At 32.5% G+C, this 115,343-nt stretch carries 99 protein-coding genes, 1 pseudogene and 1 riboswitch (1 of these 101 running past the window's edge); of the genes and pseudogenes, 27 read left to right on the forward strand and 73 right to left on the reverse strand.

Annotation, left to right across the window (positions count from 1 at the left end; genetic code table 11):
• Positions 1-117: 117 nt before the first annotated feature.
• Positions 118-2,847 carry a bifunctional glycosyltransferase/CDP-glycerol:glycerophosphate glycerophosphotransferase gene (locus tag COI44_RS11775; protein ID WP_098428121.1) on the forward strand — a complete coding sequence of 910 codons (2,730 nt, stop codon included), beginning with the start codon at positions 118-120 and terminating at the stop codon, positions 2,845-2,847.
• 55 nt (positions 2,848-2,902) lie between these two features.
• Here COI44_RS11775 and pdaA read toward each other — a convergent pair whose 3' ends face one another.
• The 3 genes from pdaA to COI44_RS24170 form a co-directional block, all read right to left on the reverse strand.
• Positions 2,903-3,703, reverse strand: a complete 801-nt coding sequence (pdaA, locus tag COI44_RS11780) for a delta-lactam-biosynthetic de-N-acetylase (RefSeq protein ID WP_098428122.1) — start codon at positions 3,701-3,703, stop codon at positions 2,903-2,905.
• 602 nt (positions 3,704-4,305) lie between these two features.
• Positions 4,306-5,829 carry a fumarate hydratase gene (locus COI44_RS11790; RefSeq protein ID WP_098428124.1) on the reverse strand — a complete coding sequence of 508 codons (1,524 nt, stop codon included), beginning with the start codon at positions 5,827-5,829 and terminating at the stop codon, positions 4,306-4,308.
• A gap of 202 nt (positions 5,830-6,031) precedes the next feature.
• Entirely contained in the window at positions 6,032-6,199 is a 168-nt protein-coding gene (locus COI44_RS24170) for an SE1561 family protein (RefSeq protein WP_098230791.1), read from the reverse strand.
• Positions 6,200-6,397: 198 nt separating this feature from the next.
• Between COI44_RS24170 and yfkAB the strand changes: the two genes are divergently transcribed.
• Positions 6,398-7,525, forward strand: coding sequence for a radical SAM/CxCxxxxC motif protein YfkAB (gene yfkAB, locus COI44_RS11800; protein ID WP_098428125.1), 1,128 nt, complete (start codon positions 6,398-6,400; stop codon positions 7,523-7,525).
• A gap of 121 nt (positions 7,526-7,646) precedes the next feature.
• Here the strand turns inward: yfkAB and COI44_RS11805 are convergent, their stop codons facing one another.
• The 3 genes from COI44_RS11805 to cax form a co-directional block, all read right to left on the reverse strand.
• A complete protein-coding gene (locus tag COI44_RS11805) occupies positions 7,647-8,450 on the reverse strand; it encodes a YfkD famly protein (protein ID WP_098428126.1) in 804 nt (267 codons plus the stop codon).
• Between the two features lie 90 nt (positions 8,451-8,540).
• Positions 8,541-9,149 carry a YczE/YyaS/YitT family protein gene (locus COI44_RS11810; RefSeq protein ID WP_286163892.1) on the reverse strand — a complete coding sequence of 203 codons (609 nt, stop codon included), beginning with the start codon at positions 9,147-9,149 and terminating at the stop codon, positions 8,541-8,543.
• Between the two features lie 25 nt (positions 9,150-9,174).
• A complete protein-coding gene (gene cax / locus COI44_RS11815; RefSeq protein WP_098428127.1) occupies positions 9,175-10,233 on the reverse strand; it encodes a calcium/proton exchanger in 1,059 nt (352 codons plus the stop codon).
• Positions 10,234-10,472: 239 nt separating this feature from the next.
• Between cax and COI44_RS11820 the strand changes: the two genes are divergently transcribed.
• Positions 10,473-10,883: a pyridoxamine 5'-phosphate oxidase family protein gene (locus COI44_RS11820; protein WP_098428128.1), complete on the forward strand. Its 411-nt coding sequence runs from the start codon at positions 10,473-10,475 to the stop codon at positions 10,881-10,883.
• Positions 10,884-11,342: 459 nt separating this feature from the next.
• On the opposite strand, the gene COI44_RS11825 is transcribed toward COI44_RS11820, so the two are convergent.
• The 7 genes and pseudogenes from COI44_RS11825 to COI44_RS11855 all read right to left on the reverse strand — a co-directional run bounded on the left by COI44_RS11825 (position 11,343) and on the right by COI44_RS11855 (position 18,846).
• Positions 11,343-11,858, reverse strand: coding sequence for a VanZ family protein (locus tag COI44_RS11825; protein ID WP_098428129.1), 516 nt, complete (start codon positions 11,856-11,858; stop codon positions 11,343-11,345).
• 137 nt (positions 11,859-11,995) lie between these two features.
• Positions 11,996-12,766: pseudogene (gene tagH / locus COI44_RS11830) on the reverse strand (teichoic acids export ABC transporter ATP-binding subunit TagH); the annotation flags it as partial.
• A gap of 12 nt (positions 12,767-12,778) precedes the next feature.
• Complete coding sequence (locus COI44_RS11835) at positions 12,779-13,579, reverse strand: ABC transporter permease (RefSeq protein WP_098428131.1); 801 nt, start codon at positions 13,577-13,579, stop codon at positions 12,779-12,781.
• Complete coding sequence (locus COI44_RS11840) at positions 13,576-14,859, reverse strand: nucleotide sugar dehydrogenase (RefSeq protein ID WP_098428132.1); 1,284 nt, start codon at positions 14,857-14,859, stop codon at positions 13,576-13,578. The genes COI44_RS11835 and COI44_RS11840 overlap by 4 nt, the downstream gene beginning before the upstream one ends.
• A 286-nt stretch (positions 14,860-15,145) precedes the next feature.
• Complete coding sequence (locus COI44_RS11845; RefSeq protein WP_098428133.1) at positions 15,146-16,216, reverse strand: glycosyltransferase family 2 protein; 1,071 nt, start codon at positions 16,214-16,216, stop codon at positions 15,146-15,148.
• Between the two features lie 100 nt (positions 16,217-16,316).
• Complete coding sequence (locus COI44_RS11850; RefSeq protein WP_098428134.1) at positions 16,317-17,639, reverse strand: glycosyltransferase; 1,323 nt, start codon at positions 17,637-17,639, stop codon at positions 16,317-16,319.
• Positions 17,632-18,846 carry a glycosyltransferase family 4 protein gene (locus COI44_RS11855; RefSeq protein ID WP_286163893.1) on the reverse strand — a complete coding sequence of 405 codons (1,215 nt, stop codon included), beginning with the start codon at positions 18,844-18,846 and terminating at the stop codon, positions 17,632-17,634. The genes COI44_RS11850 and COI44_RS11855 overlap by 8 nt, the downstream gene beginning before the upstream one ends.
• A gap of 301 nt (positions 18,847-19,147) precedes the next feature.
• On the opposite strand from COI44_RS11855, the gene COI44_RS11860 reads away from it, so the two are divergent.
• From COI44_RS11860 to COI44_RS11880, 5 genes are all read left to right on the forward strand, one after another.
• Positions 19,148-19,864 carry an IspD/TarI family cytidylyltransferase gene (locus COI44_RS11860; RefSeq protein ID WP_098428135.1) on the forward strand — a complete coding sequence of 239 codons (717 nt, stop codon included), beginning with the start codon at positions 19,148-19,150 and terminating at the stop codon, positions 19,862-19,864.
• Positions 19,861-20,886, forward strand: coding sequence for a ribitol-5-phosphate dehydrogenase (locus tag COI44_RS11865; RefSeq protein ID WP_098428136.1), 1,026 nt, complete (start codon positions 19,861-19,863; stop codon positions 20,884-20,886). Before COI44_RS11860 ends, COI44_RS11865 begins: the two co-directional genes overlap by 4 nt.
• Before the next feature lie 89 nt (positions 20,887-20,975).
• Positions 20,976-23,288: a bifunctional glycosyltransferase/CDP-glycerol:glycerophosphate glycerophosphotransferase gene (locus COI44_RS11870; RefSeq protein ID WP_098428137.1), complete on the forward strand. Its 2,313-nt coding sequence runs from the start codon at positions 20,976-20,978 to the stop codon at positions 23,286-23,288.
• A gap of 175 nt (positions 23,289-23,463) precedes the next feature.
• Positions 23,464-25,776 carry a bifunctional glycosyltransferase/CDP-glycerol:glycerophosphate glycerophosphotransferase gene (locus tag COI44_RS11875; RefSeq protein WP_098428138.1) on the forward strand — a complete coding sequence of 771 codons (2,313 nt, stop codon included), beginning with the start codon at positions 23,464-23,466 and terminating at the stop codon, positions 25,774-25,776.
• 129 nt (positions 25,777-25,905) lie between these two features.
• A complete protein-coding gene (locus COI44_RS11880) occupies positions 25,906-26,850 on the forward strand; it encodes a GDP-mannose 4,6-dehydratase (protein ID WP_098428139.1) in 945 nt (314 codons plus the stop codon).
• Between the two features lie 83 nt (positions 26,851-26,933).
• On the opposite strand, the gene galU (COI44_RS11885) is transcribed toward COI44_RS11880, so the two are convergent.
• The 33 genes from galU (COI44_RS11885) to COI44_RS12045 all read right to left on the reverse strand — a co-directional run bounded on the left by galU (COI44_RS11885) (position 26,934) and on the right by COI44_RS12045 (position 65,980).
• Positions 26,934-27,812, reverse strand: coding sequence for a UTP--glucose-1-phosphate uridylyltransferase GalU (gene galU / locus COI44_RS11885; RefSeq protein ID WP_098428140.1), 879 nt, complete (start codon positions 27,810-27,812; stop codon positions 26,934-26,936).
• A gap of 314 nt (positions 27,813-28,126) precedes the next feature.
• Complete coding sequence (locus COI44_RS11890; protein WP_098428141.1) at positions 28,127-29,323, reverse strand: DHHW family protein; 1,197 nt, start codon at positions 29,321-29,323, stop codon at positions 28,127-28,129.
• 17 nt (positions 29,324-29,340) lie between these two features.
• Complete coding sequence (locus tag COI44_RS11895) at positions 29,341-30,768, reverse strand: MBOAT family O-acyltransferase (protein WP_098428142.1); 1,428 nt, start codon at positions 30,766-30,768, stop codon at positions 29,341-29,343.
• A 325-nt stretch (positions 30,769-31,093) separates the two neighbouring features.
• The gene (gene wecB / locus COI44_RS11900; RefSeq protein WP_483295482.1) at positions 31,094-32,197 is read right to left on the reverse strand and encodes a non-hydrolyzing UDP-N-acetylglucosamine 2-epimerase; all 1,104 of its coding nucleotides are present in this window, start codon (positions 32,195-32,197) and stop codon (positions 31,094-31,096) included.
• 320 nt (positions 32,198-32,517) lie between these two features.
• Positions 32,518-33,501 carry a glycosyltransferase gene (locus COI44_RS11905; RefSeq protein ID WP_098428144.1) on the reverse strand — a complete coding sequence of 328 codons (984 nt, stop codon included), beginning with the start codon at positions 33,499-33,501 and terminating at the stop codon, positions 32,518-32,520.
• A 12-nt stretch (positions 33,502-33,513) separates the two neighbouring features.
• Positions 33,514-35,628, reverse strand: a complete 2,115-nt coding sequence (locus COI44_RS11910; RefSeq protein ID WP_098428145.1) for a CgeB family protein — start codon at positions 35,626-35,628, stop codon at positions 33,514-33,516.
• Between the two features lie 10 nt (positions 35,629-35,638).
• Positions 35,639-36,055, reverse strand: a complete 417-nt coding sequence (locus COI44_RS11915; protein WP_098428146.1) for a hypothetical protein — start codon at positions 36,053-36,055, stop codon at positions 35,639-35,641.
• A 213-nt stretch (positions 36,056-36,268) separates the two neighbouring features.
• Positions 36,269-38,998 (reverse strand): bifunctional glycosyltransferase/CDP-glycerol:glycerophosphate glycerophosphotransferase, encoded by a 2,730-nt coding sequence (locus tag COI44_RS11920; RefSeq protein WP_098428147.1) that lies wholly within the window; start codon positions 38,996-38,998, stop codon positions 36,269-36,271.
• A 417-nt stretch (positions 38,999-39,415) separates the two neighbouring features.
• A complete protein-coding gene (gene rfbB, locus COI44_RS11925) occupies positions 39,416-40,420 on the reverse strand; it encodes a dTDP-glucose 4,6-dehydratase (RefSeq protein WP_098428148.1) in 1,005 nt (334 codons plus the stop codon).
• A 3-nt stretch (positions 40,421-40,423) separates the two neighbouring features.
• Positions 40,424-41,284: a dTDP-4-dehydrorhamnose reductase gene (gene rfbD, locus COI44_RS11930; RefSeq protein ID WP_098428149.1), complete on the reverse strand. Its 861-nt coding sequence runs from the start codon at positions 41,282-41,284 to the stop codon at positions 40,424-40,426.
• A 5-nt stretch (positions 41,285-41,289) separates the two neighbouring features.
• On the reverse strand, positions 41,290-41,850 hold the full coding sequence (gene rfbC / locus COI44_RS11935; RefSeq protein ID WP_098428150.1) for a dTDP-4-dehydrorhamnose 3,5-epimerase: 561 nt from the start codon (positions 41,848-41,850) through the stop codon (positions 41,290-41,292).
• Between the two features lie 18 nt (positions 41,851-41,868).
• The gene (rfbA, locus tag COI44_RS11940; RefSeq protein WP_098428151.1) at positions 41,869-42,747 is read right to left on the reverse strand and encodes a glucose-1-phosphate thymidylyltransferase RfbA; all 879 of its coding nucleotides are present in this window, start codon (positions 42,745-42,747) and stop codon (positions 41,869-41,871) included.
• 212 nt (positions 42,748-42,959) lie between these two features.
• Complete coding sequence (tagU, locus tag COI44_RS11945; protein ID WP_483295480.1) at positions 42,960-43,913, reverse strand: polyisoprenyl-teichoic acid--peptidoglycan teichoic acid transferase TagU; 954 nt, start codon at positions 43,911-43,913, stop codon at positions 42,960-42,962.
• Positions 43,914-44,092: 179 nt separating this feature from the next.
• Positions 44,093-45,823 (reverse strand): phospho-sugar mutase, encoded by a 1,731-nt coding sequence (locus COI44_RS11950; protein WP_098428152.1) that lies wholly within the window; start codon positions 45,821-45,823, stop codon positions 44,093-44,095.
• A gap of 76 nt (positions 45,824-45,899) precedes the next feature.
• Positions 45,900-46,865 (reverse strand): mannose-6-phosphate isomerase, class I, encoded by a 966-nt coding sequence (gene manA, locus COI44_RS11955; RefSeq protein WP_098428153.1) that lies wholly within the window; start codon positions 46,863-46,865, stop codon positions 45,900-45,902.
• Between the two features lie 53 nt (positions 46,866-46,918).
• Complete coding sequence (locus COI44_RS11960; protein ID WP_098428154.1) at positions 46,919-47,995, reverse strand: glycosyltransferase; 1,077 nt, start codon at positions 47,993-47,995, stop codon at positions 46,919-46,921.
• Between the two features lie 18 nt (positions 47,996-48,013).
• Complete coding sequence (locus COI44_RS11965; protein WP_098428155.1) at positions 48,014-49,387, reverse strand: sugar phosphate nucleotidyltransferase; 1,374 nt, start codon at positions 49,385-49,387, stop codon at positions 48,014-48,016.
• A 118-nt stretch (positions 49,388-49,505) separates the two neighbouring features.
• Positions 49,506-50,534, reverse strand: coding sequence for an SDR family NAD(P)-dependent oxidoreductase (locus tag COI44_RS11970; protein WP_098428156.1), 1,029 nt, complete (start codon positions 50,532-50,534; stop codon positions 49,506-49,508).
• A complete protein-coding gene (locus tag COI44_RS11975; RefSeq protein ID WP_098428157.1) occupies positions 50,524-51,885 on the reverse strand; it encodes a UDP-glucose dehydrogenase family protein in 1,362 nt (453 codons plus the stop codon). Before COI44_RS11975 ends, COI44_RS11970 begins: the two co-directional genes overlap by 11 nt.
• 69 nt (positions 51,886-51,954) lie before the next feature.
• Positions 51,955-53,382, reverse strand: coding sequence for a flippase (locus tag COI44_RS11980; RefSeq protein ID WP_098428158.1), 1,428 nt, complete (start codon positions 53,380-53,382; stop codon positions 51,955-51,957).
• 1 nt (position 53,383) lies between these two features.
• Positions 53,384-53,887, reverse strand: coding sequence for a serine O-acetyltransferase (locus COI44_RS11985; protein ID WP_098428159.1), 504 nt, complete (start codon positions 53,885-53,887; stop codon positions 53,384-53,386).
• A gap of 12 nt (positions 53,888-53,899) precedes the next feature.
• Positions 53,900-54,814, reverse strand: a complete 915-nt coding sequence (locus COI44_RS11990; protein ID WP_098428160.1) for an ATP-grasp fold amidoligase family protein — start codon at positions 54,812-54,814, stop codon at positions 53,900-53,902.
• On the reverse strand, positions 54,811-55,875 hold the full coding sequence (locus tag COI44_RS11995) for a glycosyltransferase (RefSeq protein WP_098428161.1): 1,065 nt from the start codon (positions 55,873-55,875) through the stop codon (positions 54,811-54,813). Before COI44_RS11995 ends, COI44_RS11990 begins: the two co-directional genes overlap by 4 nt.
• 45 nt (positions 55,876-55,920) lie before the next feature.
• The gene (locus COI44_RS12000; RefSeq protein ID WP_179887096.1) at positions 55,921-57,156 is read right to left on the reverse strand and encodes an O-antigen polymerase; all 1,236 of its coding nucleotides are present in this window, start codon (positions 57,154-57,156) and stop codon (positions 55,921-55,923) included.
• Between the two features lie 122 nt (positions 57,157-57,278).
• The gene (locus COI44_RS12005; protein WP_098428163.1) at positions 57,279-58,364 is read right to left on the reverse strand and encodes a glycosyltransferase; all 1,086 of its coding nucleotides are present in this window, start codon (positions 58,362-58,364) and stop codon (positions 57,279-57,281) included.
• An 83-nt stretch (positions 58,365-58,447) separates the two neighbouring features.
• Positions 58,448-59,713, reverse strand: a complete 1,266-nt coding sequence (locus COI44_RS12010) for a glycosyltransferase family 4 protein (protein WP_179887097.1) — start codon at positions 59,711-59,713, stop codon at positions 58,448-58,450.
• A gap of 98 nt (positions 59,714-59,811) precedes the next feature.
• On the reverse strand, positions 59,812-60,891 hold the full coding sequence (gene gmd / locus COI44_RS12015; RefSeq protein WP_098428259.1) for a GDP-mannose 4,6-dehydratase: 1,080 nt from the start codon (positions 60,889-60,891) through the stop codon (positions 59,812-59,814).
• Between the two features lie 27 nt (positions 60,892-60,918).
• A complete protein-coding gene (gene fcl, locus COI44_RS12020) occupies positions 60,919-61,857 on the reverse strand; it encodes a GDP-L-fucose synthase (RefSeq protein WP_098428164.1) in 939 nt (312 codons plus the stop codon).
• 16 nt (positions 61,858-61,873) lie between these two features.
• Positions 61,874-62,545 (reverse strand): sugar transferase, encoded by a 672-nt coding sequence (locus tag COI44_RS12025; protein ID WP_098428260.1) that lies wholly within the window; start codon positions 62,543-62,545, stop codon positions 61,874-61,876.
• Between the two features lie 24 nt (positions 62,546-62,569).
• The gene (galU, locus tag COI44_RS12030) at positions 62,570-63,445 is read right to left on the reverse strand and encodes a UTP--glucose-1-phosphate uridylyltransferase GalU (protein ID WP_098428165.1); all 876 of its coding nucleotides are present in this window, start codon (positions 63,443-63,445) and stop codon (positions 62,570-62,572) included.
• Positions 63,446-63,787: 342 nt separating this feature from the next.
• The gene (locus COI44_RS12035) at positions 63,788-64,561 is read right to left on the reverse strand and encodes a tyrosine-protein phosphatase (RefSeq protein WP_098428166.1); all 774 of its coding nucleotides are present in this window, start codon (positions 64,559-64,561) and stop codon (positions 63,788-63,790) included.
• Positions 64,558-65,253: a CpsD/CapB family tyrosine-protein kinase gene (locus tag COI44_RS12040; protein WP_098428167.1), complete on the reverse strand. Its 696-nt coding sequence runs from the start codon at positions 65,251-65,253 to the stop codon at positions 64,558-64,560. Before COI44_RS12040 ends, COI44_RS12035 begins: the two co-directional genes overlap by 4 nt.
• A gap of 1 nt (position 65,254) precedes the next feature.
• Positions 65,255-65,980: a YveK family protein gene (locus tag COI44_RS12045; protein WP_098428168.1), complete on the reverse strand. Its 726-nt coding sequence runs from the start codon at positions 65,978-65,980 to the stop codon at positions 65,255-65,257.
• A 438-nt stretch (positions 65,981-66,418) separates the two neighbouring features.
• Between COI44_RS12045 and COI44_RS12050 the strand changes: the two genes are divergently transcribed.
• Positions 66,419-66,568 carry a BH0509 family protein gene (locus COI44_RS12050; RefSeq protein ID WP_176547281.1) on the forward strand — a complete coding sequence of 50 codons (150 nt, stop codon included), beginning with the start codon at positions 66,419-66,421 and terminating at the stop codon, positions 66,566-66,568.
• Between the two features lie 527 nt (positions 66,569-67,095).
• Here the strand turns inward: COI44_RS12050 and COI44_RS12055 are convergent.
• A complete protein-coding gene (locus COI44_RS12055) occupies positions 67,096-67,782 on the reverse strand; it encodes a winged helix-turn-helix domain-containing protein (protein WP_098428169.1) in 687 nt (228 codons plus the stop codon).
• A gap of 171 nt (positions 67,783-67,953) precedes the next feature.
• On the opposite strand from COI44_RS12055, the gene COI44_RS12060 reads away from it, so the two are divergent.
• Positions 67,954-68,907, forward strand: a complete 954-nt coding sequence (locus COI44_RS12060) for a PstS family phosphate ABC transporter substrate-binding protein (RefSeq protein ID WP_098428170.1) — start codon at positions 67,954-67,956, stop codon at positions 68,905-68,907.
• Between the two features lie 75 nt (positions 68,908-68,982).
• Here COI44_RS12060 and COI44_RS12065 read toward each other — a convergent pair whose 3' ends face one another.
• The 6 genes from COI44_RS12065 to COI44_RS12090 all read right to left on the reverse strand — a co-directional run bounded on the left by COI44_RS12065 (position 68,983) and on the right by COI44_RS12090 (position 76,779).
• Positions 68,983-69,948 carry a phosphotransferase enzyme family protein gene (locus tag COI44_RS12065; RefSeq protein WP_098428171.1) on the reverse strand — a complete coding sequence of 322 codons (966 nt, stop codon included), beginning with the start codon at positions 69,946-69,948 and terminating at the stop codon, positions 68,983-68,985.
• 89 nt (positions 69,949-70,037) lie between these two features.
• A complete protein-coding gene (locus tag COI44_RS12070) occupies positions 70,038-71,591 on the reverse strand; it encodes a response regulator transcription factor (RefSeq protein WP_098428172.1) in 1,554 nt (517 codons plus the stop codon).
• Positions 71,569-73,398: a sensor histidine kinase gene (locus COI44_RS12075; protein ID WP_098428173.1), complete on the reverse strand. Its 1,830-nt coding sequence runs from the start codon at positions 73,396-73,398 to the stop codon at positions 71,569-71,571. Before COI44_RS12075 ends, COI44_RS12070 begins: the two co-directional genes overlap by 23 nt.
• Before the next feature lie 214 nt (positions 73,399-73,612).
• Complete coding sequence (locus COI44_RS12080) at positions 73,613-74,884, reverse strand: ABC transporter substrate-binding protein (protein WP_098428174.1); 1,272 nt, start codon at positions 74,882-74,884, stop codon at positions 73,613-73,615.
• Positions 74,885-75,013: 129 nt separating this feature from the next.
• Positions 75,014-75,844, reverse strand: a complete 831-nt coding sequence (locus tag COI44_RS12085) for a carbohydrate ABC transporter permease (protein ID WP_483295481.1) — start codon at positions 75,842-75,844, stop codon at positions 75,014-75,016.
• Positions 75,844-76,779: a carbohydrate ABC transporter permease gene (locus COI44_RS12090; RefSeq protein ID WP_286163894.1), complete on the reverse strand. Its 936-nt coding sequence runs from the start codon at positions 76,777-76,779 to the stop codon at positions 75,844-75,846. Before COI44_RS12090 ends, COI44_RS12085 begins: the two co-directional genes overlap by 1 nt.
• 284 nt (positions 76,780-77,063) lie before the next feature.
• Between COI44_RS12090 and COI44_RS24175 the strand changes: the two genes are divergently transcribed.
• Together COI44_RS24175 and COI44_RS24180 are read left to right on the forward strand one after the other, a co-directional pair.
• On the forward strand, positions 77,064-77,210 hold the full coding sequence (locus tag COI44_RS24175) for a hypothetical protein (protein WP_179887098.1): 147 nt from the start codon (positions 77,064-77,066) through the stop codon (positions 77,208-77,210).
• A 21-nt stretch (positions 77,211-77,231) separates the two neighbouring features.
• The gene (locus tag COI44_RS24180) at positions 77,232-77,408 is read left to right on the forward strand and encodes a hypothetical protein (protein WP_179887099.1); all 177 of its coding nucleotides are present in this window, start codon (positions 77,232-77,234) and stop codon (positions 77,406-77,408) included.
• A 96-nt stretch (positions 77,409-77,504) separates the two neighbouring features.
• On the opposite strand, the gene COI44_RS12095 is transcribed toward COI44_RS24180, so the two are convergent.
• Positions 77,505-77,849, reverse strand: a complete 345-nt coding sequence (locus tag COI44_RS12095; RefSeq protein ID WP_098428176.1) for a DUF805 domain-containing protein — start codon at positions 77,847-77,849, stop codon at positions 77,505-77,507.
• 210 nt (positions 77,850-78,059) lie between these two features.
• Here COI44_RS12095 and COI44_RS24855 point away from each other — a divergent pair, with 210 nt between their 5' ends.
• Positions 78,060-78,497, forward strand: a complete 438-nt coding sequence (locus COI44_RS24855; protein WP_098428177.1) for a VanZ family protein — start codon at positions 78,060-78,062, stop codon at positions 78,495-78,497.
• A 61-nt stretch (positions 78,498-78,558) separates the two neighbouring features.
• Here the strand turns inward: COI44_RS24855 and COI44_RS12105 are convergent, their stop codons facing one another.
• The 7 genes from COI44_RS12105 to COI44_RS12135 all read right to left on the reverse strand — a co-directional run bounded on the left by COI44_RS12105 (position 78,559) and on the right by COI44_RS12135 (position 85,762).
• Positions 78,559-78,900, reverse strand: coding sequence for a DUF805 domain-containing protein (locus COI44_RS12105; RefSeq protein WP_098428178.1), 342 nt, complete (start codon positions 78,898-78,900; stop codon positions 78,559-78,561).
• A 166-nt stretch (positions 78,901-79,066) separates the two neighbouring features.
• Entirely contained in the window at positions 79,067-80,113 is a 1,047-nt protein-coding gene (locus tag COI44_RS12110) for a LysM peptidoglycan-binding domain-containing protein (RefSeq protein WP_098428179.1), read from the reverse strand.
• A 227-nt stretch (positions 80,114-80,340) separates the two neighbouring features.
• Positions 80,341-81,615, reverse strand: a complete 1,275-nt coding sequence (locus COI44_RS12115) for an ABC transporter substrate-binding protein (protein ID WP_098428180.1) — start codon at positions 81,613-81,615, stop codon at positions 80,341-80,343.
• Between the two features lie 16 nt (positions 81,616-81,631).
• A complete protein-coding gene (locus tag COI44_RS12120; RefSeq protein ID WP_098428181.1) occupies positions 81,632-82,462 on the reverse strand; it encodes a carbohydrate ABC transporter permease in 831 nt (276 codons plus the stop codon).
• Positions 82,462-83,334 carry a carbohydrate ABC transporter permease gene (locus COI44_RS12125; RefSeq protein WP_286163900.1) on the reverse strand — a complete coding sequence of 291 codons (873 nt, stop codon included), beginning with the start codon at positions 83,332-83,334 and terminating at the stop codon, positions 82,462-82,464. The genes COI44_RS12120 and COI44_RS12125 overlap by 1 nt, the downstream gene beginning before the upstream one ends.
• Positions 83,335-83,512: 178 nt before the next feature.
• The gene (locus COI44_RS12130) at positions 83,513-84,457 is read right to left on the reverse strand and encodes a DMT family transporter (protein WP_098428182.1); all 945 of its coding nucleotides are present in this window, start codon (positions 84,455-84,457) and stop codon (positions 83,513-83,515) included.
• Positions 84,458-84,598: 141 nt separating this feature from the next.
• Entirely contained in the window at positions 84,599-85,762 is a 1,164-nt protein-coding gene (locus COI44_RS12135) for a C40 family peptidase (protein ID WP_098428183.1), read from the reverse strand.
• A 476-nt stretch (positions 85,763-86,238) separates the two neighbouring features.
• On the opposite strand from COI44_RS12135, the gene COI44_RS12140 reads away from it, so the two are divergent.
• On the forward strand, positions 86,239-88,158 hold the full coding sequence (locus tag COI44_RS12140) for a heavy metal translocating P-type ATPase (RefSeq protein WP_098428184.1): 1,920 nt from the start codon (positions 86,239-86,241) through the stop codon (positions 88,156-88,158).
• Positions 88,159-88,462: 304 nt separating this feature from the next.
• Here COI44_RS12140 and COI44_RS12145 read toward each other — a convergent pair whose 3' ends face one another.
• From COI44_RS12145 to COI44_RS12155, 3 genes are read right to left on the reverse strand one after another with little or no spacing between them, the layout of a single operon-like run.
• Complete coding sequence (locus COI44_RS12145; protein ID WP_286133892.1) at positions 88,463-89,344, reverse strand: YihY/virulence factor BrkB family protein; 882 nt, start codon at positions 89,342-89,344, stop codon at positions 88,463-88,465.
• Between the two features lie 17 nt (positions 89,345-89,361).
• Positions 89,362-89,901, reverse strand: a complete 540-nt coding sequence (locus tag COI44_RS12150) for a hypothetical protein (protein WP_098428185.1) — start codon at positions 89,899-89,901, stop codon at positions 89,362-89,364.
• 13 nt (positions 89,902-89,914) lie between these two features.
• The gene (locus COI44_RS12155) at positions 89,915-90,391 is read right to left on the reverse strand and encodes a low molecular weight protein-tyrosine-phosphatase (protein WP_098428186.1); all 477 of its coding nucleotides are present in this window, start codon (positions 90,389-90,391) and stop codon (positions 89,915-89,917) included.
• A gap of 352 nt (positions 90,392-90,743) precedes the next feature.
• A riboswitch (TPP riboswitch) is annotated at positions 90,744-90,848 on the forward strand.
• 115 nt (positions 90,849-90,963) lie between these two features.
• Between COI44_RS12155 and thiT the strand changes: the two genes are divergently transcribed.
• Positions 90,964-91,545 (forward strand): energy-coupled thiamine transporter ThiT, encoded by a 582-nt coding sequence (gene thiT / locus COI44_RS12160; RefSeq protein WP_098428187.1) that lies wholly within the window; start codon positions 90,964-90,966, stop codon positions 91,543-91,545.
• Between the two features lie 129 nt (positions 91,546-91,674).
• Here the strand turns inward: thiT and COI44_RS12165 are convergent, their stop codons facing one another.
• On the reverse strand, positions 91,675-93,756 hold the full coding sequence (locus COI44_RS12165) for a WxL domain-containing protein (RefSeq protein WP_286163896.1): 2,082 nt from the start codon (positions 93,754-93,756) through the stop codon (positions 91,675-91,677).
• Between the two features lie 400 nt (positions 93,757-94,156).
• On the opposite strand from COI44_RS12165, the gene COI44_RS24185 reads away from it, so the two are divergent.
• The 7 genes from COI44_RS24185 to opp4A all read left to right on the forward strand — a co-directional run bounded on the left by COI44_RS24185 (position 94,157) and on the right by opp4A (position 101,732).
• Entirely contained in the window at positions 94,157-94,321 is a 165-nt protein-coding gene (locus tag COI44_RS24185) for a hypothetical protein (protein WP_179887101.1), read from the forward strand.
• 778 nt (positions 94,322-95,099) lie between these two features.
• Entirely contained in the window at positions 95,100-95,537 is a 438-nt protein-coding gene (locus COI44_RS12170) for a Dps family protein (protein WP_098428266.1), read from the forward strand.
• A 558-nt stretch (positions 95,538-96,095) separates the two neighbouring features.
• A complete protein-coding gene (locus tag COI44_RS12175; protein ID WP_098428188.1) occupies positions 96,096-97,121 on the forward strand; it encodes an ABC transporter ATP-binding protein in 1,026 nt (341 codons plus the stop codon).
• Complete coding sequence (locus COI44_RS12180; RefSeq protein WP_098428189.1) at positions 97,102-98,028, forward strand: ABC transporter ATP-binding protein; 927 nt, start codon at positions 97,102-97,104, stop codon at positions 98,026-98,028. Before COI44_RS12175 ends, COI44_RS12180 begins: the two co-directional genes overlap by 20 nt.
• A 15-nt stretch (positions 98,029-98,043) precedes the next feature.
• Positions 98,044-99,009, forward strand: a complete 966-nt coding sequence (opp4B, locus tag COI44_RS12185; protein WP_098428190.1) for an oligopeptide ABC transporter permease — start codon at positions 98,044-98,046, stop codon at positions 99,007-99,009.
• Between the two features lie 14 nt (positions 99,010-99,023).
• Positions 99,024-99,929, forward strand: coding sequence for an ABC transporter permease (locus tag COI44_RS12190; protein ID WP_098428191.1), 906 nt, complete (start codon positions 99,024-99,026; stop codon positions 99,927-99,929).
• Positions 99,930-99,953: 24 nt separating this feature from the next.
• Complete coding sequence (opp4A, locus tag COI44_RS12195) at positions 99,954-101,732, forward strand: oligopeptide ABC transporter substrate-binding protein (protein WP_098428192.1); 1,779 nt, start codon at positions 99,954-99,956, stop codon at positions 101,730-101,732.
• A gap of 569 nt (positions 101,733-102,301) precedes the next feature.
• Here opp4A and COI44_RS12205 read toward each other — a convergent pair.
• From COI44_RS12205 to COI44_RS12215, 3 genes are all read right to left on the reverse strand, one after another.
• A complete protein-coding gene (locus COI44_RS12205; protein WP_098428194.1) occupies positions 102,302-103,708 on the reverse strand; it encodes an amino acid permease in 1,407 nt (468 codons plus the stop codon).
• Between the two features lie 264 nt (positions 103,709-103,972).
• On the reverse strand, positions 103,973-105,259 hold the full coding sequence (locus COI44_RS12210) for a Glu/Leu/Phe/Val family dehydrogenase (RefSeq protein WP_098428195.1): 1,287 nt from the start codon (positions 105,257-105,259) through the stop codon (positions 103,973-103,975).
• Between the two features lie 14 nt (positions 105,260-105,273).
• On the reverse strand, positions 105,274-106,485 hold the full coding sequence (locus COI44_RS12215; protein WP_098428196.1) for an ornithine--oxo-acid transaminase: 1,212 nt from the start codon (positions 106,483-106,485) through the stop codon (positions 105,274-105,276).
• Between the two features lie 329 nt (positions 106,486-106,814).
• Here COI44_RS12215 and COI44_RS12220 point away from each other — a divergent pair, with 329 nt between their 5' ends.
• Positions 106,815-108,236, forward strand: coding sequence for a sigma-54 interaction domain-containing protein (locus COI44_RS12220; RefSeq protein ID WP_098428197.1), 1,422 nt, complete (start codon positions 106,815-106,817; stop codon positions 108,234-108,236).
• Between the two features lie 129 nt (positions 108,237-108,365).
• Positions 108,366-108,647: a hypothetical protein gene (locus COI44_RS12225; protein ID WP_097973216.1), complete on the forward strand. Its 282-nt coding sequence runs from the start codon at positions 108,366-108,368 to the stop codon at positions 108,645-108,647.
• Between the two features lie 52 nt (positions 108,648-108,699).
• Here COI44_RS12225 and pheA read toward each other — a convergent pair whose 3' ends face one another.
• From pheA to COI44_RS12240, 3 genes are all read right to left on the reverse strand, one after another.
• Positions 108,700-109,548: a prephenate dehydratase gene (gene pheA / locus COI44_RS12230; RefSeq protein WP_098428198.1), complete on the reverse strand. Its 849-nt coding sequence runs from the start codon at positions 109,546-109,548 to the stop codon at positions 108,700-108,702.
• 103 nt (positions 109,549-109,651) lie between these two features.
• A complete protein-coding gene (locus tag COI44_RS12235; RefSeq protein WP_098428199.1) occupies positions 109,652-110,638 on the reverse strand; it encodes a LacI family DNA-binding transcriptional regulator in 987 nt (328 codons plus the stop codon).
• 257 nt (positions 110,639-110,895) lie between these two features.
• Positions 110,896-111,333, reverse strand: coding sequence for a galactokinase (locus COI44_RS12240; protein WP_098428200.1), 438 nt, complete (start codon positions 111,331-111,333; stop codon positions 110,896-110,898).
• A gap of 606 nt (positions 111,334-111,939) precedes the next feature.
• Between COI44_RS12240 and COI44_RS12245 the strand changes: the two genes are divergently transcribed.
• Together COI44_RS12245 and COI44_RS12250 are read left to right on the forward strand one after the other, a co-directional pair.
• The gene (locus COI44_RS12245) at positions 111,940-112,311 is read left to right on the forward strand and encodes a DUF2500 domain-containing protein (RefSeq protein ID WP_098428201.1); all 372 of its coding nucleotides are present in this window, start codon (positions 111,940-111,942) and stop codon (positions 112,309-112,311) included.
• Positions 112,312-112,331: 20 nt separating this feature from the next.
• Positions 112,332-113,321: an NAD-dependent epimerase/dehydratase family protein gene (locus tag COI44_RS12250; protein ID WP_098428202.1), complete on the forward strand. Its 990-nt coding sequence runs from the start codon at positions 112,332-112,334 to the stop codon at positions 113,319-113,321.
• A gap of 161 nt (positions 113,322-113,482) precedes the next feature.
• Here the strand turns inward: COI44_RS12250 and COI44_RS12255 are convergent, their stop codons facing one another.
• Positions 113,483-114,160 (reverse strand): Dph6-related ATP pyrophosphatase, encoded by a 678-nt coding sequence (locus COI44_RS12255; RefSeq protein WP_098428203.1) that lies wholly within the window; start codon positions 114,158-114,160, stop codon positions 113,483-113,485.
• Between the two features lie 81 nt (positions 114,161-114,241).
• A complete protein-coding gene (locus COI44_RS12260; RefSeq protein WP_098428204.1) occupies positions 114,242-114,562 on the reverse strand; it encodes a hypothetical protein in 321 nt (106 codons plus the stop codon).
• 142 nt (positions 114,563-114,704) lie between these two features.
• On the opposite strand from COI44_RS12260, the gene COI44_RS12265 reads away from it, so the two are divergent.
• Positions 114,705-115,343: the 5' portion of a class I SAM-dependent methyltransferase gene (locus COI44_RS12265; RefSeq protein WP_098428205.1), read on the forward strand. 138 nt of this gene lie beyond the right edge of the window; the window shows 639 of its 777 coding nt (coding positions 1-639); it begins with the start codon at positions 114,705-114,707; its stop codon lies off the right edge, out of view.

The raw sequence follows: 115,343 nt of genomic DNA on the forward strand, positions 1-115,343 counted from the left end.
AATACAAGTACGATACCTACTTACCATTCATAAATTATGTTCTTCCGAAGACGCATTAGGTTATAATTTATGATAAACTATTTAATTGAAAGTAGAGACTAGTGAGGTAAGACTATTATGGAAAAAGCAAAAGTTAGTGTAGTCGTTGTTGCACATAATCATGAAGATGTCTTAAAAGATTGCCTAAACAGTATACAAGGTCAATCATTAACTGATATTGAAACGATTATTATAGACAACGGTTCATCTGATAATAGTAAAGAAATAATTGAGAAATATACAAATTCACATAAAAATATTCGGTTCATATCATTAGAGCTAATGGCAAAAAACAAAGCACGTAACATAGGTTTACATGAAGCTAATGGAGAGTTTGTGGCATTTATCGATGCGGATGATATTGTAAATCCTTCAGCCTATGAAAATTTATATAACAGTGCAATCAAGGATCATACTGATATAGCTTTAGGAAACATACAATTATTCAATGGTACAAGAAAATGGGAGCACCATGAATTAAAATCAATCATAAAAAAAGATTTACCAACATTACGTGAATTTCATAAACATCCAGAACTTCTGTTAAATCCTTCTATTAAAAATATGATTATAAAAAGAAGTTTAATACTCGACAATCAATTGAAATTCAATGAGCTTTTAACAGAACAACAAGATTTATTATTTACTCAACAATCTTTTATTTGTTCAAATAAAGTTTACGTAACTTCAGATATCGTCATAAAAGTGAGAGATTTAACAAACAGTGATGTTATTAAACAAACTAGTACGTTAGAATTTTTTGATAACCTTCTCGTTACTCAAACTGAATTAATAAACTATTATAATCTGAAAGATATCACCTCTCATTACTCGCATGTTGAGAAAAAATTATGGGATTATTATTTAACATCTTTACTAACAAAGGCATATTATTTCCCTTCTGAACAGTACAATGAACTTTTAAGGATTTCATCGGATTTTGCTAAAAACTTATCTGAAAATCTAATGGAAAATAATACTTCTAAAATTAGTAAAGTATTTTATACTATTTTTCTTAATCAAAATCCAGAAGAATTTCATTTATTGATGACTCTATTATCAGATCGTACCTTACAAAAAGGAGCAGTGATAATCGAGGGAAAATATTATCATTATTTTGCAAAGTATTTTCCGAAATATAAAGAATACCTAGAAATTAAGGAATTTAATTTACATCAAAAAATTGAAATCCTCTCTTTACGAGGTGACCGCTTACAAGTTGGTGGCTTCGCATTTATCGAGGAAATTAATAATGTAGAATCTATTAAGGAATTACAGTTTAAAAATAAATCAAATGGTCAGCTAATTACAGTTACACTCGAAACTCTTGAGCGTTCTGATTTGTCCTATCTTTTCTCAAAAAATAGTATCAATTATAGCGATGGTGGCTATAAAACAACTACACTTGAGCTAAGTAAAATTTTACCTGATGGCGATTATGAAGTGTTTATTTCAGTAAAAGTTGGAGATATTTCATTAAAAAAACCACTTCATATTTTCTATTTTTCAACAAAGGCAAATTCAAAACCAGCTACAACTAAAACACATAGTATCGTACCTTATTTTCCAAAGAAAAATTTACACATTCGAATCAAAAAAACAGGTCTACTTGGAAAATTAAAAACAAAGATCCAAAAAACATTCCGTGATATCGTTTATGAGTTTGGATTACTCGTACTAAGAAGAGAATGGAAGTCATTCCTTATTTTTTACCTTTACCGTTTAACCCAAAGATACTATCGAAATAAGCATATTTGGTTAATTGGAGAACGAAAAGATACGGCACAAGATAATTCATACCATTTATTCAAGTACATTCAGCAAAATAAAATAAGAGATAACTGCTACTATTTGATTGATAAAAAGGCAAAGGATTACGAATATATAAAAGAATTCGGAAACATTGTACAATATGGAAGTTTAAAGCACACACTTTACTTATTAACTTGTGATAAAACAATTAATGCTTATTCAGAACGTGCCAACATGTACACGCATGAGTATTTACAAGTTTTAAAATGTCATCCTGAGTGGCAGCAAAATCAAAAAATCCTTATTCAACATGGCGTTATTGGAGTTAGTCGTGTAAATCATGTACTGAATAAAAATCGAATGGGCTATTCATTATTTATCGTTTCATCTGATTTTGAAAAAGATCATATTGTTAACGAATTCGGTTATGCTGAAAATGAAGTGGCCGTTACAGGATTGGCTAGATGGGATGCGCTTGAAAATACCGGAAATGGCAAAACCATTTTAATTATGCCAACATGGAGAAACTGGAATAAAAGTACTCAACAATTAATGAACTCTGAATACTTTAACCGTTATTTTTCTTTACTAAGTAATCCCGAGTTACACCAAATCTTAGAAAAAAATGATTTAAATATCATTTTCTATCCGCACTACCAGACTCAAATTTATATGAAGGATGTTCCAGATTTCCATAAAAGAATAAAAGTCATCCGTCAAGGAGAAGAAACCGTTCAATCACTATTAAAAAGATCAGATTTACTAATCACTGATTACTCGACAGTTTCATTTGATTTTTCATATATGGAAAAACCAGTTATTTTCTATCAATTTGACTATAAGCGATTTTATTATGAGCATTACAACCAAGGACCAATTACACAAGACTTACTTTTTGGAGAAGTTGTAACTGAAGAAGAGCAAGTTCTTAACGGTATAAAAAAATTCGCTAATAAAGATAAACAATTCCTAGAAAATACAGTTGAAAATCCATTTGTCATCAAAACACGTAAGCAACATGCAAAACTAAACTACGAAGCAATCGCAAACCGTTAAGTGTAAAAAAGCTAATGATTAAAGCAGTTAATAAAACTACTTAATCATTAGCTTTTTATTTTTTAGGTAGATAAAAGCTCGGATCAAATCCGCTTCTCTCCATCATTAAGTCATCTAAGCTTTTAAATTGATACCCTCGTTTATGTAGGCCAGTAATAATTGCATCCATCGCTTCTGCATTATCCTTCGATACAGTATGCATTAATATAACTGCTCCAGGGTGAATCATTTTCATCACATTATCATAAGCATATTTCCAACCTCTTTGTTGATCAACCTTCCAATCAACATATGCTAATGACCAGAAAATATTTTCATATCCTTGTTTATTAACTAATTGCAAAGTACGTTCGCTAAAAACCCCTCTTGCAGGTCTGAAATATTTCATATCCGATCGGCCGGTCAATTCCTGGTATGCCATTTTAACTTGTTCCAATTCTTCAATAATCTTTTGATCACCAATCGTTGTCATATCAGGATGACTCCATGAATGGTTTCCGACTATATGCCCCTCATTAACCATTCGTTTCACTAATTCAGGATTTTCCTTAATGTAATGCCCGGTTATAAAAAAAGTCCCGTGAACACCATGTTTCTTTAAAACATCCAAAAACTTTGGTGTAAAGCCATTTTCATACCCATTGTCAAAAGTTAAATAAACATCTTTTTTTGTAGTATCCCCTAAATAAACTGATCCCGTATTTGATACCAATTTATTAAGTTGTTCACCAGCATCAGGTGGAGTCTCATTTTTAGCAGGAACAATCCCCCAGCCATGTGGCGTATTACTGTAAGCAAATGTTGTACCAGGAAATACTAAGAAGAAAGTAAGAATATATACAATAATTTTTTTCAACTTATTCACCTCACTTAAAAATAGTATCTGTAAATAAATTAGAAATATGAAAAGAAATACTGCACTTTTGATATAAAACTAAATTTTTTTAACAAGGATTTTTGAAGAATTGGAGATACGGATTCGTTTTTCGATTTAATCTGAACTTTATTGAACTTAGGACCATTAATTTACCCTATAATTAAAATTTTTCTTCATGATTTAACTACTTATTTGCACTCTTTGAGGGGCTTATTTGCAGTTTTCATTAATTTAATTGCAGATATAATTTTTTTATTTGCAGTTTTCATATTTTTAATTGCGGTTTTCGTGATTTTATTTGCAGCTCATTGTTTATTTGCCTATCCACATTTTTAATTGCAGTTCTCAATCTGTTATTTGCACTAACCATATTTTTATTTGCAGTTTTCATTCCCTTATTTGCAGCTCATTGTTTATTTCTAATATCCACATTTTTATTTGCGGTTCTCAATCCTTTATATACACTATCCACATTTCAAGCCTTTATTTGCAGCTCCGTCCCTATATCCGAAGCCTCTTCCCCTCAACCCAAAACAAAAAAGCAATGCCAAAAAAATGACATTGCCCATAAAACTCAATTATTAAAATACCTTCTCAGCCATAGTAGCTAATTTCTCAAGTGAACTCTTATCTACATCTTTATGCAATGAATTACCATGAGAATCCATTGTTACTACTGCTTTGAAGTCTTCAACTTGTAAGTGCCACATAGCTTCAGGAATACCAAACTCTAGGTAGTTTACGTCTTTTACTTCTTTAATACATTGTGAGTAGTATTGTGCTGCTCCACCAATTGCATTTAAATAAACGCCGCCGTGTTCTTCTAGAGCTTTTAATGTTTTTGCACCCATTCCGCCTTTACCGATTACAGCGCGAATGCCGAATTTTTTCATGATATCGCCTTGGTATGGCTCCTCACGAATACTTGTTGTTGGACCAGCTGCTTTAATGTGATATTTGCCTTCTTCATCTTTTAATACAACAGGTCCACAGTGGTAAATAATTTGTCCATTTAAATCGACTGGACAATCGTGGTCTTTTAAATGATGGTGGATTGCGTCGCGTCCAGTGTACATCATGCCACTAATTGAAACGACATCTCCAACTTTTAAATCACGGATTTGTTCTTCTGTAATTGGAGCTACTAATTTGACTTCGCGTGGTGCTTTAGTCGTTTCATCCGTTTCATTTGTAAAGTTAATTTCTTCTCCTTCGCGGTATAGCCATTCTGAAATATTACCAGTTTCAGGATTGATTTTCATTCCTAAACGGCGGAATGCCCAGCAGTTATAAGCTACTGATACGAAGAAGCTCGCTGGTAGACGGTTCATTACACCGATTTTACAGCCAAGTAGAGTTGTTTCTCCACCAAAGCCCATTGTTCCTACGCCAAGCTTGTTAGCATTTTCCAAAATGTAATCTTCCATTGCTTTAAGCTCTGGAATTGAATTTTCATCATCAGATAATCGGAATAATTGATCCTTTGCAAGCTCATAACCGCTAGTACGGTCTCCACCAATACCAACTCCGATGAAACCTGCGCTACAGCCTTGTCCTTGTGCTTGGTATACGCTGTGTAAAATACATTTACGGATACCATCTAAATCACGACCTGCTTTTCCAAGTCCTTCAAGTTCACATGGTAAGCTGTATTGGATGTTTTTATTTTCACATCCGCCACCTTTTAAGATTAGGCGAATATCGATATAGTCACTCTCGTGTTGCTCAAATTTAACAACAGGTGTACCTGGTCCTAAGTTATTTCCGCTGTTTTTACCAAATAAAGAATCTACAGAGTTAGAACGTAGCTTACCATCTTTTGTAGCTTGTTCAATTGCAGCATAAATTGCTTCTTTTATCACAAGTTGGTTTACCCCAACTGGCGTTTTTACTTTAAAAGTTGGCATACCAGTATCTTGGCAAATTGGTGAAACATCACCTTCAGCCATCATGATATTGTTTGTAATCGTTTCCAATGCAATGGCGCTTCTTGTACCTGCAGTTTCACTTGCTTTAGCTTGTCTGATTGCTTTACGTACGTCTTTTGGTAGATTTGTTGATGTTTCTACAATTAATTGATAAATACTTTCTTGTATGTGTTGCATTCATGCTCCCCCTTAAAACCCTTTATAAAAATACTGAATGTTCCCCTCTTCATTATAATACAATTTTTAATAAACGGAATAAAAAAAGCCCTTCAGAATTAGTTTCTGATTTGGGCAAATATTTAGCTACTTCTATAGTTAACAATTAAACAATGTACACATTCTTTTCGCTTTCCAATAAAAAAAGCCCATTACAATGGACTCAATCTGGGCGATTAACTTCACGACATTTACTTTCTAAGTCATCTAGCACTGATAATAATTGATCTAGCTCTTCTAAGCTTACTTCTTCAGCTTCTAATGATTCGATAGTTTCCATTACTGAATTAAAACGTTCTTTAATATAGGATAATTGTTCTGTGTTTGACATGAAATGATCGTCCTTTCTAATACAATTGCTATTAATATTATACCCTTATTCTCCTATATATCGTAAACTTTCGACATTTTTTTAAATTTTAGGAAGTTATTCCTATACAAGGTTTCACTTTCTTTCTTATAATAGTTGAGGAAAATTAAATTAGTCTAATACTTATGGGTGCAGTTTTGTACCTAAAGGAGTAATCAAATGAAAAAATTATTACAACAAATCACGCCTACATATGATCCTTGGGAAGCGTATTTAGATGTTGAAGAGTATGGTAAAAACATACTTACAAATGTAGAGTTTACGACTACAACGATTTGTAATATGCGCTGTGAGCATTGTGCTGTCGGATATACTTTACAACCAAAGGATCCAAATCCACTACCTATTGAGCTAGTTTTAAACCGCTTAGAAGAGATTGAAAAGCTTCGTTGTATTAGTATCACTGGTGGAGAACCGATGCTTTCAAATAAAATGTTGAACGAATATGTTGTGCCTTTATTGAAATATGCACATGAACGTGGTGTACGTACTCAAATTAATTCAAATCTAACATTAGATTTTGAAAGATACGAAAAAATAATTCCTTATTTAGACGTGCTACATATCTCTCATAATTGGGGAACTGTTGATGAATTTGTAGAAGCAGGATTTGCGATGATGGATCGTAAGCCGACATACGCACAGCGTGCTAAATTATTCGAAAACATGATTGAAAACAGCCGACGACTTGCTGATGCTGGAGTTATGGTATCCGCTGAAACAATGTTAAACAAACGTACTCTTCCATACTTAGAAAAAATCCATCGTCAAATTATAGAAGAAATGAAATGTCAGAGGCACGAAATTCACCCTATGTATGCCAGCGATTTCGCTAGTACATTAGAAGTACTAACAAAATCAGAACTTCGCGAAGCAATTTCAACTTTACTTGATGTTCGTGATGAAAATATTTGGATGCTATTTGGTACTCTACCGTTTTATCCATGTAGCGATGATCAAAACGATTTAGATATCATTCAGAGATTATATAATAGTAAGAATGTAACTTTACGAAATGACCCTGATGGTCGTTCTCGCTTAAATGTAAATGTATTTGACGGTAGTATCATCGTAACTGACTTTGGTGATGTACCTCATTTAGGCAATATTCAAACCCATACATTACAAGAAGCATATGATACTTGGACATTATCAAAAACTGCAAATGAACTAAGCTGTCATTGCCCAGCAGTTAAATGCTTAGGACCTAATATTCTTGTAAAAAACAGCTATTATCCTGAAACTGATTTTTCAAATAGAAGTACTAAGATTTTAAAGGGAAATTAAATCCTAAAAAAAGCGCATGTCATATTTATGGCATGTTTTTTTGTACATAAAACGCAAGCTAAGTGTTTGTTCAAAAACAAAAAACCACAAGGAAAATAATCTTCCTTGTGGGATTTCTCTATTATCTAGGGTGTGGTGAAGCGAAATAACCAAATGAAACATAATCTTGAACAGGAATCCATGCACCTACACCTTGTGATACTACATTTTTAACTTGTAGAGTTCTTTTATTACCTTTTAGGATTAAATATACTTCTCCAAATGTAACTTTTCCTTTTTCATTTACTGCAGGAGCATAAGCATATAAATAGCCGAGTTGCTTTGGTGGTACATTATATACTCTCTCGTTTTTAGTTCCAGCTCCAACTACTGTTTGGAATGCAAGTGGGAGAGTTGTTTTCTCTGATGCATCATGCATCATTAAATTAATCACATCATCCGCATTCCTTACTTTAGCAGTTAATCCACCTTTAACAATCTGTTGCGAATTTTGGTAGTATTTTATTCGTCTGTACGCTTTTTCTCCCCTATTATCTAAAAAGTTTGTATTAATTTTTTTATATTGCCAATTGATTGTTGTCTCATTTGATTCGTAATTTAAAGGCCAAACCCCTAAGAAAATTTTCGCATTATAGCCTATTGCAAACGGTGCTTTGCTGACATAGGATTCATTAAACATACGAATGAGATTTGGATTCTCAATTTTTACATTTGATGAATCTAATAATTGCTTAGCTAATCCCCCTGGTTGAAGTTCTGGCAGGTCTTGAGTTGGATTAGGGTAAGTATTTTCTTTTGTCACATTTGCAGCTGAACGTGGGACTTTAATATCTGAATGAGCTGCAAAAGTTGTTTGTCCATTATTTAAAGAGATAATTAAAATTGCTATATTAAAAAGAACGAATGGCTTTAACCATTTAGACATATTCATGCCCCTTTCACAAATAAGGAAATTATTACTCTTAGCATGAACATTTTATGTAAATATATGTATTCCTTAAAATGAAAAATTTTGCTATGAACTCAGTTTAATAAATAGTTTCTCAATTGGACCCCTTAGCCTTTGCAAAATAGGTCCAATACTGAATGTAATTAAGACGGTTCCGATTCCAATTGGACCTTTTAGAAGAAATGCTAATACTAAAGCAAACACTTCACCAATTGTTTTTGCAACGCCTAAACTTACTCCGAACCGCTTATTTAGCGAAATCATTAAATCATCTATTGGACTTAACGGAAACTTAGCTTGCAAATAAATCGCAATACCTATAGTCATACTTAAAATGGCTAGTACTAATTGAATATATCTAGTGATCGTATTTGAATCAAAAAAATGCTCCGACTCTACAGTTAACCAAAAATCAAGAAATCGTCCAATTAAAATAAACGTAATCGCAGCAAGCCAATCCGGTCTTTTCTTTTGTAAAAAAGCATTTACAAACAACAGTATTGATGAGTTAATGATAATCCAATTTCCAACAGATAGGCCAAAGGTTTCCGATTCTCCAACAGCTAATGCATCCCATGCACTAGCTCCTAGTCCAGCTTTAATCGCTAAACTAATTCCTAAAGTTAAAAATAGTAATCCAATTAAATAAAATAGAATTCTTATTATTATTTTCAAGTATTACCACCTTCAATTTTTGTTTTTATAGTAAGTAGAAACCGATCCCCATAATCAAATAAGCAGCTAATAAGGTTAACCCTTCAAACCAGTTTGTATCACCGTCATTCATAATCGCAATTGTTAAAAATACGGAAGTGATCATCGAAATTAATTCCGGCATGGAAAATATTAATGGCATTCTTTCCCCAATAAACAATGAACAAATCACTAACACTGGCGCTACGAACATGGCAATTTGTAATGATGAACCAACAGCAATTTCTACCGAAACCCCTACTTTATTTTTATATGCCATCACAATTGCAGACGCATGTTCAGCAGCATTACCAACGATTGCAACAACGATTATACCGATAAATAACTCAGTCCATCCGAACTTATCTCCCACTGTCGTAAACGTGTGAACTAGCTTCTCTGAAACATATCCAACTGCTACAGTAGCTAACGCTAAAATAATCATGGCTTTCCCTGTTTTCCACTCAGCTTCTTCATGCTCTTCTACGATCTCTTGATTTTTAGCTACGTAAACCCCACGATGTGTAACTAATTTGAAGTAAAGTGCTGCTAAGTATAAAACCATTAAAACAATCGAAACACCTACACTAAGTGTCATCTTATCATTTGCAGTCATTTTAACTGAAAAAATTTCAGGAATGACAAAGGCTAGTACGACCGCAAAAATCAACAAACCTGAATTATGTCTCGCATCGTAAACATTAAAGCTTTGACGTTTATATTTTAATCCACCAATAAAAAAGGATAGTCCACCTACAAGTAGTAAGTTTCCTATTACAGAACCTGTTAATGATGCTAACACTACTTCCGATAAACCATTTTGTAATGCAAAAATCGCGATAATTAACTCTACCGCATTCCCGAATGTCGCATTTAAAAGTCCCCCAATTCTCGGACCAGCTGCAATCGCTAAGCTTTCAGTAGCTCTTCCCATAATGCCGGCTAATGCAATAATCGTTATACAGTAAATGATAAATAATAAAATCTCGCTCCAATGCATTAAGCTCCCAATTACCGATAATGGTACACCGATAAATGTAACAATAAAAAATAAACGATGAGCCATAATAACCTCCTAAATAAATTTCCTTATAAATATCATATGCAAAAGACTTAAAAAAATAGGTTTAAATGTAAAACAATTAACAAACACTTAAAGTGTTGATGGCAAAAATCATCGATCTCTTGATAAATATTGCTCAAAGGATTATGACCTTCGAGAACTAGAATTACATATGTTGGAGATTCGGATGGTAGAATCGATTTCTACCTTCCCTTCTTCTGAACTAGGAGGGAGTTAATAAAATGATTCAACAAGATATTATGAAAGTGCTTAAAGCCAAACAATTAGGTCTATTTACAACCATTCGTGAAGACTTTCCGCATAGTTGTTATATGGTATTTTTCTTTAAAGGCCTAACACCTTATATCGCTACAAATAAGAATTCACAAAAAGTAGAAGATATAAAAAATAATCCAAACGTACATATATTACTTGGTCATGATGGTGATCGTTTAGATGATAATTTTGTAGAGATGTTTGCAAGAGCTGAAGTAATTGAAAATGCAGGTCCTGAAGAGAAGGTATGGACTGAGGAATTGTCTAGATGGCTTGAAGGTCCCGAGGATCCTAATTATGTATTGATTCAAATGAATCCAGTTAAGATCGGTTATGTAGAGAAAGCAGGTACTGAACCTACTTTTATAACGCTTTGAAAAATGAAATCTTATCTAATTGAATTTAGATAAGGTTTTTTTGTTGAAAAGCTATAATCAATTTTTCGTAAAAGAGTATAGTGATGTTGATTTCCACTGCAGGATGCTCGCTTTCCATGGGGCGGGACCTGAGCCTCCTCGGCTAGCCTGCGGGGTCTCAGCCTTCCCGCTTATCCCATAGGAGTCGAGCATCCCTCCGTTCCAATCAACTTTTTCATCTAAATAAGTCTGCATAATAAAACTACTTTAATAAACTTTACTTAGAGTAATAAAAGATCATTAATCAGTTTTTACTTCAATTATATAGACATTACCTTATAAATATTTTATCAACAATAAAGTTCACTTAATTTACGGTTTCTCTATTGACCGTTAATATTTCATCACATTGGAAATGGTTTTTCTTTAAAACGTCTTTCTTGTTACCGTTTATTATTTCATACAAAAAAATCCATTCGATTAAACTCGAATGGATTTTTGAACTTTTGCTTTACGCTTCTTACTTATTAATAAAAATAAAGATGCTCCTATTAGTGCTCCGATTGAATCAATTACTACGTCTTGAACTAGCGGAGTTCGGTTTGCAGTGAAGGATTGGTGAAATTCATCTGAAGCTGCATATAGTATTGAAAAAATTACGCCTACTAAAAAGGCTTTGTTCACATAAAGCTTTGCTAATCTTGTAGTAAATAAGGCTAGTAAAAGATAGATTGAAAAATGGGATAGTTTTCGAATAAAGAACTCTGTAAATCCTGCTACTCCAAGCTCTTTTATACTTACTAAATGTCCAGCGTAGTTAAAGTGGACAAAGGTAAAATGCTTCATTAGGTCATATAAAAATGTAAAATGGCTTATTTCCGGTCTTATATCTTGTTTTTCATACGGAGTTGCCGATGAATAAAAGATAATGCCAGCTATAAGGATCACAGGTACCCAATAACCAATAAAAATTCTAGTTTTACTTTTGGATTCCATACTATTCCTTTCCAACACAAATGATTTATTTCTTTAATTTTTGCTTTAATTTTTGTATCTATAAAACTCTATTAAAATAGACACTATTATGAAGAAACTCTTTCATAAAGTGTCTATTTACGTTATTGATTTACATGCATATTTTCTTCACGGTCTTTTGCACGTTCTGCAGGTGTTAATTTATTATATTCAGTTAGGAAATTTTGATAGTTATCGCATACTTCATTTATTTCACCATACTCAACTAATTTTCCATAATGAATCCATAAGCCTTTCGTACAGAAGCTTCTAACTTGACCTAATGAGTGACTAATAAAGAAGATTGTTTTACCTTGTTCTTTAAATTCATTCATTTTATCTAAACAACGTTTTGTAAAGGTAGGGTCACCAACAGATAATGCTTCATCGATTACCATGATGTCTGGGTCGATATTTACAGAGATCGCAAACCCTAGTCTCGATCTCATACCACTTGAATATGATTTTACTGGTTGATTAATAAATTTTCCAATTTCGGCAAATTCAATAATATCAGGAGTGATTTTTTCAATTTGCTTAATTGTAAGACCCATCATCAAACCTTTTAATCGAATATTTTCTAAACCAGTTAATCGGTTATCTAATCCAGCTTGAATGGCAATTAGTGAAGCAACTCCATTTACTTCAACTTCGCCGTCATTTGGCATTGTTACACCAGCAATTAAATTAGACATTGTACTTTTACCTGAACCATTTAAACCAATAATCCCTACAATTTCACCTTGTTCAATTTCGAATGAAATGTTTTTTAACGCATGAAAATATTCTCCGCCTCTTCCACCAAAGAATAAGTCCTTCAGCTTGTCAGTCGGTTTATTATAAATCTTAAATTTTTTAGTAACATTTTTAAAGACAACTTTTTTTGTCATACATTTCACCTTCTATAGGAAATCAACAAACTGCTTCCTGAATTTAACATGAAAAATTGAACCGATTATGAAAAAGGCTAGCAATACACACCAAAAATAAATCGTTATTTTAGAAAAAATCAAATTAGAATGTCCATATAATAAGGCGCCACGATATCCTTCTATAATATAGTAGAGTGGATTTAACTTCATTAATTTAGTTAAAATATTTGCACCCTTAGGCTCCCATAAAATTGGTGATAAATATAAAAGCATTCTAGTTAATGATTGAATTAATAAATGAACATCCCTAACCATTGTTGATAAAGTAGATGTAAGTAATGCAAGTGCGATATTAAATAGTAAGCCCACAATCATAAAATAAATTAGTGCAAAAATATTTATGTGTTCGATTCCTCGATTGATAATTACACCGATAAATAAGACAGCCATCATAAATAAATGCGTATTGAACCTAGATAAAACAACATAAGATGGAATAATACTTAATGGGAAATTCATTTTCGATACGGTTCCGATTCGGTTAAAAATCGAGCTTGAACCTTGCATGATTGCCGCACTTATAAAGAACCATGGAATTAAACCACAAAGCATCCAAATAAGAAACGGAATACCATTTACTGGAGCCCCATTTCTGATCCCTGTTCCGAAAGTTATCCAGTAAACAGCTATTTGAAAAAGTGGGTTTAAAAATACCCAAATTACGCCAAGTTGGCTATCTGCATACTCTTTACGTGTTTCATAAGATGAAAGACGAAAAATTAATGATAAATTTTTAGCATGTTCTTGTAAAACTGTTTTTATACTACTCATAAATCAACCACATTCTTTTTAATTTCTTTATATAAATTTCCGTAATTAACAAATTTCATATCAGACTCACTTGAAGTCGGTACACAATTACGTGTATCAAAAAGTACTGCTTGCTTCATTTGCTTAGCAAGTTTATTGTAGTCCATTGTTTTAAATTCATTGTGATCTGTTAATACAAGAATTAAGCTTGCATCTTCCACAGCTTCCTCAGCAGATAACACATTAATTTTCTCAGAAGTTACATGAGGATCATGAATTGTGACATTTAGTCCCTCTTCGTGCAATAACTCAATAATTTCCATTGCAGGACTTTCTCTCATATCATCTACATTACCTTTGTATGTCACACCAAATGCTGCAATCTTAGGATTATCTACACCTGAAACTAGTTCTTTTACTGAATCAACAACATATTTAGGCATCGATACATTTGTATCACGAGATAATTTGATCATACCAGCTAATTCAGGAGTTTTGGCTACAATAAAGTATGGGTCAACAGCAAGACAGTGACCTCCAACACCTGGACCTGGTGAATGAATGTTTACACGTGGATGTTTGTTTGCCATTTGAATAACATCTAATACGTTGATTTCTAATGAGTTACAAATCTTTGTTAGTTCATTTGCCAACGCAATATTTACATCTCGGAATGTATTTTCCATTAGTTTAGACATTTCAGCAGTTTTTGCATCTGTTTGAATAATTTCGCCTTCTACAAATGTGCTATACACTTTTGCTCCAGCTTCACTACATGCAGCTGTAATCCCGCCTACAATACGATTATTATGAATTAATTCGTGTAAAATTTGGCCTGGTAATACACGTTCTGGACAGTGAACAAGATAAACATCTTCACCTACAGTAAATCCAGCTTGTTCTACTAATGGTTTTACAAAGTCATCCATACTTCTAGGTGCGATTGTTGATTCAACAATTAAAACATTCCCTTTTTTTAAGAAAGGAATTACTTTATGAACCGCGTCTAATACATATGATAAATCACAAGATTTATTCTCATCATCATTATTAGGAGTTGGTACCGCAACAATAAATGCGTCTGCCTCTTCAGGTGTTAAAGATGCTCTGAAAAAACCTTTTTCTACTACTTCTTTAACCATTTCACCTAATCCAGGCTCTTCTATATGAATTTCTCCAGAATTTAATTTATCTACAACGCTTTTTTGTACGTCTACACCTACAACACTTGCGCCATATTTCGCAAACATCGCAGAAGTTGGTAATCCTATATACCCTAGTCCAATTGTGCAAATTTTCATTTTACTATAACCTCTTTCAGAAATTTTACTAATTTCTACTCTTTTGCTTTACTAATAGTTTACTGATATTTAGATTATAGTAAACGTATTATTAGTAAACTTTTTGGATAATTGGATAAAACTTAAATCGCTAAATCTTACCTTTTCTAATAAGGAAACTGATAAATTAGAAAAAGCACCAATCATCATTTTAAATTAGTAGAAATTATATTTCAATAAATATCTATTTATCTTATTAATCTTACAATTAATTTTTACGATTCGACTCTATTTTACATTAAATTAACTAAGATTTAACAAACTTGTATCTTAAAGAGAATAGTGAAAGAAGGTAAACTACTTTTCTTAGTTTACTATTCGTCATTTTAGGGTTTGATTTTAAGGATAAATAAATTTTTAAAGCTCGTTTATCTTTTAATTGTAATGTCTCTGCAACAAACTTTGGTACAACACTAAGCTCATTTTTAATCGATTCATTTCGAATTGTTTTCATAAATTCATTTCCAACAGAAGCAAGCTTTACCTTCTCATCTTCTGGTAGTTTATTTGCCTTTATATTAATTGAGTTAATAAAGAATTTAAGTTGTCTTCTTTCAATATGTATTAAATCTTTTGTAAAACCATTTTCTTCATAATAAGTTCGTAGCTCTTTTTGAAGCAAGACTAATTGTTTAAAAAATTGTATTGTTCCAGATTTAATTAAACTATTTTCTGGATCTTCAATTCGATAACCAATTACATCTACATCGCATACAACTGTGCAGTTTGATTGTAATAAAGATTTCTCCGTAAAAAATAAATCTTCGCCGACTCGAAGTTCTTCATGAAATAGAATACCCTCGCGCTCCAGTAGTTCTTTTTTAAATAATTTATTACTAGCAGATGGTGTAAGATGTAGCTCTGGATTTTCAAGAATCTGTCTATTTTCAGGCAAACCTTCTTTGAAAATTTCTTTCATATAATTTAAACGCCAATTTTTTTCGCCGTTAAAGCATAAAATATTACCTACTGCCGTATCAGCGTTATATTTTTTTGCTAAAGAATATAATTGGGCATATGCATCAGGGTAAGCAATATCATCTCCATCTAAAAATGCAATATATTCTCCACTTGCATGATTTAAACCTGTATTTCTTGCAGCACTTGGCCCTTTATTTTCCTGCCTAATAAACTCTGCATTTTGATACTTTTTTGTGAATTCTTCTGCTAAAACGCTACTTTTATCAGTTGATCCATCATCGACAACGATCAGTTCAATATTTTCTAATGACTGATCCATGACAGATTGTAAACTTTCCTCAATAAATTTCTCTTTGTTATAGTTAATGACTACAACACTTAACTTATAATTGGTCATTTAGCTTACTTACCTCTCTATGCATAGAAAGGTAAAAAGAAATATGGCATAATCCCTAGTTCTTTTTACCTTCTCTACTAAAATATTCACATAATCAAACTTAGCTTACCATTGCCTTTTCACCGTAGAGAACTTTTTCGTAAATGCCGATGAAAACTTTCTTCTCATTATTCCAATTGTATTTATGTCTTGCTTTTAAACAATTTTTGCTCATTTCGTCTCGAACTTCAGGATTGTCTAATAAATAGTTCACACCTTCAGCTATTGAATCAATATCGTGGGAGTCTACACATACACCAGTATATTCACCTTCAACTACCTTCTGAATTTCTGGGAAGCTACAAGCAACAACTGGTACACCGCTCATCAAGTACTCAAATAATTTATTCGAAGACGCTGAATAATGATTAAAATTGATATTATTTAATACTTGAAACCCTAAATAAGCATTTCTTGTATAATTTAGTAATTCATCTACTGGCACTTTATCAATAAATTTCACTCGATCTTGTAGTTGTAGCTCTTCTACTAAATTTAAGAGAGTTGGCTTTATCTTTCCATCACCAATAAAAACAACGATCCCTTTTTTATATAAAGGTGCAGCTTTTACAATTAATTCTAATCCACGCCCCTTTTGTATACCACCTTGATAAAGAAGTATTGGCTCGTCTTCACTAATTCCTAGTTTTTCATGAAGATTAATCGCATTACTTTCTTCCGGCTTAGACACAAATGGGTAATTGTGAATTACTTCAGGATAATCAATATCATATAAATCTTGAGTATATTTTGCCCTAGTATTATTTTCGTGAATCATCACATCAATATATTTAATTAAAAACTTCTCAATTTTTCCGAATATCGGATTCTCATAACCAGATCTACTAGATTGAACTTCATGTGAATCATAAACTAATTTACTTTTTTTGAATACTTTTGCACAAATAATTCCTTGTGGTAAAGTATTTAAATCATTCGCATGATAAATATCGTAATCCCTTTTAAGCCCATGATAGATCATTTGTAAAATATTATAGCCTCTAGTTAATAGTACTTTCATATAACGGTTACCAAAAAGAACGATAACAGCAGCAATTATAATCGTTGCAACTGCATTTAAAAATAAACCAAGTAAAATCAATAAAATAGCGACTAGTTTCATTAATAAACTACTTTTTACTAAATTAAAGATCTTTGCACAATAATGAACAAGATGATAGATTCCAAATGGTAAACGATTGTTTACTCGGATAACATTAAATCCTTCTTCCATACGTTCTCTTTTTGGTAATTCTTTTGAATCATCATGTAAAGCAATTAAATCAACATCATATCCGACTTCTGCTAATGCAGAACATTCACGCAGTACGCGTGCATCATTCGTAAAATGATTAAATACAAACGCACAAACCTTTTTATTCATGGATATCCTCCATCACTTTTAATAACACATTAATATTCGTTTTCCAACGTAGATTTTTGTATGCATATTGATAGCCATTCTCTCCATAATTTTTTCGGAGACTTGGATCATTTGCAAGTTTATAGATATTTTCAACCAATTCTTCGGGCGTATCTTCTTTTAAGATCATTCCACAGTTTGCTTCATGAATAATTTCACTTGCATACCCTGCTACATCTCCAATGATTGGTTTCTTAACACACATATAATCAATTATTTTCCCTGGTAAAACGGTTTTAAACACCTCTTGGTTTACGAGGCTTACATAAGCAATATCTGCACTTGCTACAAGTTTTAAAGTTTCGTTTCGGGATTTTGCAGTATGTAATGTTACATTTGATAATCCATTCGAATCAATATAATTCTTAACTTCATTTGTATTTTTTCCATAGCCAATAATTGAAAAATTAATTGATGTATTTTCCTTTAATAATGCAGCAGTTTTCATAAACTTATGCAAATCCTGTGCTAACCCTAAATTCCCAGTATAAATAACGGTTATATTTTCTTTTTCTAATTCGACCTCTTTATATTCTAATTCACTTTCTGTTAATGAATTAGGTAGGAATGTAATTTTATCCTTGCTGACATTTTTATTTGTCATATATTGTATAAAACTTCGGCTATTAACGATTATTTTCGTTGCTTTTTTATATAATATTTCTTCTACTTTATATGCAGTTTTTAAGATTAAAGGATTAGAGAAAACTTGTACACCAGTTAGAGACTCTGGCCATAAATCTCTTATATCTACTATTAGTGGAGCTTTTAATTTCCATTTAGCAATTAAACCTGCCACACCTACAAATATTGGTGGAGATGTCACAAAAATATAATCAAATTCAGCCTTTTGTTTAAAAATAGTACCGATAAATCGAACCATAACTTCCAGATATAAATATAATCTCTTTAAAATACTTCCAGAGTGTTTTTTAATAGAAGGATCAATTCGAATGATATCCTTTTCGTCGATTAGTGGTTCATTCCAAAATTGTTTATCTTCATATAGTTCACGACTAGGATATCTAGGTTCTAATGTTAGTACCTTTACATCGAAACCCTTTTCCTTTAACTCTATATAAATATTTTTCATACGGTTTGCTGCACTACCTATTTCTGGATAAAAGTGTTGTGAAATAAGTAAAATCTTCTTTTTATGTAAACCCAAGAATGTCTTACCTCCTGAATAGAATTAATCATCAATTCTAACTTGACAAAATATACGATATTTTACCATAAACCAACCTTTTTTACCATTTTTCTAATATCATTCATTTTATTTGAAGCTGCTTGTACTATAACATCGAATCATATAGTATAATGTCGACTAATTATTTTTTATTTGATATTATTATACTTATGTAAATTCAACAATTGACGAAATGTAATTTTTTTGTATACTTTGGGTATTTTATTAAAATATCCTTACTTGACATATTAATTCCAAAATAAAAAAGCAGGTGAAATGAATGATTTACGCAGAAATATTAGCGGGTGGAAAAGGTACTCGCATGGGAAATGTTAGTATGCCAAAGCAATTTCTTGCACTGAATAACCGTCCAATTATTATCCATACAATAGAAAAATTCATGTTAAATGACGACTTTAAAAAGATTTTAGTTGTAACGCCAAAAGAATGGATTCAACATACAAAAGATATTATCAAAAAATATATCGGTATGAATGACCGTATAGCTGTTGTTGAGGGTGGTAGCGACCGTAATGAATCAATTATGAGTGGTATTCGCTATTTACAACAAAACTTTGAAATTACTGATGAAGATATTATCGTAACACATGATGCTGTTAGACCGTTCTTAACTCATCGAATTATAGAAGAAAATATTGATGCTGCTCTAAAATACGGAGCTGTTGATACTGTTATTGAAGCTGTTGATACAATCATTCAATCTTCTAATCACGATACGATTACAGATATCCCAGTAAGAAATACAATGTATCAAGGACAAACTCCTCAGAGTTTTAATATTAATCTACTGACAAAACACTATTCTGAATTAGATTCAGAACAAAAATCAATCTTAACTGATGCTTGTAAAATTTGTCTTCTTAAAGGTGTAGACGTAAAGCTAGTTAAAGGTGAAGTTTTTAATATGAAAATTACGACTCCGTATGACTTAAAAGTAGCAAATGCACTTTTAAAGGATCAGGTGACAACAAAATGATTAATCAAATCTATCGTTTAGTTTCAACAAAACAAATTGAGATCACTTATAAAGAACAATCTCTAGAAGGTGACTATATCGTTGTACGTCCAACACACCTATCAATCTGTGCTGCTGATCAACGATACTATACTGGTACTCGTGGCAAAGAAGCGATGGCAAAAAAATTACCAATGGCACTGATCCATGAAGGTGTCGGAAAAGTTGTTTATGATCCAAAAGGTGATTTTAAAACAGGCTCTCATGTCGTGATGATTCCAAATACACCTACTCAGGTTGATGATGTTATTGCTGAAAATTATTTAAAAACGAGTAAGTTTCGTTCAAGTGGCTATGATGGTTTCATGCAAGATTATGTATTTCTTGAAAGAGACCGTGTAGTAGGGTTATCAGAAAACATAAACTTGCAGGTTGCAGCGTTCTCTGAATTAATCAGTGTAAGTATGCATGCAGTTGTCCGATTTGAAGAACGTGCACATCAACGTCGTGATGTTTTAGGCGTTTGGGGTGATGGAAACTTAGGATTTATAACTGCTCTAATCCTTAAAAAGCGTTATCCAGAAAGTAAAGTATATGTATTTGGTAAAAACCATTCAAAATTAAGCTACTTCTCATTTGCAGATGAAACATATCAAATTGATGAAGTTCCTGAAGATGTAACAGTCGACCATGCTTTTGAATGTGTAGGTGGTATTGGTAGTCAATACGCTGTAGAACAAATTATTAATCACATTCAACCTGAAGGCTCGATTCCATTACTTGGCGTATCTGAATATCCTGTTGAAATTAATACGCGAATGATCCTTGAAAGAGGTATTACATTAATAGGTAGCAGTCGAAGCGGGCGCTCTGACTTCGTTGAAACTGTTAACTTCCTTCATGAGAATCCTGAAGTAGTCGAATACTTAGAGACTCTAATTGGAGATGTAAATGAAATTCGTAGTATCGATGATATTCATAATGCATTCGAACGTGATTTAACAACTAACTGGGGAAAATCAGTTATGGAATGGAAAATATAATATAAATTAGAGGGGATACTGCTCTCCTCTTTTTTATGTTAATCATATAACTCATACACTATTTTAATAATGAGGAGAAATTACCTAAAATGAATTTTGAAGTAGTAAGACCATCTAAAATAGATCAACCTAAGGTTAGTATTATTATCCCTGTATATAATGTAGAAAATTATATTAAAGAAACAATTGAATCACTTACCAAACAAACATTAAGTCCAATTGAGATTATATTAGTTGATGATGGTTCAACTGATAATACGCCAAACATTATTAATGACCTTTTAAGCTTATATCCAAATATACTATATGCAATTCAGAAAAACGCAGGTCCAGGTGTTGCAAGAAATAATGGTTTGACGTTGGCTAAAGGTGAATACATTAGTTTTGTTGATTCAGATGATTTATTACCTGAGGATGCATTAGAAACTATGTATCTAGCAGCAAAAACTGAGGACGCTGAAGTAGTTACAGGAGCTTCTTTAAGCTTTAACAGTACTCGTTCTTGGTATATTGCTAGCCATGTTGATAATGGTGTATATACGCCTGGTACTAAATCACTTGTTGCAAATAAAGGATTATTATATTCATTAGGTCCTTGTAACAAAATGTTTAAAGCTACTTTAATTAAAGATTTGTCATTCCCAACTGATATTCGAGTAACGGAAGACCACCCATTTATTATTGAAGCTTATTTAAAAGCTAATAAAATTTTCACAGTTGATAAAGTAATCTATCATTACCGTAATCGTGAAGAAGAATCAAATCTTTCTCTTTCACAAGTAGTACGTGTTGATTCTGTTAAAGTTTTACGTGATATCTTAAAAAGTTTGAGTTATTCAAATGAGTTATGGAATAGCTTAATACCGAACGAGCTAGAGCGTTTAGATGTAATGGGTGTTTATTACCATCGTATCGTGACAGCTGATCTGTGGCCTGCTATTATGAGCGCAGTTCGTTCGAAAGATGCGTCAATCCAAGAAGAAGCATTTCAATTAATTTATGATTGGCTTAAGACAATTGACTTCAAATTATATAACAAAGTACCTGCTTTAACTAGAATCACATCTTACGAGTTGGTTCCTCATTATAGCTTATTATCACAAAAGGCAAAGGAACTGCATTTAAACTGGTTAAAAGAATGGGTAAAACTTAGTAACCCGGGTACTATGCATACATTGAAAAACTCGAATCGAAAATTTGATACACAGTTGTGTTTAAAGGCATTACAAAAAAATTCGATCAAGCCAATTCAAAGTCATATTAGCAAACGAGATCGTAGAAAACGTATTAATAAAATTAAGAGCCGTTTTAAAAGTGCATTTGCACGTCGAGTAGTTTTTAAGTTTGCTAGTTTACTACCTGCAGATAATACAATCGTTTTTGCATCAAATAAATCGAAAGGTCTTGATGATTCATATCCTTTCATTTACGAGCAAATTAGAACGAAACGTCCACAATATAAAGTAGTTGATGACTTCTTTAAGAAACGTGAGTTCGCTGATTTATGTAAAACATACTACCAATTTGGCCGTGCTAAATATATTATTCTAAACGATTATCACCGCCAAATTTATAAAATGAATTTTAGAAAAGAAACAGAAGTTATTCAAATGTGGCATGCTTGTGGTGCATTTAAAAAGTTTGGACATAGTGCAGTAGGTTTTGCAGATAGTAATCCAAAACAATTTGAAACAAATGCTCACAAACCTTATACAAAAGTTGTTGTTTCAACGAATGAAGTTGTACCTCATTACGCAGAGGCATTTGATATTGATCCAAAAAATGTTTTACCTTTAGGATTACCTAGAACTGACCTTTTCTTTGACGATGAAACAAAGGAATATGTTCGTAGAAAATTCCTAAATAGATTTTCAAAGTTAAAAGATAAAAAAATTATTACGTATGCTCCAACATTCCGTGGAAACCCTAGAGATCGAAAAACGTTCCATTTGGAACTTGATTTAGCTGCAATGCAAGAAAAATTAGGAGAAGATTATGTACTTGTTCTAAAATTGCATCCAGCAGTTACGAATAATGTAAAAATCCCGGAATCTGCACGTGATTTCGTATTGAATTTAGGGAATGAGAATATTAATGAAGTATTATTAATGACAGATATTTTAATCAGCGACTATTCTTCTTTATTATTTGAGTATACATTACTTGAAAGACCTGTTATTTTCTTTGCATATGATTATGAGAACTACATGAAAGAAAGAAGTTTCTTCTATGATTATCATGATTTTGTACCAGGTCCAATAACTTCAACTACAAATGAGATTATTGATTTAATCCAAAAAGATCAGTTTGATTTAAATAAAGTGAAAGAATTCAACAAACGTTTCAATGAAATAGCTGATGGACGAGCTTCAGAAAGATTCGTAGAAACGCTAATTAAATAATTTATGAAAGGCAAGTAAGCATTTAAATCCGGGGATTTATCTGTTTACTTGCCTTTTCTTTAGCATAACCAATGCATAAGTCCTTTAAAAAGGAATAATTTCCAATATTTTTGACAAAATTACTGTTAACTACTAAATAAACTTTTATTTAATCGTTTGAAATGAGGAAAAATTGATGAGTTTTGAATTAATAATCAACCCTGATTTAAAGGACGTTAAAGTTAGTTTAATCATTCCTGTATATAATGTAGAGGAATATATTGAAATAACCTGTTCATCCTTGGTTAATCAATCACTTAAAAATATCGAAATTATATTTGTAGACGATGGTTCAAGTGATCAAAGTGTTGAATTAATAAAACAATATGCAAAAGATTACCCTAATATTGTATTAGGAATTCAAGATAATAGTGGACCTGGTATCGCTAGAAATAATGGAAAGAAGATTGCTAGAGGTGAGTATATCGGCTTTGTCGATTCTGATGATTTATTGCCTCACGATGCAATTGAAGCTATGTACCAAGCAGCAATTGATAAAAATGCAGATGTTGTTACAGGGCAAAGTTTAAGCTTTAATAGTACTCAAAAATGGTTTATTGGCAGTCATGTTAGTAATGGAGTAAATATACCTGGAGAAAAGTCATTAATCTCAACCCCTGGACTACTCTATTCTCTTGGACCATGTAATAAACTGTTTAAAGCTATCCACGTCAAAAATATCAATTTTCCTAAAAATATTAAAGTAACCGAGGACCACCCTTTTATAATAGAAGCATACTTAAAGGCAAATAAAATTTTTACCGTTGATAAAGTTATTTATTACTATCGTTCTAGAGAAGATGAAGATAATATTTCCTTATCTCAAATTGTTAGAGTTAATTCTGTTAAAGTCTTAACTGATATCTTAAAGAGTCTATCAGTTTCCGATCCTCTTTGGGATCAATATGTTGTAAACAAATTTGAACGCAATCAATTAAAAGCACATTACTACCAAAGAATTGTAATGGCAGATATATGGCCTGCAGTTAATAGTGCTATTCGAAGTATGGAGACAGAGACCCAAGTTGAGAGTTTAAAACTATTTTTGGAATTTGTAAATAAAATTGATATTCAACTTTATAACCAAATCCCATCTATACCTCGGATTCTATCTTATGAAATCGTTAATCGATATCATTTTATGAGTCCAGAAGCTAAACGAATCCATCTAGACTTACTAAAAGTTTGGGAAGCACGATTAAATCCAGAAATAAATCATCAATTAATCACTTCTATACATAAATTAGAAGTAAATTCTTGTTTGGCAGCCGTCAAAAAAAATAGTTTATCTCCTATTAATAGCCTGGTCAGAAAGAAAGCAAATAAAAAAAGGAAAAACAAGTTTTCAAGTAGGTTAAAAAGTGCCTTCGCTAGGCGAGTTGTCCTAAATTTTGCAAAAATGCTCCCAGTGAAAGATGAGATTATATTTGCTTCAAATAAATCAACTGGACTTCAAGACTCTTATTATTTTATATACGAAGAACTGATTAAAACAAAACCAGAGTACAAAATTATTGGCCATTTTATTCGAAAGCGTAATTTCTCTGAGTTATGTAAATTGTATTATGATTTTGGACGCGCTAAATATGTCATACTGAATGATTATCACAGACCTCTTTATAATGTAAATTTACGAAAAGATACGAAAGTCATTCAAGTATGGCATGCATGTGGAGCCTTCAAAAAATTTGGCCTTAGCGCAGTAGGCTATAAAGATAGTAATAGTAAGGAATTTGAAATAAATGCACATACTTCTTATTCCAATGTTATTGTTTCTTGCGATGAGATTATTCCTTTTTATGCAGAGGCATTTAACGTTCCTGAATCGAGGGTTTTAGCTTTAGGATTACCAAGAACCGACTTTTTTTATAATGACGAGATGTTAGAGTCAGTAAAAAATAACTATTTTAATAAGTATCCAATGTTGAAAGGCAAAAAAATTATTACTTATGCTCCTACATTTAGAGGTAGCCCTAAAGAGCGAAAGAATTTTAATTTACAATTAGATCTAATCCTAATGGCCAATAAACTACAAGATGAGTATGTACTAGTCCTTAAACTACATCCAGCCGTAAAAAAAGGGATTGTCATTCCACAAGAAGCAAAAGATTTTGTCATTGATTTAGGCAATCATGATATGAATGAAGTACTTTATCTTACAGATATACTAATCAGTGATTACTCATCCCTTGTATTTGAGTATGCAATTTTGGAACGGCCAATGATCTTTTATGCATATGACCTTGAAGAATATTTAGATGAAAGAAGCTTTTTCTATGATTATGATGAGTTTGTTCCAGGACCAATTGTCAGAACAACAGATGAAATCATTAACGTAATAAAAGAAGGTAACTATGATCTTCAAAAAGTAGCTGAATTTAATCATCGATTTAACAAATATCAAGACGGTCAATCAGCTAAAAGATTAATTCAAACTTTAATTAAATAATGATAGCCCTACCGTACTAGTTATTTTACATGGTCTAGTTTGTATTACTATGGTAAAATTAATATCATAATTTTAGTTAAAATATAAAGAAATCTATGATTGCTAGTCCATTATTTAAGGAGAAGTTTTATGAAAAAGATCTTAATTACAGGCGGTGCTGGTTTTATTGGTTCAAATCTTGTAAAAATGTATATAGACAAAGGTTACCAAGTTGTAGTTGTAGATGATCTTTCAAGTGGAAACATAACTACTCTTCCACCAAATGTTACTTTTTACGAAGAGAGAATTTGTCATTCTAAATTTATTGATATCGTACTAAAAGAAAAACCAGATATCATCAATCATCACGCAGCACAAATCGATATTCAATTTTCAATCCAAAATCCTTTAGAAGACGCAAAAATTAATATTTTAGGTACTATCAATTTATTAGAGGCTGTACGCAAACTTAAAGAAGAAAAAGAAGTAACACTTGTCTATGCTTCTTCAGCAGCTGTTTATGGCAATCCGGTCTATTTAGGAGTGGATGAGAACCATCAAAAACACCCTATTTCTTTTTATGGCATTTCAAAATTAACACCTGAATATTACATAGATGTATACCATCAATTATATGAAATCCCTTTTACTATTCTTAGATATGCCAATGTATATGGTATTGGCCAAGATCCAAAAGGTGAAGGTGGAGTTATTAGTATTCTTATGGATAAAATCATATCAAATTCTACTTTTACGGTTTTTGGAGACGGCGAGCAAACTAGAGATTATATCTACGTAGAAGATGTTGCTTCAGCAAACTTCAATGCAGGAGAAAAACCAGCAAATGATGTATGTAATGTTGGTACAAACATAAAAACATCTTTAAATACATTATTAGAGGTTACTGAACAAATTCTTAACCGAAAAATTGAAGTTCAATACCAAGATGAACGTAGTGGCGATATTCGTGATAGCTATTTAACAAATGAAAAAATACACTCATTATTAAATTGGCAACCAGCCTACACTTTGTATGAAGGTCTTGAAAAAACATTGAACTATTACATCCAACAAGTTAATAAGGATGTTGACTGATTAAGGTATTTAAGTCATTTCGAAAAAAAAACGACTAAACTTTGTTTTACTACAAAAGGTTTAGTCGTTTTTATTTGTAATGATTAAAGCTGAACTTCTACTGAAAGAATCTTTTTTAAATAGTGAATCAAGTCTTCTCTTATTTCTTCTTTTTTCAATGCAAACTCAATATTTGTTTTTATAAATCCTAGTTTTTCACCTACATCATATCTTGTTCCTTCAAAATCATAAGCGAATACACGTTGAATTCGATTTAATTTTTGAATGGCATCAGTTAATTGAATTTCTCCGCCAGCACCAATATTTTGCTCTTCTAAGAACATAAAAATTTCAGGTGTCAGTACATATCTACCCAAAATGGCTAAATTCGAATCAATTGTTCCAGGAGCTGGTTTTTCAACAAAATTCTTTACTTCGTATCTTCTACCATTTTGTAATAGGGGGTCAACTATACCGTATCGATGAGTCTCTTCACTAGCTACAGCTTGAACACCAATGACCGATGAATAGGTTGTATTGTATTGATCAATTAATTGTTTTAAAGCTGGAATATCTCCATCAACGATATCATCACCAAGTAAAACCGCAAATGGTTCATCTCCAATAAAATTACGTGCACACCAAACTGCGTGACCTAATCCTCTTGGTTCCTTTTGACGTATATAATGAATCTCAATATTTGAAGGAATTTTTACTTCTTCTAAAAGAGAGTACTTTTCTTTCTGAAATAAAGTTTGTTCTAACTCAAATGCTCGATCAAAATGGTCTTCAATTGCGCGCTTTCCTTTACCAGTTACAATGATAATATTTTCTATACCCGATTCAATCGCTTCTTCAACAATGTATTGAATAGTTGGCTTATCTACGATCGGTAACATTTCTTTCGGCATCGCTTTCGTTGCAGGTAAAAATCGCGTACCAAGACCTGCAGCTGGAATAATCGCTTTTCTGACTTTCTTCATATTCATCACTCCTAGAGTTTACTAATAGAACCCTTTATTGAATGGCTAAACCATTATATTAGAATTGAAAGACTATAAATCTATTTTACTTTAAAAAAGAATAAATGCCTATTGTTCTTGGTGTTTAATGAATAAAGTACATTTTGGAATAAGTAGCAAATTTTTTACTCTATTTTTCTATTTAATAGTTCCTTCTTCTCTTTGCTTTGTTTTTAAGTTTTCTTCCAATAATTAAAAAAGGGATGTCATAAAAGTTAGAATCTTCTCTTATGACATCCCTTTTCAATTGTCCCACCTGGAAGATACATTCAAATTTATTGATTTTCACCTTGACCAGGATGCTCAAAATCCGTTAATGTCGGTGTTACATAAATAGAATTAACATTATTTATAATGACTACATCATCTACTTTATACTTTTTAATATAATCAATGATAGGCATTTTATTGTAATATCTCAAGTCAAGGACTCTAGTTTCTTTATAATGGTTAACAAAAAATTGTATACTTGCATTTGCATAAGAATCTTTAATAATTAATAATTTTCGATTCTTAACTTTATTGTTATAAATCGCAGTTTCAGGATGATCCCCACCCATGTAAGTTACATATCGATTAGTATAAAGACTAACATTTTTCATTGGATCTTCTGCATATAAACCTCTATTACATATCGCATTGTAACAGACATTTAAATCCTGTTTTTCCTTACTTTCTACAACAGTTATTGTATCTGTTTTCGTTACATTTGCTCTCGTCGTTTTACGAGCATCCGAACCGTAAAAAGGTAAGCCTTCTTCTTTCCAAGTAAAATCATCCGCGTTCAATGCTTGTCCAACTTCATTTGAATTTGCATAAATTGTATTAATGATTGTTTGATATGAATAAAATGCTGCCTTTGCCTTCCAATGATGATCAGTAAAATGATATAAATTGGGCTCATTTTTATGTTTATTCATTGTAATTCTTAGGTCTAGAGGGTGTGCAATTGGATCAATATATCTAAAAAGATAATCTGAATCCTCATTCCCATAGCTAGGAAAGTATGAAGGGAATTGGTCTTCAAATGTCACTGATTTATTTGGTGCTAGACTAAAATAAGTGTTCACTCCAAGTTTTGATGCTTGTAACGCAAATTTATTAATTCTGTTAGCAATGACTTTTGCACTTTCTTTTGTTTGTTTAGGTACAGTAGATAATAATAAACCATTATTTGCAACATATACATCTTTAACAACATTCTGACCTAATAAATCTTTATTGATTGTTGCATTCGCTTCAATTAACTTCAATCTACCAGGAAATTGATCATTAAAATAAAGCTCAAATTCTTTTGAATACTCTCCAGAAGCTAACTTGTCTAAACTCATTTTTGGCATTTGAGCAAGTTCTCGATTTTCAATCGTAGAATACTTCAAATCACCTTTTACCCAAACATAAATAGCCCCTGCAAAAATGAAAAATAAGAAACTTATAACTATGAAATTACCTTGAAATCGATTGCTTTGCATAATAAACCTCCAACTTACTAGAAACGGAAATAGATAAATGGATTAAACGTGCTAGAAACAACACATATAATTGAAATCCCAAAAACTAATAAATAGTAACCTGTTAACCCAATATTACGACCGAAAATTCTTACAGCAAAGCTGGATTTTGATTGAACCATGATTTTTTCTGCAAAGATTTTCATTAAAGGAGTTGCACCAATAATAGCTAGTCCTATTAATACACCGTATTCAGCAAAATAATATCCGGCACTTGAATCCCAAACAACTGTATGATTTAAACCGAACATTGTTTTAATATAATCAAACGCATAACTAAATGTTTCTGAACGAAAAAATACCCATCCAATTACGACAATAAATGTAGCGTAAATGTGCTGAATTGCATTAGGCAATTTTCGTAAAATGTCACCTAAGAAAGCTTTTTCAAGCATGATTAATATTCCGTAATAAATACCCCATGCGATAAATGTCCAACTTGCTCCATGCCAAAAACCTGTAGCAAACCACACAATAGAAAGATTAATATACGTCCTTAAAGGAGAAATACGATTTCCACCTAACGGGATATATAGATAGTCCCTGAACCATGTTCCTAATGAAATGTGCCATCTTCTCCAAAACTCTGTTACTGATTTTGAAATATACGGATAGTTAAAATTTTCTAGAAAATCAAATCCAAACATTTTTCCTAAACCAATCGCCATATCCGAATAACCGGAAAAATCAAAGTAAATTTGTAAAGAATAAGCAATGATACCAATCCAAGCTAAACCAATGGACATATCATGTGGATTTTGTGCAAAGATTTGATCTGCGACCCAACCACAATTATTAGCCAAAAACATTTTCTTACCTAATCCAATAATAAATCGCTTCGTTCCATAAGCAAATTTCTCTAAAGTTTCTTTTCGATCTGTAATTTGATGTGAAACAGTTTGATAACGAACAATTGGACCTGCAATTAACTGCGGAAATAATGTTTTATAAGTAGCCATGTTCAATGGGTTTCTTTGCAGAGCACCATCTTTTCGATAAACATCGACTACATAACTAATACCTTGGAAAGTAAAAAATGAAATTCCTAACGGTAATGGTATTAGAGGAATCGTAATATTTGTGTTAAATATTAAATTTATATTATCAACAAAGAAATTTGAGTATTTGAAGAAACATAATAACCCCAAATTGGCCACAAGCATTGCTGCCATAATCCACTTTATTTTCGTTTTCTTATTTCGATTTGCATCAACAATTAACGCAAATACATAATTGATAATAATAGAAAGGAACATAACCAATACAAACCTTGGCTCCCCCCATGCATAAAAAATTAAACTAGTTACTAACAACCATGCGTTTCGGAATATACGTGGTAGTACAAAATATACTAGCAATACTATTGGTAGAAATATAAACAAGAATACAGTTGAACTGAAAAGCATAATCTAGTCCTTTCTTTTCATAAATTTATCACTAATAAACCTAAATTTTACACATCAGATATGATTATCACATATAATTTGACAAATTTCTACATTATACATACTTAACTTTAGAGATTTAATTTAAATTTATTCAAATTGAAACAAAATAAATAACGACTATTAATATACAGAAAAAATTCCTTTTAATAGTATCTATCTAGACTTAGGATAGGTACTTTATTAAAAGGGTTTAATTTAAATGAAAATATAAAATCAAATAGTTTAAAAACGAAAAAAGACTATCCTTGAATAGTTTTCAAAGATAGTCTTCCCTTACACATCATTACTTTGTTTTATGATTAAAATGTTGAATAATCACTTCAACAATTCTTCTAGAAGCTTCACCGTCTCCATATGGGTTAGATGCTTTAGACATTTTGGCATGTGCCTCTTCATCCGACAACAGTTCATCGGCTAACAAGAAAATAACTTCTTCGTCAGTTCCAGCAAGTTTTAATGTACCAGCGTCAATTCCTTCAGGACGTTCTGTTGTATCACGTAATACAAGAACTGGTACGCCTAAAGAAGGTGCCTCTTCTTGTACACCACCAGAATCAGTTAGGATTAAATGAGATCTTGCAGCAAAGTTATGGAAATCAATCACATCTAGTGGTTCGATTAAATGGATTCGATTGTCATTTCCTAAAACTTCATTTGCAATTTCACGAACAACAGGATTCATGTGTACAGGATACACAACTTGAATATCATGATGTTTTTCGACTAAGCGCTTAATCGCTTTAAACATATTTCTCATTGGTTCCCCTAAATTTTCACGACGATGTGCAGTCATTAAGACTAATCTGTCGTTACCAATCTGGTCAAGAACAGGATGAGCATACTCTTCTTTTACTGTTGTTTTAAGTGCATCAATCGCAGTATTACCAGTAATAAAAATGGTTTCTTCCTTTTTATTTTCAACTAATAAATTTTGTGCTGATTTTGTCGTAGGAGAAAAATGCAAATCTGCCATGACACCAGTTAATTGACGGTTCATTTCTTCTGGGTATGGTGAATACTTGTCCCAAGTACGTAAACCAGCTTCAACATGACCAATTGCAATTTGATTATAAAAGGCTGCAAGACTAGCAATAAAAGTAGTTGTCGTATCACCATGAACTAATACAATGTCCGGCTTTACTTCTTGCATAATCTTATTTAAACCTTCCAAACCTCGAGTTGTTACATCGATTAAAGTTTGGCGATCCTTCATTATATTTAAATCATAATCAGGCGTGATTTCAAAAATTTCGAGAACTTGATCCAACATTTGACGATGCTGAGCTGTAACCGTCACAATTGATTCTATTTGATCAGGATGTTTAGCTAGCTCAAGCACTAGTGGCGCCATCTTAATCGCTTCTGGTCTTGTTCCAAAAATTGTCATTACTTTAACAGTCAAAATTCTTTCCCCTTTCAAAACAAATCGGCTTATTGAAATATGTATCTATCTATTGTATCTTAACTGAGGAAATAAAGACATTTTTTACCATGAAAAATACCGTTTATTCCTCTATTTACATGACTAATTGTAAAAATTAATCGTCTTAATCCCTAATAAGTTCTGTAACTAGTAATTATCCGACAATAAAGTCTTATACACTTAGTTTCCCACATTTTGAAATCATTCATACTCGATGTACATAATAATAGAAGAAAAAAGCACAGTTCCTTCTACTCAAGAATTCACTGCGCTCTCCGAAATACTTAATGAACTAATTTTACTTGTAACTCATCAATTAGACTCAAAATCTCTGAACACATTTTATCCATACAGTAATTTTCCTTTACAAATTCAACTAGTTCCTTCCTAGATCCTTTTCTACTATCCGCAATGTACTGCGCTGCTTGATCAATTGATTCGAAAATATACTCATCAGGGAATATCGTTCGTGCTCCATCACGATTTAAAACAATTGGCACAGCGCAAGAAGCCATCCCTTCAACGGGTGCTAAGTGAAAACTTTCATAATCGCTTACTGATAAGACAAAACCAATCGACTCGAGCCATTCCGCTGAATCTCCCCACTCTTCAAACTGAACTTGATTACGATAGAGGGATTTCTCAATTTTTCGAAATAAACTTGTATAATAATCCTGCTCTTGTTGATTATTCCAAACCCACGGAAACTCTTTCGGATGCTTTCCTTTTATCGAAAGAGTATATCTGCTGTCTCTTTCGTATAACTTTTCAAATATCTCAAGCGCTCGATCTAACCGTTTTAGCTTCGGTACATAACCAAGTAAACCAATTCGAAAATCTGCATCATATTGCTTAGGCAAATGGAATCGATCGACATCAACACCATTTTGAATGACAATCATCTTTTCTCTAGGAATCCTTGCAACACGATGGAATTCCTCAAATATATAAGAAGAAATTGCAATAATCTTATCAATCTTCGTAAAATCAAATCGTTCTGGAAAAGGAGTATTCATTTCAAAACGATGCATTCTAACAATTAATACTTGATGATCTTTTTTATGCTCCTGATACCAAATTACATTTCCAAGTCCCCACTCGCAAAAAAGAACATCCGCCCAATTAACGATTTCTAAGCTTTTGCCCACTTGATGAATTGTATGACCTTCCCATAAATCTATTTTTATTTCAATGTCACTTCTAGCTTCAAACCTCTTAATCGCTTCGTTTATAAATTTTAAATCATGCCCTATAATCGCCAGTTTCATAAAAACAGCTCCTTATACTAAAATACTCTCAATTTTGTCTCGGCTAATGGCTTGTTCATAGGCATCTCGATAAAAATTAAACTCATCAATTTCAAAAAATTGAACGCCAGCTTTTGAGAAATGACCAATTGATAATTTATGATCTAATAGCTTTATAAATTCATTTGGATGGAGAAATCTAGTCGCCTTTTTGCAAATCAATGCTCCATCAATATGGCAATCATTTACGTAGTTATAGCTATTTCCATTGCCTTTAGCAATAATCGTATCATTCGTATACTTAGTAGCTAACATCAAATCTCTTAAATAATTTTCTCCATAATAATGGTCTAGATTGATTGGAGCAATATAATTCGAATCAACAAGATCATTCAAGCTAAAGTAATGATGGCAGTAATCAATTAGGTATGTTTTTACTTCCCCATGATTGTTTTGATTAAAAATATCTAAATAGCCATCAAACAAATCGAGTAAGATCACTAGCTTTTTTTGTTTGATTACTTGTCTATTGTAAATCGCAATTAACTTTTCATAATCAGCTTTACTACGTACAATCCCTACTAATGTAGCACTCTCTTCATATTTCTCGTATGGCAGATTAATCATGTTGAATAAATCTTCCACTCGATTCGTATAAGTATGTTCTTCTAATACTTTTCGCAGTGTGAGTAAACGATTTTTTTTATAAAAGGTCTCATCTGCATAATAGTTTGAAAGTCGTTGCTTCATCAGTTTTTCATCATCTGTAGCCGTTACAATGTCTCCAAACATTCTATGAATCCCCTCTGAATGGGAACTAATAATCGGGGTATTACTTGCTAACAACTCAAATACTCTCCGGGCAAACATTGTCGGAGATTTCGTAATACTATTTACATTTAGCGCTACTTTATATCCTTTATACGCAAGATCGATTTCATTTTGCTTTAAGTTTCCAACAATAAATGGTTTATACTCATCTGGAAATTGATTAGGACTTGTTGGATTATGATAGTTTCGGTCATATATATCCAGCCCATATTCCTTCGAAGAATTTACTAACTTCTCCATCGCACTCGTACGTTCAGGAAACTTTTTACCATAATAAGCACCAGCAAAAACTACTTTCTCTTTACGTGGAATATATTCAATTGGATTGTGAATTTTCGGTTGAGCTGCAAAAGGTAAGCAATAAACATTTTCACAGCCTTCATTCAAATAGTTCTGAACTGATTCAAAATCAGTCGTGCATACATAATCAAAATGCTTAGCTGTATCAATAAAAGCTTTGTAATGAAACGGATCTTCTTTATTCCAAAAGACAGTCGGGATATTGTGTTCTTTACACCAATAAACTAGTTTTAATAATTTCGTATGATTTCTGTGACTTTTCGTACCGATTTTATCCTTCCACGCTCCATCGTTTCCAAGCCATGCAGACTCACAAAAGAATAAATCAATTCGGTGCTTTTTAAATTCAGTCAACCAATTCTCTGGCGTGATTTTTACAAGTTGAAACTCATAATCAAAGCATCGTGTCGTAAATTCATCGGCAATAAAACCAACTCGAAAGTCCTTTATTTCTTTCTTTTGTTTCTTCAAGTGACTATTGTCTATCGTACTATTTTTATATGAACCCATTAATTTAGCATGGAATAAATGGAGTGTGGCAGCACCTGTCATGTAAATCGAAAAAGAAGCCGATTGTATCTCATTTTGATTAAATTGAGATAGATCAACTAACTCGTCCATTTGAAAATTCACTGTACTTGCATTATTCTCATGATCGACCAATCGTAATTCACAAACTAACTCACACTTACCACTTACAAATCCAGTGATGCCAAATTTAGTAAATAACTGACTTCTTCCTTCATTAAAAAGTAGTTCCATTAATTTTTTCTCGTCTTTATAATCAATGACCGCAGTCTGCTTTATTAGTTTGTTATGAAATAGTGTTTTCTTTTCCTTCTGAAACTTTTGAATACCTTTACTAACTGTAAAATCATCAGCTAAAAATGGAAGTAACTCATGATTTTGAAAATAGAAGGGTTCATCCACATTCATTAATTCCTGCAGCATCATCTTTGTGTCATATTTTTCATTACGTAATCTAGTAATTTGTTTTTCGATTAATTCTTTTAACATAAATGACCCCTCATTTTCTTTTTAAATACTTCAAGAGCTTCCAATACTTCCTTGCTAATTTGCCAAACTTTGAGTTCCTAAACGTTTCATAATTTAATTGCAGCTTTTGATAATCTTCTTGCAGCTTTTCATATTCATATGAACCAAATGATTGCTTTACTTCGTTTACAAGAACATAATCATCGAGTCCCATCATAAACTCCTCATGCTCTACAATTAAATCCAACTGACGAAATAATTGCTCTTCCATTCTCTTTTCTAATTCCATGACCTTATTAGAAAGAATTTCGTTTTCTTTTATTAATAATTCATTTTTCCGTAGAATATTAGCATCGAAATCTTCAGTCGAAACCTCTATTAAACTTGGTTTAAAATTTACAGTTGTTGAATCAACATGACTACTATTCAATAATTCACTATTCTTCATTTCAAACCTCCAGAACAATAAGATAAACACCTTAAGTAAGACGTGTTTATTAAAAAATGAAAATTTTATTAATTAAAGATTAACGATTTTTTGTGAATCTTAATGAGTATCCATGTTAAAAAATGTTAAAAATATGTAAAAAAAATAACTGCCTTTGCAAATTTTGCAAAGGCAGTCTTTTATATTAATGTTTTATTAAGCTAAATTGTAAAATTAATTAACAATCGATTTAAACACAAGTTCTGTGTGCGATTTGTTTGGTTTTATAATATATGGATTTTGCTTAGCTTTCTTTTTCCATTTACTACGATTATTAACCATATTTTCTAAAATAGAAATGACCTCATTCTCTTTATCAGTTACAGGACCGAATAAGCGATTTTGAGTAATTGGTCCTTCATTGTAATGTCTTGTGTAAAATTCATTGTAATCAAACTGGTAGAATAATACAGGTTTCTCTAGATATGAAAAATCAAATGAAACAGTTGAATAATCAGTAATTAACACACTGTGGCGTTTTAAAAGAGATTGAACAGTTTCTTCACCTTGAACCATTACTTTAATGCGTTCATGAGGTGATTTGAATTCAGGCATATATAATTGCGTTTGATAATGAGGATAAAAAGTTACTGTTAAATCTTTCTTTTCAAGTAGTTCGTGTAATTGTTTATTATGAAGTAATTTCATATAACGTTCCCAGTATTCTGATTCTTCAAGTGCTTCCTTTGATCGATTCCAAGATCGCCACGTTGGCATTAATAAGATCTCATTTCCTTTACTTTCATCAACAAGTGCATCCCATCTTGGAAGTCCAGTGACGATTACTTCGTCCTTTTCATAACCAAATTCAGAGATGATATGTTCTTTTTCAAATTCACTAGAAACAACAAACTTTTTGTAATCAACTTTATTCTTATGCAGTACATGACTTACACGACTAACCCCAATGACTCCATGTTGTAAGAAGATCCGTTCGTTTCGTTGAATTTCCGGTCGCTCCTCAACTATGGATCGATAAGCGTCAGTATACATATGTGGATCTTCCGCATAGCTATTAATTGTTTTAGTCGAAAGTAGTAAAATCAAACTATGCATCATACTTCCAAATTGAACAATATGTCCAAGATGTGCTATATGGTTATAATCAGGACTATTCTTATCTATTACATAGTACGCATTAATTTGCGGGTACTTTCTTCGAATATATTTGAATAAATGATATGAGTTATCTTGTGCTGTATCTTGTCGTTCACCAATTAACCATAGCTCTTTTTTCTTCATAAATTGATAGAATAATAAATACAGACAATAAACCATGACTGTATGCCATTCTTTTTTGTAAGCAAACTTTACGACTGGACGAACAACTCGTTTTACTCGTCCAATATTAAATTTCATTTGCTTAGCCACAGGCATTTCAACAACGCGGAAAGATAAATTTCTCTTTTTGTAATACGGTGCAATTTTTCGGTTATCAATTAAATAAGGTCGAGTTTTTTTAGTTTGTTTGTATAAACCTACTTTTAAAGGTTCAGTAACTGTTTTATTGCGATCTGAAACTGTCATCCAAACGCTCCAGCTACCGTTATCAAGCAGAGTTGATAGGTTTTCAATTATACAATCATACCCTGACTCATCAAAATTGATTTGATTATTACCTTGTACATAACTAACATCTTTACGAGAAACATTCTCAAGGGGAAATTCAACTTCTTGTTTTGTTTTCCCTTCTTTGAATACAATCTTTTTTACGCTTCCATTCGTACTAATTCCGTTAATAAAAGCAAAGCCTTTTATCGTTAAAGTATCATTTGAAAGTGAGATGTCTTCAACCTTTTGACAAAGACTAAACCCTTTAATTTCCAGAAATTGTTTCCACTTTGGAAAATGGTTTACTAAATAACTATAAGTTAAGCCCTTTATTTCAACGGTTTCTCGACTAATATCCAATGTATCCATTAGTGAAAGTAATTTGTATAAATCATCGGGTGTACCTTCATTAAATATTGAATAAAACAAACCTTGGTACATACGACTACCGGTTAAAATATTTCGATAGTGTATGGACTGAATATATTTTTCTCCTATTTCATACAAATTGAAAATATCTTTTTTCGTAAACTTTTTTCGTTTATTTATGATACTTTGGCAAAAGAAGACCCATTGCCTCTTTTCAATCGGAAACAGACGTATAATCGTATTGTTTTCTTCATGGAATGACACTAACCTTTGTTGAGTCTCTACTAATCCTTCAAAAAATGTTAAATCTGCTTGCTGCACTAAACTTGCTCCGTTTTGTTCAACTCGATAATTTAGTACACTTTTGTCTATAACTACCGTTCTATTCGATTTAAATAAAGCTTTTTGTGTGAATAACAGATCTTCTCCAACACGTAAGTCTTGATCAAACATAATATTGTAAACTGATAATAAGTGCTTTTTAAATAATTTGTTACATACACTTGGCGTGACATGTAAATCTTTTGAACTCCTAATATGTCTAACAGGGTTAAGATTTTTCTTAAACAAATCATCCATATACATCAGTCGCCATGTTCTTTTTTTATTAAAACATGTAATATCCCCAACTACTGTATCAGCATTATGTTTTTTTGCTTCATCAAACATACTTTTGTAAACGTCAGCATCTACAGTATCGTCACTATCTAAAAATGCAATATATTCACCTTTTGCCGCTGAAATCCCTCTGTTTCTTGCAGCTCCTGGACCTCCATTTTTTTGCTCAATTAATCGGAAGTTCTTGTAGCGTCTAATTTCCTTTTTTATAACTGATACACTATTATCTGTGGAGCCATCATCAACAATTACAACCTCAAGTTGTTTCATTGTTTGTTTTTTTAGTGAATTAATACATTCTTTTATATAGTTCTCTTTATTAAAATTGATTACTATAACCGTAACACCTATTTGTTTTTTCACCACGTATTTATCCCCTTTTTAAAACTTTGCACTTCCTCTTATTTCAAAATTTAGTAAATCATTATTTAAGCTCAATATTGAATGAGGTCAAAACAATTGATTCCTAGTTTTATATTGAAAAAATTATTTTTTATAAAAAAAAAAACCATTTAAATTTTTGATTTAAATCGCTTTTGTTTCGAACAATACAAAACATTAAAGTTATTATATGCTTATTGTAATGTATTTTTAATATTTTTAATAATAATTTGATTATACCATAAAAAGACTACTAAAGATGTATTCTAAATATTTCAAATTCACGACCCTTACAACCCTCTTTTGGCTTCGTACTAATCTAGGTTTTTATTAAAAAATGCCACTGCAAAATAATGCAGTGGCATTCCATTTATATGAATCTATCATTAAGTAATCGTTCTTTTAATTACCTTCTTCATCATACTTCTTATACTCACCAGAAATGATTCTTTCCCACCATTCTTTATTTTCCACATACCACCGCACAGTTTGAGCTATTCCAGTGTCAAAATTATATATAGGCTTCCATCCTAGTTTTTCTAGTTTACTAGGATCAATCGCATAACGCTTATCATGACCTAAACGGTCTTTAACGAATTCAATTAAGCCTTCAGATTTACCAAGCGTTGAAATGATCGTTTTAACGACTTCTAAATTTGTCCGTTCATTATGTCCACCTACATTGTAAACTTCCCCATTTTCTCCTTTATGCATTACTAGATCAATTGCAGAGCAATGGTCAAGAACATGTAGCCAGTCACGAATATTTTCACCAATACCATAAACAGGAACTTTTTGGTCATTTAGAACTCGTGAAATTGTTAATGGAATTAACTTCTCTGGAAAGTGATATGGTCCATAATTATTTGAACAACGTGTAATATTCATAGGAAATCCATACGTTTCATGATACGCACGAACTAATAAGTCAGATGCTGCTTTACTTGCAGAGTACGGGCTATTCGGTTGTAGAGGTGTATCTTCTGTAAAAAAGGTTGTAGGGTCAAAATCTAGATCACCGTACACTTCATCTGTAGATACATGTACAAATTTTTTAACGTTTATCGCTTTTGAAGCATCTAGTAAAACTTGAGTTCCTAAAACATTTGTTGTCACGAATATACTCGGGTCTGTTATTGAACGATCAACATGACTTTCTGCTGCGAAGTGGATAACATAGTCGAACTTTTCTTTTTTAAATAATGTCATGATTTCTTCACGGTTTGAAATATCAATTTTGATAAAATGATAGTTTTCATTTTGTTCGATGTTTTTATGCTTTGTTAAGTCACCCGCATAAGTTAAAGCATCTAGATTGTATATTGAATAGGAAGGGTATTTATTTATCATGTATTGAACAAAGTTTCCACCGATAAATCCGGCACCGCCTGTAACAGCTACTTTCATGCTTTACTTTACCTCGTCTCTTTTATTTAATTGAACTAAATATCTAGCTAATGCGTCCTGCCATGAAGGTAATGATTGAAAGCCATTTTCTACTAGCTTTTGTTTTGATAATCTCGAATTTTTCGGTCTAGCTGCTCGAGTTGGGTAGTCTTCGGATGCAATCGAGTTTACGAAAGTTTTACTGTCGGTTTGTTTGAATATTTCTTTTGCAAAATCAGCCCAACTAGTAAAGCCTTCATTTGTTGCGTGATAGATTCCATATTTATCAGATTTAACTAAATCTACTATTAATCTAGCCAAATCAACTGTATAGGTTGGTGAACCAATTTGATCTCCGACTATATTTAATTCATCTCTAGTTTCTGATAATCTTAACATTGTTTTAATAAAATTATTCCCATTAAAACCAAATACCCACGAAATACGTATTATGAAATAGTTTTCGATGAATGATTGAACAACTTTTTCACCTTCATACTTTGTTAAACCATAATAACCGATTGGGTCCGGTTGGTCATCTTCATCAAAAGGACTTTCACCTTTCCCATTAAATACATAGTCCGTACTTATATAAATGAACTTTGAATGATGCTTTTTCGCAGCTTCAACTAAAAATCTCGTTCCTTCAACATTCACATTCCAGCAATTCTCTTTATCATCTTCAGCCTTGTCTACCGCTGTATAGGCAGCGCAGTGGATAATCACATCTGGTTTATATGAATCTACTATAGAAAATACCGATTCTTTCTTAGTAATATCTAGATCTTGTCGACCGCAGCCTTTAACATTTAAACCATGTCGCCCACATTCTTGAACGACATCATATCCTAGTTGCCCACCGTAACCAGTTACTAAAACCTTCATTTATATTACTCCTTATAGATAAAATTATTTTCAGCATCCTTTAATAATGGTGCCATTTTGTCCTTTGCAGATAATAACGGAGAAATATTGATAGGCCATTGCACCTGAATATCCGGGTCGTTCCAAATAATGCCACGATCACATTCCGGTGAATATAACTCATCAACTTTATATTGAACTTCCACATCATTTGTTAAAGTCATAAAACCGTGAGCAAACCCTTTTGATATGAATAATTGTTTTTTGTTTTCGGCACTTAACTCGATTCCGAACCATTTTCCGTATGTCGGACTCCCTTTTCGAATATCAACAGCCACATCAAAAATGGAACCCCTTGTACAACGAACTAACTTCGTTTGTGCTCTCGGAGACAACTGATAATGTAACCCACGTAACGTGCCCTTCAATGCAGAAAATGATTGATTATCTTGAACAAAATTTAAATCCATTCCAAAATCCTTCATTTTAGAATCATTATATGTTTCCATAAACCAACCACGATGATCGCCAAAAACAGTCGGCTCAATAACTACAATTCCTTTTATAAAAGTTTCTGTAATTTTCATTGATAATGACCCCTCAAGCTAATATTTGATCTCGCCATTTGCAACTTTTCGTAAATAGTTACCATAACTTGTTTTACTAAGCGATTCGCTTAAACGTAATAACTGATCTTTATCGATCCACCCATTAATATAAGCGACCTCTTCTGGAGCAGATATTTTAATCCCTTGATGCTCTTCAATTGTTTTGACAAAATTTGTTGCCGACACTAAGCTTTCATGTGTTCCAGTATCTAACCATGTATAACCGCGACCCAATAACTCAACTTCTAATTCACCCAAGTTTAAATAAGCTTCATTTACAGAAGTAATCTCCAATTCTCCACGATTAGATGGTTTTACATTTTTAGCAATCTCAATGACACGATTATCATAAAAGTACAATCCCGTTACTGCATAATTTGATTTCGGAGCAACTGGCTTTTCTTCAATGCTCAAAACTTTCCCAGACTCATCAAATTCTACAACACCAAATCGCTCAGGATCCTGCACATGATAACCGAACACTGTTGCACCTTTTTCTTTCATTGCAGCTTTCTTCAAAATACTGCGTAACCCGCTGCCATAATAAATATTGTCACCTAATATCATCGCAACAGAGTCATTTCCTATAAACTCTTCACCAATAATAAACGCTTGAGCCAACCCATCTGGACTAGGTTGTACTTTATATTTCAACGAAACTCCAAACTGAGAACCATCACTTAATAAAGCCTCAAAACGAGGCAGATCCTCTGAAGTCGATATAATTAAAATCTCTCTAATACCCGCCAACATTAAAGTAGATAACGGATAATAAATCATTGGTTTATCATACACAGGCAATAGCTGCTTACTAGTCACCATCGTTAACGGATAAAGTCGAGTACCACTACCACCTGCAAGTATAATCCCTTTTATCGCAAAGACCTCCTAAACATTTAGGAATATATATATTATTATGATGGTGGTTAAGGGGATGTGTAGGTTAAATTCTTAGGGGATTGGAATGAAATGGTAAATTCAGTTGAATTCTAAGTGGAATAAAGTAGGGTCCTAGAGGTAAAAAAGACATAAAAAAAGAACCACCGTTAAAAAGATAACTTTTAACGGTGGTTCTTGAGATTTAGATGTTATTTTGTTTCTGAAGGTAATTCTAAGTGCTGACGAAGATCATTAGATATACTATCTTTTTCTTGTTTGGATACAATAAAATAATAAATTTTATCAATCATCTTGCCTTCACCTTTAACTTGGGTCTTACTAATATTTTGCGCAGCCTGACGGTAATCCTTTTGAATTGAAACCATATCATTTAAAGTGATATTTGTTACAACATTCTTTTGAATTGCTTGTAAAATCGATTGATAGTTTGTTAAAGAAGAAATTGAAGCTCCCTGTTTAATAACAGCTTCAAGAATTTCTCTTTGACGAAGCTCTCGACCAAAGTCACCACGTGGATCTAACTTACGCATACGAGAGAACTTTAAGGCATCTACACCATTTAAATGAATTGGTCCTTTCGTAAAGTGAACACCTTCATAAGTAAAGTCTAAGTCATTATTTACATCAACTCCACCTACTGCTTCAACGATATCCTTAAAGCCTTCCATATTAACTTCAAGATAATAATCGATAGGAATGTTCAAGAAGTTTTCAACTGTATCAACAGACATTTGAATTCCACCAAATGCATAGGCATGGTTAATTTTATCTTCTTTACCTTTTCCAACAATTTCTGTTCTTGTATCACGTGGAATACTAACCATTTTAGTTGTATTTGTATTCGGATTAACCGTCAACACCATCATCGAATCCGAACGACCTTTATCACCAGGACGATGATCAACCCCTAATAGTAAAATAGAGAAAGGTTCTTTCTTTTCAACATTTACTTCTTCTTTTCGTTTATCTGTTTTCTTTATGTCTTTATAAATTGCGTCTGTTGTTTTATTTACATTGTGGTAAATTGAATATGCATAACCGCCTATTCCTAAACCGATGACAACTAGTACACTTAGTACGATTATTAGAACTTTTTTTGTTGTGGACATTTTTTTAGATGATTGTTTTTCTGATCTGGACAAGATTTTTCTCCTTTAATTAGGAATTTAATTTGTAAAAATTTAGCATTACTAATTTCTATCTTACTTCATTAAGGGAATTTTTGCATTTTTTTGTTAATTAATTTTTGTAAACTTAAATAAAAAATTACACGACCTCTTTTAAAAAGATCGTGTAATTAGATAAATCCACATCTATTCTCTTATTGATCAAAACGACTCAATAAATCACTTTTAACTGCTTCTAATTTTTCACTGCTATTTTCTAAAGAATTTCCTTTTACGCCGAAATAGAATTTAATTTTCGGCTCAGTACCTGAAGGTCGTAATGCGCACCATGATTCATCAGATAGAATGTATTTTAGTACATTCGATTTAGGAAGATTGATTTCAACAGTCGTTTCATCTTCAAGATTTGTTTTAGTACTTTCCTTATAGTCTTCAATTACTGCTACTTCAAGACTAGCAAACTCTTTCGGTGGGTTCATACGAAATTCATTCATCATTTGTTGAATTTGCTCCGCTCCGTCTTTTCCTTTTAATGTCATAGAAACTAAGTCTTCTTTAAAGAAACCATATTTTTCAAAGATTTCTAGTAAACCATCATATAATGTTTTACCTTGAGATTTATAAAATGCAGCTACTTCACAAGCTAAAATAACAGATTGAACTGCATCTTTATCTCTTACAAAATCACGAATTAAATAACCATAGCTTTCTTCATAGCCAAACTGGAACTTGTATTCACCTGTTTGTTCATACTCTTTAATTTTCTCACCAATAAACTTAAACCCTGTAAGTGTATCAATCGTATCGATGCCATAGTTTTGTGCAATCACACGTCCAATTTCAGATGTAACGATTGTTTTTAAAACTACACCGTTTTCGGGTAAAGTTCCAAGTAATTTCTTTTGAGATAATAAATACTCAAGCATTAATGCACCAGTTTGGTTACCAGTTAAAATCGTAAACTCACCTTCAGAATTACGCACAGCAACACCTAAACGGTCCGCATCTGGGTCAGTTGTAATTAACACATCTGCATTTACTTGTTCACCGTACTGAATACTTAGTTCGAAAGCTGCATGCTCTTCTGGGTTTGGAGATTTAACAGTTGTAAAGTTTGGATCTGGAAGCTCCTGTTCTTTGACGACAGTTACATTCGTATAACCTAACATACTTAACCCGTTACGAACAGGAATATTAGATGTTCCGTGTAATGGTGAGAAAACAATATTTAAATCTTTCGCATGTTTTTCTACGATATCAGTATTCACAACTACTGTTTTTAACTCTTCTAAATAAGCAGAGTCTACTTTTCCGCCTATTATTTCTAGTAAACCATTAGCTAGTAGATGTTCTTTTGAAGCTACTTTTACTGATAATTCATCTTCAACCTGATCTACGAAGTTCGTTAATGCATCTGCTTCAGCAGGAGGTAATTGTCCACCATCAGGACCGTATACTTTGTATCCGTTGTATTCTGATGGGTTATGACTTGCTGTTAGTACGATTCCACTGAATGCACCTAAATAGCGAACAGCGAATGATAATACTGGAGTTGGACGTAAGCTTTCGAATACATATGTTTTGATTCCATGTGCACCTAGAGATGTTGCAGCTTCCATTGCAAATTCTGGTGATTTGTGACGAGAGTCGTATGCAATTACTACACCTTGATGTTTTGCTTCTTCGCCTTGATTCTCGATGAAGCGTGCTAGTCCTTCTGATGCTTTTCGTACAGTGTAGATGTTTAGGCGATTTGTTCCTGCGCCTAGTTCTCCTCGCATTCCGCCTGTGCCGAATTCTAAGTTTTTGTAGAAGCTGTCTTCTATTAGTTTTTCGTTTGATTTCATTTGTTCTAGTAAAGATTTTAATTCATTGTCTAATGATGGATGTTTGTACCATCTTTCAAATTGATTTATATGATTCATTTATCGTAACCTCTTTTTTAAATGTATAGAAAATCAAAAAATTAAGCGTTTATTTCAAACTACGAATTATTCCTCTTTAAACATGTGAAGTAATTAAATCCATTTCACCATGAATAGAGAATTCTTTTACGTAGCATGGGATTAAAAAGTGCATTCCCTTTTTTAGAGAATGAGTTTGTTCATTAATAGTAATACTTCCTTCACCTTCAATAACACTAGCTAAAATAAAAGGATTTTTATTTAGTAGATTTGTAGTAGCAGTAACTTTCCATCTTTCCACGGAGAAGAATTCATTGTCTATAAATTCTGTAATTAAAGTACCTTCATGTAGATATTCAGTTCTTATTGGATTGGCATCAACATGAGGAAAAGCAATGACATCCATTGATTTTTCTATATGTAACTCTCTTAAATTACCGCTATCATCACGTCGATCATAATCATATAAACGATAAGTTGTATCTGAGTTTTGTTGCGTTTCTAGGATTAATGTTCCTTTACAAATTGCATGTACTGTTCCGCTTGGTATATAGAAAAAATCTCCAGGTTTTATTTGAATTCGACGAAGAACTTCATCCCATTTGTTCTCCTCAATTGTGGAAAGAAATTCAGCTTTTGACTGAGCATTATGCCCAATTATCAATTCAGCCTCTTCTTCACAATCAAGAACATACCAGCACTCAGTTTTACCTAACTCACCGTTTTCATTGATTTGAGCATATGTATCATTAGGATGAACTTGTACTGATAAATCTTCTTTTGCATCTAAGATTTTTGTTAATAGTGGAAATTTCTCCCCTTTTAAATTTCCAAATAAGTGTCTTTGCTGGCTCCATAGTTCGCTTAAAGTTAAACCTTTAAACTCTCCATTAGCTACAACACTAGGACCATTACCATGTGCTGAAATTGCCCAACATTCTCCAGTTTTGTCATTAGGAATCTCGTAACCAAAAATTGCTTCTAGTTGAGTCCCACCCCAAATTCGTTTTTGAAAGACTGGTCTAAAAAAGAAAAGATCCTGTTTTTCTATTAATACGTTCATTTACAAAAACCTTCCCCTTCATTATTCTAATAATAAAAATCCATCTAGAAATTCTAGATGGATTCAGGATTAATCTTTAAGTTTAAAATTTCACAAATTTTATTTACAATAAGTCCCACTTCATTTTCACTTTTAACTACTTCTCTAATTGATAAATCTTTAACTGAATATAATTCTTCTAATGTAATCGTTTCAGCTAAATTATATTCTTTTAAATATGAAATAGTATTTCGATCTTCATTTAATGATTGTCTTTCAATGACATATAGTGACTTACCTTGGTTTACAGCCTCACTAACTGTACCCCAGCCTGCTTTCGTAATGATGATATCACTTGCTGCGATATAGTTTTGTGACTCTGTATAGTCGAAAGGTATCTTATATATATTGTTGCCTTCAGCTTGAACATTGGATGAAACAATATAGACATTATCAGCATATGACCATATAGGTAAATCCATTAATGGCATATCTATTTTCATACCTATTCCAACAAAAATTATCTTTTTGTTGCCAGATGAATTTACAATTTGTCTTATTCTATTTACTTCAATTCGATCAACTGTTCTACTGAAAAATGAAAAATTGAATTGTCCAACTCTACCCCATTTTTCTTGATTTGTAGCAAGAGAAAAATAGTAATCTAGTTGATCATATGATTTTCTTAATCTTTCTAAATCCTGTTCTTTTAGCATATCTTTGTATGCAGAATACCAAGTGAAATTAGAAATACCTATTGTAGGAACATCGAGAATAGATCCTACTTCTATTCCAATCGGAGATATATCAGATATAATACCTGCAATACATTTATCATTAAAGTATTCTAGTTCATTTTTAACTATTTCTTCCCAATTTTGATAGTAATCATAAAGTCTACTTTTAAGTGCAATTGGGTCTGGTTCAAGTGAATCTTTTTTAAGCACATATCCAATATCCGTCTGAACTTCATGAAAAACAACACGTTCACCATATTCAGCTAATGATTCTTTTAAAAATTTTATAGCGAACGAATTACAAATAATTACTCTAACATCTGATGTTCTATTTAATAAATTACGGATAACGGCAATACTTCTAGAAGCATGACCATATCCGTAATCTGAAATATAATATGCGATTGTTTTCATCGATTACCTCATAAAATATTATCTTTTCACCTTGCTATAACACTCACGTTCAATATCTAACCATTTTAAATATTTACGTTCAATGTCACCCTCAACAACTGGATAGCCTGTTTGGACTTCAATAAATTCTAAATCAGTTATTGCTTTTAATGTGTGGAAAGAGCCAACAGAAATGGTTAATACATCCCCTTCACGAACAACGTTAATTTGTCCATTAATGACAAATATTCCTTCACCCTTTACGATCGTCCAAACTTTTTCACAGTGTTGGTGACGATGATAGCTTAAGTTCTTTCCAGGTAGAATGTTGATTCGCTTAGTAACGTTGTGCGTCCCATTATCATATACCATTTGATCAAGTACACGATATGAACCCCATCGACGCTCTTCAAACATTGGACGCTGATCTAAATTTTCTACAACTTCTTTAATCTTCTGACTTGCCATTTTTTCAGATACTAATATGCCGTCAGGACTAACTGAAACAATAGCATCTTGAATCCCCATTACTGTTACAGGAATATGCAATTCATTAATGACATGGGTATTTTCACAATTTCCCCATTTAAAAACTTGTCCTAAAGTATCAGAACCCATTTCCTCAGTTAATGTGTTCCAGGTTCCAAGGTCCTTCCAATAACCTTCGTAACCAATCGCAACAATCTTATCTGTTTTTTCAACAACTTCATAGTCGAAGCTAATTTTTGGTAGTTTACTATAATTGGATGACAGTTCGCTATAAACTAATGGTAGCTCTTTTTCCTCTAGAATTTTTAACATTGATCCTAAACGAAATGCAAATACACCACTATTCCAAATAGCACCATTATTAATTAATTCTTCTGCTTCTACTTCAGATGGCTTCTCTTTGAAATGACTTACTTGGATAACCCCATCATTTACTGTTGCCGGAACTATATAACCATATTTTGATGAAGGATAAGTTGGATTAATTCCCATTAGAGCTAAATCTGCATCAGAATTCTTCAAAACATTTTCTAAATCTAAAACACGTTGAAAAAATGCTTTATCAACATATGGATCAACCGGTAATACTGCAACAATTTCATTTTCGTCAATCAGTTCTTCTGAAAATAAAAAAGAAGAAGCTAATGCAATCGCTGGGAACGTATCTCGTCGTTCTGGTTCAACAATTATTTTAACTTCTTCACCTATTTGACTTTTTATCATTTCTGTTTGTGTTTTACTAGTAGCAATTACTGTATTTTCAGCTACTCCTAAACTTTCTAATTGACTCCAAACTCGTTGAACCATTGATTCTAACTCATTTTGTTCATTTGATAAAACTTTTAAAAATTGTTTCGAACGTGAGTCATTTGATAATGGCCATAATCGTTTACCTGAACCGCCTGATAAAAGGACTAAACGCATCAAATCTCTCCTTATAAGTTTCTATATATCTTTGCAACTCATTATTAATTAAACAAACCACTAGAATAAATTCTAGCGGTTCAATCAAATTTTTATAGTTATTTTAGAGCATTAATCATTATATACTATAATACTTACAATACCAATCTGAAAACATTTGCAGTCCGTCCTCGATACTCGTGCGAGGCTTAAATCCAACTGCTTGCTCTAACAATTCTGTTGAAGCGTAAGTAGCTGGAACATCTCCAGGCTTAATAGGTTCAAATATCTTGTTAAACACTACTTCTTTTCCTAAAGAATTACTTAAACATTTCTCAAGTGTTTCTATAAATGTCATCAATTTTTCTGGATTGTTATTTCCAATATTGTAGACTTTATGAGGTACATTATTCTCATCACTTGATGGGTTACTTAGAAGACGTTCTATTCCTTCTACTATATCATCAATATATGTGAAATCTCTGAATAAATCATTCTCAAAATCACCATTATTGAAAATCTTAATTGATTCACCTGCAAAATATTTTTGAGCAAACCCGAAATATGCCATATCAGGTCTACCTAATGGTCCATATACAGTAAAGAATCGAAGTCCCGTTGCAGGAATTTTATAAAGATGGCTATACGTGTGAGCCATTAATTCATTTGATTTTTTTGTAGCCGCATATAGAGATACAGGATTGTCCACCATATCCGTTTCTTCAAAAGGTACTTTTTTGTTAGCACCATAGACAGAACTAGAAGATGCATATAATAGGTGATCAACTGGATTATGTCTACAAGCTTCTAGAATGTTATAAAATCCTATTACATTGCTTTGAATATATACATCAGGATTCTCTATAGAATATCTTACACCAGCTTGGGCAGCTAAGTTTACCACTATATTAGGTTTATAATCTTCAAAGATATTATTTACCAGCGCCTTATCTGAGATATCACCTTTAATAAAGGTAAAATTTTCAAAGGGCTTTAGTAATTCCAAACGAGTGTGCTTAAGATTTACATCATAATAATTATTAATATTATCTATAGCAATTACTCGACATCCCTGTTCTAATAGTTTTTTAGATAAATAATATCCTATGAATCCAGCTGCCCCTGTAATAAGGTATGTTTTTCTTGTATCAAGAGTATTATAATTCAACGTGCTTCGGCTCCTTTAATCCAGTTCTAATTGTTGATTTTCTTCCAATTGAGTGATATTCAACTCCTGCTTCTTGCATCTCATCAACTTTATAGATATTTCTTCCATCAAAAACCAAAGGAGTTTTCATTAAAGTCTTATATGTTTCAGGAGTTATTGCTTTAACTTCTCCCCATTCAGTAAAGATAAAGCAAACGTTTGCTCCATCTAATGCATGTTCTATATTACTAACATAAGTAATGGTACCTTTTCCACTATTACCTTCTGGATACCTCTTCGCAAAGTTATCAGACCCTACAGGGTCAAAAGCATAAATATCTGCCCCTTGATCTAACAGTAATGGAATGTTATCAAGAGATGCTGCTTCCCTTAAGTCATCAGTTCCAGGTTTAAAGGTCAACCCTAGGACTGCTACCTTTAAGCCACTAAAGGTAATTAACCTTTTACTAGCTTTTTTGTATAACTTTATTTTTTGCTCTTTATTTACATCTATTGCAGCCTTAATAGTTTTCAACTCATATTTATGTTGTCTAGCAATATATTCTAAAGCTTTTGTATCCTTTGGAAAGCACGATCCACCATATCCAATGCCTGCGTTTAAAAACTTGCTTCCAATTCTTTCATCAAAACTCATTCCTCTTGCTACATCCTCTATATCTGCTCCAACTAATTCACAAAGATTAGCGATGTCATTCATATAGGATATTTTTAATGCAAGAAAATCATTTGATGCATATTTAATCATTTCAGCAGACCTTCTATTAACAGAAACAATAGGCAGATGAAAAGGCTCATAAATCTTCATAAGCTTTTCTTCTGCCCATTTACTTTCTGTTCCTATAATAATTCTTTCTGCATACAGAGTATCATGTACTGCTGATCCTTGCGCCAAGAATTCTGGATTTGAAGCCACTTCCACTTTAACATCATTAACTAGGAAATCCTGAATAAATTGTTCAACTTTATCATTTGTACCCACTGGTACAGTAGATTTTACTACAACCAGACAATCCTTTTCTACCGATTCAGCAATTTGTCTTGCAACTGTAGCAATATAAGATAGATTTGCAGAGCCATCAGGTTGTTCAGGAGTCCCAACTCCTATAAAAATAGCATCCGCTTCTCTGTAAGCCGCTTTATAATCAGTAGTATAATTAATATTACCTGCTTTAAAATTCTTCTGCATTAGTTCTTCCAATCCAGACTCATAAATTGGAGAAACCCCAGATTTCATTAAAGTTACTTTATTTTCATCAATATCTACACAGGTTACTTGATGTCCGACTTCTGCAAAGCATACCCCTGCAACTAAGCCTACATATCCAGTTCCTGCTACAGCTATCTTAAACATAGGACTCGCCCCCTTTATTTAATATATTAACTATTTAAATACTATTTATATTCATAGATATAAATTAATTTATTTATTGCTGACTTTAAGTATATTAGTTAAGCTCAACTTTTGAATTTTGATCATATACCAACCGGCAATAATACTATAAACTATGGCCCCAACTATCATTTGAATAATTAAATTTAATAAATCATTTAATCCTGTGTTCACATTTTTTACAGATAGATACATTAATAATCCTGAAAAAAGAAAATATATTTCGTGTTTGAAATAAGTAGTATATGAGAAATACTTTCTTACACTATAAAGTTGATAAAAACATACAGTAAACTCTGCAACAATAGTACCAATTGCCGCACCAACAGCACCATAGCGTGGGATTAATATTAAATTTAAAGTAAAATTAAAAATAGCACCTAAAATAGCTGAAGTAATAAAAATTTTATCCTTCTTTCTCGGTATTAGATACTGAGATCTTATCACATTTCCACATGCTAAAAATAATACTGTTATAGCTAAGTAATCCATGATGACACCTGTCTGTTGAAAATTCTTCCCATAATAAAGTACAGAAAATTCTTTTGAGACCGATATAATCCCAAACATGGCCCCGGTAGCAAAAGCCAAAACTATAAGCATAGTTTTATCAATGTATCTTTTACTTTCATCAATTTTATTTTGTGCATTTAATGCTGTCATTCTTGGCATCATTACGGTGCCTATAGCTGTTATTAAAGCAATTGGGACATTAATTATTTTCTCTGCATTATCAAAGTAACCAACATCTGACATTGAGGCCATATATCCTAGCATAATTTTATCCATTATTTTATAGATACTGACAGATATGACAGGTACAAATAATATTAAATTTGGTCTCAAATGCTTAACAATATCTTTCAAAGATACTTTAGTAAAACATATATATTTTCTTAAAAATGGCCAAAGGCACAGTTGGCTTATTAAATACCCACATGCCATTATGCCTACATAAATATAAATATCATCTTTAGTTCTAACAAATATAAAAATTAAAATAACCGTGGCTATTTTTACCAAAGTATTTCTAAGAACTGTTAATTTAAACTTCTCCATCCCAAAGAAAAACCAATTTATATCCAACAATGATGATAAAACAAAAATTCCTTGTATTAGTGCTACCATTTTATCGCTTGCAATACTAGTAACGTAAAACATATATACTACAAAGCTAAAGCAAAAAAACACAACCTGCAAAGTGTAAATTTCCCAGAAAGTCCTGGATCTCTTTTCAAAATCATCTTGTATAGCGGCTATCTCTCTATTTCCATAATTATTTAATCCAAGCATGGTAAAAAAAGTAAAGTATAATGCTACAGAATAAGAAAAAGAGTAAAGGCCAATACCACTTGGACCAATTACTCTTGAAAGATACGGCGCTGTAAAAAATGGAAGAAATAGTATTAGAAATTGATATACAAAATTGTAAATAACATTCTTTTTTAAACTAGACATATTATCCTCTCGACTGTTTTAATATCTTAGCTGGAATTCCTACTGCGACTGAATTATCTGGAATATCATGGAGTACAACCGCATTCGCACCAACTTGAACATTATCACCAATTATAATATCGCCAATAATTTTTGCTCCAGAAAAAATTACAACATTATTACCTATTTTAGGGAACTTCCCATTTTTTTCCCCTAATGTTACTTGTTGGTAAATTTTGCAATTATCCCCTATTACTACATCTCTACCTATTACAACGCCGAAGAAGTGTTCTAATTTGAAGCACTTACCAATCTTACAGTGCAATGATACTAATACTGAGTATTTAACTTCTAAATGATTTTGTATTATTTTTTTTATAAATTTTGAATTTACTTTTTGTAAATACGCAATCCAAACTGCCACTCTATAATTTGGATTAAATAGCCAATTATATAGCACTTTAAGTATATTTACTTTATTTCTTGAAGTCATGTTCTTATATTCAGATATCAAAACGCTAAACATATAATTTCACTCCTATTTGAATACAGAATTATTTACTAAGGACAAATCTATTAGTTGTCCAAATTTATAATCGTATTCTTCCGGTTCGAATGGTTCAAATCCACACATATGATAAAAAGTCATTTCACCAAAGTATATTCCATCATGACATTCGTAGAAATCTACTCGTACAAAAGGAATATTTTCAGACAATTCAGAAGCTAACTTTATCATATCATCATAAAATTTAGGTTTTGCTATATTCTTTTTACCAGCCATTTCATGACCATTTTTTACTGGAATATGTTTAAATGTTGAAATGTCAAAAAAGTCAAACTTTGTTTCTATCATTCTATCTGAAGCTACATACATTAACTTCGGTTCTCCGTTAATACAAAAAAACTTGTAATCCTTTAATTCTTTACCTGATTCATCAACAAGATATTTCTCAGCTATAATACGTGGCTTTATATCTTTATAAACCATCTCGCGCCCATACAAATAAAATTTTCTTTTTAGGCTTTTGTTAATTTTATCTCTTGCATAATTTAAATCTAAATTCTGTTTATCTTTACAAATTACCAATCCTCCAGAATCGTGTGTGCACTTTAATACAAACTGCTGTGGGAGATTTTCAAAATCAATCTCGTCAAAACTGTCCCAACATCCATATGTAGGAACAACATATCTTCTTCCTATTTTCTCTTGAACGAACGACTTAACTTCAAATTTATCTGCTAAATTTGTATAAACTGGATTACGGTCATATAATTTTAACCACTGTATTTTTTGATTAAAGGTTTTGGGATCATCAAGATTTAATTTCTTTCCAAAGTGAAGATAATACATAACTTCTAAATAAGTTTTGTCAGATAGTCTACCTCCTACTTTACTCAAAACAGCTATTATTATTTTCTTTGGATTTTTTACATATTTTAATATATTCATTTTGCTTTTTTCCTTCCTTTTTTAATTTTCTTTACTGCTCTGCTTTCCTCAAACGGTGCTGTGAGAAAGTATCTAAAATAATATGTCCAAAAATCCAAATGAAATAATGCTTTCCAAAAATATGTGGAATAAAGACCTCTAAAATCACGATGATATACAATACCTTTAATTGACATAACTAACCACATATAGTAGCATTCTTTTTTAAACTTTTTAGGCTCATAAATCAACAATTCATTATTAATCCTTAGAAGAGTACTTATATGCTTATCATATTCTTTAATACTAGTACAATACTCTCCGCTTATAATACTATAGTGAAGTAATTGTATTTCATCTGTTATAGAACCGCCTAATAATGGCTGTAAAAGTTTTTTCTGAACAATCATGGCACATTTCTTTTGTTCATCACTTCCAGCTATTGAAGCCTGATTTTCATGAATGCGATATTGTAATACAACTTCATTTAGAACTGCAATTTTTCCCACTGACATACAATCTGTCCATAGCATATAATCCTGAGCTTTTTTTATGCATTCATCATATTGAATTCTGTGATGCATAAGTAGACTCTTATTTATCATCGCTGTAGGATGTACCAACGCACAAGCAAAAAAGAGCATTCTCATCTTTAATACTTCAAAATGATCTACTCTGGACATGAAAATTTTGTTACTTCCAAGAATCTGAGCATAGCCGCCAAGTACTATTACTTCAGGATTCTTTTCTAAAAACAATATTTGTTTTTCAAACCGATTCAATTCGCTAATATCATCGGAGTCCATCCGCGCTAAATATTTCCCATTTGCTAATTGAATGGCTTTATTTAATGATTTAGTAAGTCCTAAATTAAATTCATTGTGAATTAGTCGAATTCTAGAATCATCGTAACTAAGTATTGTTTTAATATTCTCTTCTGTTGTACAATCATCAATTATGATAAATTCAAAATTTTCATAAGTTTGATTAAGTATACTTTCGATCGACTCTCTTAAAAAATTGTTGTCTGTTTTATAAACAGACATTAGCACTGATATTAAAGGAGTGGATTTCATTTCCATTTTTCATAGTTCCTTCCATTAGTAGTATAAAATCTTTTTATACTACTAAATTGTCTTTAATTTATACGATTTATTTGAAAGAAAAATATATAAAAAAACAATAATAGAAAACGACTGTGGAAATAGTAGTTCATATTGCCATTCACTAAAGAAAACCGTATAAAGCATATATATCGACAAACAATTCCAAAACATATTCTTTTTGGAATTAGCGTAAACATAATTAACAATAAAAGCATAAATACAAGGACCTAAAACAATTCCTAGTACTCCAAAATCTTTCATAAATGGATATAATGCTGTTGATATAGCATTCCCCTTTATAGATGGTGATAAGTTTATATACTGATTTACATATGTTGTAATGATATTATCCGCTCCAGCATAGTCATGACCAAAAAGCATTGAATATCCAATTTCAATTGGTGTTGTAATGAATCCGAATGTTGCCTTACCATAAAGGAAGCTTCCGTTTAAAGCGAAATTTTCTGGATTTTCAATAATATAACTAAAATAAACTATCGGTCCTGTAAAATAATAAACTGCATTCTGTAAAGCACTTGTATCTTTAGATAAACTTCTTTGAGAACTTATAAATATCATAGCAGCGATACCTAAAACTATTAATATTTTTATAAATATATTACTCTCTTTAATCCTTTTTAAGACTTCCTTCAAACGTTTAGAATTAATTAAAAATGCAAGAACATAAAAGAGTAGACACTTAAATAGAGCGTTCCTCCCAGCTGTAACTAGAACTGCCATTAATATTCCAGACATTGAAATAATAATTAATGTAATGTTAGACTTCTTTTTAGCAACTAAATATGCTGAAATTATAGTGGTAACATAAAATACAGGGAAAACTAACCATTGACAAACCAATGCTTGTTTTGTGTTAAAAATCACATGAATTGTATTTGCATTTAAATAATAAAACCTTACTAGCTGCCACTCACCAGCAAAAAGTAAAGGTATTGTTTTGACTAAAATAGGAATCAACCAAATTATTGATACAAAATTTATAACTATTAGTGGTACATATTTTATTTTCCCTTTATCTATATCATGCTTTTTCTTAATTAATTCAATCTCTTTACACCTTAAGTACGTAATAAAGGAAATAACGCTAAAAAATAATGTACTAATCAATATATAGAGTATAGCTTTAGTCGATGGTACATATATTCCCCACAAACCTAGGCAAGACAAAAAAGTAAACCAAAGCCAAATTGAACTAAATAGAGAAACAGGATTTACCAAAGCTTTATATATTTTCAAAGAGAGCATAATTAATACTATATTTACTATTAAAATAAGAATTGAAAATAAGAAAATTTACATAACCTCCCTGTTTAATATATAATTTATAAAATTGAAATTTTTTCACAACAGATCGTACATTATAGATTTAGAACTATCTCTGTTAATTTATTGCTCTCTTTTTTATGAGTTTGAATTTCAATTGGATTGATTTTCTCATATTTCTGAACTGTCATAATCTGAATCATATGATCTCCTAAGGCCTTATAATCCAGATATTCAAAAAACAATGCATTATTATAATTATCTAATATTTCTCTAGCAAACGGGGAATCACTGGCCACAATAAAACTCCCACTTAATCTTGCTTCCAATAATGGTAGGCCAAAGGACTCTATAAATGATGGAAATAGTAATACTGACTGTTGATAGTTTTTAAATACTTTTTCTCTTGGGATACTGCCATCAAATCCGATTTTAAGATTATGTTCCATGACATATTTGTACATCATTTCTGTATGCTTATTCTCATCTGGACGAATTGTGAATGTTACCTTATAATCGGTAACTCCCTTTTCCTGTATATATTTGCATGCCTTCAATACAGTAAGATGATTCTTATATGTATAAGAAGCTGCAGGATAGAAAAAATTAATTCTATTTTCCTTATCATCACTAAATTTGCCTATATTATTTGTACTTATATCTGGTGGCAACAAAATTATCTTGTCATCTTTAACCTTCGCTTTTTCAATTAAAGCATCCTTCATCCACTGTGTCTGTACAATTGTTTTATCAACTTTTCTAAGAGAAGCAAAAATCATTTTTTTAAGTACATTTTGGTGTAACCATAGTATCTTACCATCACGCCTCAAGTTAAACTTGTGATCGGTAAGTACAGATGGTAAATGTAAATACACACATTGTGGCTTTTTATAAAAAGAGATACCTTTGTTTTGGAGAGAAAAAACTTTATCTGGTTTATATCTCTTTAAAATTTTCCTAGTGACAACATAATCAAAATATAATCTATGAAACCAACTTTTTTTTACCCATGGATAACGTAAAGTAATAATATTTTCTTGCTCCTTATATTCAGGCTTACTAACTGCAAAAATCCATTTAATACTTTTATCTTCATACTCACTAATCTGCTTATACAAATCATTTAAAATTTCTAATGCGCCTGACTCACTAGCATGTACATCATAAATCAATATTTTCATTCTACTTCCTCCATGTTTGGATGCTTCCAGAGTTGTGAAAAGAATTTAAAGAAGTAAGTGGGGAATTTTACTAACACTAGATATCAAGTAGACTTAATTTCCTCAATATACTTTTGTATTGAAACATCCTTTGTAAGATTTCTCTCTAAATAAGAACGGCCACGTCTACCCATTTCATTTAATTTGGAAGTTCCTTTATCCTTCAGTACTCTATCAATTATAGTTTCTATTTCTTTGTAGTTACCCGGATCAGCGATATATCCGCATTGGGTTTCTTCAATAATTAACCTTGCTTCTGCGCCGGGCTCTAATACCGCAAGTACTGGTCGCTGAGCACCACAAATCCCATACAATTTAGAAGGGACTGAAACACCCTTAATTCCCTTTGCAGACACACACCAATGGACATCACCTGCATTCAGGCTATAAACTAAATCTGCCTTATCTTGATATGGAATAAACTTTACATTATCGAGATTATTTTTCTGTTTATAGTTTACTAGTTTATCTAAAATAGACCCCTCTCCCACAAATGCGAAAACTATATCGTCCCTATCTTTAAATCTCTTAATTACATGCATCAAGTTCTCAAGATCATAATAGAGTCCTATGTTACCCGAATACATGATGACAAACTTATTTTCCAAACCGTATTTTTTTTTGAAAGACACTACTTTCTCATTGTCGGGTGATAGTGGGTAAATCTCATTCTCATCAATCCAGTTATTAATGAAAGCATGATTCGGCACTTTTTTACTCTTAAATCTACCTTTAAGAGTTTCCACCATATCGCGCCCAACAACAATTACCTTATCAGCACATTTACAGCTATATTTGTCAAAAAACATCATTGCATTAAGAACAATCTTATTCTTACTATAACCAACTGCCATGGTCTGTTCTGGATTAAAATCTTGAATATTGTATATATATTTAGCGCCCTTCATCCATTTGCCCCAAACGCCTAGTAACCCCCCAAGGATAGGCGGTTGAGAAATTGAATATACATAATCCATATTTCCGACCTTAGTTGTAGCAATCATAGCACCAAAGAAGTATGCTAGTATATTTTTGATTCTGCTAATCTTGTTATTTTTGGAAAATTCTGGCACACGAATTCGGATAATCTTTACACCATTGATCTCTTCCTTGTAAAACATCTTTGTTCGATACTCACCTGCGACCTTTCCAGTATAGGAAGGAACAACACAAATTATTGTTATATCAAATGCATCTAGCATCCCCTCAGCAAGTTCTTTCAGAATCTGACCAGTTGAAGCTACATCAGGGGTATAGTAATGCGCATATATTAATAGCTTTTTCTTTGCTTTATTCAACTTTTTTATCATGTAATATCTCTTCCCTATCCATATCCTCGTTAGATTTACAATCCAATGCTTCCTTACAAAATAAAAAAGGAAACAAAATTTTGTTTCCTTTTGAAGCATCAATCAAACATTTTCTTAATTCGATCTTCTTTTTCAACTTTTTTCATATCATGTGTAACCATAATCTCTACTAACTGTTCAAATGAAGTTTTAGTAGGGTTCCAACCTAACAATGTTCTAGCTTTTGTAGGATCACCTAACAATTGTTCAACCTCTGCTGGACGGAAGAATTTTGGATCAACTTCTACTATTACATTTCCAGTTGCTTTGTTAATTCCTTTTTCATTAATTCCTTCACCTTGCCATTCAACTTCGATTCCTGCATGTTTAAATGCTAATGTCGCAAATTCACGTACCGTGTGCATTTCACCAGTTGCGATAACAAAATCTTCAGGTTTGTCATGTTGAAGAATTAACCACATACATTCCACATAGTCTTTTGCATAACCCCAATCTCGTAAAGAATCTAAGTTTCCAAGCATTAATTTATCTTGTTTCCCTTGAGCAATACGCGCCGCAGCAAGTGAAATTTTGCGAGTTACGAAAGTTTCACCGCGACGTTCTGATTCATGGTTAAATAAAATTCCGTTAACTGCAAACATATTGTAAGATTCACGATAGTTCTTAGTAATCCAGAAACCATAAATTTTAGCTACTCCATAAGGAGAACGTGGATAAAACGGTGTTGTTTCCTTTTGAGGAACTTCCTGTACTTTCCCGTATAATTCAGAAGTAGAAGCTTGGTAGATTCTAGTAGTCTCAGTTAAACCTAACATACGAACGGCTTCCAAAATACGTAATGTTCCAACTGCGTCAACGTCTGCAGTGTACTCTGGTACATCAAAAGAAACACGGACATGTGATTGTGCAGCTAAATTATAAATTTCATCAGGACGAATTTCGCTAATTAAACGAATAACATTTGAAGTATCTGTTACGTCTCCATAATGTAAGTTAAAGTTTTCGTGAGCCATAAACGCATAGTTCTCATCATTAAATAAATCTTCTAAACGCTCTTGGTTATAAGACGAACTACGACGAATAATACCATGTACCTCGTATCCTTTTTCTAATAAAAATTCTGCTAAATAAGACCCATCTTGTCCTGTTACGCCTGTAATTAACGCTTTTTTCTTCATTGTCATTTCTTTGTTCTCCTTGTACATTTACTTCGCTAATTGAAATTGTGCTAAAAATGCTTTGTATGCTTTCACTAATCCTTCATCTAAAGAGGTTTTTGCCGTCCAACCTAAAGAATTAATTTTTGTTGTATCTACTAATTTACGTGGTGTGCCATCCGGTTTTGTTGTATCAAATACAATTTCTCCTTCAAAGCCAACTACATTTTTGATTTTCACTGCTAAATCTCCAATGGATATATCTTTCCCTACCCCAACGTTTACAATTTCATTTCCTTCATAATTATTCATTAAGAAAATACAAGCATCTGCTAAATCATCTGAGAATAAGAATTCACGTAATGGCGTTCCTGTTCCCCAAACAGTTACACTTGGATCATTATTTTCTTTCGCTTCGTGGAATTTGCGTAATAATGCCGGTAGTACGTGTGAAGTATGTAAATCAAAGTTATCATTAGGTCCGTACATATTTGTTGGCATTGCAGAAATATACTTTGTCCCATATTGACGATTATATGATTCACACATTTTAATCCCTGCAATTTTTGCAACTGCATAGGCGTCATTTGTCGGTTCTAACTCCCCAGTTAATAAGTACTCTTCCTTCAATGGCTGAGGTGCCATTTTTGGATATATACATGTACTTCCTAAGAATAATAGTTTTTTAACATCGTTTTTAAATGAGGCATCTATTACGCTAGTTTGTATTAAAATATTGTCACGAATAAAATCGGCTGGATATTCATTGTTTGCAACAATCCCTCCAACTTTAGCTGCCGCTAGAAAAACATATTCTATTTTTTCCTCAGCAAAAAATTCTTCAACCGCTTTAAAGTCACGTAAATCTAGTTCTCTACTAGTACGATAAACTAAATTAGTATAGCCTTCTTCTTGTAATTTACGTAAAATTGCTGAACCTACCAAACCACGATGGCCAGCGACATATATTTTTGAATCCTTTTTCACTTTTCTTCTCTCCTCATTAAAACGCGTCGTTTGAACCAAATAACACTCTAATCGTTTTTAAGATAATCTTAATGTCATAAATAATTGAACGATTATTTATGTATGTTAGATCTAGTTGTACCATTTCATCAAAACCTACGCTATTACGGGCACTTGCTTGCCATAGTCCAGTACAACCAGGTGTAACTAGTAATCTCTGTTTATCATAATCTGTATATTCATCAACTTCTCGAGGAAGTGGTGGTCTTGGACCAACAAGTGACATATCACCTAATAAAACATTTATGAATTGTGGTAACTCGTCAATTGATGTTTTTCGAATAAACTTTCCTATCCTAGTAATCCTAGGATCATCCTTCATTTTAAACATCGCGCCAGAAACTTCATTATATTTTAGCAGTTCTTTCAATCGTTCTTCTGCATCCGTCACCATGGAACGAAACTTGTACATTTTAAATTCTTTTCCATTTTTACCGACTCGAGTTTGATAAAAGAAAACCGGGCCTTTTGGATCTTCTAACTTAATAAAAATTGCTACTAAAATAAAAACTGGTAATAATAATAGAAGACCAAAAATTGCTCCGACTAAATCCATTAATCGCTTTGTTAACGAATAGATTCTTCTTTTTTCAACTGTTTCTTTCGATAAGAGTGGTTGAGAAGCATATTCTGATTGTTCCAATCTCATTGCTTTCAATATGATCATCCATCCTTATTTAATATTTACTGTTAACATTTCATGTAAATACTTCAATAAATCATCTCTTAAATCTTCATGTTTTAATGCAAACTCAATAGTCGTTTTAATAAACCCTAATTTCTCACCTACATCATGACGTTTCCCTTCAAAGTCATATGCAAATACACGTTGAATTGAATTTAATTTTTGAATTGCATCAGTTAACTGAATTTCGCCACCTGCACCAATCGTTTGTTCTTCTAAGTACATAAAGATTTCCGGTGTAAAGATATAACGGCCCATGATCGCTAAGTTAGAAGGTGCTGTACCAGGTGCTGGTTTCTCAACAAAGTTTTTTACTTCATATCTTCTAGCTTCCTGCATACTTGGTTCTACAATGCCATATCGATGCGTTTCTTCTTTTGGAACAGTTTGTACCCCAATTACAGATGAGTATGTATTGTTGTATTGTTCAATTAACTGTTTTAAGCCTGGTGTTTCCGCTTCAACAATGTCATCTCCAAGTAATACGGCAAATGGTTCGTTACCTATAAAATTACGTGCACACCAAACAGCATGACCTAATCCTTTTGGTTCTTTTTGACGAATATAATGAATGTCAATATTAGATGGTGCTTTAACTTGTTCTAATAACGCATATTTTTCTTTTTCTAATAGATTTTGTTCTAGCTCATATGAATAATCAAAATGATCTTCAATTGCGCGTTTTCCTTTACCTGTTACAATAATGATATCTTCAATTCCTGATTCAATTGCTTCTTCAACAATGTATTGAATTGTTGGTTTGTCTACTATTGGTAGCATTTCTTTCGGCATTGCTTTTGTTGCAGGTAAGAAGCGTGTTCCTAAACCCGCAGCTGGTATTATTGCTTTTCTTACTTTCTTCATTTTCTAAGTCCCTCCATTGCTTACTTTCCCCAAATTAATAAAGTTTCCACTTCTATATTCATATGAATAAATACACAAGAAGAAACTCTATCTTCTTTTAAATTAAATATAATTTAGGGCATCTAACCCTTCCTCACACTATACCTCTGACGACTTGCGTCTAAGCAGACAAATTCAAATTTGAAACTCCTTTTCTCGAATACATATAGCCTGTTTAGTTTGAGTGATCTCATGAGGTCTATTTGTATTAAGATAAATGGAAAACCAATCAATTTTATCATCTACCACAATATAGCCGAGTACCTCCATTGATATTGGTAAGGAGATATCACCTATCATTTATTAAATTCCTAGTAAACGACTAAAAATATTTTGTTTTAATTTAAGAGGTTCTTCTGGATAAAGAACGTCACCATTCAAAATTGATTGAGTATTTTCTCTCAATTGGAACTCAGTTTCTATCCCAAATTTATCTCGAATGATCTCATACGCTTCAATTAACTCAAAATTCCGATTTTTCGTGTTGTGTGCATCTGATGCTATAACATGTACCCAATTTGCCTCAATACATTTAAAAGCAAACTTTTGAATTTTTTTACCGAAATTACCTGTTATTGAAGAAGCAGTTAGTTGAGTTAATATACCCTTTTGAACAAATTCAAAAAGAATATCTGGTTCGTTTATAAGAACTTTGTTTCGTTCAGGATGTACAAGAATCGGTATAATCCGATTTGCTTGCATCTCGTAAAATAACCTATTTGTAAATTGTGGTATATGGGATGAAGGAAGCTCGCATAGTAAATAGCGTCTTCCTTCATTAACTGAAACAATTCGATTAAGCTCAAAGTCTTGAATCAATTCCCCATATAGCCTTACCTCTTGCCCAGGTAAAATCGTTAATGGTATTGCTTTTTCTTTTAATACTTTATTTAGCTGTTCTACTTTTTCTAATATCACTTTTCTGTCTGTATTGTAGCGTCCATTCTGATGATGAGGTGATGCAACAATTGTATGAATCCCATTGTCCACGGCAGCTCGAGCCATATTAATACTATCTTCCATTGTTATTGGACCGTCATCTAGGCCAGGCAAAATATGACAGTGAAGATCAATCATTTTTCGCTACCATAATAATCGTAATAACCGTCTTTATCCTGTTCCGCTCGATTTAATACCACACCTAGGATATTTGCGTTTACTAGTGTTAATAACTCTTTTGCTTTTTTAATTTTTTCTTTTGCCGTGTATCCTCTACGAACAACTAAAATCGTTCCATCGCAAACTTGTGAAATGATTTGAGCATCTGTAACTGCTAACAATGGAGGAGCATCAAAAAGAATCACATCATATTGTTCATACATTTGTGCAATCAAGTTCTTCATCTTTCCTGAAGATAATAGTTCAGATGGATTTGGCGGTATTGGTCCTGAAGTTAGAATTGATAGATTGCTAATATCAGTTTTTTGTATGACTTCCTTTAAGGACTTATCATGCGCAATAGCAGTTGTTAATCCTTTAAAATTCTCTAACTTAAAATCAGAATGCAATTGAGGTTTACGTAAGTCTGCATCTACTAAAAGGACTTTCTTTTCTTGCTGAGCATATGTAACAGCAAGATTTGCAATTGTCGTAGTTTTACCTTCAGATGGTTCAGAAGATGTCACTAAAATTGATTTTATTTTTTTATCGATTGAAGAAAATTGAATGTTTGTACGAACTGTTCGATATTGCTCTGCAAATGGTGATTTAGGGTTTGTTAAAGTAATAAGAAATCTTTTTAATTTTTCTTTAGTCGCTTTTTTAACCATTCTACGCACCCTTTCCCAATTTTAAATTTATTTTAGGAGTAATTTTCCCCTTTGATACTTCGGTAATAACACCTAAAATCGGTAACTCCAATAATTCTTCAAGCTGTTTTTCAGTTTTTACTGTGTTATCTAAATACTCAAGTAAGAAGGCAATACCAACGGAAATCATTAATCCAACAACAAATCCAATTGCAATATTTAATTTTGGATTCGGTTTAATCGGGCTTGGATCTTCACTTAATTCTGCTTTCGTTAGCACAGTTACGTTATTTATACTCATAATTGATTTAATTTTCTTCTGGAAAACATCCGCAATCGTATTCGTAATATCTCGTGCTTGTTCGGGATTTGGATCTTGTACTGTAACAGTAAATACCTGTGAGTCTTTTTCACTTGCAACTGTAATATTTTTAGTCAATTCTGCAACTGTATAATCTAAATTTAATTGATTAATAACTTCGTCTAAAATAGCTGGACTCTTAATAACGACATTATATGTATTGATCAATTGAACATTTGTTTGTACTTGGTTATTCTGATAAATCGAAGAATCTTTTGTTTCTTTTTGATTAACTAATAATTGTGTTGAAGATTGATAAATCGGGGTTAGAAATAAATAACTAATAACTCCTGTAACCACTGTGGCTACAACTGTAATACTAATTATCATGATTAGACGTTTCTTAATAACGCCGAATAATTCCTGTAAACTAATCGTCTCTTCCATCGCTTCCTCCTTAAATTCTATACCTTTATTATTCTATTAAAATATACCTTCAGATTCAACAGTACCTAGTATAACAATTACTTAACTAAAAGTTAAGCAAAAATTAATCTACAAATAGGGAACTTTGGTTAAATTTCCCATAAAACAAGGTATTTTGTCGGATTATATACCCATTTTATGGAAGCCCTTACAAACCTGTCTAGTTATGTTACATTCATTAATAAAAATTGTAATATTAGATATTATTCTAAAATAATATTTTCGTTGTAAATTGAATAATAATCAATGAAATGATAAAAATAATTTTTTCCTTATTTAGTAAAAATCACTAGCACATTTTGATTATTCTGTTATATAATAAAATATAAATAAATACACTGTATTAATACAGAACGAAAGCAAATTAATCATTAATTTAAATCAAAGGGAGTGTTGTTAATGATGAGTAGAGAAGAGCGTAAAAACATGGTTCACTTTTTGGAATTAACAAAAGGATTTTCAACTGAAGACTTAGTTTTCATGACGGATGCTGATTTAGAGCACCTTTACGACACGGCGTATACGTATATGTTACATCACGCTGAGTAAGATCTTACAACTTTGGATTACTGCACTTATAAAATAAAAAGCTAGGTGAACATCCTAATTTGGATTCACCTAGCTTTTTCATTTACCAATGTTTCTTACGTCAATACTGTATCGAATTACTTATTTTTCATCTTTTTCTCGAATTTACAAAAGACATCAAAAGTCCTACTTTTCTGACTATATTTCTTAATTTGAGTCTAAAACATTTTAAAAGAGTATTTTATATGTATCTTTTTGTTATATCGAAATTTTATTTTTTTCCAATTTATGGTAAAAGAACAGACTGTCCATTTTTGTTGTTTTAGTAATTAAATTGTATACAATTTGTACGTTTTTTCTTAGTCATTTTGTCTAATAGGGTGTGTACAAAAAAAATTTTTTATTTATGTAAATAAAAAAATTTGTCTATTTTATTATTAAAAACAATAAAAGTGCATTTCTTTATCCAAACCTCTGCCTTATAAAAATAAAAAAGCTAAATGGCATCCTTTATAAGAATCCATCTAACTTTTTAATTCCACTCATGTTCAATAGGCAAGTGTTTCGAACCGATACCCTTTTCCCTTAATCGTTTTAATATATTTAGGATAATTCGGAAGTTCCTCAATTTTATGTCGCAAACTATGAATATATATATCGATTAATCTTCTATTTTTATAAACAGAAATCACTTCCATTAATTCTTCTCTCGTTACAATAAAGCCGGCTTTTTTTATTAAAAAAAGTAAAATTGCGTATTCCCTACCATTTAATTCGATCCTCATTTTGTTTTTATAAACCTCTTCTCGATTTAAATAGAAGGAGATTTCTCCAAAATATAAAACTTTTTCTCGGTCTTCTTCTATTTTATCAGTGCCTGCCCTCCTCATTACTGCTTTTATTCTTGCGGATAAGTCTCTAGGATGAATCGGATATTTAACATATTGATCCGCTCCTGCTTCAATACATATTGCTGCTTCGTATGAATCATAAGTTTCAACTAATAATATGATCGGTATTTCAGATATCCGTCTTATTCTCATGATTAATGGAATAAACTCGTCCAAAACTTGGCTTTTCATTAATATGATGCAACCTTTTAAGAAACCAAGATGTATTTCTTCATTAAACTCTCCATATCGATATGTGCTGATTTTAATTAATCCGAATTGTTTACTTTGTTGAAGCACATGTTCAATCTCGTTTTGATCTTGGATGATGACAATTTGCTCCACCGTATATCTCTCCCATTTTTTACTGTTTATACGGTCATTTTAATTGGTTATTAACAAAAAAGGGGGACTTTCACTATACCTTTACAAATTCTTTACGTAGCGTTAAAAGCAAGTTAATCTTTGTGGGATATTGTAAGATATGTAGCAAAAACAACGAGGGGGGAACTGTAGATGCAACTAAAGAAAACACTTTTATTAGGCATCGCAATCACAGCTATGTTATCTTTAGCAGCTTGTGGAATTGCCTATCATCCTAAGTCAAGTACAGATGAAAAGCAATTAACTGGTAGTGTACTAATTGACGGTTCATCTACCGTTTTCCCGATTATGCAATCAATAACGAAGCAATATAGATCTGCTCAACCTGAGGTAACGATTTCATTAGGTAATAGTGGTACAAATGATGGTTTTAAAAAATTCACAAATGGTATAACAGATATAAACGACGCATCTCGTCCAATAACAAATAAAGAAGATACAATCGCTAAACAAAATAACATCGATTATATTCAATTAAAATTAGCCTACGACGGTCTATCAGTCGTAGTAAATAAAGACAATGATTTTGTTAATCAATTAACAGTTGAACAATTAAAAAAGTTGTGGTCAGTAAAAAGCAATATAAAAACTTGGAACGAATTAAACTCGGCTTGGCCAAAAGAAGAAATTAAATTTTTCAGCCCTGGTAATGAGTCAGCAACTTACGAATACTTTAATAAAACAATCTTAAATCAAACTGGCGAACGGAAAGATGCTCAAACGTCTGAAGATGACAAAAAACTTGCCGCTGATGTTGCTAGTGAAAAAGGTGCAATTGGGTACTTTGGTCATGCTTACTATGAAGAAAACAAAGACAAATTAAAAATCGTACCAATCGTTAATCCAAAAACAGGTAAAGCTGTTTTACCGACTGAAGAGACGATTAAAAATGGGACATATCCACTTTCACGTGAACTCTACACATATGTAAATAGTAACTCACTTAAACGCCCTGTTGTTTTGGACTACTTGAAATTTGCTAATGAAAATGCTCCAATTTTAGCTGAGCAAGTTGGCTATATACCGTTAGAAGATGATCAATACGAAATCAATATTAATAAAATAGAAGAAGCTAAACACAAATAACCTAACTCCCCCCCAATTTAATTATAAAAAAGCTACGATTCGAGTTTGAATCGTAGCTTTTTGTTTAATGTAATTTTAAAGATCAATTATCGTTTTCTTATTTACGATTCTATCTTTCAACTCTTCACAAAGTTCAATAACCCTTTGCGTTTTCTCTTCATATTTCATATTCAATACATGATAAAGCGTAATATCACGACATTTTAAAAATGAAGGAATTCGGCTATACCATTCTTCATCTAATACATATTCGGTTTCATAACCTTTTCGAAAGATTTCTAGCTGTCTTTTTGCGAAATTAGATTTTTCTTCGAATGATGCCTTACTACCCCAAGCAGTATAATATAGGACAATTGCGATATCTGAAATGAAATAATTATATTGCAGATCATCGAAATCAAAAGCCGTTATTTCACCTTTATCATTTACGAAGAAATTATGGAGATGCAAATCACTATGAATTAATCCATATGAATCTTTCTTTCTGCCATAACTTTGGATTTCTTCTATTAATTCCTTCGTAAAAATGCCAAGTTCTTCATCAGCTAACATTTCATTTAAATAAGCTTCTTCGTACCAATGTTCACGATGATTTGTTACAGGATAATCCACTGTTAACGCATGAAGCTTTCCGATTGTTTTTCCCCATGTGTACATTAGATCATCATTCCACACAGCAGGATTTGTACGATCAACTAATTGACCATCTGCCCATTCAAACATTGATGCGTAAAAACTTGTGCCATCACTGGCATTTTGGACTTCTACTAAATTTCCGTTAAAAGAAGTTAAAGAACCTGCTGCATTTGCTCCATTTTCTCTAGCATATTTTAAAAACTCTAGCTCTGCCTCAATTTCTTCTTTTGAGCGATGAGATGAGTGCGTTAATCGTAAAATGCGATCTGTTCCATCAGCTAGCTTACCTTTAAATAGATAGTTCTCGAACTCTCCGACTGGTTTTTCTTCTACTGTAATACCAAATTGTGATGCTGCATTCGTTAAAATCTCTTTAGTAAAAACTCTTTCAACTGCTTGTTCCATTTTTTAATCCCCCGAAACATAGAATAAATATCTAATTACTTATTCCTCAGTTTCCAAAGATTTCCTGCAACTTTTTTACTAAATAATTACTAATCATTCATATTTCGATATTCATTTGGGGTCATCCCAACGATTTTCTTAAACACTTTTCGAAAGTATTTATCATCCTGATAGCCAATTTTCCCTGCTATTTCATAAATTTTTAAATTAGGGAACTTCAATAATTCCTTCGCTTTTTCGATCCGAATTGAAACAATATAATCCGATATATTCACACCATAAATTTGTTTAAACTTACGGGATATATATTCGCGGCTTAAATAAAATTTCTCTGAAAACTCCTGAAGTGAAATCTCTTCAGCATAGTTCAGTTGAATATAATTTGCGATTGCTTCAATACTATTTAGTTCTTGATTCGTTTGATTCTTTTCTTGAATAATCGACTGAACTCTTTCCCTTTGAGTCGCTACATAATCACCAATTTCAAAATGCCCTTTCGCATTCCAGAACAATTCGAGATTTACTTCCTGAACGGTTTGCAGCGATAGTTTATTAATCCAATGATTAAGGAAGATTAAAAACTCCTGATGCAATGAAAGTAACTGAGCAAAAGGTAGATAATTCTTCTGTGCGATTCGTTTACTAAAAAGTTGAATGACTTCATCGTAAATATAAATATCCTGCTTCTCAACCATTTGTTCAAATAAGTTTATGATTTCTACTAGATTAATCGGATTATACTCTTTTATATCTTTATAAGAATAAACTGGTACATCTCGCTTTTCTAAAATATTTACATGCTGTAGAACATTTACAACTTCCTCATACCCGGACTGAATCGAATCAATTGTTAACTTTCTACTGATTGCAAAATGAAACGGAAAAGGCACAACTGTCGATAAAATTTTAGCAATATGTTGGATACTGTCAGTTACTTGCTCGCCCCAATATAGTAAACAAATCTCCTTTGTACCTTGTAAATTACGAAATGCAATTCCTCCATTTTGGTTTTGTAGAACTTCATTTACAATATTCAATAAGGCAAAAAAGCATAAATCCTCTGGCCAAATATCTTTGAATGTCTCTAGATTTCGTAATTTTAGTAAAGAAACATGCAAAGTTTGCCCTTCTTCATAACCTAATTGGTTTAACATGTTCTGATTATATTCTTTACCGTAAATTGCATTTGTTAATTGTTTGTCTCTGTAAACAGGTAAAACTTCCTGCAGTAAACGAAAATCATTTAACGCATCAATTCTCTCTTTTTCTTTTTCATTCCAATCTGATACTACTTTTACTAAAGTTTCATTCAATATATCCGGATCAATTGGTTTCAATAAATAATCAGACGCACCGAACTGAATGGCTTCTCTCATATAATGATAATCATCATATCCCGTTACAACGATTACTTTACAATTAATGTTTTCTGAATGAAGCCACTTTAATAATCCTCTACCGTCTAGTTCTGGCATCATTAAATCAGTAAATATGATTGTCGGTCTTTCCTTTATAATGATGTCTTGAGCGATCGCTCCATTTTCTGCTTCTAATATTTCAGTAACACCAATTGCATCCCAATCTGCAAGAAGTTTTACACCTTCACGTACATGCTTTTCGTCATCTATTAGTAGAACCTTCATGATTAACTTCTCCTCTTGTCATTTCAATCGGTATGATTATCGTTACAACAAAGTTTTCATGCTTCACACTTTCTATTTTTACTTCTGCTTTTTTACCATAATAGAAATGAATGCGATCAGAAATATTTTTTAAACCGATACTCTCGTGAGTATTTAATCCACCTTCTGATAGCGATGAATTGATGATTTCTAATTCTTCTTCTGATGCACCTTCACCATTATCAGCAATGACTATTTTTAAACGATCATCTTGTTGTCTATGAATCGAAATATTTAATTCACCAAGCTTTTGTTGCTTTTCAAAGCCATGTTTAAAGAAATTTTCGACGATTGGCTGTAAAATCATTTTTGGCATTTTTACTTTGTTTAACCCTTCATCCACTTCCAGGTTATAGACAAATTTGCCATCATAACGTTCGTTTTGAAGCGATAAATAATCTTTTATATGGTTTAATTCATCTTTAAGCGTTACAAAATCTTCATTATTTCTCATGCTATATCTCATGATTTTTGAGAGTGACATAATTAATCGATACACTTTGATTCCGTCATTTTTTAGTGAAAGAGTTCCAATTGACTGCAATGCATTGTATAAAAAATGCGGATTAATTTGAGACTGAAGTACTTTTAGTTGATTCGTTTTATTTTCTATTTGAAGTTTGTATTCTTTTATATATAAATCATTTAACGTATCCACCATTGAAGTAAAATGTTTACCTAACTGACCAAACTCATCATTTCCTAACGTATCGAAAGAAACAGCAAGTTCTCCCTGCTCAATCCGTTGCATATCTCGAATTAAGATTCGTATTGGTCGTGTAAATCTGAAGGATACAATAATGGTTAAAATGATGACTAATAAGACTGAAATCGCCCCGAGTGTAACCGTAATTTTCAATAATTGATTCGAATTATGATAGAGATTCTTATAAGGAATACTTTTAATGATTGTCCACTGTTGATGATTACTTTTTATTTTGTCATACACATAGACCCCACTAAAATCTTTGCCCCTCCATTCAAAACTAGTTTCGCCTGATCGATCTGAGCTAATTTTTTTATACCATTTTGTTTCTAGCTTTTTACCAATCAGCTTTTTTTCTGATGAATAAAGAACAACATTCCCATCGCCAACAACGAAAAGATGTTCCTCTCCCTTTTTATAAATACGATCAAAAATCTCATTAATTCTACTTAATTCAATATCAATTGATAAAAAGCCTAGCCATTGGTCAGATGTCACATTATTTAAAAAATAATGAAGAGATACGACCTGCTTAACTGGCTCAATTCGAAAATCAGATAAATTATTATAATTTTGAATCGGATGAGTCGGTTGAATATAATACGAGTCCCTCGAAAAACTTAAATTTCTATATGTGGGAATTTGGTTGAAATTATACAACTTCCCTCGACTACTCACTTTTGCATTGTAGACGGTGTAATCATCCTTACCCTTCGTTAAATATAAATGCAGCTGCTCAATTTCTCTTCTAGAAAAATAAAGTCCTAATAAACTACGTTGTATTTCAGCAGAATTTTGTTCGATGTAAGCTGTCGCACCATTTTCTAACACCGACAAAAACGGTCTATTACTATAAATGGACAATGGAATACCGTAAATTTCATTAAAATAATTCAATAAATCATTTCCACTACGCTTCAATAAATCATAATTCGTATTGACAAATTCCTTCGTAACCGTGTTTTTCGTATAAAAATAACTTGCTATAATCGACAATCCAAATGGAATAATGGTTGCGATTAACAATAAGGTAATCAGCTTACTTCTAATACTGTTTTTCATGATAACATCCTTTGCGGAAACGTTTGCATTTTCTACTATCTAGTTTATCAGAAAGTTTAAATTTTAAATATAGGAAACTGAGGGTTAATTCTTATTATGAATACTTGCTAGAGAGTAAACTTTCAAATTAATCATAAAAAAACCCACAGGGAATTAATTCCTTGTGGGTTGCCTTAATCTATAGGGTATTTCAAGGAAGCCTAAAATCAAGAAATTATTTCTTTAATTTCATCCAAGTATCTTCAAGAGATTTTAACATTTCGTCAGCAGATTTTTGCTTTCCAACGTAAGCTTGCATTGATGCACCAAACTCATTTGTAGCTCCATCTGGGTATTTGAACCAGTTCCAAGATAATGTTTTACCTTCAGCAGAGTATTTTTGTAAGTCGTCTGCGATTGGTCCTAAGTTTTTACCTTGAATTGTTTTTAATGCTGGGATGAACTTGAATTTTTCTACAATGTATTTCTTACCTGTGTCAGAAGTAACCATCCACTCTAAGAATTTTTTAGCTTCTTCTTTGTTTTTAGAGTTTTTGTTAACTACCCAGTTATTTGGTACACCCATTGGTAATTTGTCCATAGCTGCTTTGTCATCGTTGATTGGGATTGGTAACACGCCTAAGTTCATGTTTGGAGTAATTCCATCAATCATACCTTGAATCCAGTTACCTTGTTGGATCATAGCAGTTTTACCTTGAGCAAAGTTTGTAACTTGAGTGTTGTAATCAGTTGTTAAAGGATTTTTGTTACCGTATTTAACTGTTAAATCAAACAGTTTCATAAATTGTTTAAACTTCTCGTTGTCTTGAATTTTCACTTTACCTGAATTTACATCAGCCATGAATTTATCTGGATCCTGTTGTTGAGCGAAAGGAATATTTAATAAGTGAATTCCTAAAATCCACCACTCACCGTATCCGATTGAGAAAGGAGTGATGCCTGCTTTTTTAAGCTTTTCAGCTGCTGTAGTTAATTCGCTTAAAGTTTTTGGTGCTTCAGTAATACCAGCTTTTGCGAATAAATCTTTATTGTAAATAAAGCCATAACCTTCAGTATTCATAGGCATACCGTAAAGTTTGCCGTCGATTGTCATTGGTTTTTCAGTACCTGGATATAAGTCTTTTACCCATGATTGATCAGAAAGATCTTCTAATTTATCTTTCCAAGTTACTGCTTCTTGGAATCCACCGTTATTAAAGATATCAGGCTCGTTACCTGAAGCAAATTGAGCTTTTAATGCTGCACCGTAGTCAGCACCGCCACCAACAGTTTGAATTTTAACTGTTACGTTTGGATTTTCCTTATGGTAATCCTTCGCCATTTGTTCTAAATCTTTCGCAATCTCAGCTTTAAACTGGAATACGTTTAATGTTACTTTTTTATCCTTTGAATCATTTGAAGCTTTGTCTGAAGATCCTCCAGAACATGCAGAGAATAACATCACTGAAGTTGTTAATGCTGCTGCTACCTTTAGCATCTTTTTCATCCTAAAAACCCCCGTCTTAATATTCTTTATTTTGAATACGCTTTCATTATACATTTAAAAACAATCAACTTTGGATAGTCTAAATTGACATGATGGGTGGAATATATTGATAGCTTCCACCCAGTCACCTTATTTAATTGAACCGCTTGTAATACCTTTAATAATATGTTTCTGTGCTGCAAAGTAGAAAATTAATAGTGGTGTTATGCCTAAAACAAGTCCAGATAGCGCTAAATTCCACTGTTTTGTATATGCTCCAAAGAAGTAGAATGTAGCAAGAGGAATTGTTCTTAACTCCATATCTCTTAATACAAGTGATGGTAATAAGAAGTCATTCCAAATCCATAACGTATTTAGGATAACAATTGTAACCGTAATTGGTTTTAATAGTGGAAACACAACTTTCCAGAAAACCATAGTCGGAGAACATCCATCAATAATTGCTGCTTCCTCTAACTCAATTGGAATTGTTTTAATAAATCCATGATATAGGAAGATTGATAATGCTGAGCCGAAACCTAAATACATGATTACTAATCCCCAATGACTATTCATTAAATGAAGCGTACTTCCAACTTTCACTAATGGAATCATAATTGATTGGAACGGGATAACCATTGTTGCTACAAAGATAAAGAAAATGATATTTGAAATTTTACTTTTTGAACGAACTAGTTTATAAGCTGCCATCGAACAGAAAAAGACGATTACAACATTACTAGCAATTGTCACGATTAATGAGTTCATTAACGCTTTCCAGAAATTCATGACTTCAATTGCTTGTTGATAGTTTGTAAAATCTAAGCTTTTTGGAAGCGAAGATGTATTTTGTAAAATATCAGCAAATGATTTAAATGAGTTTCCTAACACATAATAAAAAGGAACTAAGAAGATGAGAGCAAGTATAATTGCCGCTATTTCTAATATTAAAGTAAAGCCAGTATATCGTTCTTTCAGCATTATGCCTCAACCTCCCTCTTCTTCGTAATGTAAACTTGAATAACTGAAATTAACGCAACGACTACAAAGAATACAATCGCTTTTGCTTCACCTAATCCATAACGGTTATTAACAAAAGCTTCAGTGTAAATGTTTAAAGCCAACATTTCAGTAGACTTAAATGGTCCACCATTTGTTAATGATAAGTTTGTATCAAACACTTTAAATGACCATGAAATGGTTAAGAATAAACAAACTGTTACAGCTGGTGCTACCATTGGAATAATGATTTTACGTAATACTTGGAATTTATTTGCACCATCAATTTGAGCTGCTTCAATTAATTCCTGTGGCACACCTTGCAGAGCCGCTACATAAATAACCATTATGTAACCTGCACCTTGCCAAACTGCCACGATGACAATTGCCCAGAACGCACCTTTTTCTTCACCTAAAAGTGCTCTTTGTAAAAAGTCTGAATGCAATAATTGTCCAATTGAAATTAAACCTTTATTAAAAATGAACTGCCAAATGAAACCTAATAATAATCCACCGATTAAATTTGGAAGGAAAAAGACTGTTCTTAAAATATTTCTAGTCTTCAATGCTTGCGTAACGATTAACGCTAAACCAAAACCAATCACATTGGTTAAGATCACGGCGAATAATGTATATTTACCCGTTAAAATAAACGAATGGATAAAATCCGTATCTTTCGTAAAAATGTATTTATAATTTTCAAGTCCGACCCACTTAGCAGAATCAGCTACACCATCCCACTGAGTAAATGAATAGAAAAAGCCGATTAAAAATGGCGTTAACACGATCGCTGCAAAAACAATACTTACTGGTCCTACAAACGTAAGATAATTTGAAAAATCTCTTAATTTTTTAGATGACTTTTTTGTCTTGGCATCTGTTAAATTTGTATCAATCACTTTTTTCGTTTCAATCATCTGTAACACCTCCACTATCATCATAAAATACCTCCGGAGTTGTGAAAACGTATTCATTTGAACAGTAGGGTGGAATATATTGACTAGATTGATTTTTAGGTTTAAAAGATTAATCATTTATACCTAGGAAAATAACTGTTGACTACCCATCAAAACACACTCCTATACAAGGCTCTCAATGGGTTTATTCATAAAAGTTTCATAATCTCCTTACTACATCTAAATAAACACTTTATTAAAAATGATAAAATGTTTATAAACCTAGAAAATAGGGGGAATTTCGAATGAATAAATTGCATAAGAAGTTTTTATTACTATTCGTTTTTTTGATTGTTATTATATTTTTCATTGCTCACAAACCATCTAAATTACATAAGGGTTTCCCAATTCCGTTAACTGCAATACAGTCCAAGATTGACTACAAACATTAATACGCAGTCTACAAATGGAAAATGACATCTGAAGAACATGGTTTACCAAATTCTTATAAATTAATTTTAAAATTTTGGGGATGGAATGAAGTAAAAGAAGAAGCCGATGGTACACGAGTGGTTTTCACAAAGAACGGTGAAATAGTACATATTGTTTCTTTAAATGATGAGATTGAAATACATTTTTTTAAAAATTAAAAAGTATGATTAAAGGATGTTCGAAAAATGACAAAAAACCGCCCTTTTCAAGACGGTTTACAGATAAATCCTTAAAATTAATATCCAGTCCTCAATCTACAATTTAGGATTCTCCCCAAATCGATTATCTCCCTCTTCACTATCCAAACAGAAGAAAATAATAAGAATAATCGTACCAATAAACGGAATCAAACCAATTAACAACCACCAACCGCTTTTTCCTGAATCATGTAATCTGCGAGCTCCTACTGCTAAAGATGGCAATATCGTCAATAGACCATAAATTCCAGTTAAAACATTATCGATATCCGCAATGCTTTGTAAAATCGAAAGTATAATAGTGATAATGGCATTAAACAGGAAAAACATCCAATACTCTGTTCTTCTAGCTCTTCCGCTGAATACTACGTAATTCTTTAATACTTTTAAATACCATTCCACGATGGATCCCTCCCAAGAAGTAAATACGGTACATTTAAGTCTATTCTTAATACCCAGGTAACATTATTAATTTTTAATAATAGGACAATTTATTTTGAGTTAACACAAAAAACCGCCTAAAATTAGGCGGTTTTTAAGCTTAGATTATCTCGGTGCTGGGTCATGGAGATCATTTAATACAAAGTTTATTGAGGAAATACAAAATTATTAATGTATAATAACTTATTATTAATTAAAACATTTTTTGGGAGATTTATTTTGAAGCCAAATTACATAAAATTTTTACTGTTATTTTTTTCACTTGTGTTTATTTTTAGGTTTACTTTTTTTCCAGTCGCTTCTTTAGGAATAGGTGTTTCTAAAGGTGGATTAAATTTAATCCCATTAAAAATGTTTAATGAGTTTAGTAGCGTTAAACAATTTATCGTTAATATCTTTGGAAATATCATTCTTTTTGTGCCATTTGGGTTTATTTTAACATCCATTAAGAGATCAAAAAAAGTTATACTAATTGGCTTATTTTTATCGGTAAGCATAGAAGTTCTCCAATTTATGATGTCTTTTAGAACCTCAGATATAGATGATGTTATTTTAAATACTTTAGGGACATTCATTGGGTATAAGCTTTCAAAGACCAATTTATTTTAGAAATAATATGGTACATTTAAGTCTTTTCCTAATACCCCAATGAACATTATTAATTTTAATCTTATCTTGGAACTGGTCCATAACGATTGTCGTGATTTTCACTTTTAAAACAAGCAAGTATTAATAAAATAATTAATCCTATAAACGGAATTAAACTAATTAAATACCACCAACCACTTTTACCAATATCATGTAATCTGCGAACACCGACTGCAATTAGTGGTAACAAGATAAGCAAACCATAAATTCCTGAAATCATGTTATCTGTATTTGCAAAGTTATCTAATAATCTAAGTAAAAAAGTAATAATTGCATTAATCAACAAGAACATCCAATATTCAGTTCGGCTCGCTCTACCATGAAATCCTACATAATTCTTTAATACTTTTAAATACCATTGCACAACTGATCTCTCCTATGAAATTATTTTATCCAAAAGCTAGTGTATGCTTCCTTTTTAATATTCCCATAAGAAAATCAAATAACATATTTCTTATTAAAAAAATGAAAGATAATCAGTGGACAAATAAAAAAGGAATCCCAAAATCTCGGACTCCTCATCAAATAACTTATTTATTTAAATGTGTTAACGTAGCACCATACGGAGTTACATCAAAAAAGTCTCCATAACCAACAACTTTACCGCTACCGTTCGCAATGACTGATTTTCTAGATTTCCATGTTTCTCTCCATTGTTCATTTACATCTGCAGCACGGCGATTAACGATAATATTCATTTTCTTCGTTTCGATTTGTTCTTTTGTCATGTTTTTTGTATCAATTTTTTTAAAGTCATCTAAAATTAAATTTTTCGTTTTATCCGAAATCGCACCACTTTGAACAAAGATATCAAACATTAATGCATATCCTCTTTTTGTCCATAAGCCGAATGTTTTGTAATACTTTTCTGTTTGATCGAAGTACCATTTTGAAGCATTAATTTGTTCATCAATACATTCTTGACTTGTCCCTAGATTTTTAAAGTAAGTCTTCCAAGGCTCTACAACCTGGTATTTATTATTAGGGTCACTTATTGAATCTCCCCAAGCTACCTGTTCTTTTGTTGTTTTGTTCATAATTACATCTTTAAATGTGTTATAAGAATCCGTATCTCCATTGAAAGCTTTTAGGACTACATCATTATGATTTGCGAACATATTTTTCATAATTGGTTGGATCGTTTCAGTTCCAAAATTTTCTTGAAGCGCACCAAATGATAAACCGGCTCCGTCGAAATTACCACTTGTTGCACCAAATGCATCAGCTTCAGATGATGATGTTTCATACCATGAAGTGATTTCTAGCGCCATCTTTTTAACTGATTCACTTGCTGGAAGCTGTACTGGAGCAATCGTTTGTGTTGCTGACTTTTTTGTCGCAACTAGCGATTTGACAGGAATAGTTAATTTTTGTCCAATTCGAATTGAATTTGATTTTAATTTATTCTGCTTTTTAAGCTCAGTAACAGATGTTTTATATGTTTTAGAGATTTTATATAGCGTGTCCCCTTTTTTAACTTTATAAACAACAGAAGCGGCATTCGCTGGTCCGACTACTGTTCCTAAAGAAAAGACAATCGCAGTTGATAAAATAACATTTTTAATCGATTTTTTCATATTTGATTACTCTCCCTTACTATTAATCTATTTATCTAGTTAAACTCAGGAATTTCATTTATATTCGCAACGATAATTACTATATCACGATAATTAATTCTGTTCATCACATAAAATCTTCCAATTGATAATTGATTAACAAAAGCCACATTAAAAATTGGACAAAAAAAGACAAACCTCATTCGAAATTATTTCGAAATAAGGTTTGTCTTAAATTTCTTTTTCGTTTACTGGTTCTTTAACTTATCCCAAGTATCCTGAAGCGATTGCAGTAATTGCTGTGGATTTTTTTGTCCTCCAACATAAGCTTGCATTGATGCACCAAATTCATTTGTAGCACCGTTTGGATACTTAAACCAATTCCAAGAAAGTACTTTTCCGTCAGCTGAGTATTTTTGAATATCATCAGCAATCGGGCCTAAGCCTTTTCCTTCAATTGTTTTAATTGCTGGAATGAATTTAAATTTTTCAACGATATATTTTTTACCTGTATCAGAAGAAACCATCCAATTTAAAAACTTCTTCGCTTCTTCTTTGTTTTTAGAATTTTTGTTAACTACCCAGTTATTTGGAACACCTACAGGGATTTTGTCCATTGCTGCTTTGTCATCATTAATCGGAATTGGTAAAAGACCAAGTTTCATATTTGGTGTAATGCCATCGATCATACCTTGTGTCCAGTTTCCTTGTTGCATCATAGCTGTTTTTCCAGATGCAAAATTAGTAACTTGTGTATTATAATCCGTTGTTAATGGATTTTTATTTCCATATTTAATCGTTAAATCAAATAATTTTATAAACTCCTTAAATTTATCATTATTAGGAATTTTTACTTTGCCTGCATTTAAATCGGCGATAAATTTATCAGGGTCCGGTTGTTGTGCGAATGGAATATTTAATAAATGAATTCCTAAAATCCACCACTCACCATAGCCAACTGAAAACGGCGTAATGCCAGCGTCTTTTAATTTTTTTGCTGTTGTCTCTAATTCAGTTAATGTTTTTGGCAATTGTGTAATACCAGCTTTATCAAATAAATCTTTATTATAAATGAATCCATAGCCTTCCGTGTTCATAGGCATTCCGAGTAATTTTCCATCAACTGTCATCGGTTTTTCAGTTTCCGGATATAAATCCTTTACCCAATCTTGATCTGACAGGTCCTCGAGCTTATCCTTCCAAGTAACGGCTTCTTGGTATCCACCATTATTGAAAATATCCGGTTCATTTCCTGATGCAAATTGAGCTTTTAATGCTGCTCCATAATCTGCACCTCCACCTACTGTTTGAACCTTTACCGTTACATTTTTATTTTCCTTTTGATATTCCTTTGCTAAAGCCTCTAGATCTTTTGCAATTTCAGCTTTAAATTGAAAAATATTTAATGTAATGTTTTCACCAGCACCAGGCTTTTTTGTTTCTTCTTTTTTATTATTACATCCAGTAAACAACAACATACTAGTTGATAAAACAGCTATCGACTTAAAAAATTTTTTATTCATATGATCCTCCTTTAACTTACTTTATTGAGCCACTTGTAATACCACGAATAATTTGCTTTTGGGCAGCGAAGAAAAAGATCAATAATGGCGTAATGCCTAAAACTAATCCGGCAAGTGCTAAATTCCATTGTTTCGTATACGCTCCAAAAAAATAAAAAGTAGCTAGTGGTATTGTGCGGAGCTCTTCATCACGTAAAACTAGAGATGGCAACAAGAAATCATTCCAAATCCATAAAGTATTTAAAATAACAATTGTTACGGTGATCGGTTTTAATAAAGGAAACACTACTTTCCAAAAAACCATATATGGTGAACATCCATCAATAATCGCTGCTTCTTCAAGCTCAATTGGAATACCTTTTATAAAACCGTGATAGAGAAAAATTGAAAGTGCTGAGCCAAACGCTAAATACATAACAACAAGTCCATAATGACTATTCATTAAATGAAGTGTACTTCCCACTTTAACAAGTGGAATCATAATTGATTGAAAAGGAATTACCATCGTTGCAACAAAAATAAAGAAAATAACCGTTGAAATTTTATGCCTTGTGCGAACGAGTTTATAAGCTGCCATTGAGCAAAATAAAACGATCAACACATTACTGGCTACTGTTACAATCAAAGAATTCAATAAAGCCCTCCAGAAATCCATGACGGCAATCGCTTGAGAGTAATTTGTAAAATCTAAGGATTTTGGTAGCGATGATGTATTTTGCAATATATCTGCAAAGGATTTAAACGAGTTTCCTAATACATAGTAGAAGGGAACAAGGAAAAATATCGCTAAAATGATTCCAAATAACTCAAGCAAAAACGACAGCCCGGTATAGCGTTCATTTTCCACTATGCTTCAACCTCCCTTTTCTTCGTTAAATAGACTTGGAGAATTGAAATAGCTGCGACAACGACGAAGAAGACAATTGCTTTTGCTTCCCCTAATCCGTATCGATTGTTTACAAATGCTTCAGTGTAAATATTTAACGCAAGCATTTCTGTCGATTTAAATGGTCCCCCACCAGTAAGTGATAAATTTTGATCAAATACTTTAAACGACCATGAGATTGTTAAAAATAAACAAACAGTTACAGCTGGTGCTACCATTGGAATGATGATTTTCCTTAAAGTTGTAAAACGATCTGCGCCGTCAACTTGGGCTGCTTCAATCAATTCCTGAGGTACGCCTTGAAGTGCTGCTACATAAATAATCATGATATATCCTGCACCTTGCCAGATGGCTACAATAATAATTGCCCAAAACGCTCCATTTGCAGTACCTAACAATGACTGCATTAAAGAATCGATCCCTAGCGCAGCTCCTAATGAAGTGAGACCTTTATTAAAAATAAATTGCCATATAAAACCGAGTAATAAACCACCTATTAAGTTAGGTAAAAAGAAAATTGTCCTAAGAATATTTCTTGATTTAAGCCCCTTAGTAACTAATAGAGCTAAGCCAAAACCAATCAAATTCGTTAGGATCACAGCAAAAAACGTATACTTTGTGGTAATAATAAAAGACTGTTTAAAGTCTGCATCTTGCGTAAATATGTACTTATAATTATCAAAACCGACATAATGGATATTTCCAACAACCCCATTCCAGTTTGTAAAGGAATAATACAGACCCATTAAAAATGGAATAAGTACTAAAGCTGCAAATACTAGAAAAGCTGGACCAACAAATACGATAAAACTTCCACTATTTCTACGTTTCATTCGATAGGAGACTTTAAAGTCAGTAGCATCATCTACAACTGTTTCAACTTCTTTATTCATTGCTTTATCAAACTTTGACAACTATGTACCTCCCTTCATAATGATCTACAAAAAAAAGCAACTCCACCTTATTATTTAAAAGTAGAGTTGCTTTTATTCGGGATGCATTCTATTCGAGTCAAGATGCACTCTTCATATGAGTGCTACGTTGATCCTTTTGATAATTCACAATAATAATACCTGACGTAACCATAATTAAACCAATAAATACAAGATAAGATAACACTTCATTCAGCATGATTGATGATAAAATGACACCAAAAACAGGAACTAAGAATAAGTACATTGAAACTTTTCCAACTTGGTTATATTTCATGACATTGTTCCACAGTATGAAACCTACAGATGAAAGCACCGATAAATACACTAGCATGCCAAACGTTTTTAAATCAAAGTGGAACGGTAAAAACCCTGCCGTTAAACCACCAATTAATAATAATCCAATCGAACCGATCATCATTTGATATGCCGTTAAATAGGCAACATCCACTTTCTTTGCAGCTTCTTTAGCAAGTACATTACCATAGCCGCCAAACGCCATTGCAAACAATAATAAAATCTCGCCAATTCCTAAATGTAAAGAAAGAGTGCCCTTTGTAATATTCACGATAATTACACCCGCAAACCCTACCGATACTCCAAGAATCTTACGCAAGTTTAAACGATCATTTTTATACATAAAATGCGCTGCTAAAAGTTGAAAAAACGAAGTAGTTCCAGCAATAATCGAGCCTTGAACTCCCGTTGAAAAACTTAATCCAATATAAAACAACACATATTGTAAAAACGTTTGAAACAAACCTACTTTTCCTACTACAAAAAAAGTATCTCGCTTAAAAGTTAACTTTCTACCAATTATCGTAAAAAATATTAAAATTAATAATGAGGCCAAAAAGAAACGATAACCCGCAAAAATCATTTGTTTCCAAATCTCATTCTTCCCAATATGCAAGTGCTCATAACTTAGCTTAATAAACGGAAATGCGCTTCCCCATAAAAAAGTTGTAATAACCGCTGATGCAATCACTCCCAAAGGATGTGTAAAAAATCTCTTAGCAGACATTGTTTCCCTCCATAAGCCTTTTTCTCTCTATAGAATACAGTTTATTCTATCATCTATAGGGCATTCCTTCTATTGGTTTGATTTCGCGAAAGGCCTGAAGGTAAAGACTATTGTTGGAAATCTTTTTATGTGGATTTTAAATTATGATTTTATTCGCTTATATCCTAAAAAATGCTTTTGCCAATATGAGTCATTTAGATTAGAAATCGTAACGCCAGTACTACTACCAGCTTGAATAAATTCATTTTTGTTTAACATAATGCCCATATGTGATGGTCCATACGTGTAAGTATTTTGAAAAAATATCAAATCACCGGGCTGTGAAGATGTTACTTTTTGGAATGAAGTATTGTTATGCCAATAACCTGATACATTTGTTCTTCCAAACGGCTTACCATTTTCCTTCAGGACATAATAAATAAAGCCACTGCAATCAAAACCCGTAGGAGATACTCCTGCCCACTTGTAAGGAACGCCTAAAAATTGTTTTGCAAAAGAAATCATGTTTTGCTCATCATTACTAGAAGTCGAAGTCGAATCATTTGAATGATCAACTTCTTTTTCAGTATATTTAGCACTTATATAACCTGTTTTTCTTTGATAGATTATCTTGTGCCAACCATTTGAAGTTGAAATAACGTCAAACTTATGATTTTTTGTCGCACTACCTATTATATTGTAATTCGTTCCCGCCCCTGAACGAATATTTACTCTGGCTCCAGTTACAGTATATTTAATCGTATTGTATACTGGTTTTTCATCTTCAATTTTCTTTTGTTTTTGAACATAATTGCCGCTTATATAGCCAGTTCTTCCTTGATAAATAATCATGTACCAACCATTTGAGGAAGATTTGACATCTAATTTAGCATTCTTATTTACACTTCCTAAAATACTATAATTCGTTCCTGCTCCCGATCGAATACGTACACCGTTCCCTGTTGCGATGTAATTGAAGGTATTGCTTTCTATTTTTTCATTAATATTAATACTTTGTTTTTTAACATAAGTACCATTGATGTATCCAATTCTCCCTTGGTAATTAATCTTATACCAACCATTTGAGGAAGATATGACATCTAATTTGGCATTCTTATTTACACTTCCTAAAATACTATAATTCGTTCCTGCCCCTGAACGAATACGTACTCCATTCCCTGTTGAGATATAGTGATTCACGTATGAAATCAATTCTTTAGGTTGATTTGTGCTTGTACTTTCTGCATCCGCTTCTAATAGATCCATAGAATTAATACATGAAACAGATCCTATGATTGCAATCGATTTTATAATTTTTTTTTTCAAAATCTCCACCAGCTTTTTATTTTTATTTATATTTGCTATACTTTTTTGAATTTGAAATTGATAAACTAGGATTTAATGTAGTAACAAATATGTATTTAATGTGCTTACTGTATAAATATCGGTTGGATGCTTAAAATTCTTTAATAAACGTCAAAAATTTTATTAATAAATAGGCAGACAGAAGTCCTGTCTGCCCCAACCCTACCTCCATTTTCACAACTCGATCACATTCATTAAAAAATTTTTAATCTAAAAGTAAATTTTTTTCATCACATATAAAGTAATGTGGTAATATATATTTAATAAGAATTATTTTAATTAAGAAATCTGTGTGAACTACACATCTAAGAGATTAAATATATAGTAAGGTCTTATAAAATGTACGCTGCTGTCCTAGGACGGCAGCTTTCGTCGTTTTATAAGGATAGTGAATTTGATTATTTTTCTCAATTGAAAATAAGAAAGGGGTATTTATTATGGAAGCAAGTCCAAAAGTTACTACGATTCATGCTACATATGAAGCCGACCATGTGGAATCTACATCATTTCTTTCAAAACATGGAGAATTAATTGCCGCTTTAGTTTCTGGTGTATTAATTCTAATTGCTTCATTCGTTAAAAACGATAATTCTATCATGTCGATTATTTTATATGTTTTAGCATTTTGTATTGGAGGATATGCAAAAGCAAAGGAAGGCATTGAAGATACGATTGCTGAAAAGGAACTAAACGTTGAAATGCTAATGATTATTGCGGCAGTTGGTTCAGCTGCAATTGGTTATTGGACTGAAGGTGCCGTACTGATTTTCATATTTGCTTTAAGTGGCGCACTTGAAACATATACATTAAATAAAACAAATAAAGAGATTTCTTCACTATTGTCTATTCAGCCACAAACAGCAATTCGATTAGTCGATGAAGTTGAAGAAGTTGTCGGCATTAAAAGTTTAAACATTGGTGATTATATTTTAATTAAGGCTGGAGAACGTATTCCTGCTGATGGTCAGATCGTTAAAGGAGAAACATTAGTAGATGAAGCTGCTCTTACAGGTGAATCCGTTCCAGTTGTTAAAAACTTAAATGATGAAGTGTTTGCAGGAACAATCAATATTAAAGGAACACTAGTAGTAGAAATTACGAAACATAGTGATGAGACTCTTTTCCAAAAAATCATTAATCTCGTCCAAACAGCTCAAAGTGAACAAACTCCTTCTCAACAATTCATTGAAAAATTTGAAGGTGTTTATGTTAAAGGAGTATTAATTGCCGTATTATTCATGATGTTTTTACCGCATTTTGCATTAGATTGGTCATGGACAACAACATTTTATCGAGCAATGATTTTACTAGTTGTTGCATCACCTTGTGCATTAGTAGCATCGATTACACCAGCTGTTTTATCTGCAATCTCAAATGGTGCAAAGTCGGGGATTCTTGTTAAAGGCGGTATTCATTTAGAGCGATTAGGTGTATTAAAAGCAATCGCATTCGATAAAACTGGTACTTTAACGATTGGTAAGCCAGAAGTAACTGGTTTTGAGAAAATAGAAGATTTTGATCGTACAGAATTATTATCAATCGTTGCTTCAATTGAAAGATACTCAACTCACCCGCTAGCTTCAGCAATTGTTGAATATGCTACGAAACAAGGAATTACAGTATCGTCGTCATTTGAACAAATTGATGACCACCCTGGTTTCGGTGTATCAGCGATTTTAAATGGTTCTGAGTATAGAGTAGGTAAAAAAGAATTCGTAACAATGAAACAAAATCCTCTCATTCATTTTGAACAACAATGGGAACAAGAAGGAAATACAATTGTTTATGTAGGTACTCAAGATAAAGTTGTTGCGATTTTCTCATTAAAAGATTTAGTTCGTAACGAATCAAAGCAAGCCTTATCTACTTTAAATAAATTAGGTGTTCGAACAGTCATGATTACAGGTGACTCTGAACAAACAGCGAAAGCAATTGCTGCCGAAAGTGAAATCAATGAATACTTTGCATCATGCTTACCAGATGAAAAAGTATCGATTGTTAAAAAGCTAAAAGACAACTATGGTCAAGTTGGAATGGTTGGTGATGGTATAAACGATGCCCCTGCTCTAGCAACTGCAAATGTAGGAATTGCAATGGGTGGCGGAACTGGAGTTGCTCTAGAAACTGCAGATGTCGTTCTGATGAAAAATGACTTAACAAAAATAGCTAAAGCAATCACTTTATCTAAACGCATGAACAAGATTGTAAAACAAAATATTATCTTCTCACTAAGCGTAATCGCATTCCTTATCTGCTCGAATTTCCTACAAATCATTGATTTACCTTATGGAGTAATCGGTCACGAAGGAAGTACAATTTTAGTTATTCTTAACTCATTAAGATTACTAAGAGACTAAAAAAAGCATCGTACAAAATTGTACGATGCTTTTTCTTTTAAACTGACTAGTAATGAGCCTTTTAGCAGGAAAAGCAGTATTCTTGTCAGTCTAAAAATCAATGGTAATCATTATGTCCGTTTGCAGAACCGCTAGTTTTGCCCTTTGGATGCGAGCTGCTTTTTTGTTTCTTATTCGATTTATCATTGTGGTTTTTCTTATTATTACTCATTTTAAAGTTCCTCCCTTTTTGAAGTCTTTTTTAGTTTACCTCTCTAAAATAAGACTACTCATGGAAGAAAACTCCATTATATTATAGAAGAAATTATTTTGGATTTGGATTATTAGGATCAATTAATTTTGGTTTAGCTTTGTGCTTACCATACTGTCTTTGCTTTATTAATGCATTAAGCTCTCCACCAATAATTACAACCATTGCCGAAATAAAAAACCAAATCATCAAGACAATAATTCCACCTAAACTACCGTAATGACTTGTGTAATTACCAAAGTTATCAACGTAAAAAGCAAATCCAAATGAAGAAATGATCCATCCAAATGTTGCAAATAGTGAACCAAAGAATGTCTTTTTAATGTGAACTACTTTACTCGGTCCAATGGAATATAGAACAGTAAATACAATCATTAGGATTACAAAGCTTAGTGACCAGCGAATCAGGCTCCAAGTATATAAGAAATCCTGAGATATATCCAAAAATTGAAATACAGACTTAGCAATTACTTTCCCAAACACTGGTATTAATAATGCAAAGACAATAACAAAAATCATAATAATTGTTAAAAGAATTGAAACTCCTCTAGTAACAAAGTAATTTCGTTTATCCTCTACATCATACGCATCATTAAGTGCCCGAATGATTGCATTAATCCCATTGGACGCAGCCCATATAGTCGCAATTAACCCTACTGATAAAACTCCACCATGTGATTGCCCGATTATTAACTGCAAGTTACTTCGTATAATAGCCATAGCATCTGGCGGAGCATATTGACTCAAGAATGACAATATTTGATCAGTAGAAAGTGGTAAATAGGTTACGACTTGAGTTAGAACAAGTAGAAATGGAAAAAGAGATAGCATTAAGTAATATGCTAGCTCCGCTGAACGAGATACTATTTCGTCTTCCATACACTTTTTCACTAAATCCCAAACAAATGCTAAAATAGAATTCTTTTTCTTAATCAAATTGACACCTTCAATTGTTATTCTTTAGATGTATTACCTGCCAATAAAATTGATTCTACTTTCTCTTGTACTTCATCTGCATTTTCATCAGTTAAATCTTCAATACCTTCAAGAGTAGCTTCTAATTGCTCGTCAGTTTCAGAAGATTCATTTTCATGATTCACTTCTAGTGAAGTCGCTGAAATTTGCGATTTACCTTCTTCTAGATCGATTGAATCTTCAATTTTCGCTTCTACAGCTTCAACTGCTTTTTCAGATACTTTAGAAGAACCTTTATCAAACTTATTTAATGTTGAATCTTTAATTTCGATCCATTTATCTTTTACAATCTGTACATTGCCTTCTAATTTCTCAACTGAGCTTTGTACTACCCTCAATTGATTTCGAACGGCACCTTTTACGATTTCAGGATCTTCTTTAATTTGATTTAATTTGTTTGTTACGCTTCTTCCTTTACGTGAGATTTTCTCACGATTTTCCTTGTTAAGTAGAGTAACCCCTGCACCAATTGCGACTCCGACTAGAATATTGCGTAAAGCTTTGTTACGTTTTGACATTCTACATCCTCCTCTAAACTGTTAATTGGTGTTGCTTTAAAATATGCTGAAGTAAATGAGAGCATCCTTCTGTAAGGATGTCATAAACTTCATTAAAATTACCCGTATAATATGGATCAGGCACTTCCTTCCACATTGATGCTGGAACATAATCTGAAAGTAGTGAAATCTCTCCTATACAATTATTTCTTGCTAAATTCATTAAATCCTCTTTATTCTGTGCATCCATAGCAACAATATAACTAAAATATTTAAAGTCATTTTCTGTCACTTTTCGAGCTTTCATACCTTCGCACGTTATACCTTTTTCACTCAATAAACCTTGTGTTCCCTTATGTGGAGGGTGACCTAAATGCCAATCTCCAGTACCAGCTGAGTCTATCATAAATTGTTTATCTAACCCTTTTTCTGTCACTAAATGACGAAAAACAGCCTCAGCCATTGGCGATCGACAAATGTTACCTAAACAGACAAATAATACTTGAATCATCTCAATGTCTCCTTCAAATTATTTACACTTTCTGCCAAAATTTAGCTGTTTCTTTTGTATTCATTCTACACGGTAAATTTTAAAATGAAAAGCAAGCCATTGTGAATAATTTATGACCAGTATAAATAAGATAAAAGTTATAATGCTTATTTTTTACATAATAGCTATGATTACACTCTTTTTTTTAAAATAATTTTAATGACTATCTAAAAAGTTAACTTTGTTAATGTTTTTCGTGATTCTTACACAGTTTCCATTAACAATGACCAAATTTTTTTTAATTTTTACTGATAAATTAATTGTATTTTTAAAAGACCTTGACTATATTTAGTAAAGACAACTAAATGTAAGCTAAAACCACAAGGGGAGCCATTTGGCTGAGAGTGAATAGATTAGCTATTCTTACCCTCTGAACCTGTTAGTTAATACTAACGTAGGGATGTGGCACGATGAAAAAGCAATTCCGGGATCATCATGCTACCCAGTATTGCTTTTTTTATTTATTCCTACTGAAATCTCCTTACAAAGAGCTTCACTACATAAGTTGTCCACAGATAAAGGGGGAAATATATATGAAGACATCAAAGATTCGATTAATGACAGAAATAGCAATGTGTGCAGCACTAGCAATCATTTTTGATTTCTTACCATTATTTACTGCACCTCAAGGTGGCTCTGTATCATTATCAATGATTCCAGTTTTTCTAATTGCTTTTCGTTGGGGATTAAAACAAGGATTAATTACTGGTCTATTATTAGCAGCACTACAAATCGTTACAAAACTATATTTTGTTCATCCAATCCAAGTATTTTTAGACTATATTGCAGCATTTACAAGTCTCGGGTTAGCTGGTCTTGTATATAAACAAATAAAAAATAGTTTAGCAAATGGCAATAAAAAAAGTGCAGCGGCGTATATAATTTTAGGAACTTTTATCGGTTCACTAGCTCGATTCATCTGCCACTTTATTGCTGGGATCGTGTTTTACGGTTCATACGCTCCAAAGGGTACACCAGTTTCTCTTTATTCATTAATATATAATGCTTGGTACATGGTTCCTTCTTTTATTATTAGTGCAGTTCTATTAATCATTTTACTTTCTTCTGCACCAGTTCTTGTTCATGTTAAAAAGAACCGAAATCAAGCAGCATAAGTTTTTAGCCAGTCTAAAGTTCCAACGCATTCAAATAAGTATGTACAAGATACCCCACCGAGTAGTCTTTTTATTACTTAGATGGGGTATTTACTTTCATTTTAACATCTATATAGGAAGTTTCTGATTTTAAAGTGGTGCATCTACTAATGTCCATGTTAATGTTGTTTTATATTTGGCACCTACTTCTTTATAAGCTGCTCCAGGCACGAAAAGGGTTATGCTAGAAGGATTCTGTCCATATGCAATAGTCCATGTTCCAAGTCCCTTTCCTTCATCTGCAAAAGCTAGTTTCTGGGCACCGCCACCGGGAACCAATGTCACTGTATTAGCTACTGGTTTATACTGCGCATGAGTGGATGAGTTTAAAATAGGATTATTTAATTTTAAAACCGCACCTGTTAATTCATTATTCCCACTCTTGAATTGTTCATTTTGCTGCACTGTTAGTTTCCATCCAGTTTTTATTCTACGATGGTCTGTTACTTGAATAAAATTTGGTACTTTAATGATCGAACCATCTGAAGTTTGTTTTACTTCATCTAATTGAGCAGTATAAACTTCATTTTTACCTGATGCTTCCTGCGCACCAAAATGGAAATTTGACACATAGTCAATACTTAACGAACTCTTTATTCCAGGTTCATGAGGATTCTCTGGGTCAGTTGGGTTAACTGGCTCGACTGGACTTGTTGGATTTGTTGGATTGACTGGATTTTTTGTTTCTGCCGTTACTGTTACATTTGTATCTGTACTTGTATTACCTGCGACATCTGTTGCAGTTGCACTCACTACATCCCCCGCATACAACGTCCACGGCGTTACGGATACCGAATAAGTACCATCTGCTTTGGCTTTTGTCGTTAGAATTGAATGATCTGGTAAAGTTATCTTTACTGTACTATTTGCTTCCACAGTTCCCGTTATACTTGTGCTTACATCCGATATTGGGTTCACAACTGGCGGTAAAATAGTTTTGTCTACTGTAAAGTGTAGAATTGTTTGATTACCTGCTTTATCAGTGATGACTAATGTGTGTTCACCATCAGCTGGGTTTATTGTGCCAGAAGAAATGGTTGTCCCATTTAATTTAGCTGTATCAATACCACTTAGTGCATCACTGAAAGTAATATTTGTTGCTGTTTTTTTATTATATAATTGCCCGTCAGTATAGTTAGTAATAGGTGCTTCTTTATCAATCCTTACTGTAAATTTAGCTCCTGGATCGGTTACTGGATTACTTTGGTTTCCGGAATCATCTTTTGCTCTAATTAGAATATTTGTCGTACCTTGGGTTGAAACTGTATAATCAACGCCTGTTGAGGTGGCATTACTTAAACCGGCTTTACTCCACGTGTTACCACTATCTGTTGAAACTTCGTACGAAGTTGGATCGACACCATAATCGTCAGTTGCTGTAAAGTGAATTGTCGTGTTTTTATTGGTCCACGATGCACCACCTTTGTAACCTTCTGGTATGGTAATAGTAGCATTTGTTATTTTTGGTGCCTTAGTATCTAGTACTGTAACAGAAACATGATCAACCTGAAAGATTTGAAATCCACTACCATCAAGAGCATCTTTTATACCGTCTTCAAAATAAATTCTAAAATTTACTTTATTTCCGATCGCAGTGAAAGTAGTCGTTACATTTTGAGGTCCTGTGTATTCTCTCCATTCTTTATCTGTCGTTAGAGCGGTATTACTTTCTGTGTCAGATACAAACCAAGAATACCTAGGATCGGTATTTGCATTTTGAATAAGTTTAAAAGGAAACTTTAAAATATAAGTTTGTCCTGGAATTGTGTTAATAGTTTGGTTCATTGCTATAAACTCTTGAGAACCTGACGAGTTTAATACTTTTAATAAAATCCCACCCCCTGGAACAGGTTTAACATAACTTTTTGGGTTGACATCACCATAAACCTTATACCAGCCGTCACCTTGATCCTCTAAATTGAAGCTATAAGGACCTAGACTTTGGCTTTTATTTAAATACGCCACAAATGACCAATTTGGAAAAGTAGTTGTTTGACTATCAAAATTAAATGTAGGGTTTTGGACCAAGTTTGGAAATGTTGCTGCTTCTGTAATAGTTGGTTTAAGTAATCCCTTTAATCCAAGTAGTCTCGGTTGCGTCCCACTCGTCATGAAGACAAAAATGGAAGCTAATACAGTCGCTTTAAAAAGTAGCTTTCTTTTTTTTACCATTATGTTTCTCCATTCCAAAATAATTTTCTCTACTCTTTTTCTATTTTCTTTAAACGTCTAGAAAGAGTCTTCTGTCGGATGAATTACTGTTAAATATGTGAAAAATGTAACATGATTATCTTCGATGGTTCAACGACATTTTTTACCTATATCAACGGTAATCACGTTGAGTTTTAACTTGTTTTTTGTTTGAGAAGTTCTTCTTAATATTTTAGGTTTAACTGCTACAAATGGTGATGTCACTTGCTTTTAGTTAGATTGATCCAACCAAATAGTAAAAACATTCTATCCACATTTTAAATATGCATTTAAATTTTGAACACTTTGTGAATTTTGGTTATCTGTCCATTTCTTCAATCATATATATGAATACAGAAAAGTTTCGAAGGGGGTTTTAACATTGGTCTATGATGTAATCATCTTTTTCTTTTTTGTAATTATTCTTCTTGGTATGATTGGCTCATTATTTTTATTATTGAAAAAAGCTTTAAATGAGGATGATGCTTTGAGAATTGACCCTAAGTCCGCCCTTCCTGAAGAGAGCGTACATTCATCGCTAAAATAACCTCATCTAACTAGATGAGGTTTTTTGTTTTTTCCTTACATATAGGCCGGTTTTGAGTAAGGTATTTTCGTCTATATGTTTTTTAATTACTCATGATCCTTTTATGAGTATGCTATATTCATCTTTTTGCTTTTTTACTTACTCATGAACCCTTTATGAGTTACTATATTTCATCTTTTTGCTTTTTTACTTACTCGTGAACCCTTTATGAGTTACTATATTTCATCTTTTTGCTTTTTTACTTACTCATGAACCCTTTATGAGTTACTATATTTCATCTTTTTGCTTTTTTACTTACTAATGAACCCTTTATGAGTTACTATATTTCATCTTTTTGCTTTTTTACTTACTCATGAACCCTCTATGAGTTACTATATTTCATCTTTTTGCTTTTTTACTTACTCATGGACCACTTATGAGTTATTATATTTCATCTTTTTGCTTTTTTACTTACTCATGAACCCTTTAGGAGTTACTATAATCTTTTTGCTTTTTTACTTACTCATAAACCTGTTAAGAGTATGTTATTTTTATATTCTTTCTATTTCTGTTATGAGTAAGTACTTTTCATCTTCTAATCTCCATCCAAACCTCAAATAGGATGAATTTTTTTATTTCAATATAAAGCTATTTACAATTTAACGTTAATTTTACTAATTGTTGTCTTAGCTATCAAATATTACCATGACTATTTTTCCTCATTATCAGTTAAGATGGTTTATATGGTTTTTTAATCTTTTACATCATTTAGAGGAGGGGTTTAATGGATACATCATCCATCTCAAAAACGACTGTTGATGTGCTAAATAAGCAAATAGCAGACTGGAATATTCTATTTGTAAAGTTACATAACTATCATTGGTATGTAAAAGGTCCAAATTTTTTCACTCTACACACTAAATTTGAGGAATTTTACAATGAGGCAAGTTTACATATTGATGAGCTAGCAGAGCGAGTGTTAATAATTGGTGGAAAACCACTAGCTACAATGAGAGAGTATCTTGATACTTCAAGCCTTAAAGAAGCAAATAAGAATATTACTTCTGATGAAATGGTCCAAGACATTACGAAGGACTATAATTATTTAATTGAAGAATTAAAAGATGGTATGGAAATTACAGAGTCTGAAAATGATTCAGTTACTCATGATTTACTATTAGCCATTCGAGAACAACTTGCAAAGCATGTTTGGATGTTAACAGCCTACTTAAATTGAGTTAAGATTTAAGCTTAAATTAAGAAAAGCAGTGTAAAATAAAATGGATTATTCATCCTTTTATCTTTATACTGCTTTTTTTCTTTCCTAATTTATCTAAAATTAAAGTTTAGTAGACATATATTTTTAATGTAATTCTTACTTTTTCGTGTGAAAATAGGTATTTTTGACTAGGGATTTCAAACTACAAATTGTACACCGGAAATATATTTTCCACTAAATTATTTCAATTTCCGACAAAAACCTCTTTTATTCTCCTTTATTTTCAAACACATCTTTATATCTACTCTTCAAACCGTTTTGGAAACGTTTTCATTTTGTATTTTCCTTACTCTCCCTTATTTTATTTAATCTATCAACCTTTCTATCGAATTATAGTGACATTTTTTCCCTATTAATTTACTAGTTAATCCGAAATTCGAATGAATTTTAGTCAAAAAGGACTATATATTACAGAGAATGTTTTCATATTGAAACATTCGCGTAATAATATTATACTTATGAAAATTCAAAATATATCAATAATTTTGCTCATGAAATCTCGAAAGGAGACACGAAATGTCAAAACCTCTTTTGGAAATCGAACATTTAACGACATCGTTTCGTATAAACAACCATTACTATCCTGCTGTGGATGATGTATCACTAACTGTCCATGAAAATGAAGTTCTTGCAATTGTGGGTGAATCAGGCTGCGGTAAAAGTGCACTAGCCCTATCAATCCTAGGACTACATTCAAATAATCGTACAAAAATGAATGGATCAATCTCTTACAAAGGTACAAATTTACTAACGCTAAATGATAGTAAGTTGAATAAAATTCGAGGGAAGGAAATCGGAATGATTTTCCAAGAACCTCTTACTGCTCTAAATCCTTTAATGACGATTGGTAAACAAATTGAAGAAAATTTAGATTTTCATACTGATCTTTCACGCTCACAAAAAAAGGAGCGTGCATTAGAGTTATTAGATCAAGTTGGAATTCCAAAGCCAGAGGTTACTTATAAACAGTACCCGCATGAATTATCTGGTGGTATGAGACAACGTGCTATGATTTCAATTGCCATTGCATGTAACCCCTCGTTCATTATTGCAGACGAGCCAACTACTGCTTTAGATGTAACGATACAAGCTCAAATATTAGATTTATTAAAAGAAATACAAAAGAAAACGAAGCTAGGCATCATTTTAATTACGCATGACTTAAGTGTTGTTGCAGAAGTAGCAGACCGTGTTGCTGTTATGTATGCTGGACAAATTATTGAGACTGGTTCAGTAGAAGAAATACTAAATAATCCACTACACCCATATACGCGCTCACTATTAAACTCTATTCCTACTACTCATTCAAAAAATCAACGACTTCATATTATTGAAGGTACAGTTCCACCATTAGACAAACTACCTAGAACAGGCTGCCGATTCAGCCATCGTATTCCTTGGATTCAAAATTATGCTCATGAAAATCAACCTATCTTGCACGAAGTTACACCAAATCATTATGTACGTTGTTCTTGTTATAAGCATTTCCATTTCAAGAACGAGAAAGGAGCACCGATCGTAAATGTCTCTATTAAAGGTTGATAACTTAAAAGTACATTACCCTATTCGTGGTGGTATTTTTCGAACAGTTGTAGATCATGTTCGAGCTGTTGATGGAATTTCATTTGAACTAAACGAAGGCGAGACATATGGCCTAATTGGAGAATCAGGTAGTGGAAAATCTACTGCAGGCAAGGCAATTCTTCAATTAGCAAAGGCTACGAATGGAAGTATTAATTTTTTAGACAATGACTTAATAACGCTAAATAAAAAGCAATTGCGAGCATTTCGACAAGAGATTCAAATGATATTTCAAGACCCATACTCTTCTTTAAATCCTAAAAAGAGAATTATTGATTTAGTTGCAGAACCTCTAAGAAACTATGAAACTTTAACTGCTGAAGAAGAACGTGAAAGAGTACTTTACTACCTTGATAAAGTTGGATTATCTCCAGAATCACTATATAAGTATCCACATGAATTTTCTGGTGGGCAACGTCAACGAATTGGGATTGCTAGAGCTTTAACTTTACAACCTAAGTTAATAGTTGCAGATGAGCCTGTTTCCGCTTTGGATGTTTCAGTACAAGCACAAGTACTTAATTTCTTACAAGATTTACAAGAAGAATTCAAACTAACTTATTTATTTATCGGCCATGACTTAGGCGTTATTCGCCATTTATGTGATCGAATTGGTGTTATGTATCGAGGGAGACTTGTTGAGGAAGGCACTACTGAAGATATCTTAAACAACCCACAACATATATACACTAAACGCTTAATTGCAGCAATACCAGATATTCGTCCAGAAGTTCGAGAAGAAAAAATTAGAGAAAGACAAGAAGTTAGAAAAGAATATCAACAAAATGCTTCTTCTTACTTTGATGAAAACGGTCGACCATTTGATTTAAAACCAATCTCAGATACTCATCGAGTAGCATTACCTTAGAAAGGAGTAACGAATATGTTAAAATTTGTCATTCGCCGTATACTCATCATGATTCCTCAGCTTCTTATCTTGAGTATACTAATCTTTGCACTAGCTAAAGCAATGCCTGGTGATGCGCTTACTGGACGATCGATTAACCCAAAAGCTAATCCACAAGAAATTGAAAAAATTCGTGAAGAAATGGGTTTAAATGATCCTGCTTATGTTCAGTATTATCATTGGATTAAAAATGTTGCAAAAGGAGATTTTGGTGTTTCCTATACACATAAAATCAATGTAGTTGATGTAATTGGTGACCGTATTGGAAATACTGTTTTACTTGCCCTCTGCGTGTTTATTGTAACTTATTTACTGGCAATTCCACTTGGTATTATTAGTGGACGCTATAGTGACACCTGGGCGGATAAGCTGATAACCGGATATAACTATTTAGGTTTTGCTACCCCTCTATTTATTTTTGGAATTGTTATGCTGTTTGTTTTTGGATTTTATTTTGATCTTTTCCCAACGGGCGGTAGCGTAGACCCTACGATTGCTGATGGAACTTTTGCTTATTATGTAAGCAAATTAGATCATCTTGTTTTACCAACTTTATCAGGTGCACTTATTTCAACTGTTGGAATTTCTCAATATTTGCGTAGTGAAATTATTGATACAAAAGTAAAAGATTTTGTCAGAACAGCTAGATCAAAAGGTGTTCCAGAATCAAAGGTTTATTCTCGACACGTTTTACGAAATTCATTTTTACCAATCGCTGCATTTTTAGGTTATGAGATTACTGGTTTAATAGCTGGTTCTGTATTTTTAGAATCAATTTTTGGCTATCCAGGAATTGGGCAACTGTTCGTTAAATCCGTTATGTTACGTGATTTTACCGTTGTAAATGCGCTTGTTTTAATGACATGTCTTGCAACACTTTTCGGAACATTAATCTCAGATATTATTCTAAGCATCGTAGATCCACGTATACGGATTGAATAGGGTAGGTGAAATTTATGGAATTAAAAATCGAAAATCAAACTCATATTACAGAGCAACGAAAAAGTCCATCTGGATTTAGTGTCATTTGGGCAGAATTTAGACGAGATAAGTTAGCTTTAGGTTCTCTTATCGTACTTGGCCTAATAATAATAGGTGTGTATGCTACTTCTCTTATTCTAGATCAAAATCAAATTGTTAAAGTCGACTTTCTATCAATCTATCAGCCTCCTTCCTCTACTCATTGGTTAGGTACTGACTACGGGGGACGCGATATATTTGGACAACTAATAATTGGGACTAGAAATTCCTTTACGATTGGATTTTTTATCACAATTATTACAAATCTACTTGGCCTAGCATTAGGTTTAATAGCTGGCTATTTCGGTGGTTGGGTAGACAGTGTCGTTATGCGTATTATTGACTTTTTCCTATCCCTACCAACATTAATGCTAATTATTGTATTCGTAACAGTTGTACCTAAATTCTCAATCATAAATTTTGTCCTTATTATGAGCCTTTTTTTATGGACAGGTAAGGCAAGATTAATTCGTTCAAAAGTTTTATCAGAGAGCGAATTAGATTATGTGGCTGCAGCTAAAGCAATTGGCACGCCGAATTGGAAAATCATTATCTCACACGTTTTACCAAATGTAAGTTCATTAATTATCGTTGCATTCACTTTAAACCTAGCAGGAAATATTGGAATCGAATCTGGTCTAACCTTCCTTGGATTTGGTTTACCAGAAAGTACACCAAGTTTAGGAACACTAGTTAGTTATGCAACAAATCCTGATGTTTTACAAAATAAGCTGTGGATATGGTTACCTGCATCGTGCATGATTTTAGTGCTCATGCTGAGTATAAATTTCATCGGTGAAGCGCTAAAGCGTGCAGCTGATGCTAGACAAAGAAGAGGATAATTAAAAAATAAGGAGAGTGGAAATATGAAAAATGCAAAAAGCTTTACTAAAGTATTAAGCGCAATGGCAGTATCTATGATGATTCTTTCAGCATGTAAAGGCGGCGACACAAAGACTTCAACTACTACTAAGCAAGTCGATCAAGCTGCTTTTCCAATCAAAGTAACAAATAACAAAAAATCTGTTTCAGGTGGCATTTTAAAATATGGTTTAGTTTCAGATACGCCATTTGAAGGTATCTTAAATACAATTTTCTATGAAGGCGATCCAGATTCTCAAGTTCTTCAATTCTTTGATGAAGCACTTCTTTCAACAGATGAAAACTATATTTATGACCAAGATGGTGCTGCTACATATAAATTAAGCGATGACAAAAAGACAATCACATTAAAAATCCGCGATAATGTAAATTGGACGAATGGAGATCCAGTTACAGCAGAGGATTTAGAATATGCTTATCTTGTAATTGGTAATCCAAAATATACAGGTGTACGTTATGACTCACAAATGTCTATGATTGAAGGTATGGAAGATTATCATAACGGAAAGGCAAAAAATATTTCCGGAGTTAAAGTAATTGATCCTAAAACAATTTCAATTACCTTCAAAGAAGCTAACCCTTCTGTACTTACTGGATTATGGACTAACCCACTACCTAAGAAATACTTAGGCAATGTGCCAATCGATAAATTAGCATCATCAGACCAAATTCGTAAAGCTCCTATCGGCTTTGGACCATTTAAAATTAAAAAGATCACTCCAGGTGAAGCTGTAGAATTTGAAGCGAATAAAGATTACTGGAACGGTGCTCCAAAACTTGACGGTGTACTTTTAAAAGTTGTTAACCCAACTATTGCTACATCTTCTCTAGCAAACGGAGATATCGATATCGCTTCTGTTTCAGCTGACCAATTCGATCAAGCTAAAAAATTAAAAAATATCCAATTAATCGGTAAAACAGAGTTAGCTTACTCTTACATCGGATTTAAATTAGGTCATTACGATGCGAAAAATGGTGTAAACGTAATGGATAATCCAAAATTCCAAGATAAGCGTGTACGTCAAGCAATGGCTTATGCCCTTGATAATAAAGCAGTTGGGGAAAAATTATACAAAGGATTACGAGTGCCTGCAACTTCTGTAATTCCACCATCATTCCCTAAATACTTTGATAAAGCATTAAAAGGATATACTCACGATCCTGAAAAAGCTAAAAAATTACTAGACGAAGCTGGTTACAAAGATGTAACTGGAGATGGTTTACGTGAAGATCCAAACGGAAAACCATTTAAAATCAACTTCGCTTCTATGAGTGGTGGCGATATCGCTGAACCATTAGCTCAATTCTACTTACAATCTTGGAAAGAAGTTGGCTTAGATGTTCAATTATTAGATGGACGTTTACATGAGTTCAACTCATTCTACGATATGGTAGAAAAAGATAATCCAAAAATCGATATTTTCGCAGCTGCTTGGGGAACAGGTTCTGACCCAGACCCATCTGGAATTTGGGCTAAAAATGCACCATTCAACTACGTTCGTTGGGTAAATAACGACAATGATAAACTATTAAAAGAAGGTATTTCAGCAAAAGCATTTGATGAAAAATACCGTCAAGATGTATATGATAAATGGCAAGAGCTTGTAAATGACGAAGTGCCAGTTATCCCTACTCTATTCCGCTTCGGTTTAGATGGCGTTAATAAGCGCGTTAAAGGCTACGACTTAACAGCTGGTCAAGGCTTCCAAGGTCACTTACAAGACATCTCTGTAACAAGTAAAGAGTCTGAAAAAAATAAATAAGCAGTAAAAATGTAGCTGTCCCTTAAGTCAATGCACTTTTGGGACGGTTCTTTTTTGTGTATAACTCATACCTGATTCTAAAGAATAGATAGCCATAACAGTAAAAATGTGGATAAGTAATCCCCCCATTCCATTCTTTAAAAGGTTATTAACAAGAACTTGCGTACATTTGTTGATATTTAATGGAGAATCAGCTAAAAACAGTAAATTGTTCATCAAAACAGTGGATAAGTAACAGCTCTCCTCATCAAATCAAAAAAAATATTAACGAAAATATGCACACTGTTGATAAAATTGTGAACTTTGTTAATAAAGCAGTAATTTTTATTCAATAAATTTGTGGGTACGATTTAATGTTGGGTTTGTGTGAGCTGAAATAAGTAGATTCAATTTTAACAAGCATGAACGATATGTGGACAATGTTGATAAAGTTGTGAGCTTCCCTTACTAAATAAATTTCAATTATTGCTAAACCTGATCAACAACATAACTACAATTCAAAAATACAAAAAAACTCGCTAGTAATTAGCGAGTTTTCACAAATTTTTGAGACAATCTCAAAACAATTATTAACTTACTTTTTTACTTTCTTCTTGCTCGTGTTTTTCAATCTTATGCTTAGCAGAGAAATGATAATAGATTAAACATGCAATCATAAATGGAACACCACAGTACAATGCAATACGTTGATCTGGGATAAATGCAAGACTAATGATTACAGCTACATTTAAAACAAAAGCAACGATTGGAACGATTGGATAAAGAGGCGTTTTATATTTTAAATCCTCTAATTTCCCACCTTCTTGAAGGTATTTCTTTCTACCTAAAAGATTTGATAATGCAATGCTTGCCCAAACAAATAAACAGCCAAATCCTGCAATTGATAGCAACCATAGATAAACCGTGTCTTCTGCGTAAATACCACTTAATAGAGATAAACAACCAAAAAACATACTAAAAGTTAAAGCGTTTAAAGGTACACCTTTTTTAGTTAATTTTCCTAATTTCGGACTAACCATTCCTTTTTGAGCCATTGAATACATCATACGAGATGTTGCGTATAAACCTGAGTTAGCAACTGATAGAACTGCTGTAATAATAACAAAGTTCATAATATCAGCTGCGTATGGAATACCGATGTTATCAAATACTACTACGAATGGGCTATCTACTAAACCAGCTTTCTCCCAAGGGAAAAGACCTGCTAAAACAAAAATTGATAAAATAAAGAATACTAGAATTCGCCATACTGTGTTATTAATTGCTTTAGGTACAGCTTTTGCTGGATCTTCACTTTCACCAGCTGCAATCCCTACTAATTCACTTCCCTGGAATGAGAAGTTAACTGCAACCATTGTGACCATAATCGCTAAAAAGCCATTTGGGAAAAGTCCGCCGTGGTCTGTAAAGTTAGAAAGCATTGGAGCCTTTGTCCCTTCCATTGGTACAATGCCAAACATTACTGCTCCACCTAAAATTATAAATAGAACAATTGTTACTACTTTAATACTTGCAAACCAAAATTCAACTTCAGCAAAACTTTTAGTTGAAAGTGCATTTATTGCAAATAATATTACCCCAAATACTACACACCAGATCCAAGTCGGTACATCTGGAAACCATCTCTTCATTAACATACTAACTGTAATTAACTCTAAACCGATTGTTACCGACCAGTTTAACCATGCCATCCATCCAACTACATAGCCTGACGCTGGTGAGATATATTTAGTTGCATAAGTTTGATAAGAACCAGCATCTGGTAAATTAACTGCTAATTCTCCTAAACATAGCATTGTTAAATACATTACGATTCCACCTACTAAGTAGGCTAATATTGCTCCACCTGGGCCAGCTTCACTAATTGTATAGCCTGATCCCATAAACAAACCTGTCCCAATTACTCCCCCAAGAGCAATCATAAACAAGTGTCTACTTTTAAGCTCTTTCTTTAACCCCTGTTCTTGCTGTTTCATGAAAGTCCCTCCTCTAGATGTAAATTGTGCGTATAAGTTAAAATATTCTGATATAACAGAATATAAGTTCACTTATTTCCTTAACGAACACTAAAGCTCTTTAAACCAACATATTTTAAGACTAAATTTTCAGATAACGATTGAAAACGTATACAAATCATTGTATTGAGATAATACTTAATTATAAAAATAGATTTTATTATCTGTCAATACAATATAAGTGCTCCAGATGAAATTTTCATCTGGAGCAAACCAATTAATCTATTAAACCCATCCACGGAAACGAGATGCTTCCGCCATTTTGCGAATACCAACCATATATGCAGCTAATCTCATATTTACTTTGCGATTAACTGAAGTTTGGTAAACACTATCAAATGAACGAACCATTTTTTCACGAAGCTTTTGAGCAACTTCTTCATCAGACCAGTAGTAACCTTGGTTATTTTGAACCCACTCAAAATAAGAAACAGAAACTCCACCAGCACTTGCTAGTACGTCTGGAACTAGTAAAATTTCGCGCTCTGTTAAAATTTTAGTAGCTTCAAGAGTAGTAGGACCATTTGCAGCTTCAACTACGATTGATGCTTTAATATTGTGAGCATTTTCAATTGTAATTTGATTTGAAATTGCGGCTGGAACTAAAATATCACAAGGTTTTTCTAGTAATTCTTTATTCGAAATTACATCAGTAAATAAGTTAGTTACCGTTCCAAAGCTATCTCTTTTTTCTAGTAAGCTATGAATATCTAAACCGTCTGGATCGTATAATGCGCCAAGTGCATCAGAAATACCAACTACCTTTGCACCTGCTTCAACCATGAACTTCGCTAAGAAGCTACCCGCATTTCCAAATCCTTGAACAATGACACTAGCACCCTTTAAATCGATTCCCTTACGTTTAGCAGCCTCTTCGATACAAATAGTAACACCTTGAGCTGTAGCTGTTTCACGTCCTTCTGATCCACCTAATACAAGTGGTTTACCAGTAATAAATCCAGGAGAATCAAATTCTTGAATTCTACTATATTCATCCATCATCCAAGCCATTATTTGTGGGTTAGTATATACGTCTGGAGCAGGAATATCCTTTGTTGGTCCAACGATTTGGCTAATCGCACGAACATATCCTCTACTTAAACGCTCTAACTCAAAAATTGACATATTTCTTGGATCACAAATGATACCGCCTTTTCCCCCACCGTATGGTAAATCAACGATACCGCATTTTAAGCTCATCCACATTGATAAAGCTTTTACTTCGTCCTCATTAACCTCAGGATGGAAACGAATTCCACCTTTTGTTGGACCTACAGCATCATTATGTTGTGAACGATAGCCAGTGAAAATCTTCACTGAGCCATCATCCATTCTTACCGGAATTTGAACTGTTAAAAATCGTAATGGTTCTTTTAATAACTCATAAAGTTCTTTTGAATAACCAAGTTTATGAAGAGCTTCTGAGATTACTTCTTGAGTAGACTGAATTAATTCTCTGCCTTCTTCTTTGATTTTGTTTTGTACTTCATTTTGTGGGATTGTAGTTGTCATTTTTATCGCTCCATTTATACAGTTGCTTTATATTGGCTAAATACTTCGTTAATTTGTTGAATTGACCAGTCTAAATCTTCTTTTGAAATAATTAATGGTGGTGCAAAACGAATTACTGTATCATGTGTTTCTTTACATAATAAACCTTGTTTCTTTAATGCTTCACAATAAACACGTGCTGGTACATGAAGTTCAACACCGATAAATAATCCACGTCCTCTAACTTCTTTAATATGAGGATGATCGATTTCTTTTAATTTTTCCATAAAGTAGTTTCCAAGCTCATTTGAACGCTCAGCTAACTTCTCTTCTTCAAGAACTTCTAAAGCAGCTACTGAAACTGCACAAGCTAATGGATTTCCACCAAATGTAGATCCGTGAGAACCTGGCTCAAATACGCCTAAGATTGAACGATCAGCAGCAACACATGAAATTGGGAATACTCCGCCACCAAGTGCTTTACCTAAAATGTACATGTCAGGAATTACTCCATCCCAATCACATGCAAAAGTTTTACCAGTTCTACATAAACCTGTTTGAATTTCATCTGCTATAAATAATACGTTTTCTTTTTTACAAACATCAGCTACTTCAGGTAAGAATCCTTCTTTAGGGATATTAATTCCAGCTTCACCTTGAATTGGTTCGATTAAGAATGCAGCAGTATTTGGCGTAATTGCAGCTTTTAATGCTTCAATATCGCCATACGGAATTAACTTAATTCCTGGTAAGAATGGTCCAAATCCACGTTGATAATCTTTTTCTGATGATAAAGAAACTGCAGCCATCGTGCGACCGTGGAAGTTTCCAACACAAGCAATAATTTCTGCTTGGTTTTCTTCTACACCCTTAACATCATAAGCCCATCTTCTAGCAGCTTTAATAGCAGTCTCAACAGCTTCAGCACCAGTGTTCATAGGTAAAATCATATCTTTGTTCGTAACTTTTGCTACCTTTTCAAACCACTCACCCATGTTTTCACTATAGAAAGCACGAGAAGTTAATGTAACTTTGTCAGCTTGATCTTTTAAAGCTTGGATAATTTTTGGATGACGATGCCCTTGGTTTACAGAAGAATATGCACTTAACATATCTAAATATCTGTTACCCTCAGGGTCTGTAACCCAGATACCTTCAGCTTTAGAGATTACTACTGGAAGTGGATGATAGTTATTTGCGCCATATTGATTTGTTTGGTCAATGATTTTTTGAGAATTAGTTGTCATTTGAGTTCCCCCAATATTATTGATTAATTTTTAGCTTCTTACTAAAAGAATAAGCAATTTCCGTGCCAAACATGTTGTATAAATTAAAATTCACAAAATGTACTTATTCTAAGCGTTATTCATCCTTAAGCATGATACCGTTTTCAATTTACCGCAAAATATTTTTGCATTCAGGCGCAAAATTAATTAAAATATGCATAGAATATTTGCAGCAAAAAAAGATTAACAAAGAAAATTAGTACATTCGGAAAAAAACTGCCTTTTTATCTTACCAAAAATAGAAAGAAGTGCAAATTTTTTCTATTGTTATAATGAAAAGAGAGAATTATATGAAAAATGATAAGCAAAACTTTTTAGCTGTTGATGAATTATTACAATTAATATTAGAAGAAATTGATATCGGTATACATGTAGTTGATCAAGAAGCTAATACAATGGTGTATAACCGCAAAATGATGGAAATCGAAATGATGAATGAAGAGGATGTCTTACACAAAAATCTTTTAGATGTCTTCACGTTTCAAAAAAACCAATCGAGCACCTTACTTGATGCACTCCAAAAAGGTAAAGTACGAAAAAATATTAAACAATCTTATTTTAATAATAAAGGAAAAGAAGTTACGACAATCAATGATACTTACCCAATAATGAAAGAAAATAAAATTATTGGAGCAATTGAAATGGTTCGCGACGTGACTGAATTAAAGCAATCTGTGCAGGAAGGTATTCTTCAAAATCGAAATACACGTTATACATTCGAACAATTAATCGGAACATCCGGGGCATTTAAAAGCATAATTGAAGATGCAAAAAGATCTACAAAAACTTCTTCATCCGTATTAATTGTAGGAGAAACTGGAACAGGTAAAGAATTATTCGCTCAAAGTATTCATAATGCTAGCAAAAGAGCAACAAAACCATTCATTTCTCAAAATTGCGCCGCACTTCCAGAATCCTTAATTGAAAGTATTCTTTTTGGGACAAAAAAAGGAGCATTTACTGGGGCAATTGATAAGCCTGGATTATTTGAAGAAGCAAATGGTGGAACATTATTATTAGATGAAATTAATTCACTTAGCCCTAACTTACAGGCTAAACTTTTAAGGGTTATTCAAGAACGTAAAGTTAGAAGAATTGGTGATATTAACGAAAAAGAATTAGATGTTCGAATTATCGCTACGATAAATGAAGACCCTATTGAAGCAATCGCGAATAATCATTTACGTAAAGACTTATATTACCGTCTAAGTGTCGTTTCATTATTTCTACCTCCACTACGTGAACGCTTCGAAGATATATTGTTGTTAGCAAACTTCTTTATTCAAAAATATAATCGTCTTTTCGGTCATCGGGTAACTAATTTAGATGAAAATGTAACAAACTTCTTCCTGAATCATAACTGGCCTGGTAATATACGCGAACTTGAACATATGATCGAAGGTGCAATGAACTTAGTAGAAAATGAAACAACTATATCTGCAACTCATTTACCATCTAGGTTTTTTAATGAAAAAAGAAATACAAGTGCTACTCCAATCGTTCAACAACAAAGAGACGTTAAATTACATCCGCCAGAATCAATAGATGATAAATCAAATTTAAAAAATACTTTATTGAACAAAGAAAAACAACATATTATAAATGTTTTAAATGAACATAACGGCAATATTACACAGGCTGCAAAACAATTAGGCATCAGTAGACAAAACTTACAATATCGTATTCGTAAGTTTAATTTATTGAATGATTAAGTTTTATTCAAATAAAACATTAACGAATATTTTCCAGTACGGTTTAAAAATGCAAATATGCCCAAACCTTCCACTTTTGTCCTGCATATTTTGATTATGTAAGACTCATAAGTAAAGGAGGTTTTTTATATGTCGAATGAACATGAGTATCGTCCACATGGATTTGGTGGCGGCGGCTTTGGACACGGTGGATTCGGAGGCTTTCATGGTGGGTTTGGTGGAGGATTTGGTAGACCTGGATTTGGATTTGGTAGACCTGGGTTTGGATTTGGCTTTGGACGTCCGTTCTTCCGTCCGTTCTTCCGTCCATTTTTCCCATTCTTCCCATTTTTTTGGGGTGGTTATGGCTATGGCTATCCTTACTACTATTGCCCACCAGGATACTATTGTCCTCCCCCTTATTATTACTAATAATGTAAAAATAAAAAATATAAAAGAGAAGGGTTTTATACCTTCTCTTTTCTTATAATGTGATTGTTGAGTAACTCCCTAAAATTTCTACACTAAAGCCCAAAGCCTCTAATTCTTGCTTTACTCCAGGTAATAATACGTCATCATAGCCCATCTCAACATCAACAATGAAAAAGTAATTTCCTAATCCAGTTTTCGTCGGGCGAGACTCAATTTTTGAAAGGTCAATCTGTCTCCATGCAAATGCTGAAAGTACTTGGTGAAGCGCACCAGCACGATTCTCTGGCATGTTAATAACTAGAGTTGCCTTAGTATGTTTAGGTTCAAAATAATTCGTTTCCATTTTGGCATCATGTCTTTGTAAAACAATAAATCTCGTGTGATTATATGAATTAGAATGAATATCTGAAGCAACAATTTCTAATCCATACTTCTTTGCAGCAAATTCGTTAGCGATCGCAGCTATACACTCATTAGATTGCTCACTAACCATTTTAGCCGCAGCACTTGTAGAAGTAACTGGCTCTAACTTTGTATATTTATATTGATTATGCAAAAATGTGTGACACTGAGCTAACGCATGAGAATGAGAATAAATCACCTCAATATCCTTTACTCGATGTGCTTGTCCTTTTGCCATCAATAAATGCTGTCTTATCGGTATAATAATTTCACCAACCATTTTTAATGGCTGTTCATGTACAAGATAATCAATTGTTGTGGTCACGGATCCTTCAACCGAATTCTCTATTGGAACGACAACTAAATCAACTTCACCTTCCGCTACATTATCCATACAAACAGGAATACTAGAATAAGCAATATGTTCATCATTCTTAAAAACAGACCGAACAGCAACATGTGTAAAAGTCGCCTCAGGACCTAAATAACCAACCTTCACGTTCCCACTCCTTTTAATTTTTAATTATACTAAAAAGAGTTAAGATTAAAAGTAAAATATTTAATTTTTAGCAATTATCTTACAAATTTCGCAAATATCACCTTTAAAGGCTACTTTGACGAATCTTTAACGTCGTAGGAACAATCACTTTTTTGGCCACTTTCCTACCTAAAAGTCTTTCCATTAATAAGTCCACTGCGGATTCACCCATCAATTCAGTGTAAACCTTCAAAGTACTTAAGCTAGGAAAAAGATATTTTGAAAACACAAAATCATTCATTCCGATTAAATTTACACGCTCTGGTACTGATATTTTTGCTTCATGAAGTGCTCTTAAACATCCAACAGCCATCGTATCACAACCAATTATAAATGCTGTTGGTAAATCTCCACCTTGTTCTCGAATTGCTTTGTTCATCAAATTAAACCCTGCTTCTGCTGTAAATTCACTTAAGTACAGATTCTCTTTTCGAAAAAGCCCTTTTTCCTCTAAATAATTTTTATATGTTTTCACTCGAGAATTAATTTTTTGACCTTGCTTCTTATCATACTCGCGTCCACCGATATATCCGATTTTTTGATGTCCATGCGATATAAAATGATCTAAAACTTTTATAATAGCATTCTCATAATCTGTAACAACACAATCGTATTTCTCTTCATCTGGTGAAAAATCAACAAAAACGATATTTTTCGATACTTTTTTCAATGAGCTAATTTGCTGATTATCAAACTTACCTAATGCAATCACACCAAGTATTTGCTCATCTAACATCCCCTTTTCATTCCCACGAAAAAAAGTAGAAATGTGCAGTGAATGTTGTTCACACTTATTTTCAATTCCAAAACGAATTAGCATATAAAAGAGATCACTTAATTCTTCATTTCCACTATCGCCTTTAACAAGTGCGATTTTAGCAATATTCTTTTTTACTTTTGATTTTTTCTTATATGAAAGCTTTTCTGCTGTTTCAAAAATTCTTTGTTTTGTATCGTCACTTACTGATAGTGCAGGGTCATAATTAAGCACTCTTGATACAGTAGCAATCGATACCCCTGCTTTTTCGGCAATATCTTTAATTGTAGTCATTACAACTCTCCTCGTAACCTTCCAATCTAAATTGTATTCGAAACTATTACTTTAATTTTAACAGTTGAAGGTTGTATGATTATTCATTAAATATGGAGAATTTTTTACATATTTTATTTTCTTTAAATCAAGATCGTATAATTAAGTTTTATTTAAGCAAATTTGAAATATTATAATTTACAGGAGGAGAATTTAATTTTTTCGGAGTAATCTTAGCTGTTTTTAATTGTTGAAAATATTGATGTGGTTTCTCATTTCTATTCGTATAATGTTTTTAGCATTGTATCTGTTAAAGCTTCAACTGATTTAGTTGAGGATAGTCCTACTTCATTTGGAAGATTACTGTAAATCAGTATGTCCATCCCCCTATTGATCCGATACCCTGCTTGTTTTAAATAACTTATCACTTTCTTTAAGTAACTAGTCCAGTCATGCTTTATTTCGTCACCTAAATCATTTAAAGAAATTTCAATAATTCCTAAATCTTCAAAGTTTAAGGATACTAATTTAATTAGTTGCGTCTCTGTTCTAGACAAAAGTACATAAATGCCAAATGCTTGTGAAGCATGGTGACTTTTTCTATCAAAGTCCGTAATTTCCTCGATTTCGTCAGTATGGCCTGATACAAAAAAAACGCGTAAATTAGAATGACTGTAATACTGATTGTAAACTGATATTAACTCTTTAACATTCATTTCCTTATCACTCCTATAACTAATTTTCCATGATCCCTACCCGCTTTTCGATCAGATAGAAATAGATTTAAACCAAACATTTACCCTGTACTCCTCGCTAACCTTATTCCAATGATCACCATACTAGTTTCAAAAGCTACTCCCTTGGCAATGGAACATAATAAAGAGAAAAAAGAGTTCTATTAAAAGTATCCTACTCCCCTGGATATTATTGGTCAATAATTAATCCAATTAAAATTTACTAAAATGGAAGGATTTTTTACTTAGTTTTTTATTCTGTCACAATTAAAGTTCATATAAGGAAAATAACGGAGTTTGCACTTATTTTAAAGCTTCTTAGATAATAGTTCTATTAGATTATTAATAGTAATTATTTTACATTTTTTACTAGTTGGATTGATTCTAGCGTTATATCTATATAATAAAAGAAATAAAATTCACTAAAATAATTTAATGTTTACAATACAGTTCCAATTTTATTTACTTGTTGAAAGAAATAGGTTTATTACTTTCAGAAAATTTAATAAACTATATATAGAGACCGATTTGACTTAAAAAGGATTAAGAAGTCTGAGACTTACAATTTATTAAAAGGGGGTCTTAATAATGTTAGGATTTGATGCAGGTTTTGATATTTTTAAAATTATTGCTTTCGTATTTCCAATCATTTTCGTCTTCGTTTTTGCAGGTATATTTTTTGCACTAATAAAAGGATTAAAGCAATGGAATTATAATAATAAACAACCCAAATTAATTGTCCCAGCAAAAATAGTTACAAAAAGAATAGATTACGTTCAACGTGCTAATACGAATCAGTTCGCTCATTCCTCTACACATTATTATGTTACAGTTGAGGTCGAATCTGGAGACAGAATTGAATTTCAAATTGATGGGTTCATTTATGGTCAATTAGTAGAAAACGATACAGGAAAGCTAACTTTCCAAGGTACGAGATTCATAAACTTTGAGCGACAATAATTTCTTTTCGGGGTGGAATAATGAATGTTTTCATAAGTGGTGCCACGGGTTTTTTAGGAAAACATACAACTAAAAAATTAAGTGAAATGGGCTATTCCGTTATAGCCTTTGGAAGAAATGAGGAAGCAGCTAAATTTTTCAACAAGATGGAGAATGTCACCTTTGTCAAAGGAGATTTGAATGACTCTATCTTATTAGAAGAAAATATAAAGAATGTAGACTATGTAATCCATTGTGCTGCACTTGCAGCACCTTTTGGACCTTTTTCTGAATTCGAGAAAACAAATGTTGAGGGGACGAAGAATATTGTTAAAGCTTCACTTTCAACAGATTTAAAAAAGTTTATTAATATTTCGACCCCGAGTGTGTACTTCACTAGTGAGAGTCGTATAGATGTTAAAGAAAGTGATCCGCTGCCATCAAAGCACTCTAATTACTACGCTGAAACAAAACATATGGCAGATTTAATTATTGAAGACGCAATTGAAAAAGGACTACCTGCAATCTCACTAAGACCTAGACAAATTTTTGGTCCTTTCGATCATACGATTTTCGGAAGATTTATACAGATAAATGAAAATGGAGGAATTCCATTAGTTCATAAAGGACAAGTTCTAATGGATTTTACTTATATCGATAATGTTGTCGATATGATCATCGCTTGTATGAATGCAGATCATGCCTTTAATGGTGAGTATTACAATATTACAAATGATCAACCTATTTATTTAATTGACGTGCTTAAACAACTCTTTTTTGCCTTAAATAAAGAGTTGAATACAAAAAATATCTCTCCAAAACTACTGTCATTTATCGCGTTTAATTCGGAAATAATTGCGAGGATTACTAACAAACCACCAAAAGTTTCCAAGCATATTGCCAATTTCTTAAGTTACGACTATACACTAAATATTGAAAAAATCAAAAGTGATTTAAACTATGAACCTAAAGTATCAATTAGTGAAGGTATTAAGCGTTATGCTGACTGGTACTTAGCAACAAATGATTGAAAGTAAGACAAACTAAAAACAAGCTAAAATCACCTAAATTAATTATATTTAAGTGATTTTAGCTTGTTTTTGATTGGCTGCACCAGACTGTTTATTTACCCTAAAACAATGTTAATAGCAATCTCAAATTATATTTACTTTATAAAAAACCCAGTAGAAATCTATTTAATAGTTGTTTGTATCTCCTTACTATTTAAAGACCATAATCCACTATTTAAAATAGTATCTGCATCTACTATATTTAAGCGTTCTTTGAATAATGGGCCATCAATTACAAACGTATGATATTCTCCGCTTTCGCCCATTAAACAGATTTCTTTGCTAATGAATAGTTGTTTTAACTCTTTATTTAGGCTCTTACCCACGATCGTAGAATCAAAAATATTCTCTTTCGCCCTACAAATAATTGCATCGTATCCAGTCTCAAGCCATTGGTCTAGTAAATTAGTAGTTTCACTTTTCTTAATCCATACAGGAAAAATCGGTTCAAGTCCCACCTTAGTTGCAACTAGTTCATTCCATTGTCGATCTTCCTCGACATATAGAGTACCAAATGCAATCGCAGAAAGGTCAAATTGCTCTTTTATTGATTTTAGTCCATTAATCATTGACTCCTCGTATTTTCCTGCTGAGTCAATCATGACAAGAGGAATTCCAATTGCATCAGCTTGCATTTGTAAGAAATTAAGCGGAGTTCCGTGCGCATGATTCCTTTCATCCTTTTTCGATACCATTGAAACTAGACATGCCACATCAAATTTATTTTTAATTAGTAAATCTAATGCTAAACAACAATCCTTCCCACCACTCCAAGAAACTGCTACTTTACGATTGTTCACTTATATCATTCTCCCTTAACATAAAAGCCACAGAATAATTAAACTTCCATCCGTGGCTTATAGAAACAAATTTTTTAGTTATTAATTTTTTAGTAAACTTTTAACGTACGTCATACCTTTTATTGCATAATCAAACCACTGTTGATCCCCGTATGGAATTTCAACCCATTCTCTCATAGGTTTCCCACCCATTGGGTCAAAGTTTTTTGCTCCACTTAATTTTAAAGCTGTTGCAACATCTTCAGGATTTAACTTTACAACCATATTAGGTTCATTATAGAATACAAAAACTTTACCTTGTATTTTTAATCCTTTATGTCCAAAGATACTTCCTTTTGATGCTTCATAGTGATTGATTAGTTCAGTTCTTAAGCTTTCAAATTTTTCTATTGTACCTTCCATTTTCACCATTCCTTTTTATCCAACGCTTTTCTTCATAAAAATATCTTATTAATACCAATAACTTATTGATATTATTCAGTGTAATATCAACGTCTATACTAGTAAATAGAAGCACTTGAATCAAATTTAGGGAGGTAATCAAATGACCATCAACTTCCACGATGCACAAAATAATAAGACTTACACAACTAGAGAGGCTGATCAATCTTGGATTCAGTTAATGAGGGAAAACATTGATTTGTTAGGAAAAGACGCAGTTGATATAGGTTGTGGTGGAGGGATCTATTCGAAAGCTCTCTCTAAGTTAAAAGTAAACCACGTTACGGCGGTAGATTTTTCAGAGGAAATGCTTAAAGGTGCTGCTGAAAACTGTAAAGACTACAGTAATATTTCCTTTAGTAAAGGAGATGCATACCATACTAAACTTCCATCTTCAAATTATGATGTAGTTTTGGAAAGAGCTTTAGTCCATCATTTAGATAATTTAAATGCCTGTTTCAATGAGGCAAATCGTTTACTAAAAAAGAATGGAATATTAATCGTACAAGACCGGACGCCAGAAGATTGTTTACTTCCTGGAAACGATAGCCATATACGAGGTTATATTTTTGACCTTTACCCAAAATTGAAAAAGAAAGAAATATCAAGAAGATATGATACACAAGAAATGCACTCAGCTTTAGAATCAGCTGGCTTTCATATAGAAAACACAGTAAAACTTTGGGAAACAAGACGCATCTATTCTGACCTAGAATCACTTCGAAGTGATTTATTACTTAGA

The organism is Bacillus sp. AFS088145, from assembly GCF_002564465.1.
In the GTDB taxonomy this organism is placed as follows: domain Bacteria; phylum Bacillota; class Bacilli; order Bacillales; family Bacillaceae_G; genus Gottfriedia.

Coding starts and splice junctions, on each gene's coding strand:
- COI44_RS11775 (WP_098428121.1), top strand. CDS start 118: ATGGAAAAAGCAAAAGTTAGTGTAGTCGTTGTTGCACATAATCATGAA.
- COI44_RS11790 (WP_098428124.1), bottom strand. CDS start 5,829: ATGCAACACATACAAGAAAGTATTTATCAATTAATTGTAGAAACATCA.
- COI44_RS24170 (WP_098230791.1), bottom strand. CDS start 6,199: ATGTCAAACACAGAACAATTATCCTATATTAAAGAACGTTTTAATTCA.
- yfkAB (WP_098428125.1), top strand. CDS start 6,398: ATGAAAAAATTATTACAACAAATCACGCCTACATATGATCCTTGGGAA.
- COI44_RS11805 (WP_098428126.1), bottom strand. CDS start 8,450: ATGTCTAAATGGTTAAAGCCATTCGTTCTTTTTAATATAGCAATTTTA.
- cax (WP_098428127.1), bottom strand. CDS start 10,233: ATGGCTCATCGTTTATTTTTTATTGTTACATTTATCGGTGTACCATTA.
- COI44_RS11820 (WP_098428128.1), top strand. CDS start 10,473: ATGATTCAACAAGATATTATGAAAGTGCTTAAAGCCAAACAATTAGGT.
- COI44_RS11825 (WP_098428129.1), bottom strand. CDS start 11,858: ATGGAATCCAAAAGTAAAACTAGAATTTTTATTGGTTATTGGGTACCT.
- COI44_RS11835 (WP_098428131.1), bottom strand. CDS start 13,579: ATGAGTAGTATAAAAACAGTTTTACAAGAACATGCTAAAAATTTATCA.
- COI44_RS11840 (WP_098428132.1), bottom strand. CDS start 14,859: ATGAAAATTTGCACAATTGGACTAGGGTATATAGGATTACCAACTTCT.
- COI44_RS11845 (WP_098428133.1), bottom strand. CDS start 16,216: ATGACCAATTATAAGTTAAGTGTTGTAGTCATTAACTATAACAAAGAG.
- COI44_RS11850 (WP_098428134.1), bottom strand. CDS start 17,639: ATGAATAAAAAGGTTTGTGCGTTTGTATTTAATCATTTTACGAATGAT.
- COI44_RS11860 (WP_098428135.1), top strand. CDS start 19,148: ATGATTTACGCAGAAATATTAGCGGGTGGAAAAGGTACTCGCATGGGA.
- COI44_RS11865 (WP_098428136.1), top strand. CDS start 19,861: ATGATTAATCAAATCTATCGTTTAGTTTCAACAAAACAAATTGAGATC.
- COI44_RS11870 (WP_098428137.1), top strand. CDS start 20,976: ATGAATTTTGAAGTAGTAAGACCATCTAAAATAGATCAACCTAAGGTT.
- COI44_RS11875 (WP_098428138.1), top strand. CDS start 23,464: ATGAGTTTTGAATTAATAATCAACCCTGATTTAAAGGACGTTAAAGTT.
- COI44_RS11880 (WP_098428139.1), top strand. CDS start 25,906: ATGAAAAAGATCTTAATTACAGGCGGTGCTGGTTTTATTGGTTCAAAT.
- galU (WP_098428140.1), bottom strand. CDS start 27,812: ATGAAGAAAGTCAGAAAAGCGATTATTCCAGCTGCAGGTCTTGGTACG.
- COI44_RS11890 (WP_098428141.1), bottom strand. CDS start 29,323: ATGCAAAGCAATCGATTTCAAGGTAATTTCATAGTTATAAGTTTCTTA.
- COI44_RS11895 (WP_098428142.1), bottom strand. CDS start 30,768: ATGCTTTTCAGTTCAACTGTATTCTTGTTTATATTTCTACCAATAGTA.
- wecB (WP_483295482.1), bottom strand. CDS start 32,197: ATGACAATTTTTGGAACAAGACCAGAAGCGATTAAGATGGCGCCACTA.
- COI44_RS11905 (WP_098428144.1), bottom strand. CDS start 33,501: ATGAAACTGGCGATTATAGGGCATGATTTAAAATTTATAAACGAAGCG.
- COI44_RS11910 (WP_098428145.1), bottom strand. CDS start 35,628: ATGTTAAAAGAATTAATCGAAAAACAAATTACTAGATTACGTAATGAA.
- COI44_RS11915 (WP_098428146.1), bottom strand. CDS start 36,055: ATGAAGAATAGTGAATTATTGAATAGTAGTCATGTTGATTCAACAACT.
- rfbB (WP_098428148.1), bottom strand. CDS start 40,420: ATGAAAGTAGCTGTTACAGGCGGTGCCGGATTTATCGGTGGAAACTTT.
- rfbD (WP_098428149.1), bottom strand. CDS start 41,284: ATGAAGGTTTTAGTAACTGGTTACGGTGGGCAACTAGGATATGATGTC.
- rfbC (WP_098428150.1), bottom strand. CDS start 41,850: ATGAAAATTACAGAAACTTTTATAAAAGGAATTGTAGTTATTGAGCCG.
- COI44_RS11950 (WP_098428152.1), bottom strand. CDS start 45,823: ATGAATCATATAAATCAATTTGAAAGATGGTACAAACATCCATCATTA.
- manA (WP_098428153.1), bottom strand. CDS start 46,865: ATGAACGTATTAATAGAAAAACAGGATCTTTTCTTTTTTAGACCAGTC.
- COI44_RS11960 (WP_098428154.1), bottom strand. CDS start 47,995: ATGAAAACAATCGCATATTATATTTCAGATTACGGATATGGTCATGCT.
- COI44_RS11965 (WP_098428155.1), bottom strand. CDS start 49,387: ATGCGTTTAGTCCTTTTATCAGGCGGTTCAGGTAAACGATTATGGCCA.
- COI44_RS11975 (WP_098428157.1), bottom strand. CDS start 51,885: ATGTTTAAGATAGCTGTAGCAGGAACTGGATATGTAGGCTTAGTTGCA.
- COI44_RS11980 (WP_098428158.1), bottom strand. CDS start 53,382: ATGTCTAGTTTAAAAAAGAATGTTATTTACAATTTTGTATATCAATTT.
- COI44_RS11985 (WP_098428159.1), bottom strand. CDS start 53,887: ATGTTTAGCGTTTTGATATCTGAATATAAGAACATGACTTCAAGAAAT.
- COI44_RS11990 (WP_098428160.1), bottom strand. CDS start 54,814: ATGAATATATTAAAATATGTAAAAAATCCAAAGAAAATAATAATAGCT.
- COI44_RS11995 (WP_098428161.1), bottom strand. CDS start 55,875: ATGGAAATGAAATCCACTCCTTTAATATCAGTGCTAATGTCTGTTTAT.
- COI44_RS12005 (WP_098428163.1), bottom strand. CDS start 58,364: ATGAAAATATTGATTTATGATGTACATGCTAGTGAGTCAGGCGCATTA.
- COI44_RS12010 (WP_179887097.1), bottom strand. CDS start 59,713: ATGATAAAAAAGTTGAATAAAGCAAAGAAAAAGCTATTAATATATGCG.
- gmd (WP_098428259.1), bottom strand. CDS start 60,891: ATGAAGAAAAAAGCGTTAATTACAGGCGTAACAGGACAAGATGGGTCT.
- COI44_RS12025 (WP_098428260.1), bottom strand. CDS start 62,545: ATGAGATTGGAACAATCAGAATATGCTTCTCAACCACTCTTATCGAAA.
- galU (WP_098428165.1), bottom strand. CDS start 63,445: ATGAAGAAAGTAAGAAAAGCAATAATACCAGCTGCGGGTTTAGGAACA.
- COI44_RS12035 (WP_098428166.1), bottom strand. CDS start 64,561: ATGATTGATCTTCACTGTCATATTTTGCCTGGCCTAGATGACGGTCCA.
- COI44_RS12040 (WP_098428167.1), bottom strand. CDS start 65,253: ATGGTTAAAAAAGCGACTAAAGAAAAATTAAAAAGATTTCTTATTACT.
- COI44_RS12045 (WP_098428168.1), bottom strand. CDS start 65,980: ATGGAAGAGACGATTAGTTTACAGGAATTATTCGGCGTTATTAAGAAA.
- COI44_RS12050 (WP_176547281.1), top strand. CDS start 66,419: ATGATGAGTAGAGAAGAGCGTAAAAACATGGTTCACTTTTTGGAATTA.
- COI44_RS12060 (WP_098428170.1), top strand. CDS start 67,954: ATGCAACTAAAGAAAACACTTTTATTAGGCATCGCAATCACAGCTATG.
- COI44_RS12065 (WP_098428171.1), bottom strand. CDS start 69,948: ATGGAACAAGCAGTTGAAAGAGTTTTTACTAAAGAGATTTTAACGAAT.
- COI44_RS12070 (WP_098428172.1), bottom strand. CDS start 71,591: ATGAAGGTTCTACTAATAGATGACGAAAAGCATGTACGTGAAGGTGTA.
- COI44_RS12075 (WP_098428173.1), bottom strand. CDS start 73,398: ATGAAAAACAGTATTAGAAGTAAGCTGATTACCTTATTGTTAATCGCA.
- COI44_RS12080 (WP_098428174.1), bottom strand. CDS start 74,884: ATGAAAAAGATGCTAAAGGTAGCAGCAGCATTAACAACTTCAGTGATG.
- COI44_RS12085 (WP_483295481.1), bottom strand. CDS start 75,844: ATGCTGAAAGAACGATATACTGGCTTTACTTTAATATTAGAAATAGCG.
- COI44_RS12090 (WP_286163894.1), bottom strand. CDS start 76,779: ATGATTGAAACGAAAAAAGTGATTGATACAAATTTAACAGATGCCAAG.
- COI44_RS24175 (WP_179887098.1), top strand. CDS start 77,064: ATGAATAAATTGCATAAGAAGTTTTTATTACTATTCGTTTTTTTGATT.
- COI44_RS24180 (WP_179887099.1), top strand. CDS start 77,232: ATGACATCTGAAGAACATGGTTTACCAAATTCTTATAAATTAATTTTA.
- COI44_RS24855 (WP_098428177.1), top strand. CDS start 78,060: ATGTATAATAACTTATTATTAATTAAAACATTTTTTGGGAGATTTATT.
- COI44_RS12110 (WP_098428179.1), bottom strand. CDS start 80,113: ATGAAAAAATCGATTAAAAATGTTATTTTATCAACTGCGATTGTCTTT.
- COI44_RS12115 (WP_098428180.1), bottom strand. CDS start 81,615: ATGAATAAAAAATTTTTTAAGTCGATAGCTGTTTTATCAACTAGTATG.
- COI44_RS12125 (WP_286163900.1), bottom strand. CDS start 83,334: ATGAAACGTAGAAATAGTGGAAGTTTTATCGTATTTGTTGGTCCAGCT.
- COI44_RS12130 (WP_098428182.1), bottom strand. CDS start 84,457: ATGTCTGCTAAGAGATTTTTTACACATCCTTTGGGAGTGATTGCATCA.
- COI44_RS12140 (WP_098428184.1), top strand. CDS start 86,239: ATGGAAGCAAGTCCAAAAGTTACTACGATTCATGCTACATATGAAGCC.
- COI44_RS12150 (WP_098428185.1), bottom strand. CDS start 89,901: ATGTCAAAACGTAACAAAGCTTTACGCAATATTCTAGTCGGAGTCGCA.
- COI44_RS12155 (WP_098428186.1), bottom strand. CDS start 90,391: ATGATTCAAGTATTATTTGTCTGTTTAGGTAACATTTGTCGATCGCCA.
- thiT (WP_098428187.1), top strand. CDS start 90,964: ATGAAGACATCAAAGATTCGATTAATGACAGAAATAGCAATGTGTGCA.
- COI44_RS12165 (WP_286163896.1), bottom strand. CDS start 93,756: ATGGTAAAAAAAAGAAAGCTACTTTTTAAAGCGACTGTATTAGCTTCC.
- COI44_RS12175 (WP_098428188.1), top strand. CDS start 96,096: ATGTCAAAACCTCTTTTGGAAATCGAACATTTAACGACATCGTTTCGT.
- COI44_RS12180 (WP_098428189.1), top strand. CDS start 97,102: ATGTCTCTATTAAAGGTTGATAACTTAAAAGTACATTACCCTATTCGT.
- opp4B (WP_098428190.1), top strand. CDS start 98,044: ATGTTAAAATTTGTCATTCGCCGTATACTCATCATGATTCCTCAGCTT.
- COI44_RS12190 (WP_098428191.1), top strand. CDS start 99,024: ATGGAATTAAAAATCGAAAATCAAACTCATATTACAGAGCAACGAAAA.
- opp4A (WP_098428192.1), top strand. CDS start 99,954: ATGAAAAATGCAAAAAGCTTTACTAAAGTATTAAGCGCAATGGCAGTA.
- COI44_RS12205 (WP_098428194.1), bottom strand. CDS start 103,708: ATGAAACAGCAAGAACAGGGGTTAAAGAAAGAGCTTAAAAGTAGACAC.
- COI44_RS12210 (WP_098428195.1), bottom strand. CDS start 105,259: ATGACAACTACAATCCCACAAAATGAAGTACAAAACAAAATCAAAGAA.
- COI44_RS12215 (WP_098428196.1), bottom strand. CDS start 106,485: ATGACAACTAATTCTCAAAAAATCATTGACCAAACAAATCAATATGGC.
- COI44_RS12220 (WP_098428197.1), top strand. CDS start 106,815: ATGAAAAATGATAAGCAAAACTTTTTAGCTGTTGATGAATTATTACAA.
- COI44_RS12225 (WP_097973216.1), top strand. CDS start 108,366: ATGTCGAATGAACATGAGTATCGTCCACATGGATTTGGTGGCGGCGGC.
- COI44_RS12235 (WP_098428199.1), bottom strand. CDS start 110,638: ATGACTACAATTAAAGATATTGCCGAAAAAGCAGGGGTATCGATTGCT.
- COI44_RS12240 (WP_098428200.1), bottom strand. CDS start 111,333: ATGAATGTTAAAGAGTTAATATCAGTTTACAATCAGTATTACAGTCAT.
- COI44_RS12245 (WP_098428201.1), top strand. CDS start 111,940: ATGTTAGGATTTGATGCAGGTTTTGATATTTTTAAAATTATTGCTTTC.
- COI44_RS12250 (WP_098428202.1), top strand. CDS start 112,332: ATGAATGTTTTCATAAGTGGTGCCACGGGTTTTTTAGGAAAACATACA.
- COI44_RS12260 (WP_098428204.1), bottom strand. CDS start 114,562: ATGGAAGGTACAATAGAAAAATTTGAAAGCTTAAGAACTGAACTAATC.